At 64.7% G+C, this 115,343-nt stretch carries 85 protein-coding genes and 6 pseudogenes (1 of these 91 cut by a window edge); 57 read left to right on the top strand and 34 right to left on the bottom strand.

Translation table 11 applies throughout. The features are described from left to right. Positions 1-298, bottom strand: partial view of a 3-deoxy-7-phosphoheptulonate synthase gene (locus QM741_RS02690; protein WP_415206202.1) — the 5' portion only. 782 nt of this gene lie to the left of the window's left edge; only the first 298 of its 1,080 coding nucleotides appear in the window; it begins with the start codon at positions 296-298; its stop codon lies beyond the left edge, outside the window. 587 nt (positions 299-885) lie between these two features. Between QM741_RS02690 and QM741_RS02685 the strand changes: the two genes are divergently transcribed. From QM741_RS02685 to tnpA, 3 genes are all read left to right on the top strand, one after another. Beyond that, positions 886-1,914: a secretin and TonB N-terminal domain-containing protein gene (locus QM741_RS02685; protein ID WP_415206201.1), complete on the top strand. Its 1,029-nt coding sequence runs from the start codon at positions 886-888 to the stop codon at positions 1,912-1,914. Continuing rightward, positions 1,890-2,486 (top strand): hypothetical protein, encoded by a 597-nt coding sequence (locus tag QM741_RS02680; RefSeq protein WP_415206200.1) that lies wholly within the window; start codon positions 1,890-1,892, stop codon positions 2,484-2,486. The genes QM741_RS02685 and QM741_RS02680 overlap by 25 nt, the downstream gene beginning before the upstream one ends. Before the next feature lie 67 nt (positions 2,487-2,553). After that, entirely contained in the window at positions 2,554-2,985 is a 432-nt protein-coding gene (gene tnpA / locus QM741_RS02675; RefSeq protein ID WP_415206199.1) for an IS200/IS605 family transposase, read from the top strand. Positions 2,986-3,106: 121 nt separating this feature from the next. Here tnpA and QM741_RS02670 read toward each other — a convergent pair whose 3' ends face one another. Then, on the bottom strand, positions 3,107-4,003 hold the full coding sequence (locus tag QM741_RS02670; RefSeq protein ID WP_415206198.1) for a LysR substrate-binding domain-containing protein: 897 nt from the start codon (positions 4,001-4,003) through the stop codon (positions 3,107-3,109). Positions 4,004-4,112: 109 nt separating this feature from the next. Between QM741_RS02670 and QM741_RS02665 the strand changes: the two genes are divergently transcribed. Genes QM741_RS02665 through QM741_RS02635 form a run of 7 tightly spaced genes read left to right on the top strand, consistent with a single transcriptional unit; the run spans position 4,113 to position 9,756 of the window. Beyond that, positions 4,113-4,811: an extracellular solute-binding protein gene (locus QM741_RS02665; RefSeq protein WP_415206197.1), complete on the top strand. Its 699-nt coding sequence runs from the start codon at positions 4,113-4,115 to the stop codon at positions 4,809-4,811. 19 nt (positions 4,812-4,830) lie between these two features. Continuing rightward, a complete protein-coding gene (locus QM741_RS02660; RefSeq protein ID WP_415206196.1) occupies positions 4,831-5,859 on the top strand; it encodes an amidohydrolase family protein in 1,029 nt (342 codons plus the stop codon). 17 nt (positions 5,860-5,876) lie between these two features. Next, positions 5,877-6,560: a 4-carboxy-4-hydroxy-2-oxoadipate aldolase/oxaloacetate decarboxylase gene (gene ligK / locus QM741_RS02655; protein ID WP_415206195.1), complete on the top strand. Its 684-nt coding sequence runs from the start codon at positions 5,877-5,879 to the stop codon at positions 6,558-6,560. 10 nt (positions 6,561-6,570) lie between these two features. Continuing rightward, the gene (locus QM741_RS02650; RefSeq protein ID WP_415206194.1) at positions 6,571-7,500 is read left to right on the top strand and encodes an amidohydrolase family protein; all 930 of its coding nucleotides are present in this window, start codon (positions 6,571-6,573) and stop codon (positions 7,498-7,500) included. Between the two features lies 1 nt (position 7,501). After that, positions 7,502-7,945, top strand: a complete 444-nt coding sequence (ligA, locus tag QM741_RS02645) for a protocatechuate 4,5-dioxygenase subunit alpha (protein ID WP_415206193.1) — start codon at positions 7,502-7,504, stop codon at positions 7,943-7,945. Between the two features lies 1 nt (position 7,946). Beyond that, positions 7,947-8,801, top strand: a complete 855-nt coding sequence (locus QM741_RS02640; RefSeq protein WP_415206192.1) for a class III extradiol dioxygenase subunit beta — start codon at positions 7,947-7,949, stop codon at positions 8,799-8,801. Position 8,802: 1 nt separating this feature from the next. After that, the gene (locus tag QM741_RS02635) at positions 8,803-9,756 is read left to right on the top strand and encodes a Gfo/Idh/MocA family oxidoreductase (RefSeq protein ID WP_415206191.1); all 954 of its coding nucleotides are present in this window, start codon (positions 8,803-8,805) and stop codon (positions 9,754-9,756) included. 465 nt (positions 9,757-10,221) lie between these two features. Here QM741_RS02635 and eno read toward each other — a convergent pair. From eno to QM741_RS02615, 4 genes and pseudogenes are all read right to left on the bottom strand, one after another. Further along, positions 10,222-11,515: pseudogene (gene eno, locus QM741_RS02630) on the bottom strand (phosphopyruvate hydratase). A 1-nt stretch (position 11,516) separates the two neighbouring features. After that, positions 11,517-12,428 (bottom strand): phosphotransferase family protein, encoded by a 912-nt coding sequence (locus QM741_RS02625; RefSeq protein ID WP_415206190.1) that lies wholly within the window; start codon positions 12,426-12,428, stop codon positions 11,517-11,519. 341 nt (positions 12,429-12,769) lie between these two features. After that, positions 12,770-14,170, bottom strand: coding sequence for a hypothetical protein (locus tag QM741_RS02620; RefSeq protein WP_415206189.1), 1,401 nt, complete (start codon positions 14,168-14,170; stop codon positions 12,770-12,772). 392 nt (positions 14,171-14,562) lie between these two features. Then, positions 14,563-15,615 carry an aldose epimerase family protein gene (locus QM741_RS02615; protein WP_415206188.1) on the bottom strand — a complete coding sequence of 351 codons (1,053 nt, stop codon included), beginning with the start codon at positions 15,613-15,615 and terminating at the stop codon, positions 14,563-14,565. Positions 15,616-15,866: 251 nt separating this feature from the next. Between QM741_RS02615 and QM741_RS02610 the strand changes: the two genes are divergently transcribed. Genes QM741_RS02610 through QM741_RS02600 form a run of 3 tightly spaced genes read left to right on the top strand, consistent with a single transcriptional unit; the run spans position 15,867 to position 18,239 of the window. Then, positions 15,867-16,601, top strand: coding sequence for an SDR family oxidoreductase (locus QM741_RS02610; RefSeq protein ID WP_415206187.1), 735 nt, complete (start codon positions 15,867-15,869; stop codon positions 16,599-16,601). 16 nt (positions 16,602-16,617) lie between these two features. Then, the gene (locus tag QM741_RS02605; RefSeq protein WP_415206186.1) at positions 16,618-17,463 is read left to right on the top strand and encodes a fumarylacetoacetate hydrolase family protein; all 846 of its coding nucleotides are present in this window, start codon (positions 16,618-16,620) and stop codon (positions 17,461-17,463) included. A gap of 8 nt (positions 17,464-17,471) precedes the next feature. Further along, positions 17,472-18,239 carry an SDR family NAD(P)-dependent oxidoreductase gene (locus QM741_RS02600; protein ID WP_415206185.1) on the top strand — a complete coding sequence of 256 codons (768 nt, stop codon included), beginning with the start codon at positions 17,472-17,474 and terminating at the stop codon, positions 18,237-18,239. A 20-nt stretch (positions 18,240-18,259) separates the two neighbouring features. Here QM741_RS02600 and QM741_RS02595 read toward each other — a convergent pair. The 6 genes and pseudogenes from QM741_RS02595 to QM741_RS02570 form a co-directional block, all read right to left on the bottom strand. Then, positions 18,260-19,673 (bottom strand): annotated as a pseudogene (locus tag QM741_RS02595) (sugar porter family MFS transporter). A 37-nt stretch (positions 19,674-19,710) separates the two neighbouring features. Continuing rightward, positions 19,711-21,051: a xylose isomerase gene (xylA, locus tag QM741_RS02590; RefSeq protein WP_415206184.1), complete on the bottom strand. Its 1,341-nt coding sequence runs from the start codon at positions 21,049-21,051 to the stop codon at positions 19,711-19,713. Then, positions 21,048-22,613: a xylulokinase gene (gene xylB, locus QM741_RS02585; RefSeq protein WP_415206183.1), complete on the bottom strand. Its 1,566-nt coding sequence runs from the start codon at positions 22,611-22,613 to the stop codon at positions 21,048-21,050. The genes xylA and xylB overlap by 4 nt, the downstream gene beginning before the upstream one ends. A gap of 371 nt (positions 22,614-22,984) precedes the next feature. Continuing rightward, positions 22,985-23,920 (bottom strand): AraC family transcriptional regulator, encoded by a 936-nt coding sequence (locus QM741_RS02580; RefSeq protein WP_415206182.1) that lies wholly within the window; start codon positions 23,918-23,920, stop codon positions 22,985-22,987. Between the two features lie 152 nt (positions 23,921-24,072). Next, a complete protein-coding gene (locus tag QM741_RS02575; RefSeq protein ID WP_415206181.1) occupies positions 24,073-25,086 on the bottom strand; it encodes a dihydroxy-acid dehydratase in 1,014 nt (337 codons plus the stop codon). A gap of 85 nt (positions 25,087-25,171) precedes the next feature. Continuing rightward, a pseudogene (locus QM741_RS02570) lies at positions 25,172-25,855 on the bottom strand (dihydroxy-acid dehydratase); the annotation flags it as partial. A gap of 314 nt (positions 25,856-26,169) precedes the next feature. Here QM741_RS02570 and QM741_RS02565 point away from each other — a divergent pair. Genes QM741_RS02565 through QM741_RS02540 form a run of 6 tightly spaced genes read left to right on the top strand, consistent with a single transcriptional unit; the run spans position 26,170 to position 34,759 of the window. Beyond that, positions 26,170-28,542, top strand: a complete 2,373-nt coding sequence (locus QM741_RS02565) for a TonB-dependent siderophore receptor (RefSeq protein WP_415206180.1) — start codon at positions 26,170-26,172, stop codon at positions 28,540-28,542. Positions 28,543-28,577: 35 nt separating this feature from the next. Continuing rightward, the gene (locus QM741_RS02560; RefSeq protein ID WP_415206179.1) at positions 28,578-30,167 is read left to right on the top strand and encodes a serine hydrolase domain-containing protein; all 1,590 of its coding nucleotides are present in this window, start codon (positions 28,578-28,580) and stop codon (positions 30,165-30,167) included. A gap of 2 nt (positions 30,168-30,169) precedes the next feature. Further along, positions 30,170-31,975, top strand: a complete 1,806-nt coding sequence (locus QM741_RS02555) for a GMC family oxidoreductase (protein WP_415206178.1) — start codon at positions 30,170-30,172, stop codon at positions 31,973-31,975. Beyond that, positions 31,975-32,595, top strand: a complete 621-nt coding sequence (locus tag QM741_RS02550) for a gluconate 2-dehydrogenase subunit 3 family protein (RefSeq protein WP_415206177.1) — start codon at positions 31,975-31,977, stop codon at positions 32,593-32,595. The genes QM741_RS02555 and QM741_RS02550 overlap by 1 nt, the downstream gene beginning before the upstream one ends. Further along, positions 32,592-33,584, top strand: a complete 993-nt coding sequence (locus QM741_RS02545) for a sugar phosphate isomerase/epimerase family protein (protein WP_415206176.1) — start codon at positions 32,592-32,594, stop codon at positions 33,582-33,584. The genes QM741_RS02550 and QM741_RS02545 overlap by 4 nt, the downstream gene beginning before the upstream one ends. Next, the gene (locus QM741_RS02540; protein WP_415209066.1) at positions 33,584-34,759 is read left to right on the top strand and encodes a lipase family protein; all 1,176 of its coding nucleotides are present in this window, start codon (positions 33,584-33,586) and stop codon (positions 34,757-34,759) included. The genes QM741_RS02545 and QM741_RS02540 overlap by 1 nt, the downstream gene beginning before the upstream one ends. Before the next feature lie 22 nt (positions 34,760-34,781). On the opposite strand, the gene QM741_RS02535 is transcribed toward QM741_RS02540, so the two are convergent. Continuing rightward, on the bottom strand, positions 34,782-35,048 hold the full coding sequence (locus QM741_RS02535; protein ID WP_415206175.1) for a hypothetical protein: 267 nt from the start codon (positions 35,046-35,048) through the stop codon (positions 34,782-34,784). Positions 35,049-35,057: 9 nt separating this feature from the next. Here QM741_RS02535 and QM741_RS02530 point away from each other — a divergent pair, with 9 nt between their 5' ends. The 13 genes from QM741_RS02530 to QM741_RS02470 all read left to right on the top strand — a co-directional run bounded on the left by QM741_RS02530 (position 35,058) and on the right by QM741_RS02470 (position 50,232). Then, the gene (locus QM741_RS02530) at positions 35,058-35,615 is read left to right on the top strand and encodes a DUF1080 domain-containing protein (RefSeq protein ID WP_415206174.1); all 558 of its coding nucleotides are present in this window, start codon (positions 35,058-35,060) and stop codon (positions 35,613-35,615) included. Between the two features lie 132 nt (positions 35,616-35,747). Further along, complete coding sequence (locus tag QM741_RS02525) at positions 35,748-36,902, top strand: Gfo/Idh/MocA family protein (RefSeq protein ID WP_415206173.1); 1,155 nt, start codon at positions 35,748-35,750, stop codon at positions 36,900-36,902. Positions 36,903-36,912: 10 nt separating this feature from the next. Then, positions 36,913-37,968 (top strand): sugar phosphate isomerase/epimerase family protein, encoded by a 1,056-nt coding sequence (locus QM741_RS02520; RefSeq protein ID WP_415206172.1) that lies wholly within the window; start codon positions 36,913-36,915, stop codon positions 37,966-37,968. 61 nt (positions 37,969-38,029) lie between these two features. Continuing rightward, positions 38,030-39,676, top strand: coding sequence for a 3-(methylthio)propionyl-CoA ligase (locus tag QM741_RS02515; protein WP_415206171.1), 1,647 nt, complete (start codon positions 38,030-38,032; stop codon positions 39,674-39,676). 359 nt (positions 39,677-40,035) lie between these two features. After that, on the top strand, positions 40,036-41,064 hold the full coding sequence (locus tag QM741_RS02510; protein ID WP_415206170.1) for a hypothetical protein: 1,029 nt from the start codon (positions 40,036-40,038) through the stop codon (positions 41,062-41,064). A gap of 36 nt (positions 41,065-41,100) precedes the next feature. Then, positions 41,101-42,363: a Rieske 2Fe-2S domain-containing protein gene (locus QM741_RS02505; RefSeq protein WP_415206169.1), complete on the top strand. Its 1,263-nt coding sequence runs from the start codon at positions 41,101-41,103 to the stop codon at positions 42,361-42,363. 41 nt (positions 42,364-42,404) lie between these two features. Next, complete coding sequence (locus QM741_RS02500) at positions 42,405-43,424, top strand: amidohydrolase family protein (RefSeq protein WP_415206168.1); 1,020 nt, start codon at positions 42,405-42,407, stop codon at positions 43,422-43,424. Positions 43,425-43,456: 32 nt separating this feature from the next. Continuing rightward, entirely contained in the window at positions 43,457-44,416 is a 960-nt protein-coding gene (locus tag QM741_RS02495) for a PDR/VanB family oxidoreductase (RefSeq protein ID WP_415206167.1), read from the top strand. Between the two features lie 179 nt (positions 44,417-44,595). Further along, a complete protein-coding gene (locus tag QM741_RS02490) occupies positions 44,596-46,047 on the top strand; it encodes an aldehyde dehydrogenase family protein (protein ID WP_415206166.1) in 1,452 nt (483 codons plus the stop codon). Further along, complete coding sequence (locus QM741_RS02485) at positions 46,044-46,820, top strand: HD domain-containing protein (protein WP_415206165.1); 777 nt, start codon at positions 46,044-46,046, stop codon at positions 46,818-46,820. Before QM741_RS02490 ends, QM741_RS02485 begins: the two co-directional genes overlap by 4 nt. Before the next feature lie 765 nt (positions 46,821-47,585). Further along, entirely contained in the window at positions 47,586-49,205 is a 1,620-nt protein-coding gene (locus tag QM741_RS02480; RefSeq protein ID WP_415206164.1) for a flavin monoamine oxidase family protein, read from the top strand. After that, entirely contained in the window at positions 49,198-49,632 is a 435-nt protein-coding gene (locus QM741_RS02475) for a c-type cytochrome (RefSeq protein ID WP_415206163.1), read from the top strand. The genes QM741_RS02480 and QM741_RS02475 overlap by 8 nt, the downstream gene beginning before the upstream one ends. A gap of 93 nt (positions 49,633-49,725) precedes the next feature. After that, positions 49,726-50,232, top strand: coding sequence for a RidA family protein (locus QM741_RS02470; RefSeq protein WP_415206162.1), 507 nt, complete (start codon positions 49,726-49,728; stop codon positions 50,230-50,232). A gap of 475 nt (positions 50,233-50,707) precedes the next feature. Here QM741_RS02470 and QM741_RS02465 read toward each other — a convergent pair whose 3' ends face one another. Further along, positions 50,708-50,944, bottom strand: a complete 237-nt coding sequence (locus QM741_RS02465) for a hypothetical protein (protein ID WP_415206161.1) — start codon at positions 50,942-50,944, stop codon at positions 50,708-50,710. Here QM741_RS02465 and QM741_RS02460 point away from each other — a divergent pair. Beyond that, a pseudogene (locus tag QM741_RS02460) lies at positions 50,828-51,118 on the top strand (RNA polymerase sigma factor); the annotation flags it as partial. The gene QM741_RS02465 and the pseudogene QM741_RS02460 sit on opposite strands and share 117 nt — an antisense overlap. Positions 51,119-51,200: 82 nt before the next feature. On the opposite strand, the pseudogene QM741_RS02455 reads toward QM741_RS02460, so the two are convergent. Continuing rightward, positions 51,201-51,839, bottom strand: a pseudogene (locus QM741_RS02455) (M1 family aminopeptidase); the annotation flags it as partial. Between the two features lie 49 nt (positions 51,840-51,888). Here QM741_RS02455 and QM741_RS02450 point away from each other — a divergent pair. Together QM741_RS02450 and QM741_RS02445 are read left to right on the top strand one after the other, a co-directional pair. Next, positions 51,889-52,176, top strand: coding sequence for a type II toxin-antitoxin system mRNA interferase toxin, RelE/StbE family (locus tag QM741_RS02450; protein ID WP_415206160.1), 288 nt, complete (start codon positions 51,889-51,891; stop codon positions 52,174-52,176). Then, positions 52,173-52,427: a helix-turn-helix domain-containing protein gene (locus QM741_RS02445; RefSeq protein WP_415206159.1), complete on the top strand. Its 255-nt coding sequence runs from the start codon at positions 52,173-52,175 to the stop codon at positions 52,425-52,427. Before QM741_RS02450 ends, QM741_RS02445 begins: the two co-directional genes overlap by 4 nt. A gap of 22 nt (positions 52,428-52,449) precedes the next feature. On the opposite strand, the gene QM741_RS02440 is transcribed toward QM741_RS02445, so the two are convergent. From QM741_RS02440 to QM741_RS02430, 3 genes are all read right to left on the bottom strand, one after another. Next, positions 52,450-53,352 (bottom strand): nucleotidyl transferase AbiEii/AbiGii toxin family protein, encoded by a 903-nt coding sequence (locus tag QM741_RS02440; protein WP_415206158.1) that lies wholly within the window; start codon positions 53,350-53,352, stop codon positions 52,450-52,452. A 4-nt stretch (positions 53,353-53,356) separates the two neighbouring features. Next, positions 53,357-53,914 carry a type IV toxin-antitoxin system AbiEi family antitoxin domain-containing protein gene (locus QM741_RS02435; RefSeq protein WP_415209065.1) on the bottom strand — a complete coding sequence of 186 codons (558 nt, stop codon included), beginning with the start codon at positions 53,912-53,914 and terminating at the stop codon, positions 53,357-53,359. A 510-nt stretch (positions 53,915-54,424) separates the two neighbouring features. Next, positions 54,425-55,711: a Rieske 2Fe-2S domain-containing protein gene (locus tag QM741_RS02430; protein ID WP_415206157.1), complete on the bottom strand. Its 1,287-nt coding sequence runs from the start codon at positions 55,709-55,711 to the stop codon at positions 54,425-54,427. 233 nt (positions 55,712-55,944) lie between these two features. Between QM741_RS02430 and QM741_RS02425 the strand changes: the two genes are divergently transcribed. Continuing rightward, positions 55,945-57,144: a CobW family GTP-binding protein gene (locus QM741_RS02425; protein WP_415206156.1), complete on the top strand. Its 1,200-nt coding sequence runs from the start codon at positions 55,945-55,947 to the stop codon at positions 57,142-57,144. Positions 57,145-57,183: 39 nt separating this feature from the next. Continuing rightward, on the top strand, positions 57,184-57,972 hold the full coding sequence (locus QM741_RS02420; protein ID WP_415206155.1) for a FadR/GntR family transcriptional regulator: 789 nt from the start codon (positions 57,184-57,186) through the stop codon (positions 57,970-57,972). 34 nt (positions 57,973-58,006) lie between these two features. On the opposite strand, the gene QM741_RS02415 is transcribed toward QM741_RS02420, so the two are convergent. The 4 genes from QM741_RS02415 to QM741_RS02400 are packed head-to-tail and all read right to left on the bottom strand — an operon-like array spanning position 58,007 to position 61,166. Next, positions 58,007-58,684, bottom strand: a complete 678-nt coding sequence (locus tag QM741_RS02415; protein ID WP_415206154.1) for a 4-carboxy-4-hydroxy-2-oxoadipate aldolase/oxaloacetate decarboxylase — start codon at positions 58,682-58,684, stop codon at positions 58,007-58,009. Positions 58,685-58,698: 14 nt separating this feature from the next. Beyond that, on the bottom strand, positions 58,699-59,364 hold the full coding sequence (locus QM741_RS02410) for an RraA family protein (RefSeq protein ID WP_415206153.1): 666 nt from the start codon (positions 59,362-59,364) through the stop codon (positions 58,699-58,701). A gap of 60 nt (positions 59,365-59,424) precedes the next feature. Continuing rightward, positions 59,425-60,117: an RraA family protein gene (locus QM741_RS02405; RefSeq protein ID WP_415206152.1), complete on the bottom strand. Its 693-nt coding sequence runs from the start codon at positions 60,115-60,117 to the stop codon at positions 59,425-59,427. A gap of 20 nt (positions 60,118-60,137) precedes the next feature. Next, complete coding sequence (locus QM741_RS02400; RefSeq protein ID WP_415206151.1) at positions 60,138-61,166, bottom strand: hypothetical protein; 1,029 nt, start codon at positions 61,164-61,166, stop codon at positions 60,138-60,140. A 275-nt stretch (positions 61,167-61,441) separates the two neighbouring features. On the opposite strand from QM741_RS02400, the gene QM741_RS02395 reads away from it, so the two are divergent. The 17 genes and pseudogenes from QM741_RS02395 to QM741_RS02315 all read left to right on the top strand — a co-directional run bounded on the left by QM741_RS02395 (position 61,442) and on the right by QM741_RS02315 (position 83,548). After that, entirely contained in the window at positions 61,442-62,812 is a 1,371-nt protein-coding gene (locus QM741_RS02395) for an MFS transporter (protein ID WP_415206150.1), read from the top strand. 81 nt (positions 62,813-62,893) lie between these two features. After that, positions 62,894-65,343, top strand: a pseudogene (locus tag QM741_RS02390) (TonB-dependent receptor plug domain-containing protein). 55 nt (positions 65,344-65,398) lie between these two features. Then, a complete protein-coding gene (locus QM741_RS02385) occupies positions 65,399-66,913 on the top strand; it encodes an amidohydrolase family protein (protein ID WP_415206149.1) in 1,515 nt (504 codons plus the stop codon). Positions 66,914-67,093: 180 nt separating this feature from the next. Continuing rightward, complete coding sequence (locus QM741_RS02380; RefSeq protein WP_415206148.1) at positions 67,094-69,550, top strand: TonB-dependent receptor plug domain-containing protein; 2,457 nt, start codon at positions 67,094-67,096, stop codon at positions 69,548-69,550. Positions 69,551-69,593: 43 nt separating this feature from the next. Next, complete coding sequence (locus QM741_RS02375; protein WP_415206147.1) at positions 69,594-70,922, top strand: amidohydrolase; 1,329 nt, start codon at positions 69,594-69,596, stop codon at positions 70,920-70,922. A gap of 37 nt (positions 70,923-70,959) precedes the next feature. Beyond that, positions 70,960-71,961, top strand: coding sequence for a bile acid:sodium symporter family protein (locus tag QM741_RS02370; RefSeq protein ID WP_415206146.1), 1,002 nt, complete (start codon positions 70,960-70,962; stop codon positions 71,959-71,961). Further along, a complete protein-coding gene (gtdA, locus tag QM741_RS02365) occupies positions 71,958-73,019 on the top strand; it encodes a gentisate 1,2-dioxygenase (RefSeq protein WP_415206145.1) in 1,062 nt (353 codons plus the stop codon). The genes QM741_RS02370 and gtdA overlap by 4 nt, the downstream gene beginning before the upstream one ends. Positions 73,020-73,088: 69 nt before the next feature. Further along, positions 73,089-73,787, top strand: coding sequence for a fumarylacetoacetate hydrolase family protein (locus QM741_RS02360; RefSeq protein ID WP_415206144.1), 699 nt, complete (start codon positions 73,089-73,091; stop codon positions 73,785-73,787). 14 nt (positions 73,788-73,801) lie between these two features. Continuing rightward, entirely contained in the window at positions 73,802-74,446 is a 645-nt protein-coding gene (gene maiA / locus QM741_RS02355; protein WP_415206143.1) for a maleylacetoacetate isomerase, read from the top strand. Between the two features lie 34 nt (positions 74,447-74,480). Continuing rightward, positions 74,481-75,722, top strand: a complete 1,242-nt coding sequence (locus QM741_RS02350) for a flavin-dependent oxidoreductase (RefSeq protein WP_415206142.1) — start codon at positions 74,481-74,483, stop codon at positions 75,720-75,722. 122 nt (positions 75,723-75,844) lie between these two features. Further along, a complete protein-coding gene (locus QM741_RS02345; RefSeq protein WP_415206141.1) occupies positions 75,845-76,099 on the top strand; it encodes an AbrB/MazE/SpoVT family DNA-binding domain-containing protein in 255 nt (84 codons plus the stop codon). Further along, entirely contained in the window at positions 76,096-76,491 is a 396-nt protein-coding gene (locus QM741_RS02340) for a type II toxin-antitoxin system VapC family toxin (RefSeq protein ID WP_415206140.1), read from the top strand. Before QM741_RS02345 ends, QM741_RS02340 begins: the two co-directional genes overlap by 4 nt. Before the next feature lie 88 nt (positions 76,492-76,579). Continuing rightward, positions 76,580-78,373: a DUF885 domain-containing protein gene (locus QM741_RS02335; protein ID WP_415206139.1), complete on the top strand. Its 1,794-nt coding sequence runs from the start codon at positions 76,580-76,582 to the stop codon at positions 78,371-78,373. 172 nt (positions 78,374-78,545) lie between these two features. Further along, a complete protein-coding gene (locus tag QM741_RS02330; RefSeq protein WP_415206138.1) occupies positions 78,546-79,820 on the top strand; it encodes an efflux RND transporter periplasmic adaptor subunit in 1,275 nt (424 codons plus the stop codon). Between the two features lie 164 nt (positions 79,821-79,984). After that, positions 79,985-80,704: an ABC transporter ATP-binding protein gene (locus tag QM741_RS02325; protein ID WP_415206137.1), complete on the top strand. Its 720-nt coding sequence runs from the start codon at positions 79,985-79,987 to the stop codon at positions 80,702-80,704. A gap of 160 nt (positions 80,705-80,864) precedes the next feature. After that, on the top strand, positions 80,865-82,175 hold the full coding sequence (locus QM741_RS02320; RefSeq protein WP_415206136.1) for an ABC transporter permease: 1,311 nt from the start codon (positions 80,865-80,867) through the stop codon (positions 82,173-82,175). A 158-nt stretch (positions 82,176-82,333) separates the two neighbouring features. Then, on the top strand, positions 82,334-83,548 hold the full coding sequence (locus tag QM741_RS02315; RefSeq protein WP_415206135.1) for an ABC transporter permease: 1,215 nt from the start codon (positions 82,334-82,336) through the stop codon (positions 83,546-83,548). 74 nt (positions 83,549-83,622) lie between these two features. On the opposite strand, the gene QM741_RS02310 is transcribed toward QM741_RS02315, so the two are convergent. Next, positions 83,623-85,179 (bottom strand): serine hydrolase domain-containing protein, encoded by a 1,557-nt coding sequence (locus QM741_RS02310; protein WP_415206134.1) that lies wholly within the window; start codon positions 85,177-85,179, stop codon positions 83,623-83,625. Between the two features lie 311 nt (positions 85,180-85,490). On the opposite strand from QM741_RS02310, the gene QM741_RS02305 reads away from it, so the two are divergent. Genes QM741_RS02305 through QM741_RS02295 form a run of 3 tightly spaced genes read left to right on the top strand, consistent with a single transcriptional unit; the run spans position 85,491 to position 89,811 of the window. Continuing rightward, entirely contained in the window at positions 85,491-87,299 is a 1,809-nt protein-coding gene (locus QM741_RS02305) for an amidohydrolase (RefSeq protein WP_415206133.1), read from the top strand. Further along, on the top strand, positions 87,223-88,587 hold the full coding sequence (locus QM741_RS02300; RefSeq protein ID WP_415206132.1) for a D-amino acid dehydrogenase: 1,365 nt from the start codon (positions 87,223-87,225) through the stop codon (positions 88,585-88,587). Before QM741_RS02305 ends, QM741_RS02300 begins: the two co-directional genes overlap by 77 nt. Before the next feature lie 3 nt (positions 88,588-88,590). Further along, positions 88,591-89,811, top strand: coding sequence for a serine hydrolase domain-containing protein (locus QM741_RS02295; protein ID WP_415206131.1), 1,221 nt, complete (start codon positions 88,591-88,593; stop codon positions 89,809-89,811). 26 nt (positions 89,812-89,837) lie between these two features. Here the strand turns inward: QM741_RS02295 and QM741_RS02290 are convergent, their stop codons facing one another. The 11 genes from QM741_RS02290 to QM741_RS02240 all read right to left on the bottom strand — a co-directional run bounded on the left by QM741_RS02290 (position 89,838) and on the right by QM741_RS02240 (position 114,663). Beyond that, the gene (locus QM741_RS02290; protein WP_415206130.1) at positions 89,838-90,701 is read right to left on the bottom strand and encodes a D-amino acid aminotransferase; all 864 of its coding nucleotides are present in this window, start codon (positions 90,699-90,701) and stop codon (positions 89,838-89,840) included. Positions 90,702-90,746: 45 nt separating this feature from the next. Beyond that, positions 90,747-92,363: a sulfotransferase gene (locus QM741_RS02285; RefSeq protein WP_415206129.1), complete on the bottom strand. Its 1,617-nt coding sequence runs from the start codon at positions 92,361-92,363 to the stop codon at positions 90,747-90,749. A 133-nt stretch (positions 92,364-92,496) separates the two neighbouring features. Then, entirely contained in the window at positions 92,497-95,628 is a 3,132-nt protein-coding gene (locus QM741_RS02280) for a TonB-dependent receptor (RefSeq protein ID WP_415206128.1), read from the bottom strand. Positions 95,629-95,881: 253 nt separating this feature from the next. Continuing rightward, positions 95,882-98,617 carry an exo-beta-N-acetylmuramidase NamZ domain-containing protein gene (locus tag QM741_RS02275; protein WP_415206127.1) on the bottom strand — a complete coding sequence of 912 codons (2,736 nt, stop codon included), beginning with the start codon at positions 98,615-98,617 and terminating at the stop codon, positions 95,882-95,884. Positions 98,618-98,631: 14 nt separating this feature from the next. Continuing rightward, positions 98,632-101,154 carry a family 20 glycosylhydrolase gene (locus QM741_RS02270; RefSeq protein ID WP_415206126.1) on the bottom strand — a complete coding sequence of 841 codons (2,523 nt, stop codon included), beginning with the start codon at positions 101,152-101,154 and terminating at the stop codon, positions 98,632-98,634. A 1-nt stretch (position 101,155) separates the two neighbouring features. Beyond that, complete coding sequence (locus QM741_RS02265) at positions 101,156-103,249, bottom strand: hypothetical protein (RefSeq protein ID WP_415206125.1); 2,094 nt, start codon at positions 103,247-103,249, stop codon at positions 101,156-101,158. A gap of 333 nt (positions 103,250-103,582) precedes the next feature. Then, on the bottom strand, positions 103,583-106,573 hold the full coding sequence (locus QM741_RS02260) for a TonB-dependent receptor plug domain-containing protein (protein ID WP_415206124.1): 2,991 nt from the start codon (positions 106,571-106,573) through the stop codon (positions 103,583-103,585). A gap of 304 nt (positions 106,574-106,877) precedes the next feature. Beyond that, positions 106,878-107,714 (bottom strand): diaminopimelate epimerase, encoded by an 837-nt coding sequence (gene dapF, locus QM741_RS02255; RefSeq protein ID WP_415206123.1) that lies wholly within the window; start codon positions 107,712-107,714, stop codon positions 106,878-106,880. A gap of 3 nt (positions 107,715-107,717) precedes the next feature. Continuing rightward, positions 107,718-109,130 carry an N-acyl-D-amino-acid deacylase family protein gene (locus QM741_RS02250; RefSeq protein ID WP_415206122.1) on the bottom strand — a complete coding sequence of 471 codons (1,413 nt, stop codon included), beginning with the start codon at positions 109,128-109,130 and terminating at the stop codon, positions 107,718-107,720. A gap of 373 nt (positions 109,131-109,503) precedes the next feature. Further along, positions 109,504-111,357 carry a sulfotransferase gene (locus QM741_RS02245; RefSeq protein ID WP_415206121.1) on the bottom strand — a complete coding sequence of 618 codons (1,854 nt, stop codon included), beginning with the start codon at positions 111,355-111,357 and terminating at the stop codon, positions 109,504-109,506. 105 nt (positions 111,358-111,462) lie between these two features. Further along, positions 111,463-114,663, bottom strand: a complete 3,201-nt coding sequence (locus QM741_RS02240; RefSeq protein ID WP_415206120.1) for a TonB-dependent receptor domain-containing protein — start codon at positions 114,661-114,663, stop codon at positions 111,463-111,465. Positions 114,664-115,343 lie beyond the last annotated feature (680 nt).

The following is a 115,343-nucleotide window of genomic DNA, read 5'->3' as shown; positions in this document are numbered from 1 at the left end:
GCGGTTTCTCGAAATACACGCGCATGATGACTTCGAGTTCGCCAGCATGGCGCTTGCGCTCTGCGACCAGGCGCCGCGCGTAGTCCATCGCCGCTTTCGTGTCGTGGATCGAACACGGCCCGACGACGACGACGAGGCGGTCGTCCTTGCCTTCGAGGATGGCGTTCACGGCGGCGCGCGATTGCGCCACGGTGTCTTCGGCGCGCTCGTCGAGCGGGAATTCGGCGATCACCTGCGCGGGAGTGGAAAGCTCGCGCAGTTCGGCAATGCGCAGGTCGTCGGTATGGTGCGTGGTCATGGCTGGGTTTCCTGGGAAGGTCATCGGGCTTGGTTTTTTGGCCTTCCGGTGGCGATAAACAAAAAAACCGCCGGAAGGCCGGCGGTTTTCGAGGGTGTTCTGTTTGCGAAATCTTCAGATCGATCGCGCCCCTTCCTCCGCCAGCGGCTTGGGAATGCCGTAGTACCAAAAATAAAAGCTGCGGCGCGGAGAGGTCATGGGTATACAAATATCACATCGATCGGTATGCGACAAGCGATATGCGGGAAACGTCCTTCGTCCGGCCCTTTCCCGGCGCAAACGGTATGGCCCGCGAGGTCATCGCATGGACGGTTTTTTTGCTCGTCATTCCCGCGGCTCTCAACAGCCGTAGGGCTGGTCAAGCGGGAATCCAGCCTTTGCTCTTTCTCTGAAGATCGAAAGCCAGCTCAATAGCGGCTGCTTAGGTTCCTCGCGCAGCTTCCCCGTGGGCTGAGGAAGCAACAGCTCCCGCTTTGCCCGTCGTTCCGATCGAGACAGCATGGTGGAAATGCGATCCGTCGTGCGTCTAGTCCCCGTCACATCCGAGCAGCCATCCGGCAACGCAGACTTTTGGGGAAACGAGAGCCATGAGCATTTTGTCGAGCAGAAGCGTATGGAGAGGCAGCGCCGCCGTCGCGCTGTCGTTGATGTCAGCGTGGGCGTGGGGACAGCAGAAAACCTTCGACATTCCGGCCGAGGACGCGGTGAAGGCCATTCCGGAGTTCGGCCGTCAAGCCGGCATCCAGATCATCGCGCCGGCCAGTCAATTGCAGAACGTGCGCACTCCGGCGGTGAAGGGGAATCTCGAACTGCACGAGGCGTTGAAAGCCCTGCTGCAAGGCACCGGCCTGGAGATCGCCGACGACGACGGCAGGATGATCACGCTGCGCAAGGGTGCGGAGAAACATCCGGCACCTGCGTCGAAACCGGCGCAACGCGCCAAGCAAGAAAAAACCACGGCGAAGAACGAGGAAGAAACGCCTCAGGAACTTGAGCGGGTACAAGTGACCGCAACGACCGGCACGCACATCATCGGAGCACCGCCCGCCTCGCCAGTCATCGCCATCACTCAGGAGCAGGCGATCGAGGCCGGTCAAACCAATCTCGGCGAAGTGATCCGCAGCATTCCGCAGAACTTTACGGGTGGTCAAAATCCGGGAGATTTCGGCGGAGGAAGTCAAGCCAACAGCAACATCAATGGCGGCTCGGCGCTCAATCTGCGCGGCCTGGGTCCGGATGCGACCCTGACCCTGCTCAACGGCCACCGCCTCTCGTATGGCGGATATTCTCAAGCCGTCGATATCTCGCAGATTCCGCTGGCGCGCTCGATCGCATCGAGATCGTCGCCGACGGCGCATCGGCGATTTACGGCACGGATGCGGTTGGCGGCGTGGCCAACGTCATTCTCAAGCCCGACTACGAGGGACTCTCGACCACGGCGCGGCTCGGGAAAGCCACGGACGGAGGAGATTATCAGCAGCAGTACGGCATCGTCGGCGGCACGACCTGGTCGAGCGGCGGCTTTATCGCGACGTTCGACTCCGAGAACGACACCAATATCAAGAAACAACAGCGCGACTATACGGATTACTTGCCCGTTCCCTATACCCTTCTAGGGACCAACAAAGTCCAAGCGGGACTCTTTAGCGCCCATCAGGATCTGGGCTCTTTGGTGACCTTCAAAATCGACACTTTATATAATCATCGAGAGAATAATGAAGCTAATGCTGAAACATCTACTATTTTCTTGAGGGTATTGAGAAGCACAACGAATTATACTATCTCACCCGTTCTGACTTTTCATCTTCCTGAATCCTGGACAGTTTCGATCAATGGCCTCTATGGAGACGAAAAAGACTATTTGAATCAACCAATTTACTCTGGGGGTTCGCTAGCGTCGAGGAGTGACAATTGCTATTGCGATAAGGTCAAATCTTGGGAAATAAATTCTGAAGGAGCGTTGCTTTCATTGCCGGGGGGTGATGTCCGTACAGCCTTATGGGTAGGCTATCGTAAGAATAGCTTCGATGAGCATTCTCTGATTACCACATCTCGATCTCTCTATCAGGAACACAGTTATTACGGCTTTGCCGAGATTTACCTTCCTCTGGCGTCACCGGAGTCAAATATTCCACTAAACAACTATAGGAGTTCCCCCGGCTTTGCCGGGGTGGCAGTAACAGTTTGACATTTACGGGAGTCCATCGGAAACACTCCGAGCGTGAGCCGCCAAGCACACGAAACGGAGAGTCCCGATGGACGGGTATGAGAGTTTGAGCCACACAAAATGGGAGTGCAAATACCACGTGGTATTCATCCCGAAGTGTCGAAGAAAGAGTTTGTGCGCGGAGCTACGCAAGCATCTTGGAGAGGTGTTCCGGCAGTTGGCGAGGCAAAGAGAGAGCCGGATAGAAGAAGGCCATCTGATGTCGGATCACGTCCACATGCTTTTGGCGATACCGCCGAAGTACGCGGTGTCGGAAGTGGTGGGATACATCAAGGGCAAGAGCGCGATTCATCTGGCGCGTACGTACGCAGAGCGGAAGCGGAATTTTCAGGGCCAGCACTTTTGGGCGAGAGGGTATTTCGTTTCGACGGTAGGTCGGGATGAAACGCAGATACGAGCCTACATTCAAAATCAGGAGCACGAGGACAAGCGCATGGATCGGTTGAATCTGTGGCGCTGAGTTGGCACCGACAGGTGCCAAAGAACGCGGGGCCGCGTTAGCGTCCCCGCACAAGCCGCTTTGAGCGGCTCACATCAATAAAGCCCCCGGCTTTGCCGGGGGATACTTACTCCGGCTTCCGTCAGCGCGGGATTTTCGCGACCGTTGCGCGGATGAGTTCGATCGTCCTGCGCTGGGTCAGGGTCTGCGTGCGGCGCGCGGAAGTGGCGAGAAAGGTCTTGTTGCGCAGCGCGGGCGCGACGATGCGCTGCATGCGCAGACGTCCGCGTTGCGCCGGAGCGGACAGCGCGTGGCGCGGCAGCACCGCGGCACCGGCACCTTCGGCAACGAGGTCGAGGATCGTGGCAACACCTTCGACTTCCAGGGCGATTCGCGGCCGCAGTCCGAGCTGCGCCAATTCGCTTTCGAGCAGCACACGCATCGTGTTGGGGCGATTCGGAATCACCAGCGGTATCGCCGCGATCTGCTTGAGACGTATCGTCTGCACTGCCGCGCCGTTGCGGTCGTCCTTGGTGATCAGGAACAGTTCTTCCTCGCGCAGCAGATCGGTTTCCAGATCCGGCGCGGTGGCGACGTTGTAGAGCAGGGCGATGTCGAGGCGCCCCAGGCGCAGCCACTCCTGCAGGGACATGGACAGTCCCTCGCTGAGCGAGATTTCCGCTTCCGGCATCTGCTTGCGGATCGCGCGCGTCAGCGGCACCGCGATGACTTTCGCCAGCGTCGGCGGCAGGCCGATCGCGACGCGGCCCGACGGCGTGCCGCGGATGCGGCCGAGATCCTCGCGCGCGCGTTCGACCTGATGCAGGATGCCGCGGCTGTGTTCGAGTAGCAGCTTGCCGGCTTCGGTGGGCGTCGCGCCGCGGCCATTGCGCGCGAGCAGGCTGTGCCCGAGTTCGACTTCGAGCATGCGGATCTGCCGGCTCAACGCCGGCTGCGCGATGCCGAGCTCGCGAGCGGCGCGCGTGAAGCCGCCCGCTTCGGCGACGCGCACGAAATAGCCGAGCTGTTTCAGGTCCATCGCGGATGTCGAAAATGGAATGGATGGCATCCTACCATGCCGATTCGGCATATCAGATATCGCGTTCTCCCGGCTGTGTGTGCTGCGCCATCCGCGCGAAAATTCCGCCATGACACGTGCCCCATCCCCTCTGGCCGGCATTTCGTCGATGGCGATGCGCCAGGTGCTGGCCGAACTTGCCGCACGCTGCGAACGCGAGACGGGCATCCGCGTCGCGATCGAATCGGTCGGCGGCGTCGTCGCGGCGAAGCGCATCGCGGCGGGCGAATATTTCGATATTGTGTGGCTCGCTTCAGATGTGATCGACAAACTCGCCGCGGGTGGCCGCGTCGTTGCGGGCAGCTGCGTCGATCTGATGCGCTCCGATATCTGGGTGGCCGTGCGCGCGGGCGCGCTGCGCCCGGACGTCGCCAGCGAAGAAGCCGTGCGCGATGCCGTGCGCGAAGCAAAGACGCTGGGCTATTCGACCGGGCCGAGCGGCGTGTATCTCGCCGAGTTGTTCGAGCGTTGGGGTATCGCGGACGAGATTGCGCCCCGTATCGTGCAGGCGCTGCCGGGCGTGCCGGTCGGCGCGTTGATCGCGCGCGGTGAAATCGCGCTCGGTTTCCAGCAGCGCAGCGAGATCGTCGGCCTCGACGGCGTCGATGCGATCGGGCCGTTACCTGCGGCAATTCAGAAGACCACGGTGTTTTCCGGCGCCGTCTGCGCGGCAAGCATGCACGTCGAAAATGCGCGTGCGCTGCTCACTTTCATGGCTTCCGCGGAAAACCACGAAGTCATGCGCCGCCACGGCATGGAACCCGCCTGATCTTTATCACGACACGACCATGATCATCGACATCCACGGACACTACACGACCGCGCCGAAGGCGCTCGAGACCTGGCGCAACCGCCAGATCGCGGGCCTGAAAGATCCCTCGCAGGCGCCGAAGGTCGCCGAACTCGTCATCGGCGACGACGAACTGCGTGAGTCGATCGAGGTCAACCAGTTGCAGAAGATGCGCGAGCGCGGCTCGGATCTGACGATCTTCTCGCCGCGCGCGAGCTTCATGGCGCACCACATCGGCGACATCCGGACGAGTTCGACCTGGGCGGCGATCTGCAACGAACTGTGCTATCGCGTCAGCCGGCTGTTTCCCGACAACTTCGTCCCGGCCGCGATGCTGCCGCAGTCGCCCGGCGTCGATCCGAAAACCTGCATTGCGGAACTCGACAAGTGCGTGCGCGAGTACGGCAACGTCGCGATCAATCTCAATCCCGATCCGTCGGGCGGGCACTGGACCTCGCCGCCACTGTCCGACAGGCACTGGTACCCGATCTACGAGAAGATGATCGAGTACGACATCCCGGCGATGATCCACGTCAGCACGAGCTGCAATGCCTGCTTCCATACCACCGGCGCGCACTATCTCAACGCCGACACGACGGCGTTCATGCAGTGCCTGACGTCCGATCTGTTCAAGGATTTTCCGACGCTGAAGTTCGTGATCCCGCACGGCGGCGGCGCGGTGCCGTACCACTGGGGCCGCTTCCGCGGGCTGGCGCAGGAACTGAAGAAACCGTTGCTGGACGAACACCTGCTCAACAACATCTTTTTCGATACCTGTGTCTACCACCAGCCCGGCATCGACCTGCTGACGCGCGTGATTCCGGCAGCCAACATTCTGTTCGCTAGCGAGATGATCGGCGCGGTGCGCGGCATCGATCCGGAGACGGGACATTATTACGACGACACCAAGCACTACGTCGAGGCGACGCCGAATCTCGACGCGGCGCAACGCGAAAAGATATACGCGGGCAATGCGCGGCGCGTGTATCCGCGCCTCGACGCGGCGTTGAAAGCGCGCGGCCGCTGAAGCAGGAGAAGAAGCCCATGTACGAACTCGGCGTGGTTTACCGCAACATCGAACGCACCGATCGCGACGTCGCCGACGCACTGGCCGCGTTCGGTTCGGCCACCGTGCACGAAGCCATGGGCCGGGTCGGTTTTCTCAAGCCGTACATGCGGCCGATCTATGCCGGCGCGCAGATGTCCGGCACGGCGCTCACCGTGCTGCTGCACCCGGGCGACAACTGGATGATGCATGTCGTCGCCGAACAGATACGGCCCGGCGATGTGGTCGTCGCGGCGGTCAGCGCCGAGTGTAGGGACGGCTACTTCGGCGACCTGCTCGCCACGAGTTTCCAGGCGCGCGGCGCGCGCGCGTTGGTGATCGATGCCGGCGTGCGCGACGTGAAGACGCTGACCGAGATGCGGTTCCCTGTATGGAGCCGCGCGATCAGCGGCAAGGGCACGATCAAGGCCACGCTTGGTTCGGTCAACATCCCGGTGGTCTGCGCCGGCATGTGGGTGACGCCGGGCGACGTGATCGTCGCCGACGACGACGGCGTGGTCTGCGTGCCGCGCGCGAAGGCGGCGGCGGCGCTGGAGGCGGCACGCAAGCGCGAGGCCAACGAAGGCGAGAAGCGCGCGAAACTCGCTTCGGGCGTGCTCGGCCTCGACATGTACAAGATGCGCGAGCCGCTCGCCGCCGCGGGCCTCAAATACGTGGATTGAAGGAATCGGAATGGACAGACCCACGACCGGCGGATTCACCAAGACGCCGGGCTGGCTCGACTGGTACGACGGTCCGTCGAAGCCCGAATTGAAACTGCCGCCGGGCGCGGTGGACGCGCATTGCCATGTGTTCGGTCCCGGCACCGAGTTTCCGTATGCGCCCGAGCGCAAGTACACGCCGTGCGATGCGTCGAAGGAGCAACTGTTCGCGCTGCGCGACTATCTCGGCTTCGCGCGTAACGTCATCGTGCAGGCGACCTGTCATGGCGCCGACAATCGCGCGCTGGTCGATGCCTTGCGCGCGAGCAACGGCCGCGCGCGGGGCGTCGCGACGGTGCGCGCCGAGGTCAGCGATGCGCTGTTGCAGGAACTGCACGAGGCCGGCGTGCACGGCGTGCGCTTCAACTTCGTCAAGCGCCTCGTCGACTTCACGCCGAAGGTCGAATTGCTCGAAATCGCCGCGCGCATCGCCGAGCTCGGCTGGCATGTCGTCGTCTACTTCGAGGCGGCCGATCTTCCCGAGCTGTGGGATTTCTTCAGCGCGCTGCCGACGCCCGTCGTGGTCGATCACATGGGCCGGCCGGACGTGTCCATGCCCATCGACGGGCCCGAGTTCAAGCTGTTCGTGAAGTACATGCACGAGCATCCGCAGGTCTGGTCCAAGGTGAGCTGTCCCGAGCGGTTGTCGCATTCGGGACCGCCGGCGCTGTACGGCGAACGCCGGCCTTACGCCGACGTCGTGCCGTTCGCGCGGCGCCTCGTCGAGATGTTTCCCGACCGTGTGCTCTGGGGCACCGACTGGCCGCATCCGAACCTCAAGGGGCACATGCCCGACGACGGCCTGCTCGTCGACTACATCGCGCAAATCGCGCCGACGCAGGAACTGCGCCGCAAACTGCTCGTCGACAATCCGATGCGCTTGTATTGGCCGGAGGAATGACGTGCCGCTAGACAAACCTTATCTCGACATTCCCGGCACGACGATCTTCGACGCGGAGCAATCGCACAAGGGCTACTGGCTCAACCAGTTCTGCGTGTCGCTGATGAAGGCCGACAACCGCGCGCGCTTCAAGGCCGGCGAGCGCGCCTATCTCGACGAGTGGCCGATGAGCGAGGAGCAGAAACAGGCCGTGCTCGCGCGCGACCTCAACCGCTGCATCGCGCTCGGCGGCAACATCTACTTCCTCGCGCGCATCGGTGCGACCGACGGCAAGACGTTCCAACAGATGGCCGGCAGCATGACCGGCATGAGCGAGGAGGAGTACCGCGCGATGATGCTGGCCGGCGGCCGTTCGGTCGAGGGCAACCGGCGTCTCGGCGAAGGCGGCGATGCGCAGCCGCAGAATCAACCGCAAGGCCGTGCCGGCCGCGACAAGGACACCTGACATGGCATCGATCAGCGCCAGCGTCTACACCTCGCACGTGCCCGCGATCGGCGTGGCGATGGATCTCGGCAAGACCGCGGAGCCGTACTGGCAGCCGCTGTTCGCGGGCTACGAATACTCGAAGCAATGGCTGCGCGACAACGAGCCCGACGTGGTCTTTCTCGTCTACAACGATCACGCAACCGCGTTCAGCCTTGATCTGATTCCGACCTTCGCGATCGGTTGCGCGGAAAAATATCTTGTCGCCGACGAAGGCTGGGGACCGCGCCCGGTGCCCGACGTGGTCGGTCATCCCGAACTTGCCTCGCACATTGCGCAAAGCGTGATCCAGGACGATTTCGACCTGACCATCGTCAACAACATGCCGGTCGACCACGGCCTGACCGTGCCGCTGTCGCTGATGTGCGGGCAGCCGCAGGTCTGGCCGTGCCCGGTGATTCCGTTCGCGGTCAATGTGGTGCAGTACCCCGCGCCATCGGGCCGGCGCTGCTTTGAATTGGGCAAGGCGATCTGCCGCGCGGTCGAAAAGTTCGACGAACCGCTGCGCGTGCAGATCTGGGGCACCGGCGGCATGAGCCACCAATTGCAGGGCGCGCGCGCGGGCCTGATCAACCGCGAGTGGGACAACCGCTTCATCGATCGGCTGATCGCCGAACCCGCGGAGCTCGCGCGCCTGCCGCACATCGACTACGTGCGCGAGGCCGGCAGCGAGGGCATCGAACTCGTGATGTGGCTGATAGCGCGCGGCGCGATGGCCGACGTCGCCGGCGGCGCGGCGCCGAAGGTCGCGCATCGTTTCTACCACGTGCCCGCGTCGAACACGGCCGTGGGTCATCTGATATTGGAGAATTCCTGACATGAGCAAGTCCATCAAGGTTGCGCTGGCCGGTGCCGGCGCCTTCGGCATCAAGCATCTCGATGCAATTGCGAACATCGACGGCGTCGAAGTCGTCTCGCTGGTCGGCCGCGAGCGCGGGAAGACCGAGGCCATTGCGCAAAAGTATAAAATTCCCCACGTCGCCACCGATCTCGCCGAGTCCCTGGCCAAGCCCGAGATCGATGCGGTGATCCTGTGCACGCCGACGCAGATGCATGCGGCGCAGGGCATCGCCTGCCTCAAGGCCGGCAAGCATGTGCAGATCGAGATTCCGCTGGCCGACAGCCTCGCCGATGCCGAGGCCGTGGTCGTATTGCAGAAGCAGACCGGCAAGGTAGCGATGTGCGGCCACACGCGGCGTTTCAATCCGAGCCACCAGTACATCCACAAGAAGATCGCCGCCGGCGACTTCGCGCTGCAGCAGATGGACGTGCAGACCTATTTTTTCCGCCGCACCAATATGAACGCGCTCGGCCAGCCGCGCAGTTGGACCGACCATTTGCTCTGGCACCATGCCGCACATACCGTCGACCTGTTCGCTTACCAGAGCGGCGGCGAGATCGTTGCGGCGAATGCGCTGCAAGGGCCGATCCACCCGACGCTCGGCATCGCGATGGACATGTCGATTCAGCTCAAGAGCAGCACGGGCGCGATCTGTACGCTGAGCCTCTCATTCAACAACGACGGCCCGCTAGGCACGTTCTTCCGCTACATCGGCGACACCGGCACCTACATCGCGCGTTACGACGACCTCGTCGACGGCAAGGAAGAAAAAATCGACGTCAGCCACGTCGACGTGTCGCTGAACGGCATCGAATTGCAAGACCGCGAATTCTTCGCCGCGATCCGCGAAGGCCGCGAGCCCAACGCGAGCGTGGCGCAGGTGCTGCCGTGCTATCGCGTGCTCGACCGGCTTGAAAAGCAGCTGCGCTGAATGCCGCCCCGTCAATCGTTCGTCCCCAGCAGCAAATCGCGCCGGTACGCTTTGCGCTTTCGGCTGCCTGGACCGCACCGCCTGCGTGAACCTCGTGAGCTCACTGCCGTGCGCCGCTTAGTTTGGGCATAGTGGCCAAACCATGCTTGCCTGATGCGGCCAAACTGTGTTTTCACTCATAGACACGATCCGTGACTCGGTGAATCGACTCTTGTGCATGGAGAACCTCCTGCGGGGCCTCCTGTAGATACTCTTCTTCTAAACGACGACTTTTAATGGGAAGGCTACGCACCAAGGATGGGTTTGGCGCGTGCCGCTTGCGCAACAAACCATTTCAAATTTGTCGAAAAGGGCAAGAAACCATTTCAGGTTCTGCATCCCGTCGTTTCGCCCCTTGGAAAATATCAAGTCAATCCGCCCGTTGGCGGAATTGAACTTATTAAGTTGAATCTGACAATTCGATCGTTATGGATTCTTCTCGAATGTCCGCTTTTGCAATCCGCCGCAGCCGAACGGCAGCGATTCGTCTTCGCCGATGCGGAGGAGTTGGTTGTACTTGCTCATCCGTTCCGACGTCCTCACCGAGCCGATCTTGATTTGCCCGGCGGCGGTGCCGACGGCGAGATCGGCGATGAACGGGTCTTCCGTTTCGCCGGATCGGGCCGAGACGATCGTCGCGAATCCTCCGCGCCGCGCTTCCGCGATGGCTTCGAGCGTTCCGGACAAGGTGCCGTTCTGGTTGGGTTTGATCAGCACCGCGTTGGCCGCGCGCGATGCGGGAAACGTTCGTCGCGAACAGATCGTCTCCCAAGATTTGTATGCCTGGGGTGGAGAAGGTCAACTTCGCCCAGTTGTCCCAGTCGTCCTGGTGCAGCGCATCCTCGATCGAGACAATGGGATACCGCCGCAGCCATTCCGACACGGCGGAAATCATCTCCTCGCTCGACAAGCAGCGTCCTTCGTTGCGCAACTCGTATCGTCCGGACGAGTGGAGTTCGCTGGCGGCGACGTCGAGCGCGATCGCGATCTCGGCTCCCGGCTCGAAGCCGGCGGTATGGATCGCCGCCAGTAGGAGATCCAGCGCTTCGGCAGCGCTTCGGCAGCCGGGGCTGAGCCCGCCTTCGTCGGCGAGGAACGTCGGCAGGCCACGTTCGGTCAGGACGCGGTCAGCGGCCTGCCTGATCCGGAGCGCCATCTGCATGGCGTCGGCGAAATTTTCCGCGCCGACCGGAATGACGAGGAAATCCTGCAGGTCCATGCTCCGCGCGGCATGCGCCCCGCCGCTCAGGATGTTGACCATCGGCAGCGGCAGCGAGGGATGGGCGTTTCCCGCGAGCGAGGCGATGTAGCGATGCAAGGGCATGGCTTGAGCCGCGGCGGCCGCGCGGCAGATTGCCAGCGAGGTGGGCAGCACGGCATTGGCGCCGAGGCGGTCGAAATGTTCCGTGCCGTCGAGTTCGCGCAGGAAAGCGTCGATCGATGCCTGTTCCAGCGCATTCCTGCCGATCACGCTGCGCGCAATTTCGCCGTTCACATGAGCGATGGCTTTGCGCACGCCGCGGCCGGCGTGGAGCGCGGGATCGCCATCGCGCAATTCGTGCGCCTCGTGGCTTCCGGTCGATGCGCCCGATGGTGCCGCTGCGCGTCCGCTTGCGCCGCTGCACAACGCGACTTCGACTTCGACGGTCGGCCGGCCGCGCGAATCGAACACGCAACGGCCGTGCAGCGAGGCGATCGTGGTATCGGTGGAATGGTTCATTTCAAATCTTGTCTGCAATGTCCGGGCCGAATTCGGCGAATGCCGCCGGGCGCAGAATCAGTTCGGTGGCGAATCGCTTGACCTCGTCCGCATCGAGGTCGCCGAGATAATCGACCGGCGAGTCGCCTTCGAGGCGCGCGAGCACGAGGCAGCCCAACTGGCGGACGAAGCGTCGATCGAGGACAGGGAGTCCGTGACGGCGATATCCCTCGAGAAAAGCGAGGATGCAGGAAAGGAGCGGCGGCACGGATGCCGCGCGGCGAAACATTTTCAGCAGCAGGTGGGCGAGGCAGAACGCGACGTCGAAACGCGCATCGCCCCAATGCGCGACTTCGCAATCGAGGATCACGACGTCGCTGCCGTCGACGAGCAGATTTTTCGGGCTGTAGTCGCCGTGAACCAGCGCGTTCCGGGTCGAGCAAAGACTTTGGACGATCTCGGCGATGCTCGCTGCGAGCGCGGGATTGCGCTGCGCAATCCGCTCGAAAAAAGGCCGCACACGCAGTTCGACGAACGGTGCGGTATTCGCGAACCGCGCCGCGATGCCCGGATCACGGGATGAACGGGCATGCAATTGGCCCAGCAAACGCCCGGCCCCCGCTGCGCTGGCGATGTCGACATGGCCGCGAAGCAATTGCCGCTTCCAGTTGCGGAAACGCGGTTCGATCAGTTCCATCGCGAATCGATGGGTCGTCTCATCGACCCATAACACTTTCGGCGCATGCGTCTGACCGAGGAGTGCGGCTATCGCGCGCAGTCCGGCCACCTCGACCGACGAGCGTGTCGGATCGCAGAACCATTCCGCCTCCACTCGCAATTTCGCGCGCGCGCGCTTGACGACATAGTCGCCGTGCGCCGTCTGCACGACCCGTATATCGCTCGAAATTCCGCCGTCGAGTGCGATCTGTCGCACCGAGTTCTCATCGTGTTCGTCCGGGTCCTGCGGCCCGGACGAACTTGAATGAAGTGAGGGATGCTCGGGCATGCTGTCTTGGCGGGTTCACGAGCTTTCGTTTTTGTCCGGCGCCGCTCATGGCTCCGTCGGCGTTGCGCGCCGAGGAGCCATGAAAACGAAGACAGGCATCACTGGTTGGCTTGGTAGAAGCCTCGCGTGGGAGCCGCCGTCGCCGACACGGGATTGCCGAAGTAATCCAAGCCGCCGTTGTTCGAGATGACGGCGCCGCTGCCGATCGCGGGCGAACCCGGGCCTACCTGGTATCCCGATACCGACCCGGGGCCGGTCGGCGCTGTCGCCTAGGCGGCCACGAACAGCGGATCCGAGGTGATCTTGTAGGCATCGGCGGGCTCGCTGGCCGGATGGTTGCCGAAGAAAAGATTGTGGTCGAGCGTCGTGCCGGATCCGGTGGGAACCTGGTAGGCGCCGGAGCCGAAGTTGGCGATGATGTTGTTCTGGAAACTCAACGGATTGTATGAATTGGTGGCATAGCCGTTCGTGCAGTTCCATTGTTCGCAGTTCATCAGGTTCGCTGACATCCCGGCGGCCATGTAGACCGTGTTGTTGTAGATCGCGGTATGCGGGATCACGCCGTCGGCGAAGGTGAACACGCCGGTCAGGTTGCCCCAACTGTCGTTGACGCTGAGGTTGTAGCGCACCGTGGCATTGATGCCCGTGCCGAGGCCGCCCTCCATCACCAGAAATCCGCCCTGGTTGTCGTGGCTGTAGTTGTACTGCAGGGTCACGTATTGCGCGCACAGGTCGATGTCGTAACCCTCGCCGTCGACTCCTTGCGAAGTAAGCACGCCGTACACTTCGTTGTATTCGACGAGCACGTTGTACACGCGGGCAGGCCAGAGTCCTACCGCCGACGGCTCCGTCGAACCCACTACAGTCACCGATCCCGCATTGCCGACGATGTTGTGATCCATGATCGAGTTCTTGGCACCGACCATGACGATGCCGTCGCTGTCGACGTTGTACACCTGATTGCCGTGTATCGTGACATTGTTGCTGAGCGCACTCGGGTCGAGGGAAAGGTAGAAGCCTGTCGAAGCATCCCAGAACGTGATGCCCGTACGGCCGACATGTTCGACGAGGTTGTTCGCAATGACGACGTCCGCGTAGCTGTCCGTGCCGTGCCAGAGCGGGCTGTGCGGGTCCGCCGCAACGACGATGCCACCGTTGATTTGGGGATTTATGTCGCTGCATGCGAAGCAGCCGTTCACGTCATGCACGTAGTTGTTCTGGATGGTAATGCCGCGGTAGGTCTGCCCGCCGCCGTTCAATGGGGAATCATTGTCCACGTAGATGCCGAACCGGCTCAGCCCCTGAGCCGCAAGACTGCCGACGTTGTTGACCCCGGAGTCGTTGACCACCTCGAGTCCCTGGATGGTCCAGTACTGCTGGTTGTACAGATACACCGCGCCGCCGCTGGCCAGCGAGCCTCCGTCGATGATCGGCATCGCGCCGCCGCCATAACTCGAGATGACGATCGGCGATCCGGCCGCGCCGGATCCCTTCGGATGAAGCTGCCCCGACCAGCGTTGATCGGTATGGAACAGGATCTGGTTACCGGCGACGAACGTCGTCGCATCCACTTTGGCCAGCGTCTGCCACGCCGTCGTCGGGCTTGTGCCGGCGGCGCCGTCGGACCCGCCTACCGAATCGACGTAATAGGTGGCTGCATCGGCCGTCATGGCCCAACAGCTTGCGACGAGGGCCAGTGCCGGCAAACCCACTTGCGAGCGATTTCCGGAAATGAAATTCGTACCGAACATATTTCCTCCTCTCTGTAGTTGGTCTTGATCAGGCGTCGAGCGTCATGAGCTGGTTTTTTGCAAGCGGCTTTTTGTGCCGGATCTTCCGCTCACTCCCCTATACGCGGGCTTGCGCATAGTGGTGATCGATGACATTGCGGGCCAAGCTTGTATTGGCCGAGTGGGAGTACATTCTTTTCGATGGCGCGATGCGCCTTCGGAATCGGATCAAACACGCATCGGAAATCGGTCAACTGCGTGCAAGCGGGACGTGCTTTGCGATCGAAACTTCGCGACGGACAAGCGAAACACGAAACGCGTGATCGACGGCGTCAACGCATCGATCCTGCAATGCGATCCGTTCGACAGAACTCGTAGCGTGTCTCGTACCGATAGATTTCCCCGGCGCGCAACGTGATGTCCGGAAAGCGCGGCTCGTTGATCGCATTCGGAAACGCATGCGGTTCGAGGCAGAATCCGCTTCTTGCGCGGAACGCCGTCGGCGAAGTCTTGTCGAGATGGTTTCCCGAGTAGAACTGCAGGCCCGCCTGGTTCGTGCCGATGCGCAGGCCGAGCGAGGATCGCGGGCTGTAGACTTCCGCTGCGAGGGCCGCGTTGCCGTCGAGCACGTAGTAATGATCGTATCCGTCCGTCAGCCGCAGTTGCGCATGGCCGTCGTAGCGCGCCGCGCCGATCGCGCGCGGCATGCGGAAGTCGAACGGCGTTTCCGCCACGGCCATTCTTTCGCCGGTCGGCAGCCGCGTCGGCCCGAGCGGCAGGATGTTCGATGCATCGATGCGCAGAACATGGTCGTCGATCGCGGCCGTCGAATCGCCATCGAGGTTGAAGTAGGGATGCAGCGTCAGGTTCAGCGGCGTATCGGCATCGCCGTGTGCTTGCATGACGACGCGGAGAGTGAGGGCGTCGGTCAGCGAAAATTCGGCATCGATGGTCAGGTCGCCCGGATAGCCGTCCTCGTCGGCCGGCGAGCGATGGCGCAGGCAAACTCTCGGGACATCGCCGTCGTCGATGCCGACGATGCGCCATAGCGAGTGGCTGAATCCGGTCTTGCCGCCGTGCAGATGATTCGACCCTTCGTTGCGGCTGAGATGCAGCTGCGCATGGGCGTCGGCCGCCGTCCTTCCTGCACAGCGGCCGATCGTCGCGCCGAGATAGGCGTTTCCGTTTTCGTATTCGGCCAGCGTCCGGTACGCAAGGACCGTGTTGATCGATTGCCCGTTCGCAGCCGGGACGTTGATCGCACGAATCGTCGCTCCGTACTCGAGCACCTCGACCGAGAAACCGCTGTGCGCGTCGGACAACAGGACGCTGTCCACGTTGCGGCCGTCTTTCAGCCGGCCGAACGATCTTCGCGTGATCGGCATCCCCCAACTCCTCGTCTTCGAACGATTTTCGCAAAAAAAGAGGCTTCGAGGCCCGAATCGACGGCAATCCGCCCCGTTGTTTCCAAGAGGAACTTAAGGATCGGCGCAAAACCATGCCACGCGATATTTGTCCGGCCGGCGATTTTGGTTTGGCCCGGGCCAAGTCAAACGGATACCGCAGGCGCATCAAACGAGTGCTGTCGGGCCGGGCGGGCCCTTCCTAACATCGCTTGCGGAATTTGGAGAGGGACATGACGGGCGGATTGTCGGGAAAAACATGCCTGGTGACCGGTGCCGGGCAGGGCATCGGCCGCGCCATCGTCGACCGCTTCTGCGCCGAAGGCGCGAGCGTGATCGCGAGCGACATCAGCGAGGAGCATTTCGGCGATTTCCCGTGCGAAGCGGTCGCGGTGAAACTCGACGCGACCGACGCGAAGGCGGTGGTCGCAGTCGTGGCGCGGCATCCGCGCATCGACGTGCTCGTCAACTGCGCAGGGTACGTGGCGGTCGGCGACATCTTGGAGTGCGACGAGGCGGATTTCGCGCGCAGCCTGCGCATCAACGTCGAGTCGGTCTACATCATGGCCAGGGCCGTTCTGCCGGGCATGCGCGCGAGGCGCAGCGGCTCGATCGTCAACATCGCCTCGGTGGTGTCGACGACGGCGGCGGCGCGCCGGCGCTTCGTCTACGCGGCGACGAAAGGCGCGGTCATCGCGATGACGCGCTCGATCGCGCTCGACTTCATCGGCGACGGCGTGCGCTGCAATTCGATCAGTCCCGGTACGATCGACACGCCTTCGCTCGGCGGGCGCATCGCCGCGGCGGCCGATCCGGCGCAGATGCGCGTCGACATGATCGCGCGCCAGCCGATGGGAAGGTTGGGCAGGGCGGAGGAAGTCGCCGCCGTGGCCGCGCTGCTTGCGTCCGACGAGAGCGCATTCATGACCGGGTCGGATATCGTGATCGACGGCGGCTTCGCGCTCTGAGGAGAAGGAGACAACGATGAGGTTGATGCGATACGGGTCGAGCGGCCGCGAGCGGCCGGCCCTCGCCGATGCGGACGGAAACGTGCACGACGTTTCCGCGATCGTGCCGGATTTCGCCGCCGCCGGTCTCGCCGCGTCGATCGCCGCGTTGCGCGGGGTCTCGCCCGAGTCGCTGCCGCGCGTCGCCGACGGCGTGCGCATCGGGCCGCCGCTGAGCGGCATCGGCAAGATCGTATGCGTTGGACTGAATTACGTCGACCACGCGCGCGAGACCGGACAGGCGCCGCCGCGCGAGCCGATACTTTTCCTCAAGGCCACCTCGGCCATCGTCGGGCCGAACGACGACATCGTGCTGCCGCCGGATGCGCAGAAAGGCGACTGGGAGGTCGAGCTCGGCGTGGTGATCGGCAAAGAGGCGCGCTACGTTCCGCTCGACCGCGCGTTGGAGCACGTCGCCGGCTACTGCATCGTCAACGACGTCTCCGAGCGCAGCTATCAGATCGAGCGCGGCGGCCAATGGGACAAGGGCAAGGGCTGCGACACGTTCTGCCCGATCGGGCCGTTCCTGGCGACGGCCGACGAGGTGGCCGATTTCCGCGCCTTGCATCTGCAGTGCCGGGTCAACGGCCGCACCGTCCAGTCCGGCAATACGCGCGACATGATCTTCGATGTGCCGTTTCTCGTACATTACGTCAGCCAGTTCATGAGCCTGCAGCCGGGCGACGTGATCAGCACCGGCACGCCGCACGGCGTGGGCATGGCGATGAAGCCGCCGCAGTGGCTGCGCGAAGGCGACGTGGTCGAACTGGCGATCGACGGACTGGGCGCGCAGCGTCAGTGCGTCAAACGTTACCGGCTTTGAGGCTGCGGATGAATTCGGACACTCGCTGGGCAGTCGTCACCGGAGGCACCTCGGGCATCGGCCGCGAGATCGCGTTGGCGTTGGCCCGCGACGGGTGGGATGTCGCCGCCACCTGGCTGCACGACGACGGTTCGCCGGCGCGGGTCGCCGGGGAAATCGAGGCGATTGGGCGGCGCGCCTATCTCGCCGCCTGCGATGCCGGCATCGCCGAGCAAGTCGAAATCTTCTTCGACGCCGCGCAGCGATGCTTCGGCGGCGCGCCGCGCCTGCTCGTGAACAACGCGGCCGTACAGACCTGGAGTCCGCTGCTGCAGCTCGGCGAAGCGGATTGGGATCGCGTCCTGCGCACCAACCTGAAGGGCTGCTTCCTCAACACGCAGAAGGCGGCGCGCATGATGATCGCCGCGGGCCGTGGTGGCTGCATCGTCAACATCGGCTCGGGCTGCAACAAGATCCCGTTCCCGAATCTCGTCGATTACTCCGCGTCGAAGGCCGGCATCGACCAGTTCACGCGCAGCGCGGCGATGGAACTCGGGCCTCACGGGATCACGGTGAACTGCGTGGCGCCGGGCGCCATCGGAATCGAGCGCACGCGCCGCGAATCGCCCGACTACGACAGCACCTGGTCGCGCATCACGCCGCTGCGCCGCGTCGGCGCGCCGGCCGACGTCGCCAATGCCGTGCTGTTCCTGTGCAGCGAGGGGGCGAGCTTCATCACCGGGCAGACGCTCGGCGTCGACGGAGGCCTGTTCACGCAGCCGAATTGGCCCTACTGAAGAGACCGGTCGGCGCCGCGCTAGCCTTCCATCTGCTCGAGTTCCTTGCCGTGCGTTTCATGCACGCAGCGCACGACGAAATACACCGAGATCGCCGCCGCGATCGCGTAAAGGCTGTAGGCGCCGGCGAGGCCGATGCCCGCGAGCAGCATCGGGAACGTCACCGTGATGAGGAAATTGGCGCTCCATTGCGCGGCACCCGCGACCGCGAGGCCCGAGCCGCGGATTCTGGTTCGGGAACATCTCGCCGAGCATCACCCACATCACCGGTCCCCAGGACAGGTTGAAGAAGATCACATAGACGTTCGCCGCAACGAGCGCGAGCAGGCTCAGCGCGGGCAAAAGCACGAGCTTGCCGTTCGCGTCGAGCGCAGCGTTCGCAAACGCGATCGCCACGAGCGCGAGCGAAACCGTCATGCCGAGCGAACCGATCCAGAGCAGCGGCTTGCGCCCGATGCGATCGATCAGCAGCATCGTGACGAGACACGCGCCGATGCTCGCCGCGCCCGAAATCACGTTGATGAGCAGCGCGTCGTTTTCGTTGAATCCGACCGCCTGCCACAGCACCGCGCCGTAGTAGAACACGACGTTGATGCCGACGAGCTGCTGGAACGTCGCGAGCCCGATGCCAACCCAGACGATGGACCGCACGCGCCCGGTCTGCGCGTTGACGAGATCCGACAGTCGCGGTCGATGGTCGTGCGACAGCGACGCTTCGATCTCGGCGATTTTCGCGCGCGCCTCAAGGGTGCCATAGAGCTTCGTCAGCACGGCCGTCGCCCGGTCCGCGCTGCCTTTCGCAACGAGATAGCGCGGGCTCTCGGGAATCGGCAGCAGCAGGAGAAGAAAGGCGAGCGAGGGGAACGTCTGCATCCAGAACATCCAGCGCCATGCCTCCTTGCCCAACCAGAGCGCTCCGGTCGATGCCCCCGCGGCCTTCGCGAGCAGGTAGTTGCTCAGGAACGCGCAGAACAGGCCGCCGATGATCGCGATCTGCTGCACCGTCGCCAGCCGGCCGCGATAGCGCGCCGGCGCCACCTCGGCGATGTACGCGGGCGACATCACGCTCGCCGCCCCCACCGCGAACCCGCCGAGTACGCGCGCGGCGACGAAGAACGCCGACGTCGTCGCCGCGCCCGCGCCGAGCGCCGAGAGCAGGAACAGCGTCGCCGCGATGATCAGCAGCGTGCGCCGGCCCCAGCGGTCGGCCAGGCGGCCCGCGAAAAACGCGCCGAGCGCGCAGCCGAGCAGCATCGAAGCGACCTCGAAGCCGATGCCCGCTGAGGTCGAATGAAAGGTCTGGCGCAGACCGTCGACGGTGCCGTTGATGACGCCGCTGTCGAAGCCGAACAGGAACCCGCCTATCGTCGCGACGCAACTGATGAGGACGATGAAGCGCATGTTTTCTGCGCCATCGGCTGCGGTATCGTCCATCGCAATGCTGTTCATGCTCGTGTTTCCCAGTCCGGTTCTAACGCATCAAATATTGGTTCAAAAGGTTTTCGTAACGCTCCTGCCTGCCGCTGCGTCGGGCGGGTTCGCCGGCGGCCAGGGCCAGCGCGTGCAGATCGGCCAGGCTCAGGCGTCCTCGCTCGAAATCGCGCCCCGCGCCGGCGTCGAAACTCGCGTAGCGTTCGCTGCGCCAGGTCTCCAGCGGCGATTTTGCCAGCAATGCGTGCGCGACTTCGAGGCCGCGTGCGAATGCGTCCATGCCGCCGATGTGGGCGAGGAACAGATCCTCCGCATCGGTGGATTCGCGCCGCACCTTCGCGTCGAAATTGAGGCCTCCCGGTGCAAGGCCGCCCTGGCGCAATACGACCAGCATTGCGCCGACCGTGTCGTACAGATCCGTCGGGAACTGGTCGGTGTCCCAGCCGTTCTGCGCATTGCCCCGGTTTGCATCGATGCTGCCGAGCAGGCCATGGTCCGAGGCGACCTGCAGATCGTGATCGAACGTATGGCCCGACAGTGTCGCATGGTTCGCCTCGATGTTGAGCTTGAAATCCTTCTCGAGACCATGGCGGAAGAGAAAGCCCGCGACGGTCGCCGCGTCGAAGTCGTACTGGTGCTTCATCGGTTCCATCGGCTTGGGTTCGATCAGGAAATTGCCCTTGAAGCCGGCGCTGCGGCCGTAATCGCGCGCCAGCGCGAGGAAGCGCGCGAAATGTTCGAGTTCGCGCTTCATGTCCGTGTTGAGCAGCGAGGCATAGCCTTCGCGGCCGCCCCAGAACACGTAGTTCTCGCCGCCGAGCTCGACCGTGGCGTCGATCGCGTTCCTGACCTGCACGGCCGCGCGCGCGACCACGGCGAAGTCGGGATTGGTCGCCGCGCCGTTCATGTAGCGCGGATGACTGAACAGGTTGGCCGTACCCCAGAGCAGCTTCATGCCGGTGGCCTTCTGCCGCTCCTTGGCGAGCCCGACCATGTGCTTCAGGTTTTTCTCGTAAGTCGCGACGTCGTCGGCATCGGGCGCGAGGTCGATGTCGTGAAAGCAGTAGTAAGGTACGCCGAGCTTGGTGAAGAACTCGAACGCCGCGTCGAGCTTGGACTCCGCGCGCGCAAGCGCATGCTCTCCAACCGTGTCCCAGGGATAGTTGCGCGTGCCTGGCCCGAACGGATCGTGGCCGGCGTTCACGAAGCTGTGCCAGTAGCACACCGCGAAGCGCAGATGCTCGGCCATCGTCTTGTCGCCGACTTTGCGATCGGCATGGTAGTGCTTGAACGCCAGCGGATTGTCGGAGCCGACGCCCTCGAACGGAATACGGTCGATGCCGGGGAAGAATTCGCGCGCGCCTTTGAATGGAGTGCTCATGGTCGGGAACGTTGTTGTCGATCGCAAGAGAAGTTGTGGGATTGCGGACGACCACGGGCATGACCCGCGGCATCGCGGCTTGCGTAGAAATCCTGCGCCGCCTCGAGATGGCGCATGAATTTCCGGTACGGCGCGGCATAGGCGGCGCAATCGACCGGCTGCGCGGACAACGCCGGATCGCAGCGCACATGCCTTCGCGCGATCTCGGCGATGCCGATCGCGTCGCCGCCGGCGCGCGCATGCGCCCAAGCTGCCTGCAGCGCGGCGCCCAAGGCGGCACTCTCGGTCTGCTGCGGAATCGCCACTGGCAACGCGAAGACATCGGCGACGAGCTGCCGCCAGGCCGCGCTGCGGCTGCCGCCGCCGGTAAGACGAATTTCTGTGAAATCCATGCCCGCGCGCTCGAGCGCATCGAAACCGTTGCGCAACGCGTAGGTCGCTCCTTCCATCGCCGCGCGATAGAGGTTGGCCCGCGCGAAGTTGTGGAAGTCCATGCCGTGCAGCGACGCGCGTGCGCTCGGCAGGTTCGGCGTGCGTTCCCCGTTGAAGAACGGCAGCATGACGACACCGCCCGCGCCGGGCTGCGTCTGCGCCATCAACGCCTCGCCCTCGCGTGCGGCAAAACCGAACGCGCGTGCGACGCCGTCGGTCGCGCCCGCGCAGTTCATCGTGCAGATCAGCGGAAGCCAGGCGCCGGTCGATGAACAGAACGCGGCCCAGCCCGCGGCGTCGTCGACCACTGCACGATCCGCATGGCCGAACAGCGTGCCTGAGGTGCCGAGGCTCAGCGTGAGCATGCCGGACTCGACGTTGCCCGTGCCGATGGCGCTCATCATGTTGTCGCCGCCGCCGGCGCTCACGATCGCCCCGGGCGGCAGTCCCAGTTCCGCGGCCGTCGCCGGCGAAATCGGGAAGCTTGCGTCCGCCGCGACGAGCGGCGGCAGCAGTCCGGAAAGATCGCGCTCGCCGTCGGTCGCGGCGAGCATCGCGGACGACCAGCGGCGATGGCGCACGTCGAACCAGCCCGTGCCCGAGGCGTCGCCGCATTCCATCCAGCGCTCGCCCGTGAGCCAGAAATTCACGTAGTCGTGCGGCAACAGGATGGCGGCCATGCGCTCATAGGCCTCCGGCCGATGCTTGCGCGTCCAGGGCAACTTCGATGCGGTGTAACCCACGAGCACCGGATTGCCCGCCGCGCGGACGCACTCGTGCGGACCGCCCGCCGCGGCCATGACGGCGTCGCATTCGGCTTGCGTGCTCGTGTCGCACCAGAGCTTGACGGTCGCGAGCACGCGACCCGCTGCGTCCACCGGAACGAAACCGTGCTGCTGTCCCGATACGCCGATCGCAACGACGCGCGAGCGCTGCTCGGCATCGAGTTTCGCGAAGCAGGCGCGGATCGCGTCCAGCCACCACTGCGCATGCTGCTCGCGCGTGCCGTCGTCCCGCGCAATCAGGTCGAGCGCCTGGCTATGCGTCGCGACGACGTTGCCCGCCGCAAAGTCGTAGGCGACAAGTTTCACGCTTTGCGTGCCGACATCAAGTCCAACAACCAGGCTCATGCACACATCTCTGTGGATACCTTCCGTGCGACGGACGCTCAGGGGCGATCGCCGCCATGCGCAGGCGAAGCCATGCCGGCGGATGGCGCGTCTCGTCGCTCCGTTGCTTGCGCGATCGATGGTAAATCCCGGTTTGCCTCGCGCCACGCATTCCTTGGCCGCGCATGCGTACGCGTTTAATACGAGGCCATGCCGGTGAACGCGGCATCGAAAAACAATCGGCGGGGCCGGACGTCCGCGGCCATGCTCGCCGCGCCGATCAGGCGCACGGCGGCGGGAGGTGACACTGAACCGGCGAAGGAATCCTGTTGCGGTTCCTGGGCGGCGTCTTGGCGGCAGCGCCGTTCAATTTGTGCCAAGCGTGCGGAAGATCACGCCGGCTCGATGATCCGGCGCATCGCGATGTTCTCGGTCGAGAACCGATTGGCCACGCTCTGCATGCGAGCGTGGCGGTCCCGGTACTGGCTCGGATTCATGCCCTTGAGGGCGAGGAACTGGCGGTTGAAGTTCGCGATGTTGTTGTAGCCGCAGTTCATCGCGATGTTGGTGATGCACTCGTTGCCTTCGGTCATCGCGCGACACACTTCGTTGATGCGCAGGATGTTGACGAAGCCGACGAAGGTCTGGCCCGTGGCGCGGCGGAAGAACCGGCTGAACGCCGGCGGCGTCAGGCCGACGAGGCGGGCGACGTCGGACTGGTTGATCTCGCTGCCGAGGTTCTGGCGCACGTAGCGATGGATCAGTTCGATGCGGTGCCGGTTCAGTTCGGTGACGTCGTTCGTGATGTGATAGTCGACGCTGGCGAGATAGCGCAGATCGTTTTCCGATTCGGCGAGCACGCGCAGGATGTCGAGCAGTTCGAGCAGCCGGGCGATACCCTTTTTTTCGAACAGCGTGCGCATCTGCGCCTGCACGCGCTCGGCCGTTTCGCCTTCGATGTGCAGTCCGCACTTGGAAGCGCGGAACAGGCGTTTGATCGGCTCGAATTCGGGCAGGTCGAGAAAACCGTGGCCGAACATCTCGGGCCGGAACTGCACGACGGCCGCCTCGGGCAACTCCTCGCCGGCTTCGGGTTCGTCGTGCCAGCAGTGCGGCATGTTCGGGCCGATCAGGACGAGATCGCCGGCGTGGTAGGGCTCGATGTTGTCGCCGACGAAACGCGTGCCGTGGCTGCGCACGATCCAGATCAGTTCGAATTCCGGATGGTAGTGCCAGGTATGGTCCTCGGCGAAGCTCGGACACGTGAACCACAGGCAGCGGAAAGAACTCGCCGCGTCCGCCTGTACCGTTTCGAATCTCGGTTCCATTGTTGCCCTCCCGATTTCGGCAGCTCGCTGAAGTCAGTCGGCTGTCCGTGTTGTGAAATCACTATGCGTTATGCGTTTTCAAAAAAGCAAGTGCGGATCGTCGCGTGCGTTCGCGCTGCGGACTTCGCGACTTCCGGCACGCCGCGCAGCCATCAGTGCGAATTCCGCGGCGTGCCGAAGCGCTCGACGATGCGCGTGTAGTCGCCGCGCGTATGCAGCACGGCGCCTTCGTCGAGAGCGGAGACGCGCTCGCGATAGATTTCCTGCCACGGCGTCTGGTCGACGAGCTTCGGCGGCGGGAGCGCGGCGCGCCGCCGTTCCAGCTCGGCATCGTCGACGAGCGCGTTCACCGTGCCGCGACGCAAGTCGATTTCGATCACATCGCCGTTGCGCAGCAGGGCGAGGCCGCCGCCGGCCGCCGCTTCGGGCGAGACGTGCAGGATCGACGGGCTCGCCGAGGTGCCGCTCTGGCGCCCGTCGCCCATGCACGGCAGCACGGCGATGCCTTTGCGGATCAGCTCGCGCGGCGGCGCCATGTTGACGACTTCGGCCGAGCCGGGATACGCGAGCGGGCCGCAGTTGCGCATGACGAGGAGGCACGACTCGTCGATCGCGAGCGCGGGATCGTCGATGCGCGCGTCGTAGTCCTCGGGCCCCTCGAAGACGACGGCGCGGACGCGGAACACGTCCGGCCTGGCGGGATCGGAGAGGTACTGCGCGCGAAACGCCTCGCCGATCACCGAGGTCTTGATCAACGCCGAGCGGAACAGGTTGCCGGCGAGCACCTGGAATCCCGCGCGCTCGCGCAGCGGCGCACGCAGCGGTCGGATGACGTCCTCGTTCGTGCTTCTGGACTCTCGATATTCCTCGTCGATGCTGCGCCCGCAGACCGAGCGCGCTTCGCCGTCGGCGAGGCCGCCGCGCAGCAGTTCGCCGAGCACCGCGGGCACGCCGCCGGCACGGTGGAAATCCTCGCCGAGGAATTCGCCGGCCGGCTGGCAATTGACCAGCAACGGAATGTCGAATCCGTGCTCCTGCCAGTCGCCGAGCGACAGCTCGATGCCGGCGCATTGCGCGATCGCCTGCAGATGGATCGGCGCGTTGGTCGAGCCGCCGATCGCGGAGCAGACTTTGATCGCATTGAGGAACGCGGCACGCGAGAGCACGCGCGACGGACGCAGAATCTTCGCGCACCATGCCGACGATGCGCAGGCCGGTGCGGTAGGCGATCTGCGCGCGCTCGCGGTACGCGGCCGGAATCGCCGCGCAACCCGGCAGCGACATGCCGAGCGCCTCGGCGAGACAATTCATCGTCAACGCGGTGCCCATCGTGTTGCAGTGGCCGATGCTCGGCGCCGACGAAGCCACTTCGGCCATGAACTGCTCGAAATCGATTTCGCCGGTGCTCAGGCGATCGCGCGCTTCCCAGACGATCGTGCCCGAGCCCATGCGCCGCTCGCCCTGCCAGCCGTTGAGCATCGGTCCGCCGCTCAGCACGATCGCCGGCAGGTCGAGCATCGCGACCGCCATCAGTTGCGCCGGAGTCGTCTTGTCGCAGCCGGTGGTGAGGACGACGCCGTCGAGCGGATAGCCCTGCAGGATCTCGGTCAACGCCAGCGTGCACAGGTTGCGGTCGAGCGCGGCGGTCGGCCTGCGGCCCGTCTCCTGGATCGGATGGACGGGAAATTCGAGCGCGATGCCGCCGGCCGCGCGGATGCCGTCGCGCACGCGCGCGGCGAGCTGCAGGTGATGGCGGTTGCACGGCGCCAGATCGCTACCCGATTGCGCGATGCCGATGATCGGACGGCCGGACTGGAGTTCTTCGCGCGTCAGCCCGTAGTTCAGATAGCGCTCGATGTACAAAGCCGTGTCGACGGGATGGGCCGCATCGCCGAACCAGTCGGCGCTGCGCAGCGTTTTCGTCTTCTTGCTCATCGCGTCGGCTTGGTTTGCTCGAACGTCCATCCTCGCGCCGCGGCCGATCGCGCAACCACGCATGATTTGCCCTGGCGGCAATACAAATCTCGCCAGGGCGCGTTGCTGCGTCGCCGCAACGTTCCGCGGCCCGTCCGCCGACATCGGCCTGGGCGATTAAGTCTGTATCCGAAGCCGGCAAATTAACGCGTAGACACTTTTCGTTTGCGCATGCCCTAATTGCCGCCGCCTCGCACCGAAGGCGGCCGGCCTCGAACGTTGTCGTCAACGCCGATGGTGCCGGGAAACCTAAAAGAAATAGAGAGGGGATGATGATGCGGAACACACGTCCGATTACGTTTTCGAAGCTTCCGGCGGCGATCCGCGGCGGCTTGCTGGCGATGCTGGTCCTGTCCGCGAACGCCTTGGCGGCGACGGGCGATCCGGTCGATGCGGACGCGCAGGCCACCCCGCCGGCGGCGGACGCCCAACCCGGCGACAAGACGGAGAAGTCCGAAGAGAATAACAAACCCTCGCTGATGGGCACGGTCCAGGTGATCGGCTACCGCACCAGCGCGGCGACGAGCGCGACCGGCGTGGTGACCGAAATCATCAACACGCCGATCTCGATTTCCGCGCTCAATTCGCAGTTTCTCGAAGACACCGCTTCCTCGCAGCTCATGCAGGCGATCGGCGCGCTCACCGGCGTGACCGGGCAGAACAACAGCGGCGAGGTCGGCACGAATTTCGGCGTGCGCGGATACGCGGTGACGCCGCAGATCGACGGCTTCGATACTCTTTCGACGGCATCGGGACTCGGCTCGAGCGCCGGCGTCGATCGCATCGAGGTGCTCAAGGGCCCATCGGCCGTGTTCAACGGCAACGTGCCGCCGGGCGGCTCGATCAACATCATCTACAAGAAGCCTTCGTTCACGCCGCAGACCTATTTCCAGGGCGAGTACGGTAGCTGGGCCTATCGCAGCGGCGAATTCTTTTCGACCGGGCCGGTGGGCGACCAGTTCGCCTACCTCGTCGATGTCTACGCGAAGAACGCCCGGGGCTGGGTCGACTGGACCGGCCAGAACGAACGCACCTACATCCTCGGCCTTACCTGGCGGCCGATCGCCGACCTGAGCATCAACTTCAACTACCGCAACATCAAGGACAAGGACCAGTTGTCGACGCTGCCGGTGAGCCATCAGGGCTTCATCGGCTCGGGCGCGCCGCAGGACACCTATCTCGACGACTGGGTCGCGCGGAACTACGGCGCCAACGAACCGCCGCAGACGATCACGGCCGAGCAGTATCTCCCGCGCGGCGCGCGCTACAACGTGCTCGGGCCGCAGAACAGCAACACCGAGCTGTCTCGCTTCTGGAGCACGGAGATCAACTACACGATCAATGATCATGTCCAGATCCGCGACAGCTTCGGCCACGTCGATTTCAAATGGGCCGTGCTTGCGCTGTTGCAGAGCGGCGCCAAGGTGCTCGGTCCCGACGGCAACGTCAGCACCTACGGCCTCGTTTCCGGTTTCCTCGATGCCAACGAGGGCGGCTCCGGCTGGGAGAACAAGCTCGAAGCCGCATTCACGTTCGATACCGGTCCGATCAGCCATTCGCTGTTGCTCGGTTATCAGGCGTCCTATTCGAAACTGGACTATTTCCGGGCATGGGTGGATCCGCTGGCACCGGTGAATGCCGCCGGGCAGCCGTGGAATTTCTTCCGCGACGGGCCGTTGATGTTGCAGGACGAGGCGAATGCCTGGCGCGCGATTTTCCCGATACCGAATCTCATCAACACGAGCGACACCGGTCATGCGAATACGCACGCCTACTACGCGGCCGAACAGATGTCGATGTTCGAAGACCGCCTGCATGTGCTGCTCGGATTGCGCCATACCAGGACCGCGGGCGAAGTCGTCCAGGGCGTGGAGTCGCCGTCGAGCGAGACGACGCCGCAGATCGGCATTCTCGGCAAGCCGTTCGGGCCGGATTCGTTCTTTGCCGATACCGCGTTCTTCGCCAACTATTCGAAATCGTTCACGCCGTCGGGGATCATCGAGCCGGGTACCAACGAACTGGTTCCGCCGCAGAAAGGCACCGGCAAGGAGTTCGGCGTGAAGACAGCCTGGCTCAACGGCGCGGTGACCAGCACGTTTTCCGTCTTCCGCGACGACCTCAGCAATATCGCCACGCCGGACTATTCGCACATGGGCGAGAACGGCGGCTTGGTCGAGTACAACCTCGGCGGCGTTGGCCGCGCGCAGGGTTTCGAGGGTGAGGTCACTTGGCTGCCGAGCGAGAATTGGCAGTTGTCGGCGAACTTCACCGACCTGGCCGTGGCCAAGTATCTGGCCTATCCGGGCGTGCCGCAGCAGACCGGCTTGCGTTTCCCCTCGGCGCCGCGTCAAGCCGCCAACCTCACGGCCAAATACATGTTCAAGCAAGGCCCGCTGCAGGGCCTCAGTCTCGGCGGCTGGCTGCACGCGCAGACCTCCACGCGCGGCGTGCTCGCGGCGGACTGGCATTACGACGTGCACATCCCCGGCCTCGCCCAGGTGTCGGCGTTCGCCGGCTATGAATGGAACCATCTGAATTTCCTCTTCAACATCGACAACCTCACCGACCGCCGTGGCTACGTGATGAACAACGCGTTCCAGCCGCAGTCTCCGCGTGCGTACTTCTTGACGGTGAAATACAAGCTGTGAGACGGTCGAGGCATGTCGAGCGGATTGAGCGAACGGTGAACGAAAAGCGTCGGTTGTTCCTGCGGCAAATCGGATGGACCGCGTTCGTCGCAGGATGCGGCGATGCGCTTCCCGGCCTCGCCTTCGCCGCGGACGGGGCCGAGCCCGAAGCGCTCGGCGTTTCTTGCGCCGCGGTGAGCGCGTTCATCGACGCCGCCGCGGCCGGTTCGTTCGAGCTGCACGGCCTCGTCGTCGCGCGTGGCGGCAAGCCGGCGGTGCGCGCCTGGTGGGCGCCGTACCGCGCGCAGGCGCCGCACAGCCTGTACTCGCTGAGCAAGAGTTTCACCTCGACCGCGGTCGGCTTCGCCGTCGCTTCGGGCAAGTTGAAACTGTCGGACAAGGTCGTCGACTTTTTCCCCGCGCAGAAGCCGGCGCAGATCAGCGAAAACCTCGCCGCGCTGCGCGTCGAACATCTGCTGACGATGTCGGTCGGGCAGGCGAACGATGCGACGCCCGCCGTCACGCACGAGCAGGATTGGGTCAAGGCTTTCCTCGCGCTGCCGATCCAGTTTCCTCCCGGCAGCGTTTTTCTCTACAACAGCGCGGCGACGTACATGCTGTCGGCGATCGTGCAGAAGGTGACCGGCGAGCGCGTCGTCGACTATCTGCGGCCGCGCCTGTTCGATCCGCTCGGACTGCCGCCGATGCGTTGGTCGGAGTGTCCGCGCGGCATCAACACGGGCGGTTGGGGACTCGGCGCCACCACCGACACGCTCTCGAAATTCGGCCAGTTCTATTTGCAGGAAGGCCGGTGGAACGGCAAGCAGTTGCTGCCGCGCGAATGGATCGAGCAAGCGACGAGTTTCAAGATCCAGCAGCCGCCCGGACCGGGCCAGGATCTCGCCCAGCTCAAAAAGGACAGCGACTGGCACCAGGGCTACGCCTACCAGTTCTGGCGCTGCCGCCACGACGCGTTCCGCGGCGACGGCGCGTTCGGCCAGTTCTGCATCGTCATCCCGCAGCTCGATGCGGTCGTCGCAATCACGAGCCGCACGCTCGACATGCAGGGTTTGCTCAATCTCGTCTGGGAACATCTGCTGCCAGGTCTGCACCCAGCCGCGTTGCCCGCCGATCGCGCGGCATTCGAGCGCCTGCGCGCGCAACTCGCCGGACTTGCGCTGAAACTCCCCGAAGGCTCGGCCGCTTCGCCGCAGGCGGTCGCGCATCGCGAGTTCGCGGTCGAATCGAACGCGCTCGGCATCCGTCGCCTCACGCTCGCGTTCGACAAGGACGCTTGCCGCCTCGGCTTCGAGATCGACGGCAAAACCCACGCCATCGCCTGCGGCATCGGCCGCTGGCGCGACGGCGAGACCGAGCTGCCCGGCACGCCGCCCGAATGGACCGAACTGGTCGGCAGCTACGCGAATCCGAAATATCCCGCGAAGATCGCCGCGGCCGGCGCGTGGAAGGATGCGGATACGTTCCGGATGCGCTGGCGCTACTACGAAACGCCGCACTTCGACGACGTGACGCTGCATTTCGCCGGCGACACCGTCGAAGTGCATTTCCTCAACAGCTTGACGCAGATGGCCGCCGCCGCGCATGCGGAAACGCGGCGGGTTTTGAAAGGCAAGGCGGAGTCCTGACGATGCCGTTCGTGACTGCGGAAGCCGCGGTGCGCGGCGAATACGACGCCATCGTCGTCGGTTCCGGCGCGGGCGGCGGCCAGACCGCCTACACGCTGACGATGAACGGCGCGCGCGTGCTCATGCTCGAAGCCGGGCGCCGCTACGATCCGGAGCGCGAGACCGCGATGTTCCAGACGCCCGAGATGGCGCCGCTGCGCGCCACCGCCACGCCGGAAAAGCCGTTCGGCTTCTACGATGCGACGGTCGACGGCGGCTGGCAGGTGCCGGGCGAGCCGTACACGCAGGCTAGCGAGGAAAAATCGCAGCGCTTCGAGTGGTGGCGCGCGCGCATGCTCGGCGGACGCACGAATCACTGGGGCCGCATCGCGCTGCGCAACGGCCACTACGATTTCAAGCCGTACTCGCGCGACGGCCTCGGCTTCGACTGGCCGATCTCCTACAAGGACATGGCGCCGTACTACGACAAGGTCGAGATGCTCATCGGCGTCTACGGTTCCAACGAGGGACTCGAGAACACGCCGGACTCGCCCGCGGGCTGCCTGCTGCCGCCGCCGAAACCGCTGGTGAGCGACCTGCTCGTGCAAAAGCACGGCAAGAAGCTCGGGCTGCCGGTGATTCCGGGCCATCGCGCGGTGCTCACCCAGGCGCTGGACTGGCAGAACTCGCCGGCCAAGCTGCATCCGGGCAACGCCGCGGCGCAGGAGATCATCGCGCGCGACATGCGCCGGCGTTCGCCGTGCTTCTTCGCGACGCCGTGCGGGCAGGGCTGCTCGATCCGCGCGAACTACCAGTCGACCACGGTGCATCTGCCGCCGGCGCTGGAAACCGGCAAGCTCGACATTCTGTGCGATGCGATGGTGGCGGAAGTCCTGCTTGCGAAGGACGGCCGCGCCTCGGGCGTGCGTTTCGTCGACAAGCGCACGGGCAAGTCGCGCGAGGCGCGCGCGCGCGTCGTCGTGCTCGCGGCGAGCGCGTGCGAGACGGCGCGCATCCTGCTCAACTCGAAGTCGGCGCGGTTTCCGCAGGGCCTGGCGAATTCGAGCGGCAAGGTCGGCAAGTACATCATGGACACGGTCGGCAGCGATCTCGAAGGCCAGGTCCCGCTGCTCGAAAGCCTGCCGCCGCACAACGAAGACGGCGTCTCCGGCCTGCATCTCTACGTACCGTGGTGGGGTTATCGCGCGCAGAAGGCCGGCAAGCTCGACTTCCCGCGCGGCTACCACATCGAGTTCGGCGGCGGCCGCCGGATGCCGGACTTCGGCACGGCGGGCGGACTCGAATGGCTGACCGGCGGCAGCTACGGCGCGAAGTTCAAGCAGGACGCGCGCCGCTACTACGGCTCGTTCGTCGGTTTCTCCGGCCGCGGCGAGATGATTCCGAACGATGAGTCGTATTGCGAGATCGATCCGCAGGTGAAGGACCGCTGGGGCATTCCCGTGCTGCGCTTTCATTGGCAATGGTCCGAACACGAAATCAGGCAGGCGCGGCACATGCAGAAGACGTTCGCCGAGCTGATCGAGGCGATGGGCGGGCGCGTGAGAGGCAAGGCACGGCTCGACGGCGACGGCGCGATCCATGCGGGCGGCAACATCATCCACGAACTCGGCGGCGCGCTGATGGGCGCCGATCCGCAGCGTTCGGTGGTCGACCAGTGGTGCCAGGCCTGGGACGTGAAGAACCTGTTCCTCGCCGACGGCTCGGTATTTCCCTCGAACGCGGACAAGAATCCGACCTTGACCATCATGGCGAACGCCTGGCGCGTGGCCGACCGGATTCTAGCCCGCATGCAGCGCAAGGAGCTGTGATGGATCGTCGAACCTCATTGAAATGGGTGCTCACCGCGGCGGCGACCTTGCCGCTCGGCCGCTTCGCGCCGCTTGCCGGGGCGAAGGACGCGAGCGAAGCGAAGCCCTACGGCTTCGACCCGAACTTGATCGAAATCCATCATCCGGGCGAGCTGTGGCCGCTCACGCTGACGCCGGAGCAGCGCAAGAGCGCGACGGTGCTGTGCGACACGATCATCCCGGCCGACGATTCCTCGCCGAGCGCGTCGGCCGTCGGCGTCGTCGATTTCATCGACGAATGGGTCAGCGCGCCTTACGAGCATCAGCGCGCCGATCGCAAGATCGTGCTCGACGGCCTCGCCTGGATCGATGCCGAAGCCCACCGCCGATTCGCGAAGCCGCTGGCTGCGCTCGGCGAGGATCAACGCCACAGGATCTGCGACGACATCTGCTACGCGCCCACGGCGAAGGCGGAGTACGCCGACGCGGCGAAATTCTTCGCCCGCTTCCGCGATCTCGTCGCCGGCGGTTTCTACACGACGCCGCAGGGCCGCAAGGATTTGCAGTACGTGGGCAACGTGCCGTTGAAACAGTTCGACGGTCCGCCGCCGGAAGTGCTCAAGAAAGTGGGGCTCGCATGAACGAACGATTTCGCTCGTCCCGTCGGCGCTGGCTGTCGACGATGGCCGGCGCGGCGGCCGCAATGACGATCGCGGCGGCGCGACCCGGCGCGGCAAATGGCGCGCCGGCCAAGCGTTCGCCGCTGAAATGGGTGCCCGGATTGCAGTTGTATACCTTGGGACTCAAGGGCGGCGACGACCTCGGCGCCGTCTTCAAGGCGCTCGCGGCGATCGGCTATCGCGAAGTCGAGTTTCCCGGCAACTACGGCAAGCCCGCGGCCGAGCTGCGCAAGCTGCTTGATGCGGCCGGGCTCGCGGCTCCAGCCGTGCACATCGCGCCGCGCGCGACCGGCGGCATGTGGAATTTCGACGACTTGCCGAGATTCGCCGAGGATCTCAAGACGCTCGGCGCGAAATACGCAGTCGTGCCGATTCCGTACCTGCCCGACCGCATCTACGACGTGCTGCAGCGTCCGCCGGCCGGTTTCAACGAGGAGGCTGCTTCGAAATTGTTCGCGACGCTCCAGACCGACGACTGGAAACGCACTGCGGATTTCCTCAACGAAAAAGGTGCGGCGCTCGGCAGGCTCGGCATGCGCCTGGCCTATCACAACCACGGCATGGACTTTGCGCCGCTGCCCGGCGGCACGGACGGCTACCGCATCCTCGTCGAGCGCACCGATCCTGCGCTGCTCGATTTCGAACTCGACGTCGGCTGGGCCGTTTCGGCGAAGCAGGACGTAAGCGCTTTGTTCAAGCTGCTCGGCGGTCGGCTGAAGCTTCTTCATCTGAAAGACGTGCAGCGCCCCGGCAAGGGCGTGCACGACTTGGCATCCTGCGACATCGGCACCGGCATCGTGAAATGGAACGAGTTGGTCGAGTTGATGCGCCACAGCCGTATCGAGCACGCTTTCGTCGAGCAGGAAACGCCGTTTCCGACCACGCCGAGGGACGCGGTGAAAAACGACTATCGCTTCCTCACTCACCTGTTCGCCGGAGAAGAATCGTGATGCGTTCCATTTTGACGGCGATGTGCACGCTCACCGTCGCCCTGCTCGCCGGCTGCGGTTCGCACACCGAACCGGCATCCTCGGCAACCGCGCAAACCGCGGCTCCCGCGCCTGCCGCCGACGTGCCGGGCGCCGTCGTCGAAGTGAAGCCGTATGCCGACATCGATCCGTCGATCCGCGATCTCGGCGCCGAGGCGCTGCGCGTGCGCTACCGCTCCACGTCCAGCGACGGCCAGCACACCGTCGTCACCGGCGCCTTGTTCATCCCGGCCGGCACCCCGCCGCCGGGCGGCTGGCCCGTGCTTTCGCATGCGCACGGCACCACCGGGTGGACCAACGATTGCGGCCCGTCGGGTTCGCCGAACCTGTACGGCATGGTGGTGATGGTGGGCGGCTATCTGAAAGCCGGCTACGCCGTCGCGTTCACCGACTATCAGGGTCTCGGCGGCGGTGGCAAGCATGTCTATCTCGACAACAAGACCGAGGGTTACAACGTCATCGACGCAGTGCGTGCGCTGCGTAACGCGAAACCCGGCGCGGTCTCCGATCGGTGGGTCGCCGTCGGCGGCTCGCAGGGCGGCGGCGCATCGTGGTCGGCGGCGGAACAGGCGCCGGTGTACGCGCCCGAGCTGCGCCTTCTCGGCGCGGTCAACATCGTGCCTGCGGCGAACGTCTCCGGTTATGCGCAGATGGCGGAAGACGAGGCGATGACGCCGGAGCAGAGCGCCGCCTATGTGGCGGTGCTGATCACGCAGGCATGGGTGCATCCGGACTTCGACGTCGAGCAGTACCGCCGGGGCTCGGTGAAAACGAATTGGGACGTACTCGGCAGCTGCAAGGATCCCGCCGGGCGCACCGCCGCCGTGCTGCAGTTGAAGCCGGACGAGCTGAAGCCGGCGACGCACGAGGCGATGCTGAAGCTGCAGGCCAACCTGCAGGCCCTGGCCGTGCCGCAGCGCAAGACCGACGTGCCGATGCTCGTGATCTACGCCGGCCAGGACGAATACATCGATCCGGCCTCGACGAAACAGGCGATCGAGGACGCCTGCAAGCTCGGCACGAAGATCGACGTCGATTTCCAGGCGGACAAGAGCCACGGCACGGTGGATGCGTCGCACGTGCTCGACTGGCTGCGCGATCGGCTGGAAGAAAAGCCGCTGCCGAAATCGTGCTGATCCGCGGCCTGGTCGCAAACGTTCAACGAGAAAGATCGATGAGCCCGAGAACACGCATTGCGCGAATCGCCGTCGTCGGCACGCTGCTGGTCGCCGTGGCGGCCGTCCGCGCCGGGGAAGAGAATCCTCCGACCGGCTTCACCGACACGCCGCGGTTGCCGAACAGCCGATGGCGGGTGCACGACGACGATCGTCCGCGTCCACGTGTCGTCGCGCCGGGCACGTTCGGCAGCAACGAGCATCCGGGTAAGCCGCCGTCCGACGCGACGATCCTGTTCGACGGCAGCAATCTCGACGCATGGCAATCCGACAAGGGCGGACCGGCCGGTGGAAGGTCGAGAACGGCTACATGGAAGTGGTCGGCGGCAGCGGCGACATCGCCACCAAACAGAAATTCGGCGACTATCAGTTGCACGTCGAGTTCGCCGAACCGTCGCCGCCGACCGGCAAGAGCCAGGAACGCGGCAACAGCGGCGTGTTCCTCGCCGGGTTGTACGAAGTGCAGGTGCTCGACAGCTACGACAACTATACCTACGCCGACGGCGAGGCCTCGGCGATCTACGGGCAATCGCCACCGCTGGTGAACGCGTCGCGACCGCCCGGCGAATGGCAGAGCTACGACATCGTCTTTGAAAGCCCGCGCTTCGCCGACGGCAAGGTGACTTCGCCCGGCTACGTCACCGTCTTCCACAACGGCGTCGTCACGCAGAACCACACGGTGCTGCTCGGGCCGTCCGTGCACCACGCGTTGCCGGTATGGAAGCCGCACGACCCGCGGATGCCGCTGAAGTTGCAGGACCATCACATGCCGGTGCGGTTCCGCAACATCTGGATCCGTCCGCTAGCGGACCAGTGACGGGCATGGCGTTGCGAGCGATGATCTCGTGCGTGCTGCCTCTCGCGCTTGCGTGCGCGGGCATGTACCTTCCTTGTCTGCGACTGCGGATGTCGCCGGCGGTTACCGACACCCATTGATCTCGAGGCAACGATGGCGCGAAAACTCCACATGGGTTTGATCGGCGGCGGTCCGGGTTCCTTCATCGGACGCATCCACCGCATCGCTGCGGAACTCGACGGCGAGGCGCAACTCGTCTGCGGCGCGTTCTCGAGTTCGCCCGAGCGTTCGCGCGAGGCCGGCGAAACGTATCATTTGCCGCCCTCGCGCGTGTACGCGAGCTACGCGCAGATGATCGAGGCCGAGAAAGCGCTTCCGGCTGGCGAGCGCATGGATTTCGCCGCGATCGTCACGCCGAACCACGTGCATTTCGATCCGGCGCGGCGTTGTCTCGAAAACGGTTTCCACGTCGTCGTCGACAAGCCGATGTGCTTCTCGCTGGTCGAAGCGAAGGAGCTGAAAGAGATCGTCGCGCGCACGCGGCGCCTGCTCGCCGTCACCTACACCTACAGCGGCTATCCGATGGTCAAACAGGCGCGCGCGCTCGTCGCCTCCGGGCGGCTCGGCGCGATCCGCAAGATCTACGTCGAATATCCGCAGGGCTGGCTGGCCACCGACATCGAGCAGAGCGGCCAGAAACAGGCGAGCTGGCGCACCGACCCGGCGCGCTCGGGCGCCGGCGGCGCGATCGGCGACATCGGCACGCATGCGGCGCAACTCGCCGAGTACGTGAGCGGGCTGCGCATCGTCGAGGTCGATGCGACGCTGCAGAGCGTCGTGCCCGGTCGCCGCCTCGACGACGACGCCGCGATGCTTTTGCGTTTCGGCGGCGGCGCGAGCGGCGTGCTGTTCGCGACCCAGGTCGCCACGGGCGAGGAGAACAATATCCGCATCCGCGTCTACGGCGAGAAGGGCGGCCTCGAGTGGCAGCAGGCCGATGCGAATTCGCTGGTCCTGCGCCTGCCCGATGCGCCGGTGCAGGTGCTGCGCACGGGTAGCGGCTATCTCGATCCGCTCGCCGCCGCCGGCGCGCGCACGCCGCCGGGCCATCCCGAGGGTTATCTCGAAGCGTTCGCGAACCTCTACGCCGCGTTCTGCAAGGCGGTGCGCGACTACGAACGCGATCCCGGCATCGACGTGCGCGACTACGATTTCCCGAACGTCGACGACGGCCTGCACGGCATGGCCTTCGTCGACACCGTCGTCCGTTCCGCCCGCTCCGACCAGAAGTGGACTCGTTTTTTATGAAGACGATCTCATGAAGACAATCAAAGGCCCCGCCATCTTCCTGGCCCAGTTCATGGGCGACAAGCCGCCGTTCGACACGCTCGCAAGCATCTGCCAGTGGATGGCGTCGATCGGCTACCTCGGCGTGCAGATCCCGACTTGGGATGCGCGCTGCATCGACCTGAAGCGCGCGGCCGAGAGCAAGGCGTATTGCGACGAGATCAAGGGCGTCGTCGAGTCCTGCGGCTTGAAGATCACCGAGCTGTCGACCCATCTGCAGGGGCAACTCGTCGCGGTGCATCCGGCCTACGACGCGCAGTTCGACGTCTTCGCGCCCGAGGCGGTGCGCGGCGATCCGCGCAAGCGCGCCGAGTGGTCGGTCGACCAGCTTCGCCTCGCCGCGCGCGCGAGCGCAAACCTGGGCCTGACCGCGCACGCCACGTTTTCCGGCGCGCTGCTCTGGCAGACGTTCTATCCGTGGCCGCAGCGTCCTCCCGGACTCGTCGAGGAAGGCTTTGCGGAACTCGCCCGGCGCTGGACGCCGATCCTCGACGCGTTCGACGAAGCCGGCGTCGACGTCTGCTACGAAATCCATCCCGGCGAGGACCTGCACGACGGCGTGACGTTCGAGCGTTTCCTCGAAGCGACCGGAAAGCACCGCCGCTGCAACATGCTCTACGACCCGAGCCATTTCGTCCTGCAGCAGCTCGACTACCTGCGCTACATCGACCACTACCACGAGTTCATCCGCATCTTCCATGTGAAGGACGCGGAGTTCCGATCGTCCGGGAAGTCGGGCGTCTACGGCGGTTACCAGGACTGGATCGATCGGCCCGGACGCTTCCGCTCGCTCGGCGACGGCCAGATCGACTTCAAGGCGATCTTCTCGAAATTCGCCCAGTACGACTATCCTGGCTGGGCGGTGGTAGAGTGGGAATGCGCGCTCAAGCATCCCGAGGACGGCGCGAGGGAAGGCGCGGCGTTCGTGCGCGATCACATCATCCGCGTCACCGGGCATGCCTTCGACGATTTCGCGGGGGCGGCCGTCGATTGCGATTTCAACCGCAAGGTGCTCGGCCTGGCGTGATGGGCAATGGGGTCGTTTCCATGGACATGCTTGTCCCGAATCCGGCGGAGGGCTGTAGACCATGCTCGGCATGATGATGAATTCGCCGCTGCTCGTTTCGTCGATCCTGCGCCACGCGGCGGCCTACCATGGCGAGACGCAGATCGTTTCGCGCAGCGTCGAAGGTCAGATCCACCGCTACGCTTATGCGGATCTGGGCCGGCGCAGCCAGAAACTGGCGAATGCCTTGCGCAGGCTCGGCCTGCAATTCGGCGACCGCGTCGGCACGTTGGCATGGAACGGCTATCGCCATCTCGAGCTTTATTACGGCGTGTCGGGATCCGGCCTGGTCTGCCACACGATCAATCCGCGCCTGTTCCGCGAGCAGATCGGCTACATCGTCGAGCACGCGGGCGACAGCGTGATTTTTGCCGATCCCGGTTTCCTGCCGATTCTCGAAGCGCTGGCCGACCGCCTCGCCGGCATGAAGACGATCGTCGTCATGACCGACGCCGCGCACATGCCCGCATCGGAGAAGCTGCCGAACCTTCTTTGCTACGAAACGTTGATCGCGCAGGAAGCGGACGATTTCGAGTGGCCGGTCTTCGACGAGAACACGGCCTGCGGGCTCTGCTATACGTCGGGTACGACCGGCGCTCCGAAAGGCGTGCTCTACAGCCACCGCTCCACCGTCCTGCATGCAATGGCGATCGCAATGCCCGACGTGCTCGGCCTGTCCGCATCGGATACCGTCTTGCCCGTCGTGCCGATGTTCCACGTCAACGCCTGGGGACTGCCTTTCGCCGCACCGATGGTCGGGGCGAAGTTGGTCATGCCGGGACCGAACCTCGACGGCGCGAGCCTGCATGCGCTGTTCGAAGACGAAGGCGTGACTTTCACCGCCGGCGTGCCGACGGTCTGGCTCGGCTTGCTCGACTGGATGAATTCGCAGCACAAACGCTTCTCGACGCTGAAGCGCGTGGCGATCGGCGGTTCCGCCGTGCCGCCCGTCATGATCCGGCGCTTTCAGGAGCTGGGCGTCACCGTCCGCCACGCCTGGGGCATGACCGAGACGAGCCCGGTCGGATTGGTCGCGACACTGCTGCCCAAACACCAATCGCTTCCGGCCGAACAAAAGCTGGCGCTGGAGTCGAAGCAGGGGCGGCCGATTTTCGGCGTGGAGCTGCGCATCGACGATGCCGAAGGCAAGCCGGTCGCGCGCGACGGAGAAGCGTTCGGCGCGCTGCTCGTCCGCGGTCCCTGGATCGCGGACGGCTACTACAACGCGCCGGAAAGTCCGGCCCACGCCGGCGGCTGGTTCGAAACCGGCGACGTCGTGACGATGGACGAGGACGGCTTCGTGCGCATCGTGGACCGTACCAAGGACGTGGTGAAGTCCGGCGGCGAGTGGATCAGTTCGATCGAGCTGGAAAACATCGCGCAGGCGCATCCGGCCATCCGCGAGGCGGCGGTCGTCGCGGTTGCGGATGCGCGCTGGGGAGAACGGCCCGTGCTCGTCGCGGTGCTGAAACCGGGCCAAGCGTTCGGCCGCCAAGACATGCTCGACCTCTACGCCGGGAAGGTTTCCAAGTGGAGCATTCCCGACGACGTCATCGTCGTCGACGAACTGCCGCATACCGCGACCGGCAAGCTGCTGAAAACCGAGATCCGCCGAATCGTGCTCGACGAGTACGCGCGGCGCTCGGGCGACAAGGCAGACGCAGGCTAACAAGCCAAGATCGCAGTGCGCGGCCCAGCCTTGAATGGGCCTGGGCGCGCTGCGCTTCTTCCGGATAGTTGTTACTCGACGGCTCGCCGCCGTACCTGCAGGGCCTACCGCGGATGGCGTCGTGGTCGTGCCGAACGGAACCGCCATGCCCGTCTTTCGGACCGGCCGCAATCCCGGGCGCCGGTCTCCCGCCATGCGTCCGCGCGGAATCGTATTGACTTGGATCAATAACACGCATACAGTATGATGAAATACGACATGCGTCGGCGAAGCCGGCGCGACGGGAGGCCACGCAATGCAGATCGCTGCATCGAAGCGGAACGTAAGATCGCGGAGCGCGCGCGCCGGAGTGGCCGCGCGTGGCTGAGATCGTACTCGCGATCGGCACCTCGCACGGGCCGATGCTGTCGACGCCGCCCGACAAATGGGACCTGCGCGTGCGCGCCGACCGCGCCGACCCGGCGCATCCGTTTCGCGGACGCACCTATTCCTTCGACGAACTCGTCGCGCTGCGCGCGACGGAAAATCTCGCCGAGCAGAACACGCTGGCCGAACGCACCGCGCGATCCGCGCGCTGCGCGCTCGCGTTGAACGAACTGGCGCGTTGTTTCCACGAAGCGAAGCCGGATGTCGTCGTCATCGTCGGCAACGACCAGCGCGAAGTGTTCGGCCCCGCGATCACGCCGGCGCTGTGGGTGTTCGGCGGCGAGGCGGTGTTCGACGAGCCGGTCAGTCCCGAGCGGCTGGCGAAGATGCCGCCGGGCATTTCGATTTCCTCGGTCGCGATTAAGCCTGCGGAACGCGCCACCTATCCGGTGCATGCGCCGCTCGCGCGCCATCTGATCGAGGCGTTCGTCGGCAAGGGCCACGACGTCACCGTGTCGACCGAGGTGCCGCAGCGCGGCAGCGACGGCCCGACCGGCATGCCGCACGCGTTCGGCTTCGTCTACCAGCGCCTGATGGCGGGCCAAGTGCCGCCGCACGTGCCGATCATGCTCAACACGTTCTATCCGCCGAACCAGCCGCGCGCGACGCGCTGCGTCGATCTCGGCCTCGCCCTGCGCGAAGCGGTCGCAGCGTGGCCCGAGGATCTGCGCGTCGTGCTGATCGCCTCGGGCGGCCTGAGCCATTTCGTCATCGACGAGGCGTTCGACGAGGCGCTGCTCGACGCGGCGCGCAACGGCGACCTCGCCTGGCTGCGCGCGATCGACGAAGCGCAGCTCCAGTCCGGCACCTCGGAAGTGAAGAACTGGCTGCCGGTGATGGCTGCGGCGAGCGCCGAGGGCATGGCGATGCGCGTCGTCGACTACGTGCCGTGCTACCGCTCCGAAGCGGGCACCGGCAACGCGATGGGCTTCGTCGTCTGGCAGCCGCGGCGCGCGCACTGATATCGAATACGGGAATCCGAGAGGAAACGAGAGAGCATGCTGTCCAAGGCCGACAACGAGAAACTGACCCGCGTGGGCCCCGGCACGCCGATGGGCGAGCTGTTCCGCCGCTTCTGGATGCCGGCGCTGTTGTCGGAAGAGATCGCCGAGCGCGACGGCGCGCCCGTGCGCCTGCGCCTGCTCGGCGAGGACCTCGTCGCGTTCCGCGACACGCAGGGCCGCGTCGGCATCGTCGACGCCTACTGCGCGCATCGCCGCGCCGGCCTGTTCTTCGGCCGCAACGAGGACTGCGGCCTGCGCTGCGTCTACCACGGCTGGAAGTTCGACGTCGACGGCGTCTGCGTCGACATGCCGGCCGAGCCGCAGGGCATGACGGCCAACACCAAGGTGCGCATCAAGGCGTACAAGACCGCCGAGCGCAACGGCGTGATCTGGGTCTACATGGGCGCGCCCGAGCACGAGCCCGCGCTGCCCGATTTCGAATGGTCGCGCCTGCCCGAGCGCCAGCACACGGCGACCAAGCGCCTGCAGCAGTGCAACTGGGCGCAGGCGGTCGAGGGCGGCATCGATTCGAGCCACATCTCGTTCCTGCACAGCCGCACGGAAAAATCCGGCGGCCCGAGCAACAAGTACCATTCTTCCGACAAGCATCCGGTGTTCGAGGTGCAGGAAACCGATTACGGCCTGCTCATCGCCGCGCGCCGCAACGCCGAGCCCGGCACGTACTACTGGCGCGTCACCCAGTTCCTGCTGCCGTTCTATTCGATGATCCCGCCGGTCGGCGATTTCCCCGAATCGAGCAAGGAGCCGTACGACGGCCACGCCTGGGTGCCGATCGACGACGAGACCACCTGGACCTGGTCGTTCAGCGCCAGCCCCGCGCGCGCCTACGACGACAAGGAGATCGCGTTCCGCGGCGGCCGCGAAGGCTTCTGGGGCCCGGTCGACGAACAGTACCGTCCGCTCTACAACCGCGACAACGACTACAAGATCGACCGCGTGCGCCAGCGCTCGGCGAACTTCACCGGCATCGAGGGCATTCCGAACCAGGACGCCGCGGTGCAGGAGAGCATGGGGCCGATCGTCGACCGCAGCAAGGAGCGCCTCGGCGCGTCCGACCGCGGCGTCGTCCAGTTCCGCCGCCTGATGCTGCGCCTCGCGCGCGAGCTCGAAGAGGGCAAGGCGCCCGCCGCCGCGGCGGACGGCAGCCTCTACAACGTGCGCTCGGCCTCGCTGCTGCTGCCGGCCGACGTGCCCGTCGCCTCGGGCGCGGCGCCGCTGCTCGCCGGCGCGGCCTGACCCATTCGTCCATTCCATTCCGAACATTTCTGGAGTCTTGCATGATCATCGATTGCCACGCCCACGTCAGCGCGCCGACCGAACTGTGGGCCTACAAGGCCTCCCTGATCGCGAGCCGCGGCTCGCACGGGCGCGGCGGCGTCAAGGTCAGCGACGACGAGATCCGCGCCGCGGCCAACAAGGCCGAGACCTGGCCGAAGGGACATCTCGACTACATCCGCGACCACGGCACCGACATGCAGCTCGTCTCGCCGCGGCCGTTCCAATTGATGCAGTCGGAGAAGCCGGCGAAGATCGTTCACTGGTTCACCGAAGAGTGCAACAACATCATCTACCGGCAGACGCAGTTGTTCCCCGACACGTTCGCCGGCATCGCCGGGCTGCCGCAGACCGCGGGCGATCCGATCGAGAAGGCGCTGCCCGAACTCGAGCGCTGCATCAAGCAACTCGGCTTCGCCGGCTGCCTGCTCAATCCCGATCCGTTCGAGAACAGCGGCGCCGAAGCGCCGCCGCTCGGCGACCGCTACTGGTATCCGCTCTACGAGAAGCTGTGCGAACTCGACGTGCCCGCGCACATCCACGGCACCGGCTCGCGCTCCGAGCGCGTGCCGTACTCGCTGCACTTCATCAACGAGGAAACCGTCGCCGTCTACGGCCTCGTCAACTCCGAAGTGTTCAAGGACTTCCCGAATCTCAAGATCGTCGTCAGCCACGGCGGCGGCGCGGTGCCGTACCAGCTCGGCCGCTTCGAGGCGCCGTCGTTGCGCCGTCCGGCCGGGCAGCGCTTCTCCGAGCGCATGGCCAAGCTTTACTTCGACACCGTGCTCTACACCGAGGAAGCGGTGCGCCTGCTGATCAAGACCGTCGGCGTCGACCGCTGCCTGTTCGGCACCGAATGCCCCGGCGTCGGCTCCGCAGTCGATCCGAAGAGCGGCCGTTCGATGGATGACGTCAAGACGCTGATCGACAAGCTCGATTTCCTCACCGCCGCGGACAAGCAGAAGATCTACGAGGACAACGCGCGCAAGGTCTTCCGTCTGCCGGCCAAGAAGGCCGCCTGACTTTTCCGGAAAAAGCCCGCGGGTACGCCGCCATGACCCAGACCCTGCAAGCGATCGTCAGCTCCCGCCGCAACGAGACGGACGCGATCGCCGTGTTCGAGCTGCGCGCGCGCGACGGCGGCCAGTTGCCGCCGTTCACCGCGGGCGCGCACATCGATCTCTACTTGCCGAACGGCCTGGTGCGCAGCTACTCGCTGACCAACGACCAGAACGAGCGCGACCGCTACGTCATCGGCGTCGCGCGCGACGCGGCCAGCCGCGGCGGTTCGCAGTACGTGCACGAGCACCTGCAGGCCGGCACCGAACTGACGATCGACCATCCGCGCAACAATTTCGCGCTCGACGAGAACGCGCCGCGCTCGATCTTCGTCGCCGGCGGCATCGGCATCACGCCGATCCTGTCGATGGTGCGCCGTCTCGACCAGCTCGGCCGCCCGTGGACCCTGCACTACTGCACGCGCACGCGCGCCCACGCCGCCTTTCTCGACGAACTCGGCGCATCGGGCGCATTCCGGCACGGCGAAGTGATCCTGCGCTTCGATCAGGAACCCGGCGCGACGATGCTCGATCTCGATGCGCTCGCCGCGTCCGCCGAGCCGGGAACGCACCTCTACTGCTGCGGGCCGACGCCGATGCTCGCCGCGTTCGAAAGCGCGGTGGCCGAGCGCCCGGACTGCGTCGGCCACGTCGAATACTTCGCCAACACGCAGGAGGCGGCGACCGGCGGCGGCTACGACGTCGTGCTGGCGAAGTCGCAGAAAACGGTCGCGGTGCCCGAGGGCAAGTCGATCCTCGACGCGCTGCTCGAAGCCGGCATCGACGCGCCGTACTCGTGCCACGAAGGCGTCTGCGGCACGTGCGAGACGCGCGTACTTGAAGGCGTGCCCGACCATCGCGATCTCGTACTGAGCAAGTCCGAGCACGAGTCGGGCAAGGTCATCATGATCTGCGTGTCGGGATGCAAAGGTAAACGGCTGGTGCTCGACATGTAGTTCCGGCGCCGGCGCGAGATTCCGCCGTTCCCGCGGAAGCGGGGCGGCGGGAAGAACGGTTTCAGGTACAGAGCGGCGCGGAAGGCCGCTCGGGCACACGGAAGTGCCATTTTTTCGGACGCGACGGCGTCCGGTGCAGAAATATCCGCGGCGAGGCCGCGACGGGTTCGGAGAAAAGCATGCGGCAAGGTTTCACCCATACGATAGCCGGCAAGGGCGAGGGCAGCGCGGCCTCGTTCGAAGTGATCAATCCGGCCACGGGCGAGGCGTTCGCGCTGTGCCCCGACGCGACGCGCGAACAGCTCGACCGCGCCGTCGCCGCGGCGCGGCAAGCGTTTCCCGCGTGGCGCAGGACGACGCAGGAACAGCGCCGCGAAATGCTGCGCGCGTTCGGCGAGGCGGTGCGCGCGCGCACCGACGAAATCGCCGAGCTGCTCACGCGCGAGCAGGGCAAGCCGCTGCAGCGCGCGAAGGAGGAAATCCAACGCTCGCTCGTCAATCTCGCCGGCATACTTGCCACGAAGCTGGAAAATGAAGTGCTACGCGACGACGCGCGAGGCCGCGTCGAGCTGCAGCACCATCCGCTCGGCGTGATCGGCGCGATCACGCCGTGGAACGTGCCGATCCTGCTGGCGATGCCGAAGATCGCGCAGGCGCTCTACACCGGCAATACGATCGTGCTCAAGCCCTCGCCGTACACCCCGCTGACGACGCTGCTGCTCGGCGAGATCGCGCGCGAACATTTCCCGCCCGGCGTGGTCAACATCCTCGCCGGCGGCAACGACTTCGGCCGCTGGATGACCGAGCACCTGGGCATCGACAAGATTTCGTTCACCGGCTCGGTCGCCACGGGCAAGCGCGTGATGGCGAGCGCCGCCGGCACGCTCAAGCGCGTCACGCTCGAACTCGGCGGCAACGACGCCGCGATCGTGCTCGACGACGTCGACGTGAAAGCCGTCGCGCCGAAACTGTTCTGGGCGAGCTTCGGCAACAGCGGCCAGATTTGCCAGGCGATCAAGCGCCTCTACGTGCACGAGAAGATCTACGACGAACTCTGCGCCGCGCTCGTCGCGATCGCGGGCACGGTCAAGGTCGGCGAAGGCTTCGAGGAAGGCGTGCTGATCGGCCCGGTGCAGAACAAGATGCAATACGACCGCGTGCTCGAACTGCTCGCCGACACCAAGCGGCAGCCGGGCGTGCGCATCCTCTGCGGCGGCGACGCGCTGCCGCGGCCGGGCTATTTCATCGCGCCGACGATCGTCGCCGACATCCGGGAGGGCACGCGCCTCGTCGACGAAGAACCGTTCGGCCCGGTGCTGCCGGTGATCCGTTTCAGCGATGCGGACGACGCGATCCGCCGCGCCAACGACACGCGCTTCGGCCTTGCGGGTTCGGTGTGGAGCAGCGACGAGGCGCGCGCGAAGACGCTGGCCGAGCAGCTCGAAGTCGGCACGGCGTGGATCAACCACCACCTCGGCGTCGAACCCGACGTGCCGTTCGGCGGCTTCAAGGAGTCGGGCATCGGCCGCGAGTACGGCGCCGACGGCCTCAAGCACTACAGCGAGATCCGCGCGGTCAGCCGGCCGATCATTCCGCCGCGTCCCGCCGCGGCACCGGGAGCCAAGCCATGAGCACAGCCAATCCGCAACCGATCAAGAGCCTTTCCGAGCGCGCCGACGAACTCGAGCAGCGCATGACCGACGAACTCAACGAGCGCGTCGTGCGCTCGGTGCTGTTCCAGCTCGGCGACAAGGATCCGAAAACGCTCAACGTACCGCCGCCGCCGGGCAGCAAGCCCGATCCGCGCAAGTTCCTCATGGGCGACGACCCGCGCCTGCCGAAGATGCCCGAGGCGCCGACGCTGCTCGACTTCTTCCGCTACCGCTTCGCGCCGCCGACGCACCTGCTGCAGAGCGCGACGCACGCGCTCAAGGCCGGCCACGACGAGAAGACCGTGCTCGCCTGCCTGCTGCACGACATCGCCGTCTCGGGCTTCATCCGCGCCGACCACGGCTACTGGGGTTCGCAGCTCATCGCGCCGTACGTGGACGAAGAAGTCAGCTGGGCGATCCGCTACCATCAGGCCCTGCGTTTCTTCCCCGACGAATCGGTCGGCTACAAATATCCCGACGCCTACATCCGCTACTTCGGCCCGGACTATCAGGTCGACGACTACGTCAAGGCCGACTACGAGTACGCGCGCAACCACAAGTGGTACATTACCAGCCGCACCATCACGATCAACGACATCTACTCGTTCGACCCGAACGCGACGGTGAGCTGGGACCCGTTCGTCGACATCATCGGCCGCCACTTCAAGCAACCGAAGGAAGGCCTCGGCTTCGACGGCTCGCCGGTCGCGCACATGTGGCGCACGATCATCTGGCCGACGAAGTTTTTGTGATAAGCGTTCGGCGATCCGTTGTTTCCGCTCTTGCCTTGGCTCTCGGCCTTCGGGCCCCGTTTGCCGCGGCGAGGTCATGACGGAAACGTCCGCAGGATCGCGCGCACGATGCGCGCGAGTTCGTTGTACGGACAGGGACGTGCGTTCAACGAACCCCGGCATGACCTCGCGAACCGCCGCGTAGCGGCGGCGCGGCATCCGGGGTGTGTTTCTTTGGCTACTTTCTTTGCACAAGCAAAGAAAGTAGCCCGCTCGCGGGATGCGAGCGGAAAAGCGAAGGGATGCGGTTACAAGGACAGAAGGCGCAGCGCACATGGCATCCGTGCAGTCTGGATTCCGGCAATCCATGCCGGAATGACGAGCCGAGGAGAGCAAGAGCTGGATTCCAGCTTCCGCTGGAATGACGAGCTGAGAAGAGAGCAAGAGCCGGATTCCCGCCTGCGCGGGAATGACGGGAAGAGAAGCCGGGCGCGAGCGTATTGATGCTTCCGCGCGAGGCGCGCGAAAGGCGCGCCCCTGCGATTCCCGCCTACGCGGACTGCGAAGGCAGGATGCGAAGCGAACATTCGCATAGCGAATGGCCCGAACGGCGAGCTGCGGATGCAGCGAGTCGATGACGAGCCAGAGCAAAGACACTGGATTCCGGCTTTCGCCGACTGCGAAGGCAGGATGCCGAAGCGAACATTCGCGTAGCGAATGGCCCAAAGGGCGAGCTGCGGATGCAGCGAGTCAATGACGAGCAAAAGCGAAAAGCGAGAAGAAGGAATGTCAAACAATCCAACGTCATCTATCACCCGCCGAGCGTTCCTTGGCCGCATCGGCACCGTCTCCGGCGCCGCCGTGATGTACCAGGCCATGAGCGCGCTCGGCTTCGCCGCCGAGTCGAGCTACAGCGGCCCGATCGAACTCAAGGGCGCGCCGCGCGACACCTCGGTTCTCATCCTCGGCGCGGGCTGGGCCGGCCTCGTCGCCGCCTACGAACTGAGCCGCGCCGGCTACAAGGTCAAGGTGCTCGAATACAACCATCACGCCGGCGGCCGCGCGATGACGCTGCGCGGCGGCGACGAGTACACCGAGCTCGGCGGCTTCAAGCAGAAGTGCCAATTCGACCAGGGCCTGCACTTCAACCCCGGCGCGTGGCGCATTCCCTACCATCACCATGGCATCCTCGACTACGCGCGCCGTCTCAAGGTGCCGCTGCAGTCGTTCAACCAGGTCAACGAGAACGCCTACCTGCATTCGTCGAAGGCGTTCGGCGGCAAGCCGCAGCGCTTCCGCTACGTGCGCAGCGACTTCAAGGGCCACGTCGCCGAACTGCTCGCCAAGTCGCTCAACCAGGGCGGCCTCGACGCGGCATTGACCGCCGAGGACCGGGAGAAGCTGCTCGCGGCGATGCGCAGCTGGGGCATTCTCGACAAGGACTACCGCTACGTCGCCTCGCACGCGGTCGACAGCAGCCGCGGCTACAAGGTCGATCCGGGCGGCGGCCTGATGGCGAAGCCCGAATCCTCGACGCCGGTCGATTCGAAGACGCTGCTCGATTCGGGCCTGTGGAAATATCTCGCCACCGACCACGACTACGAGATGGGCCAGGCGATGTTCGAGCCGGTCGGCGGCATGGACCGCATTCCGCAAGCGCTCTACAACGAGATCAAGCCGCTCGTGCAGTTCGGCGCCAAGGTGGTCAACATCGACCAGGACGCCCACGGCGTGGCCGTGTCCTATGTCGACGCGGTCAAGGGCGGCGCCCCGACCGTGGCCAAGGCGGACTGGTGCCTGTGCACGATTCCGCTGTCGATCCTCTCGCAGATTCCGCTGCAGGCCGGCGAGCCGATGAAGACGGCGATCAGCGCCGCGGCGGCCTACGTCGCCTCGACCAAGGTCGGCCTGCAGTTCAAACGCCGCTTCTGGGAAGAGGACGAGCGCATCTACGGCGGCGTCACCTACACCGACCTGCCGATCACGATGATCAGCTATCCGATGGAAGGGCAGAACCTGCCCGGCAAGGGCGTCCTGCTCGGCGCCTATGCGTTCGGCCCGAATTCCTACACGTTCGCCTCGCTCGATCCGGCGCAACGCGTGCGCGAGGCCGTGCGCCTCGGCGCACAGATCCATCCGCAGTACGCAAAGGAATTCGACAATGGCGTCTCGGTCGCCTGGCATCGCTCGCCGACCACGCTCGGCTGCTTCGCGCCGTGGCGCGGCGACACGCGCGACAGGCATTACGACAACCTCTGCCAGATCGACGGCCGCATCGCGCTCGCCGGCGAACATGCTTCGCGCCTGCCGGCCTGGCAGGAAGGTGCGATTCTGTCTTCGCTGGACGCGATCTCGCGCCTGCATGCGCGCATCGTTTCGAACGCCTCGGGGAAGAAGAATGGCTAAGCGAATCCCGTTTCGCATTGCGCGGCCGCTGGCCGCCGTCGCCGCCGTGTTCGCGCTGTGTGCGGGCGCAGCCGCGTCCGCCGCCGAGGCGGACAAGGTTCCGCCGCTGGAGAACCTCGTCAGCAACAATAAGTTCGTCGGCGAAGACGGCGCCGTGCTCTACCACGCCGTCTGCCAGGGCTGCCACATGCCCGACGCGAAAGGCGCCGAAGGCGCCGGACACTATCCCGCGCTCGCCGCCAACCCGAAGCTGGCGAGCGCGCTGTATCCCGCGATCACCATCCTCAAGGGCCGCAACGCGATGCCCGAGTTCGCGCCGGTCCTGTCCGACGCGCAGGTCGCCGCGATCGTCAACTACGTGCGCACGCATTTCGGCAACCAGTACAGCGACAAGCTCACCGCGGCCGACATTGCGAAGTTCCGCTGAGGGCAACGCTCGCCGAGCCGGCATTCCCGCGCAAGCGGGGATGACGGCAAAAAGATTCACACAGATCGCTCCAATCACGAAGGAGAAAACACGATGAAGAAGATCCACGAAAAAATCGCAGTGCCCGTTCTCGCCGCCGCCGCCGCGCTCGGCGCATCCGCGGCGACCGCGAAGGACGCGATCCGCTACAACGGCCCCGCCGGCTTTCCGATCGCGCAGGCTGTCGAAGTGCCGGCCGGCCAGGCCATCGTCTTCCTCAGCGGTTCGGTGCCCGACGTCGCCGACAAGGCCGCGCCGAAGGATAGCATCCAGTCGTACGGCGACACGAAGACGCAGACGGTCAGCATCCTCAAGAAGATCGAAGCCACGCTGAAGTCGATGAACCTCGGCATGAGCGACGTCGTGAAGATGCAGATCTTCCTCGCCGGCGATCCCGCGCACGACGGCAAGATGGACTTCGGCGGCATGATGGAAGGCTACCGCCAGTTCTTCGGCACCAAGGAACAGCCCAACCTGCCGGCACGCTCGGTCGTCAAGGTCGCCGGCCTCGCCAATCCGGGCTGGCTCGTCGAAATCGAAGTGACCGCGATGCGCAAATAGCGGCGCCGGCTCCGTCTGGACCCTCTCTCCGATTCGATCGAGGAGTTTCAACTGGAGCGGTAGTTTTTCTCCCCCGATTCCACCGAGCGGGAGAGCAGCAGTAACCCTCTCCCCCGATTCGATCGAGCGGGAGAGCAGCAGTAACCCTTTCCCCCGAGTCGACCGAGTGGGAGAGCAGCAATAGCCCTCTCCCCCGATCTGATCGGGGGAGAGGGTTGGGTGAGGGGGCAAGCGCCCCACGGCCAGCGCGGCGTCACGTCAGTACACGCCGCCTTCCCCCTCTCCCCAACCCCTCCCCCGCAACGGAGGAGGGGCCAAACCAGCAAGCCGCGCTGCGCATGCCGATCGCTGCGCCCGCCCGCCGGCCGTTGCAGGCAGAATACCCACGGGCAGAGTGCCCACCGTCCGAAAAATATTTCCGCGCGGACGGTAACCGATTGCGCCGAAAACGCTCTTCTACTCTTAGGCGCCAATTTCAATCGGGAGTGCGGTGTTGCGGGCCGAGGATCCTCAATCGCTGGTGGCGGACCTCCTCGTCTCGCACGGAGACCAGCTCCGGCGGTTTCTCGTCGCCCGCGTGCGCAACGCGGGCGACCTGCCCGACCTCGTCCAGGAAGTCTACTTGCGCATGCTCCGCGTCCCGAACATCGAGTCCATCCGTTCGCCCGAGGCGTATCTTTTCACCGTGGCAAAACACGTCGTCCAGCAGCACGTCCTGCGCCAGACCGCGGCGCCGCCGTCGGTCGAGCTGACCCAGATGCTCGACCTGCCGCCGGCCCCGCCCGACGTCGATCCCGTCCTCGCCACCGACGCCGCGCAGTGCGTCGAGCATCTGCAGAGCGCCCTGGAGGAACTCCCGCCCAAGCTTCGCGCCACCTTCCTGCTCCACCGCCGCGACGGCCTTTCGATCGACGACATCGGCCTGCGGCTGCTTGGCCATCGCCGGTTTGGCCAACGCCGCCGAGCCGCCACGTTTCGACGGGGATGCGGATTTCCTGCGTGCCGCCGCCGGCGAACTCGACGCGCAGCGTGGCCGGCATCACGAGCTTGCGTTTGCTCGTCAGCGTCACGTTCACGCCCTTGGCCGGGTTCTTGTCCACGTACTCGGCGGCGGCGATGCCCATGTCGAGCTGCCAGTTGTTGAGGTACCAGCCGCGCCACCACCACGACAGGTCTTCGCCGGCCTCGCCGCTCATCAGGCGGAAGAAGTCCGACGGCGAGGGATGGCGGTAGGCCCAGGTGGCGATGTATTTGCGGAACGCGGGATCGAAGCGCTCGGGGCCGAGGATCTGCTCGCGCAGCAGGATCAGGCCGAGCGCGGCCTTGAAGTAGAGCACGGCGTGGCGGTACTTCTCGGAAACGGAATCGGCCGGCGCCATCAGCGTGGGCGCCTGCGGGTCGGCGAGCACGGGCAGGATCTCGTCGACCGGGTTGCCGCCCTTGGGCGCGTATTCGGAATCGCGCTTGGGCGCGTACTCGCCGTGGTTGAACGCGTCGGAGGCGTAGACGTCGATGAAGGTGTTGAAGCCTTCGTCCATGAACGCGAAGCGGCGCTCGTTGCTGCCGACGATCATCGGGAACCAGGTGTGGCCGATCTCGTGCGCGCTTCTTCTCCCAGAGCTTGACAGTACATGTTTATACTGGGCACAATATGGCATGTGGCGCATCGAAGAACACCGCACTGTCGACAAAGAACTTTCGTCTGGCCGTGTTCCCGTGGAAATCCTGAAGCGCTACGAGAAATGGAAGGACATCGCCATGCTTTCCGGCCCGGTCGGCCTGCGCGCCATCAAAGGCTTTCACGATGAGGCGCTATCGGGTGATTGGAAAGGCTTTCGCTCCTCGCGGCTCAATCAGCAATGGCGAGTCATTTACGGCATCGTCGCGGACGCTTTCCTCGTCCGCGTTGTGCGCGTAACACCTCACGACTATCGAAAGCCATGACTATGCGCAATTTCATCCCTGCAAAAAAACGTGTCGACGTGTCGCCCGGCGAATCCGTGCGCATCATCCGCGAGCTTCAGGGTCTCAGTCAAAGCCAACTCGCTGGGATCTGCGGTATTCCTCAAACCACCATCTCCGGCATCGAAACGGGCCGCATCAATCTTGGCGTCGAACGTGCCAAGACGCTGGCCGGTGCGTTGCGCTGCCATCCTGCCGTGCTGGTGTTCCCCGGCTGGCAAATTGCTGCCTGACTACTCTGAGCCTTAAGGTCAGCTACATCTCCGTTGCTTCGCGAATCCATCCCAAGCCTGGCTTCCAGCGCCAGTCATCTTCCGTTCCATCAATCAGAGGTAGCAGAAATCGCTCCAAGTCCGCGACCACTGTCGCCAGTTGCTCGGGCGCTGCCGCCATCCGCTCGCGGGTGAGGAAGGTACGCCATTGGCCGCTCCACGTTTCGACATACGCTTCGCTGAGTCCGGTCGGCTTTTCCTGCGGCAGCGCGGTCTCGCGCCGCGCGAAGGTCCGGCGGACGGCCGCGCTCAGCGATGCCCTCTCCAGTTCGAACGTCTCGGCGATCCACCACAGGTCGTAGTAGTCCTTCAGCCGGCTGTTGGTGATGCCGCGGATCGCAAGCGCATGGAACTTTTCGGCAACTACCGTCTCGACCGGATAGGCGCGCAAGTGCGGTGCCGGCGCATCGAGCAGCACGGGATAGTCGATTTCGATGGGGCCGGGAGTGATGGCGTCGCCAAAGCCGACATCGACCTGGATCGGGATGCGGGCACCGGCGATCGCGGCCTGCATGCGTATCCGCACGCCGCCGTACTCGAACTCCTCGCGGATCGGTTCGGCTTCGAGTCCGCCGACATCGAAGATCACGCCGTCGTCGTCGACGGGCTGAGTGCAGATCGCGTGGAAGGTATCGCGGATAGCCGCGGGATGGTTCTCGCCGTAGCCGAGCAAGTCGAGGTCTCGCGTTGGCCGAAACGGCGCTTCGACCCAGGTCGCGAACAGCATTGCACCTTTGAGGACGAAGCGGTTGCGGTGTTCCGATCGGCTGAGTCGATACAGCAGCCTTTCGAGTGCATAGCGCATCAGCAGCACTTGATAGTCGGTGCGCTCGGCGCGCGATCGCTGCAGCAGTCGGGCACGCACCGAGGCGCCGACGTTCTTCAAGGGCTCACGTGTCATTGGCCACCGCTTCGACGTACGGTTTCATGGTTGGCCAGATACGCGCCTTCGTGGCGTAGCGCCACAGTTGGTCGCTCGTCGCCTTGCGCCGGCGCAGACTCTCGCGCAGCCCTTCCATCGCCACGTCGATGCCGACTTTGGCGCGATACCGGAAGCAATCGACGACGGTCCGCGCCGGGTCGGTGATCGCCACCGCCACGCCCTCGATGCGGTGGCGTTCGATGCCTTCGGTCAGCGCCGATCCGGTGAAGCGCACGAAGCGGATCGGCGGATAGTCGATCCGCGGGCGCCAGGCGGTGCGCTCGATCGCCATCCAGACGCTCGACGGCATTTGCAGGGTCAGCCCGTGAAACTGCAGCGCGGACACCAGGCAGACGACGCCCTTGGGTACGAGCACCGCCGCTTCGGCCAGCGTGCGGCGGGCATCGGCCGATTGATCGGCAAGCCGATAGAGCCCCCGGGCGGGACGCACGACGATCCCTTCCCGCACCAGGCGCGCGAGCGTTTCGGGGCCGATGTTGCGGGCGGCGAAGTCCTTCAGCCGCATCACGGAGCGGGCACCCAGGAGTTTGAGTGCCTGAGTGCGTTGGGTGCCTGTTGTCGTCAATGTGAGATTTCCTCTGCTATGAAGACAATATAGCAGAGGTTTCATCACATGCGGACAGCCCCCGAACCGCCGCGCTCTTTTTCAGCAAACTTCAGAGTCGGCGTGTTTTATCAATCAGAGTGCGGCCGATGAGCAGACGATCCCTTACGGCGTTGGGCAAGTGCGGCGATCATGGCCCGTGCTCAAAGATGAACTCCACACGAGATTGGGGAGAGGACAGCTTCTGCATGGCTCAGTGCATGGCATAGCTGTTGTTGTTGCGATCCGAATCGGGTAGCTTGTGGCCTTCGGCAAGGCGCACAGGGCGTTGGGCAACTCGTCTTCGATCTCCCGAAGACGAGAGGGGCCAAAGCGTTTCGCTCTTGCGTCGACGATTGAGCGAGCAATGCTCCAAGCCGCGCCGCGAAGCGGCGGCACGGATGATTTGCGGGCGGTGCCCAGAGGCGGGCTTCAGAGGTCGACCAGGTTGCCGTTGCTGTCGACGCCGACGCCCATCGCCGCGCGGTAGGCCTGCTTGACCTCCTCCGGCTGGCCGTACTGGAACGCGTAGTCCTTGAGATGGCGCGCGAAGATCGGGTGCGCCTTGAGCTGCTCGCGCGTGAGTCCGTCGGTGAACAGGTGGCGGTTGGCGACCGGCAGCGGCACGCAGACGTTCTTCTCCGGATCGCGCACGAGGCCCTTTGGGTCCTTGCCCTGGGCGACGGCGTCGATGTCGTCGAAGAACTGGCGGCGCATCATCGCGATGCCGCGGTCGCTGCCGCCGAGGTTTTCCTGGGTGCGGTCGGCGATGCGGCCCTGGCCGACCCAGGCGACGAAGTCCTGGTTCATGACGTGGCTGGTGATCCAGCGGCCAGTCGCTTCGTCCTTGACCGGGGCGCGCCAGGTCGGCACGCGCTCCTGCACGAACGGCTCGCGCTCGCGCGGCACGCGGGTGAACGCCCAGGTGATGCTGAGCGTGTTCTCCTCGTCGATCGGCACGCGCCACTCGAAATGGTCGCCGAGGCAGAACACGTTGGGCCACAGCGCGAGGCGTCCCGTCGTCCACAGCGGATGGGTCTCGTCGGTGTCCTTGCGGATGCGCTTGTAGATCAGGCCGTACTCGAATTCCTCGAAGTTCAGGCGCGTGTGCGTGGGCGCGTAGGGCCCGGTCTTGCCGCGCAGGCGCATGCTCCAGTTCGAGTGCATCCATTCGAAGTGCACCGGGTCGATCGAGTTTTCCTGGCACTGGAACCAGTTGCACGGCACTTCGGAGATGACGACCTGGCAGAACCCGTTCTTCCAGGTGAACGGCTCCCAGTTCGGCACGAGCGGCGCCGGCTGCGGGCCGAGGTAGGCCCACACCATGCCGGCGTGCACCTGCACCGGGTACGACTTGATCTTGATGCGGTCCTTGAGCTTGGCCTGCGGGTTGGCGATGTCCTCGTAGGGCTGTTCGAGGCACTTGCCGTCCTTGTCGTAGAGCCAGCCGTGGTAGTTGCAGCGCAGGCCGCATTCCTCGACGAAGCCGTAGGAGAGGTCGGCGCGGCGGTGCGGGCATTGGCGGTCGACGAGACCGAAATTGCCCGACAGGTCCTTGTACAGCACCAGGTCCTCGCCGAGCAGGCGCAGCGCGCGCACCGGCATCTTGTCGAACTCGGATTCGCCCGCGACGGGATGCCAGTAGCGGCGCAGCAGGTCGCCCATCGGCGTTCCCGGCGATACCTGGGTCAACAGGGTGTTCTTTGCCTCGGCGAGCATGGGCCCCCACTCCTTAGTCGAGTTTGTTCGATTTTAATCGGATTTATATCACGCATACTGTATGTGATATTGACGATTGTCAAGATGGCCGCAGGTTTACGCGCGCATTGCGGGGGCGGGGCGCCGCGGCCGGTTGACGTTTTCCGATGTCGGACATACTGTATGCGTATTATACGGGCATGCGGCCCGTTGCGCCGCCCGCCTTTCCCCGCATGGAATTTCCCGATCCGAGCATGTCTTCCGCCGTGAATCCCGCCGGCTGCGACGCCCGCGCCGACGCCGCGCCGAGGCTGCCGGTGATCCTGCTGAGCGGCTTTCTCGGCAGCGGCAAGACCACGCTGCTGTCGCGCCTGCTGCGCCACGAGCGCCTGCGCGACACCGCGGTCGTCATCAACGAGTTCGGCGAGATCGCGCTCGACCATCTGCTCGTCGCGGCGGTCGATGCGCAGACCGTGCTGCTCGACGGCGGCTGCGTCTGCTGCGCGGTGCGCGACGATCTCGCCGAGACGCTGCACGCGCTGCACGCGCGCCGCGCGGAAGGCGGCGTGCCCGCGTTCGGCCGCGTCGTGATCGAGACGAGCGGGCTGGCCGACCCGACCGCGATCGCCGCGCTGCTGCTGCGCGACGCGGCGCTGGCCAGGCGCTTCGCGCTCGACGCGGTGATCGTCACCGTCGACGCCGTGCACGCGCAGGGCCAGCTCGACACGCAGCCCGAGGCGGTGCGCCAGGTCCTGCTCGCCGACCGCCTGCTGCTGACCAAGACCGACCTCGTCGGCGAGGACGACTACTGGAAGCTCGTCGCGCGCCTGCACGCGCTCAATCCCGCGGCCGCGCGGCTCAATTGCGTGCGCGGCGAGATCGATCCGGACGAACTGATCGGCGCGGGCGCTCGCGCGTCCGCCGAAACGCCGGCGCAAGTGGCGAGATGGCATGCGCCGTCCGCCGCCGCGCACGCGGCGTGCGGGCACGATCATGCCCATGGCGGCGCGGCGGATTGCGCGCCCGCGCCGCACGAGGCCGGCGCCGATGCCGCGCACGGCCGCGGCGTCCGCGCGCACTGCCTGCGCATCGACGAGCCGTTCGACTGGGACGTGCTGAGCAGTTGGCTCGGCAGCGTCGCCTTCCATCACGGCGACCGGCTGCTGCGGCTCAAGGCGATCGTGAACGTGCGCGGCGAGGACGCGCCCGTGGTCATGCACGGCGTGCAGCGCTGGCTGCACGAGGCCGAATCGCTGCCGGCATGGCCCGACGCGGAGCGCAGCTCGCGCTTCGTCTTCATCGTGCGCGATCTGCCGCGCGCGGCGCTGACCGACGCGCTAGCCGCGGCGCGGCGCGATGGGCGAAATGACGCGGGTGCCGCGATGTGCATTGCCGATCCGGGCGATTTGGCTAAAAATGGACGCATCGCGATTGCCGGCTCCGCCCCTGCCTAGGGGGCGGCGGCGTGCCAACCGCACTTGTCAGGAGACGATATGCAGCGCAAGAAAAGCGAAACGCCGGTGTGGAAGCTGGGCCGTTCCGAATCGACCGCGATCCGCGTCGAACGGCAGATCAAGGAAGCGCTGCTCGACGGGCATTTCGTCGCCGGCGACTTTCTCGGTTCGGAAAACGACCTGACCGCGCAGTTCGGCGTCAGCCGCCTGCCGATCCGCGAGGCGCTCGGGCGCCTGGAGGCGCTCGGCGTCGTCGACATCCGCACCGGCGCGGGCGGCGGCGCGCGCATCGCCCAGGGCAATCCGGAACGCTTCTCCGAAGCGCTCGCGATCCAGCTCAAGCTGATCGGCGTGCGCGAGGAGGAGATCTTCGACGCGCTGCTCACGGTCGAGACGGCGGTCGCCGCGTTCGCCGCGCAGGCGGCGACGGAGACCGATCTCGCCGCGCTGGAAGCGGCGCTGGAGAAGGCCGAGGCGCTCGTCGACACGCAGGACGAGTTCACCCAGGCGTCGATGCAGTTCCGCAACGCGGTCGCGCATGCCGCGCACAATCACTTCCTCGAAGCGATGATGCAGGCGGTCGTGCACGTGCTCTACCGTTCGCTGTCGCCGTACACGACGAGCGCGGTGGCGAAAAGCGTGATCGGCCGCCATCGCGCGCTGTTCGACGCGATCCGCGACCACGACGCCGACGCGGCGCGCGACATCGTCGCCCAGAACACGCAGCTGCTGCGCAGGAAATACCTCGCCGCGCGCGACGCGGCGGCCAAGGCGGCGGCGAAGCCGGCCAAGGCCGCGAAGCGCGCGGTGGCTGCGCGCAATCGCTGACGTTTTGCAGGGGCGCGATGAATCGCGCCCGGCCTTATCGGTTCCAGCCGTAGATGTCGAGCGAGGCCTCGCCCGCTTCGAGGCGGCGGATAATGTCCTGTTCCTTGGCTTCGCGCTCGTGCGCTGCGGCGACGATCTCGCCGATGCGCGCGCGCGGCAGTGCGACGACGCCGTCGGTGTCGCCGACGATCAGGTCGCCCGGCTGCACGATCACGTCGTCGAGCATCAGCGGGTAATTGATCCAGCCGCGCGCGGCGAAGTCCTTGCCGGTGCCGCGGATGCACAGGCCGCGCGCGAACACCGGGAAGCCGAACTGCTCGAGGATCGCGCCGTCGCGCACGCAGCCGTCGATGACGAGGCCGCCGAGCTTGCGCACGCGGCCCATCGTCGACATGACCTCGCCCCAGTAGCCGGCGTCGTAGTGGCCGTTGACGCCGACCACGAGCACGTCGCCGGGTTGCGCGACGACGAGCGCGCGGTGCAGCCAGAGATTGTCCGCGGGCGGCGACTGCACGGTCAGCGCCGGTCCGCAGATCTTGAACGACGGCGCGACCGGCTTGATCGCCGCGGGCAGCGCGCCGATCTTGCCGGCGGCTTCGTGCAGCGTGGCGACGGGGATGTCGGCGGCCGCGGCGACGAGATCGGCGGACGGGCGTTCGATGTCGGCGCGCACGGTCGGCAGGTCGAGGAACGGATAGCGGTTGGCGGTCATCGTCTCGGCTCCGTTCAGCGGCGGCGCGTCTGCAATTGGTGGTAGCCGAGTTCGCGCCGCGCCTCGTCGAGGCGCTTGCCGTCGCGCACGGCGTCGCGGATGTGCATCTCGGCCGCATGGATTTCTTCGGCGGCGTTGAGCACGGCTTCTTCGTGCGCCGCCGGAATCACGATGACGCCGTCGGTGTCGCCGCGCAGGATGTCGCCGGGCTGCACGCGCGCCCGGCCGATGTTGACCGTGACCTGCACCGCTTCGACCTGCACGCGGTCCTTGCCGGTGCGCATCCAGTGGTCGCGGCTGAACAGCGGGTATTTCAACTGCAGCGCGAGGGCGACGTCGCGGCAGATGCCGTCGATCACGGTGCCGCCGATCTTCCGCCGGTGCGCGATCTCGGTGAGGATGTCGCCCCATACCGTGCAGTCCTCGCGGCCGTCGTTGTCGAGCACGAGGATCGTGCCGGGCGCGATGTCGTCGATGTAGTCGCCGACCGTGCCGGGCGGCGTCGAGGCCGGGCCGTACTTGATCGTGTAGGCGCGGCCGGCGAGGTGCATAGCCGGATCGCGGCCCTTGATGCGGTGGCACTGCCCGAGGACGCCGAGGCGGTCGAGCGCATCGCTCAAGGTGGCGGTGTCGAGCGCGGCGGCGCGTGCGACGTTCTTGTCGGTGCTGGTTTCAGTCATGAGGGTCTCCGAAGAAAAGTGCGCGCCGCCGGAGGAGGGGAGTGGGGCGCGCGAAACGGGTCAATGCGCGCCTTGTGCGGCGGGGTCGCGCAGCATGTTTTCGTAGTTCGCGCCCATCACTTCGGTGACGGGCTTGCCGGCCTGCAGGGCCTTGGCCATCGCTGCTTCGCGTGCGGCGATCTGCTCGGCGGCGGCGAGCACGCGCTCGATGTCGGCGGCGGCGGCGAAGACGACGGCGCTGTTGTCGGCGATCACGTAGTCGCCCGGCGCCACGGCCTGCTCGCGGATCGTGACCGGCACGTTGGTGCCGGCTTCGGCGACGCGGCCGCGCGCGGTGCGCGCGGTCAGCGCCGCGCAGAACACCGGCAGGTCGTACTGGCGCGCTTCGTCGATGTCGCGCACCGGGCCGTCGGCGATCACGCCAGCGATGCCGCGCAGCTTCGCCGCGAGCGAGAGGATGCCGCCCCAGCTGCCGGCCTCGATGCCGGTGCGCTGCTCGACGACGATCACGTCGTCCGGCCCCGCGGCTTCGACCGCGGTCGTGCCGAGATGGCGCGGCGGGCCGGCGACGGCGGGCGCTTCGCCGGCCTTCACCAGCTTCACCGTGACGACGCGGCCGGCGATGCGGCGCGCCGAGGAACGCTGCGGCAGGCCGCTCACGGCGCCGGCGAGGCCGAGCTTGTCGAGCGCGTCGGAGACGGCGCAGGCGTCGAGCTTGCGCAGGCGTTCGACCAAATCGTGTGTCGTGCTCATGGATGGGTCTCTGGTAAAATTCAGGAGCGGGCCGGCGACCACGAAGCGAACGCCATCGCGTTGCCGGTGCCCGCTTCGGTGCGGTAGCACGGCACGTAGTCGATCAGCTCCATCTTCCAGCCGAGATCGCGCATCAGCGCGGCGAGCGGATACCAGCTCTTGATCTCGGCGGTGTTGCCGTTGAAATAGCTCTCGGGCTCCGCGGCCAGCGCGGCTTCGTCGTGCGCGGCCATCGCGTCGAGCATGCGCTTGTCGAGCGCTTCGTCGATGACGAAATGGGTCATGCCGCCCGAGGCGAGCACGCCGACGCGCAGGTCGCCCGGCAGTTTGTCGATCGCGTGGCGCAGCGCGTGGCCGAAGGCGAGGCTGCGCGCCGCACGGATGCGGTTCGGCGCGACGCCGACGTTGAGGAAGACCGGCACGCTCGGCGGCGGCGCGTCGCGCATGATGCGGCGGTAGAGGAAGCCGAACGCGTGCGGGATGCCGTGCTGGCGGTCCGCGCCGCCGGGCAGGCGCGCGGAGCGCGCGACGTCGAAGTTCGCGTCGGCGAGCGCGTTGACGAGCGCGTCGGCGATTGCGGGCGCGCCCGGATAGACGGCGCCGTCGGGCGGGCAGTGGCCTTCCTCGGCGATCGCGACGCCGGGCGGCAGGCGCGCGACCTGCGCCTCGTTGAGCGGAATGTTCTCGATGCGCTCGCCGGCGTAGATCGTCAGCATCGGCGTGAGGTCGTCCTGGAACACCTCGCGCTGGTCGTTGCCGAGCAGGATGACGAGATCGGGCTTGGCCTGCGCGAAGCGTTCGGCGAGTTCGTCGAGCGCGCGCTGGCAGGCGGCGTGGCGCGCCGCCTTTTCCGCGTCGGCGATCGCCGCGGTGAACACGGCGACGTCTTCGCCGCGCTTGGCGAGCAGCGCGTCGTAGGCCAGCGCTTCGCCGCGGAACCAGTGCTGCGGGTTCTTGCGGTCCGCGCCGGCGCGCAGATGCCACATGTCGGGCGGCGTCGCCAGCATCGGGCCGTGCGAGCAGGCCAGGGCGCATACGAGTTTTGCCATCGTTCCCTCCACTCGCAGCACGCGGGCTGCGCGATTGCGCCGCATCGCGCGGTCGGCGCGTGCGGATCGACAAACAGAATAACAGTATGCGTGTTATATGTCGCGGGTTTTTTCATGTCAACAACGACAAGTATTGACAAATCGCATATTGTATGCGCGTTATATGCGCTATCGGCCCGCAGCCTGCCCGCGTGAAATCGACGGGCGGGCGCCGGCCGGTTCGCGGCCCAAAAAAACACTGCGCGCCCTTGCGGGGGCGCGCGCGGGAGGACAATTTGAACCAGCCAAACAACGCCACGCTGTCGCAGATCCACGTTGCGCCGGCGCACGCCGAAGACTCGAAGGTCGCGCGCAGCGAGGTTCCGGCCGGCGCCTGGTTCATGCTCGTGGTGCTCACCGCGATCTTCGTGTTGTCCTTCATCGACCGCTCGTCGCTTTCGCTCGTGGTGAAGCCGATCAAGCAGCAGTTCGGCGTCAGCGATTTCCAGATGAGCCTGCTGCTCGGCGCGTCGTTCGTGCTGTTCTACAGCACGGTCAGCATCCCGGCGGGCTATCTCGTCGACCGGCTCAGCCGGCGCGGCGTCATCGGCTGGGCGGTGTTCGCCTGGTCGGCGATGACGGTGCTCTGCGGGCTGGCTAAGAACTACGCGCAGCTCTTCGTCTGCCGCGCCGGCATCGGCATCGGCGAGGCGGCGCTGCAGCCGGCCGCGTATTCGATGATCCGCGATGCGTTCCCGCCCGACCGGCGCGGCCGCGCGTTCGGCATCTACCAGATGGGGCCGATGGTCGGCGTCGGCTTTTCGCTGTTCGTCGGCGGCTGGCTGCTCAAGCTTTCCGAGGGCGGCGCGATTTCGGGCGTGCCCTGGCTCGGATCGTTGCAGCCGTGGCAATTCGTCGTCGTCGTTCCGGGGCTGGTCGGCCTGCCGCTCGCGGCCCTGATGCTCGCGCTGCGCGAGCCCGCGCGCGTGAGCGCGAAACAGGGCGCGGCCGGCGGCTGGGCCGCGTATCGCGAGGCGCTTCGCTACGTCGGCCGCGAGTGGCGCCTGTACGCGCCGCTGTGGGCCGCCGCGACGCTGTACGCGATGGCCATTTCCGGATTCAACGCCTGGGCGCCGACCGTCGTCGCGCAGACCTGGCAGGTGCCGCTGTCGAACGTCGGCCGCACGCTCGGGCCGTTGATGATGGTGGCGGTGCCGCTGGGCCTGTTCATTTTCGGCCTCGTCATGGATCGCCTCTCGAAGAAGGGCCGCCGCGCCGCGCCACTCGAAGTCGCGATGAAGGCGGTCGTCGTGGCGTGCATCGCGACGATCGGGATGGGCTTCGTCGGCACTCCGTTCGCCGCCGCGGTGCTGTACCTCTTCCACGCCTTTTTCGCCAGCCCGGTGCCTTCGTCGGCCGGCGCGACGATGGCGCAGATCACGCCCGGCCGCCTGATGGGCCGCCTCACCTCGGTGTTCTTCCTCGTGCAGAACCTGCTCGGCCTCGCGCTCGGGCCGACGATGGCGACGCTGCTCGCGCGCCTCTATGGCGACGATCCGCAAGCGCTGCGCTACGGCATCGTCACCTTGTATTGCCTGTGCACCGGCATCGCCGCGTTCATGTACGCGATCACGGCGCGCCGCGTGCGCAATCGGAGTTTTGAGTAGCCGGCGACGGGAGCGTCGCGACCTTTTCCTTCACCCATTTCCATCCGTCAGCACTGCCCAGCTATTTGGAGATCAGAAAACATGTCGAGCCGTTTGCGTTGTGCCCCGAATCTGTTGGCCGCATTCATCGCCGTCTGCATTCCGCTCATGGCGGTTGCGGACGAACCCCAGGCAGGCACGGACGCCCCTGCGAATTCCAAGTCGGAGCAGCAGACTCTCAACGCCGTGATCGTGACCGGCACGCGCTCCACGAACCGCACCGAGACCGAGTCGCTGTCGCCGATCGACGTGCTCAGCCCGAAAGACCTGTCCTCCACAGGCTACAGCGACCTGGGCACCGCGCTGAACTCGCTGCTGCCGTCGCTCGATTTCCCGCGCCCGGCGATCAACGACGGCAACGATGCCGTGCGCCCGGCGATCCTGCGCGGCCTGTCGCCGGATCAGGTGCTCGTGCTCGTCGACGGCAAGCGCTACCACGTCACCCCGCTGATCAACTACAACGCGGGCCCGGGCTACGGCTCGTCACCCGTGGATTCTGAATTCGATTCCGCTCTCGGCGATCGACCACATCGAAGTGCTGCGCGATGGCGCCTCGGCGCAGTACGGCTCCGATGCGATCGCCGGCGTGATCAACGTCGTGCTCAAGCACGGCGCGCGCGAAGGCAGCAACGACGTCACGATCAACGGCGGCAAGACCAGCAAGGGCGACGGCGCACAGAACGGCATCGCCGGTTCCTACGGCATGGCCTTCGGCGGCAAGGACGCCGACGGCAATGCGCCGGGCTGGGTGCGCCTGTCGCTCAACTACCAGAACGCGATGAGCACGAACCGCGCCGACAACCGCGACCGCTCGACGACCGTGCCGGGCGCGTTGCCGGACGGCGAATTCGGTTACCAGCGCTACGGCGATCCGGCGGTGAGGACCTACCAGGGCCTGATCAATTTCGGCTTCAAATTCTCGCCCGAGGTGGAGGCGTACGGCTATCTCACGATGAGCCGCCGCGACGTGACCTCGAACGGCATCTACCGCGCCCACGACTGGGGCTCCAACGTGCCCGCGCTGTACCCCAACGGCTACCTGCCGCAGATGTACACGCATCCTAACGACCTCAACGGCGTGGTCGGACTGCGCGGCACGACCGACGGCGGCTGGCACTGGGATGCGTCGTTCGACTACGGCAAGAGCCATCTCGTGTTCGACATGAATTCGCTCAACGTCAACATGTACTACTCGCTCGGCTATTCGCCGACGTACTTCTACGCGGGCACCTACGGCTATACCCAGCAGGTCGCCAACTTCGACATGTCGAAGGATTTCAACGTCGGCTTCCTGCCGAACGCAGTGACGTTCGCCTGGGGCGCGGAATTCCGCCGCGAGAGCTACACGATCGATGCCGGCGAGCCGGCCTCGTACTACTACGATCCGAACGCGCAGGGCGCCGGCGGCACGCAGGCGTGGCCGGGCATCCAGCCGGCTTCCGCGGGCGATTGGAGCCGCCACAGCGGCGCGCTCTACGCCGACTTCGAAACCGACGTGAGCGATCGTCTGTCCGCCGGCTTCGCCGCGCGCTACGAGGACTACAACGACGCGGGCTCGGCGATCGCCGGCAAGCTGTCCGCACGCTTCAAGCTGACCGACACGCTCGCGCTGCGCGGCACGATCTCGAACGGCTTCCGCGCGCCGTCGCTGCCGCAGGAGTTCTACACTTCGGTCACTTCGATCGTGCAGAACCACGCGCTCGCCTACGTCGGAACGTTCCCGGCGACCAGCGCCGTTGCCCGGTCGCTCGGCGCGAGCCCGCTCGAGCCCGAGAAATCGACCAACTTCGGCATCGGCCTGACCTGGAATCCGTCAGAGAATTTCACCTCGACGCTGGACGCCTACCAGATACGCATCGGCAACCGCATCCTGTACTCGGACAGCATTCCGGTCGAAGACGAGAGTCGCGGCATCAGCGGCGCGCAATACTTCTTCAACGGCGCCACCACGCGCACGCGCGGCGTGGATTGGACCAGCGCCTACAACATGGACCTCGGCGACGCCGGCGAGCTGAAGCTCACGCTCAGCGCGAACTGGAATTCGACCAAGTTCCTCTCGCTGACGCCACCGACCTACGTCTCCGACGGCGTGCTCGTCTCGACCTACGGCCGCAACGATCAGGGCAATCTCACCGATGCCACGCCGCGCACGAAATACATCCTCGGCGGCGACTGGCTGATCCGCGGCTTCGACTTCCACGCCAACCTGACGCGCTACGGTTCGGTGGCGGATTCTGATCAACGCCGGCGAGGACGGCGCCGACCAGACGTTCGCAGCGCGTTGGCTGCTCAACGTCTCGGCGAGCTATAAGTGGAACGACGCATGGACGTTCACGCTCGGCGCGGACAACCTGACCAACGTCTATCCGCAACGCGCCGCCGACTCGAACCCGCACGAACTGGGCCCGATCTTCGGCATGCCGTACTCGCCGATCTCGCCGTTCGGTTTCAACGGCCGCTACATGTACGCCAAGGTGGATTTCCGTTTCTGATCCGAGGCGGCGAACTGCCCTCTTCGATCGCAAGGGCTGGAAAAATGGAGGTCGGATGATTCGCGAAAAATATCGGCGGTGTTCGCCGCCGCTGGGCGTGCGCCGCCTCGAGAAAGCGGTACTTGGTCTGACGACCTTCGTTTCGCTGCTTGCGCTTGGCTGCCCTGTGCGCGCGGCGGGGCCGGAGGCAGCGGACATTCTCGTCACCGGCGGCACGGTCATCACCATGGATGCGGGTCGCCGCGTGATCGACGATGGGGCGGTGGCGATCGTCAAGGACCGGATTGTCGCCGTCGGAACGAGCGCCGAGTTGAAGACGCGCTTCCGCCCGTGCGAGGTGATCGACGCGCATCGCAAGATCGTGATGCCCGGGCTGATCGACGGGCATGGGCACGCCGGTCACGAGATGATCAAGACGCTCGGCGCCGACACCGGCAAATGGGGCGGGATCGCCGAACGCGTATACGCGCATGCTTCGACCCCCGATTTCTGGAAAGCCGATGCGCAGCTCGCCGGCCTCGAGCGCCTGAAGTTCGGCGTCACCACGTCGGTGAATTTCTTCGGCGGCGGCGACGACGTCTATCGCGTGGATGATCCGAAATATGGCGACGCTTACCTAGACGCGATTAAGGACATCGGCGTGCGCTGGTATCTCGGCGTCGGGCCGCGCCGCGGCCCGTATCCCAGTTCGTTTACCGAATGGAACGGCGAGACGTCCAAAGACGCCCAAGTGTCGTTCGATCGGCAAATCGAGGTTTCCGGGGCGCTCATCCGCAAATGGAATGGCGCGGCGGACGACCGCGTGAAGATGGCGGCGGTGTTTCCGACGATCCGCCCGAAAGAGAATCTCGCTGGGGCCGCACTCGAGGAAGTGAAGCGCGAGGCCAAGACGGCGTGCGACTTGTCGAAGCGTGAACACGTGCTTTTTCTTCAGGACGGGCTTACGCGCGGCACCGTCCAGTACGCGAACGACGTGCTCGGTCTGCTAGGTCCGGACGTCGTCCTATCGCACGCGACCAACCTGACCGACGAGGAAATCAAGCTGGTCGCGTCGACCGGAACGCGCATCTCGCACAATCCCAGCGTGATCTTCTCGATGTACGGACGTTGCCCGGCGACCGAGCTGATCGACGCGGGAGCGATCATCATGCTCGGCTTTGACGGCGCTGGTCCCGACCGCAGCTTCGACATGTTCCGCCACATGTTCCAGGCCACGCGCTACCACCGCTTCTATTCCCACGACGCCAATGAGCTGCCCGCCGGCAAGGTGCTGGAAATGGCCACGATCGATGTGGCGCGCGCGCTGGGCATGGAGAGGGAGATCGGCTCGCTCGAGGCGGGCAAGAAGGCGGACGCCATCCTGGTGGACTGGTTCAAGCCGCATCTCATGCCGATGAACATGCCGGTGCATCGCCTCGTCTACTACGCCAACGGCGAGAACGTTTCGACGGTCCTCGTCGACGGGCGCGTGCTGATGCGCGACCGCCGCGTCCTGACGGTAAATGAGGAAAAGGTCCTCGACGCCGCGCAGCGCGAATCGGATCTCGCGGTGCGCCGCGCGGGAATATAGGACGCAACAGCGTTGCCCGACGGCTTCTGGGGAGCAACGCGGCTGCGCGGCGCGAAATCGAAATGATCGTTCTTGTTTAGGGCGCGGTTGCTGAGGGCAGTTCGCTCGGGAGGGGCGAGCGTGTACGGATTCAACCGCGGTTTTTCAATCATGACATTGAAGAAAAAAAGGGTTTCTCGTATGGTCTGTAACAACAAGCATTGGAGTCTCAACCTGTTCGCCGCCGCGATCGCCGCCGGTGTTTCCACGCTGGCCGCGGCGCAGGACGCGGCGAACAGCACGCCGTCGCCGTCGAGCCTCGGCACCGTGATCGTTACGGGCACGCGCGCTTCGAACCGCACCGAGGCGGAATCGCTGTCGCCGATCGACGTGCTGACGCCCAGGGACCTCGCCTCGACCGGCAGCACCGATCTCGGCACGGCGTTGAGCGCGCTATTGCCTTCGCTCGATTTTCCGCTGACGCCGATCGGCGGCAGCGCGGCCACGATACGCCCCCTAGTTCTGCGAGGCTTGTCTCCCGACCAGGTCATGATCCTGGTCGACGGCAAGCGCTATCACACTTCTTCGTACATCCAGCTCAACGGCGGTCCGACCTACGGATCCGCGCCCGTGGACATCAACTCGATCCCGATGTCGGCGATCGACCACATCGAAGTGCTGCGCGACGGCGCTTCGGCGCAGTACGGCTCCGACGCGATCGCCGGAGTGGTCAACATCGTCCTCAAGCACGGCGCGCGCGAGAGCAGCAACAACGTCACCGTCAATGCCGGCCAGCGGAGCAAGGGCGACGGCGCGCAGAACGGCGTCGGCGGTTCCTACGGGTTCGCGTTCGGCCACAAGGACGAAGACGGAAAGGCGCCGGGCTGGGTGCGGTTGTCGGTCGACTATCAGAACGAGATGAAGACCAACCGCGCCTACAACACCGATCGCGCGACCACCGCGCCCGGCGCGTTGCCCGCGGGACAGTACCAGTATCAGCGCTACGGCCTGCCCGCCATCGTCAGCTACCAGGGCCTGGTCAGTTTCGGCTACGCCTTCTCGCCCGCAGTCGAGGCTTACGGCTATCTCACCGCGAGCCATCGCAAAGGCATCACCAGCTCGCTCTATCGTTCGTACAACGATGCCAGAAACATCAAGGCGATGTATCCGGACGGATTCCTGCCGGACAACGTGTCCCATCCGAACGACCTCAACGGCGTGCTCGGTCTGCGCGGCACTACCGAGAGCGGTTGGCACTGGGACGCGTCCGTAGACTACGGAAGAAGCCATCTCGGCTACGATTCCGTCAACACGCTCAACACCAACATGTACTACTCGCTCGGCTATTCGCCGACGAACTTTTTCGCCGGCGCCTACGAATACACGCAACTGGTCGCCAATCTCGACATGTCGAAGGACTTCCAGTTCGCCTTCCTGCCGAATGTAGCGACGGTCTCCTGGGGCTACGAGTTCCGCCGCGAGACGTACGGGATTTCGGCCGGCGATCCGGCGTCGTACTACTACGATCCGAACGCCAGGACGCCGAGCGGCTCGATTCCGGCCGGTTCGTCGCAAGGAACCACGGGCATCCAGCCCGCCTCTGCAGGCGATTGGGACCGCCACGACAACGCCGTCTACGCGGGTATCGAAACCAACCTGTCCGATCGGCTCTCCACAGGGTTCTCGGCGCGCTACGAGAACTACAATGACGCCGGTTCGGCGCTCGCCGGAAAATTCTCCGTGCGCTACCAGTTGACAAACGCGCTGGCCTTGCGCGGCACGATCTCCAACGGCTTCCGCGCTCCGGCTCTGGCGCAGGAGTACTTCACTTCGGTCGGCTCGATCGTCAGTAGCGGGCAGGTCCTGTACAGTGGCACCTTTCCGCCAACGAGCGATGTGGCGCAGTCGCTGGGTGCCAAAGCGCTGAAGCCGGAGAAGTCGACGAACTTCGGCGCGGGCTTGGTCTGGAATCCCACCGAGAATTTCACCTCGACCCTCGACGCCTACCAGATCCGCATCGGCGATCGGATTCTTTATTCCAGCCCGCTGCCGCTGACCGACCTCAGCAGGGGCATCACTTCGGTGCAATACTTCTTCAACGGGGCGACGTCGCGCACGCGCGGCGCGGACTGGGTCAACAGCCTCAGTTTCAATCTCGACGACTACGGCGACTTGAAGCTCGGCCTGAGCGCCAATTGGAACTCAACGGTGTTTCTGTCGTTGAATCCTCCAACCTACGTCTCCAACGGCGTCGTCACGACGACGTTCGGCCGCAATACGCAGGGCAATTTCACCGTCTCGACGCCGCACCAGAAATACATACTCGGCGGCGACTGGCAGCTCCGCAACGGACTGGGCCTGCATGCCAACCTGACGCGCTACGGTTCGGTCACCAACCAGATGAATCCGAATGAACTCGTTGCCGGCAAGGCGGACCAGGTGTACCCGGCGCGCTGGCTGCTCGACGTCTCGGCCAATTACACCTGGAATGCCTGGACCTTCACCGTCGGCTCGGACAACCTGACCAATGTGTATCCACAGAAGAACGCCGTCACCAACGCGCACGAGTTGGGGTCTTTCGGCGTTCCCTACTCGGCGCTTTCGCCGTTCGGGTCCAACGGCCGCTATGTCTACGGCAAGATCAACTATCGCTTCTGACCGGCCGCGAACGCCCTGAACATCATTTGGAGATACAGGCAGCATGATCCGCAAAAAGCCTCTCGTACTGTGCCTCGCCACGCTCGCCGTCGGGCTGTCGCCATGTCTCGGCTTCGGATTCGACGTCGCCGCGACGAAGGCCGCGGCCGAAACCGAAGCGGACAAGGACGCGCCGCAGTTGTTCGCCTTGTACAAGGATATCCACCAGCATCCCGAACTCGGCTATCAGGAGAAGCGCACCGCGGCGCTGCTGGCGAAGGAAATGCGCGCGCTCGGCTTCGCCGTGACCGAGGGCGTGGGCAAGACCGGCATCGTGGCGATCTACAAGAACGGCGCCGGCCCGACCGTCATGGTGCGCACCGACATCGACGCGCTGCCGATCGAGGAAGAAACCGGTTTGCCGTATGCCAGCCGCGTCAGGCAAATCGCGCGCAGCGGCCGGGAGTCGTTCGTTTCCCACGCCTGCGGTCACGATACGCACATGGCCACCTGGGTCGGCACGGCGAAGGCGCTGCTCGCCATGAAGGATCGCTGGCACGGCACTTTGATGTTCATCGGCCAGCCGGCGGAGGAAGGCGGCAACGGCGCCAAGGCGATGATCGACGACGGCCTGTTCGTGCGCTTCCCGAGGCCGGACTACGCCTTCGGCCTGCACAATGCGCCCGATGCGTTCGGCATCTACTATCGTCCCGGCATCGCGAGTTCGAGCGTGGACGATTTCCAGATCGTCTTCCACGGCCGCAGCAGCCACGGTTCGCGTCCCAACATGGGCATCGATCCCGTGCTGATGGCCGCGCGCTTCGCCGTCGACGTGCAGGCCGTGATCAGCCGCGAGAAGGATCCGGCGGCGTTCGGCGTGATTGCGGTCGGCTCGATCGACAGCGGCCCGCTCGGCAACGGCACGCCCGACAAGGCCACCGTGCGCGGCGCGACGCGCGCGCAGGACGCGGAGGTGCGCGAGAAGCTGCTCGCCGGCATCCTGCGCACGGCCAAGGCCGAAGCCGACATGGCCGGCGCGCCGGCGCCGCCCGACGTCGATGTGCGCCGCGGCTATTCGATGATCGTCAACGACGCGGCGCTCACCGAGAAAACGGCGGCGGTGTTCCGCACCGCGTTCGGCGCCGACGTGCACGAACGGCCGCAGCCGATGACCGGCAGCGAGGATTTTTCCGAATACGGCATGGCCGGCGTGCCGTCGTTCTATTTCGAAATCGGCGCGTACGATCCGCAGCGCCTGGCCGAGGCGAAGCAGAAGGGCGAAGTATTGCCCGTGCTGCATTCGCCGAAATACGTGCCGGCGGCGCAGGCCGTGATTCGCACCGGCACGCAGGCGATGACGCTCGCGGTGGTGAACGCGATGCAGGCAAAATGAGGCAAGCCATGCGCTGTTTCCGGACGCCCGACACGATATGAAAAGCACGCTCGCCCTGATTTTCGACCGTTACACGCTCGCGCTGATCTCGACGGTGCTCCTCGCCAGCCTGCTGCCGTGCCGCGGGCAGGCGGCCGAGGTGCTCGGCGTCGTCACCAATGGCGCGATCGCGCTGCTGTTCTTCCTGCACGGCGCCAAGCTGTCGCGCGAGGCGGTGATCGCCGGCCTGACCAACTGGCGCCTGCACCTGCTCGTGCTCGCCTGCACCTTCGTGCTGTTTCCGCTGCTCGGGTTCCTGACCCAGTCGCTGGCGACGAAGATCGTCGGCGCCCAGCTCGCGCTCGGCATTCTTTTCCTGTGCACGCTGCCGTCGACGGTGCAGTCGTCGATCGCCTTCACCTCGATCGCGCACGGGAACGTGCCCGCGGCCGTGTGCGCGGCCTCGGCGTCGAGCCTGCTCGGCATCTTCGTCACGCCGCTGCTCGTCGGCCTGCTGATGCACACGGGCGCGGCCGCGGGCGGCGCTTCCTCGCTCGGCGCGATCAAGGGCATCGTCCTGCAGTTGTTCGTGCCGTTCGTCCTCGGCCAGATGCTGCGGCCGTGGATCGGCAAGTTCATCGACCGCCACAAGAAGGTGATCGGCCTCGTCGATCGCGGCTCGATCCTGCTCGTCGTCTACACCGCCTTCAGCGAAGCCGTCGTCGCCGGCCTCTGGCAGCAGGTGTCGCTGCAGACCCTACTGCTGTTGCTGCTGCTGTGCTGCGTGCTGCTCGCGATCGCGCTGCTGGTCACCTCCCAGCTCGGCAAGGTGTTCGGGTTTCCGCTCGAAGACCGCATCACGATCCTGTTCTGCGGCTCGAAGAAGAGCCTCGCCAGCGGCATTCCGATGGCCAACGTCCTGTTCGCGGGCAGCGCGGTCGGCGCGATCGTGCTGCCGCTGATGCTGTTCCACCAGGTGCAATTGATGGTCTGCGCGGTGCTCGCGCAGCGCTATGCGCGGCAGGCCGCCGCGGCCGTTCCCGCGGGGGAATACACATGACTACGACGAATGCCGGCGCCGCGGCGGAACGCAGCGCGTTCTACCGGGAACTGAAACAGCTGCACATGTCGCCGCTGTGGGAATCGCTCAGCGTGCTCGTGCCGCATACGCCGAACGGGCCGTGCGTGCCGGCGCTGTGGAAGTGGGACGACGTGTTCCCGTTCATCGGACGCGCGGGCGCGCTGATCACCGCGGAAGAGGCGGTGCGGCGCGTGCTGATCCTCGAAAATCCGGCACTGCCGGGGCAGGCCAGCGTCACCCAGTCGCTGTACGCGGGCCTGCAATTGATCCTGCCGGGCGAAGTCGCGCCGGCGCACCGCCACGTGCAGTCGGCGCTGCGCTTCATCGTCCACGGCAAGGGCGCGTATACCGCGGTCGACGGCGAGCGCACGACGATGTATCCGGGCGACTTCATCATCACGCCGAGCTGGACCTGGCACGACCACGGCAACGACGGTCTCGAAGGCGAAGCGGCCGAGCCCGTGGTCTGGCTCGACGGCCTCGATATTCCGATCGTGCGCTTCTTCGACGCGGGCTTCGAGGAAAAAAGCACGGACAAGTCGCAGCGGGTCAGCCGCCCCGAAGGCAATGCGCTCACGCGCTACGGCAACAACCTGCTGCCGGTCGATTACGAGCCCTCGTCGCCGACCTCGCCGATCTTCAGCTATCCGTATGCGCGCTCGCGCGAAGTGCTCGACCGGCTCTATCGCGACGGCGAGGTCGACGCCTGGCACGGCGTCAAGCTGCGCTACGTCAACCCGGCGACCGGCGGTTGGCCGATGCCGACGCTCGCGACCTTCATCCAGTATCTGCCGCGCGGCTTTTCGGGCAAGCCTTTCCGCAGCACCGACGGCGCGGTCTATTCGGTGGTCGAGGGCCGCGGCCGCGTCGTCGTCGACGGCACGTCGTTCGCGTTCGGGCCGAAGGATCATTTCGTCGTGCCGTCGTGGAAGACGCATGCGCTGCATGCCGACGAGGATGCGGTGCTGTTCAGCTTCTCCGACCGCCCCGTGCAGACGGCGCTCAACATCCTGCGCGAAGAGAAGTTGGCCGCCTAGCGCCGCGCGACGACAATGCGCGTGCGCGACCTCACGAATTTTTGCCATTGAACCTATCGGAGTCCCCGAATGAAACTCGCCGTCGAATCCGCTCCCGCCGTCACCGTTCCGGTCGCCGGCACCGACCTGGCCTTCCCGGTGCGCCGCATCTACTGCGTCGGCCGCAACTACGCCGCGCATGCGCGCGAAATGGGTTTCGACCCGGACCGCGAGCCGCCGTTCTTCTTCTGCAAGCCGGCCGACGCGATCGTCTACGTCGCGCCGGGCACGACCGGTGCGTTTCCGTATCCGAGCGAGACGAAGAACTGCCACTACGAAATGGAACTCGTCGCCGCGATCGGCAAGGGCGGCCGCGACATCCCGGTCGAGCGCGCGCTCGACCACGTCTACGGCTACGCGCTCGGCCTCGACATGACGCGTCGCGACCTGCAGATGAAGATGCGCGAGATGGGCCGGCCGTGGGACATCGGCAAAGGGTTCGACCATTCCGCGCCGATCGGGCCGATCCATCGCGCGAGCGAGGTCGGTCATCTGACGAAGGGCGCGATCTGGCTCGACGTCAACGGCGCGTCGAAGCAGAAGGCCGATCTGTCGCAGCTGATCTGGTCGGTGGCCGAGACGGTCGCCTACCTGTCGAAGTTCTTCGAACTCGTGCCGGGCGACATCATCTACACCGGCACGCCCGAGGGCGTCGGCGCCGTGGTCAAGGGCGACAAGATGCGCGGTGGCATCGACGGGCTCGGCGAGTTCGCCGTCGACGTCGTCTGACCGCGGAGCGCGCCGTGAAACTCTACAACTATTTCCGCAGCTCGGCTTCGTACCGTGTGCGCATCGCGCTGAACCTCAAGGGCCTGCCCTACGAGTACCTGTCGGTGCATCTCACGCGCGACGGCGGCCAGCAGTTCGCGCCGGAATACCGCGGCATCGCGCCCGAGGCGCTGGTGCCGGTGCTCGTCGATGGCGAGGCGACGCTGCACCAGTCGCTCGCGATCATCGAGTACCTCGACGAAACCCGTCCGCATCCGCCGCTGCTGCCCGCCGACGCGGCCGGCCGCGCGGCCGTGCGCGCGCTCGCGTTCGACATCGCCTGCGACATCGCCCCGCTCGGCAACCTGCGCGTGCTCAAGTATCTCGGCGCGAACTTCGGCTTGCAGAAGGAGGGTACCGACGCCTGGGTCAGGCACTGGATCGGCACCGGCTTCGACGCGCTCGAGACGCGGCTCGCGCAAAGCCCGGCGCGCGGCAAGTTCTGCTACGGCGACGCGCCGACGATGGCCGACACGGCTCTCGTGCCGCAGGTGTTCAACGCACGCCGCTTCGGCGTCGACATGAGCCGCTATCCGGCGATCGCGGAGATCGATGCGCGCTGCAACGCGCTCGCCGCCTTCGCCGACGCGGCGCCGGCCAAACAGCCCGACGCGGAATAGTCCGCACGCATCGCCTCCAGCCGCGAGTATTTCCATGAGCAAAGAATGTGACGTTTTGATCGTAGGCGCCGGCATCGCCGGTCTGACCCTCGCGCTCGAGCTGCACGATGCGGGCATTGCCTGCCGCGTCTACGAAGCCGCGCCCGAACTGAAGCCGCTCGGCGTCGGCATCAACCTGCTGCCGCACTCGGTGCGCGTGCTCGGCCGCCTCGGTCTCGTCGATGCGCTCGCCAAGGTCGCGGTGACGACGAAAGAGTCGGCGTACTTCAACCACCACGGCCAGCTCATCTATCGCGAGCCGGCGGGTCTCGCGGCGGGCTATCCATGGCCGCAGTTCTCGATCCATCGCGGCGACCTGCATTCGGTGCTGCTCGATGCGGTGCGCGAGCGCCTCGGCGCCGACGCGCTCGTCACCGACCGCCGCTGCACGGGCGCGACCAACGAGGGCGATCACGCCAAGGCGAACTTCGTCGGCGGCGGCGGCGCGCCGTACAGCGTCGCGGCCTCGGTCGTGGTCTCCTGCGACGGCATCCACTCGGCGCTGCGCAAACAGTTCTATCCCGATGAGGGCGCGCCGCGCTATTCGGGCAACAACATGTGGCGCGGCGCGGTGAAGTGGAAGCCGTTCCTGACCGGCGCGTCGATGGTGCGCGCGGGCTGGTTCACGGTCGGCAAGATGGTGATCTATCCGATCCGCGACGCGATCGACGCCGACGGCAACCAGCTCGTCAACTGGGTTGCCGAGATCGCCGCGCCGCAGCCGGCGCGGCGCGACTGGAACGGCCGCGGCCGCCTCGAAGACGTGCTGCCGACGTTCGCCGACTGGCACTTCGACTGGCTCGACGTCGCCGGCCTGATCGAGTCGACGGGCGAGATCCTCGAATACCCGATGGTCGACCAGGACCCGCTGCCGCGCTGGACCTTCGACCGCCTTACGCTGATGGGCGACGCCGCGCACCCGATGGTGCCGCGCGGATCGAACGGCGCGGGCCAGGCGATTCTCGATGCGCGCTATCTCGCCGAGAAGTTCAAGGAACTCGGCGTCGGCCCCGAGGCGCTGGCCGCCTACGACAAGGTGCGCGTGAAGGAAACCGGCGATGTCGTGCTGATGAACCGCAAAGCGCCGCCCGACAAGATCCTCCAGGTCGTGCACGAGCGCACCAACGGCGCGCGCTTCGACAGGATCGACGACGTGGTCGGCAAGGAGGAACTCGCCGACATCGTCAACCAGTACAAGGCCGTCGCCGGCTACTCGCTAGACCAGCTCGCCAAGTAACGCCGGCTTTTCCCGCGCGCGGCGTTGCGTTGGGCGCGGGGGTGGCTTTCAGCATTGCTCATGGCAGGTAATGCAGTTTTGCATTACAATGCGGGCATTGAGGCCGCCATGAGGGCAATCGCATGACCATCCTGACCGTTACCGGGCGCGGGCAAGTCACGTTCCGCAAGGAAGTGCTGCAACATCTCGGCATCCAGCCGGGGCAGAAAATCGAACTCGATCTTCTGCCGGGCGGCAAGGCTGCGCTGAAGGCCGTACGGCATACGGGCGGCTTTCGCGAACTGGCCGGCTGTCTGAAAGGCAAGACCAACGGCAAACGTTTGAGCATCGCGCAGATCAACGACGCCATCGCCGCGGCAGGGGCGGAAGCGAAGTGAAGATCGTCGCCGATACCAACGTATTGTTGCGCGTCGTCACGGGCGATGACCCCGCCCAGGCGCGCGTTGCGACGCGCGCGCTGGAACGCGCCGAACTCGTCGCCGTCAGCCTGCATGCGTTGTGCGAACTGGCCTGGGTGTTGCAACGCAGTTACGGCGTGTCGCGTGCGGATACCGCTGCCGCCATTCGCCAACTTGCCGAAACGCGCAATGTCGCGGTCGATCGGCCTGCCGTGGAAGCGGGGCTGGCCATGCTCGAGGCGGGCGGCGATTTTGCCGACGGCATCATCGCTTTCGAGGGCCGCTGGCTCGGCGGCGAGACCTTCGTCTCGTTCGACAAGCAGGCGGTCAGGCTGCTCAAGGCGCAGGGCCTGCCGGTGCATTCGCTGTAAGGGCCGCAAGCCGCGGCCACGACTTCCAGCACTGGACGGTACGGCGCGGTGCGCGCAGAGTGTGCGCTCCATTTTCGCAGGAGCCGTCATGCCGCGCATCGCCTTCAAACCCCTGTTTCTCGCCGTTGCCGTCGCCTGTGGCGCGTCTTCGGCCGCGCACGCCGCGGACGACGTCGCCGCGCGCGTGAAGGCGCTCAACGCGCTGCTCGCCGAACAGTGGGAATACACGCTCAAGCACCAGCCCGAGTTCGCGACGATGCTCGGCGACTACCGCTACAACGACCAGTGGAGCGATGCGTCGCCGGCCGCCGCGCAGCAACAGAAAAAGGACAACGAGGCTTTCCTCGCGCGTTTCAAGGCGATCGATACGAGCGGTTTCGGCGAGCAGGACAAGCTCAACCAGCAATTGATGGTGCGCCAGCTCGGCGACAACATCCGCGCGACCGATCTCAAGCTCAACGAAATGCCGCTCGACCAATTCAACGGCGTGCATCTGATACTGCCGCAACTCGTGTCGATGGCGCCGTTCGACACGACGAAGCAATACGAAGACTATCTCGCGCGCCTGGACAAGCTGCCGGCACTGTTCGATCAGCTCACCGAGACGCTCAGGCAGGGCGAGCGCGACAAGCTGATGCCGCCGCGCTACCTGCTCGAAAAGGAAGTCGTCGCGCAGATTCGCTCGATCGCCGCACCCGCCGGCGCGGCAAACGTGTTCGCGCGGCCGGTCGCGAAGTTCCCGGACGCCGTGCCCGAAGCCGAGCGCAAGCGCCTGCACGACGCGATCGTCAAAGCGGTCGATACCAAAGTACGCCCGGCCTACGAGAAGCTCGCCGCATTCGTCGAGAAGGACTACGCGCCGAAAGGCCGCACCGAGCCCGGCATATGGGCGCTGCCGAACGGCGACGCGCTGTACAAGTTCGATATCGAGCAGCAGACGACGACGGACAAGTCGCCGCAGGAAATCCACGACCTGGGCCTCGCCGAAGTCAAGCGCATCGAGGGCGAGCAGCTCAAGATCGCGCAGAAGATGGGCTACCGGGATTTGCCGGGCTTCCGCGCCGCGCTTGCCAAGGATCCCAAGACCCATGCCACGTCGCGCGAACAGATGCTCGATCTGTACCGCAAGTACATTGCCGGCATGCAGCCCAAGCTGCCGCAGTCGTTCGGCCTGCTGCCGAAAACGCGGCTCGAGGTGGAGGCGGTGCCCGAATACGCCGAGAAGGATGCCTCCACGCAGTACCTGCAGGGCACGCCGGACGGCAAGCGGCCCGGCCGCGTCCAGGTCAACACCTACGATTTCGCCAACCAGAGCCTGCTCGATATCGAAACCACGGCCTACCACGAAGGCGTGCCGGGTCATCACATGCAGATCTCGATCGCGCAGACCTTGCCGGGCCTGCCGCCGTTCCGCCAACAGGCCGGCTACACGGCGTACATCGAAGGCTGGGCCTTGTACGCCGAGCGCCTCGGCGAGGAGCTCGGCTTCTACCAGGATCCGCTGAGCTATTACGGCCATCTCGACGACGAGCTTTTGCGCGCCAACCGCCTCGTGCTCGACACCGGCGTGCACTACAAGCACTGGACGCGCCAGCAGATGGTCGACTGGTTCCATGCGCATTCGGCGCAGGCGGAACCGATGGTGCAGTCCGAAACCGACCGCTACATCGTCATGCCGGGCCAGGCGCTCGCCTACAAGATCGGCCAGCTCAAGATCCTCGAGCTGCGCGCGAAGGCGAAGAAGGAGCTCGGCGACAAGTTCGACATCCGCGCATTCCACGACGAGATCCTCGACGGCGGCGCGTTGCCGCTCGATGTGCTCGAGACGCGCGTGGACGGCTGGATCGCGCGCACCAAGGCGCAGGCGCCTAAGGCATCCTGAGTGGACAAACCGGTTGTCCGCGCCGCGTCCGCTCGACTCGACGGACAACGGACGGACAGCCGGGATTGGCAAGAAATCCATTGAAAGCAATGGATTGAAGCGGCAGTCGGTCTTGGCATGCGACTTGCTCTGATGGAGTCGAACCGACTTTCATCGAAGCACGACCGCAGCAATGATCCGCGACACTTCAGGCCAGGACCGCCGCATCGAAATCGCGCAGCCGCGCATCAACAAACGCTGGATCGTCATCGGCGGCGTCGCTGCCGCGGTGCTCGTCGCGCTGGTCTGGCTCGTGCCCTCGGTGGCGCGGCTCATGTCCGCGGGCTCGTCGGCCTCGGCCGCATCGCTGCGCATCGCCACGGTCAAGCGCGGCACGCTGGTGCGCGATGTCTCCGCGCAGGGCAAGGTCGTCGCCGCGCAGGCGCCGACCTTGTACGCGACCGCCGCCGGCACCGTCACCCTGCTCACGCATGCGGGCGACAAGGTCGAGAAGGACCAGGTCCTCGCCGAAGTCGACAGCCCCGACCTGACCAACAAGCTGCAACAGGAGCAGGCGACGCTGGCGAGCCTCGAAGTCGACGTCGGCCGCGCCGGCATCGACGCGCGGCAGAAGGAGTTGCTCGCGAAGAAGACCGTCGATTCGGCGCTGATCGATCGCCAGACCGCGGCGCGCGAAGTCGAGCGCAAGTCGCAGGTGTTCGAGAAGGGCGCGATGCCCGAGATCGAGGTGCTGCGCGCGAAGGACGCGCTGGCCAAGGCCGATCTCGACGTGACTCACGCGCAGGCCGATGCGCGCCTGCAGAACGAGACGGCGGCGTTCGACGTCAAGACCAAACACCTCGCGTTCGAGCGGCAGAAGCTGCTCGTCGCCGACCTCACGCGCCAGGTCGACCAGCTCACGGTGCGCTCGCCGGTGGCCGGCCAGGTCGGCCAGCTGCTCGTGCAGCAGAAGGCCAACGTGCCGATCAATACCGGCCTCGTCACCGTGATCGACCTGACCTCGCTCGAAGTCGAGCTGCAGGTGCCGGAAGTGTTCGCGCACGATCTGTCGATCGGCATGCCCGCGGAAATCGCCGACGGCGCGACGAAATACAAGGGCGAACTTTCCGCCGTGTCGCCCGAGGTGGTCAACGGCCAGGTCGTCGCGCGCGTGCGCTTCGCCGGCGACAAGCCGGCCGGCCTGCGCCAGAGCCAGCAGCTGACCACGCGCATCCTGATCGACGAGCGCCCGAACGTGCTGATGGTCGAGCGCGGTTCGTTCGTCGACTCGGGCGCCGGCCGCGTCGCCTATCTCGTCCACGACGGCATCGCCGAGCGCCGGCCGATCCAGGTCGGCGCGACCAGCCTCAACGCGGTCGAGATTCTTTCCGGCGTGAAAGAGGGCGACCGCATCGTGATTTCCGGCACCGATGCGTTCAACGGCGCGGAGAAGGTGGTGCTGAATTGATTGTCTTTCCTTCTCCCGGCGGGAGAAGGTGGCGCGGCAGCGGCGGATGAGGGAGGAGCGTTGCCGATTTCGGTCTCGTCGCGGTTTGCGAGGCATTTCCCTCATCCGCCCTTCGGGCACCTTCTCCCGGCGGGAGAAGGGAAGACAAAGAGCTGGAGCTTGCAATGCTGAAAATGCAACATTTGTCAAAAGTATACCTGACCCACATGGTCGAGACGCACGCCCTGCGCGACTTCTCCATCCACGTGCGCGACGGCGAGTTCGTCGCGGTGACCGGGCCGTCGGGTTCGGGCAAGACCACCTTCCTCAATATCGCCGGCCTGCTCGAGGAATTCACCAGCGGCGAGTTCTGGCTCGACGGCGTCGATGTGCGCGGCCTCGACGACAACGCGCGCTCGAAGCTGCGCAACGAGAAGATCGGCTTCATCTTCCAGGGCTTCAACCTGATTCCCGACCTCAATCTGTTCGACAACGTCGACGTACCGCTGCGCTATCGCGGCTTCAACGCGGCCGAACGCAAGCATCGCATCGAGGAATCGCTGACGCGCGTCGGCCTGTCCTCGCGCATGAAGCACTATCCGTCCGAACTGTCGGGCGGCCAGCAGCAGCGCGTCGCGATCGCGCGCGCGCTGGCCGGCTCGCCGCGCCTGCTGATGGCCGACGAGCCGACCGGCAACCTCGACTCGCTGATGGCGCGCGGGGTGATGGAACTGCTCGAGGAGATCAACCGGACGGGCACGACGATCGTCATGGTCACGCACGATCCCGAGCTCGCTGCGCGCGCGCAGCGCAACGTGCATGTGATGGACGGGCAGGTCACCGATTTCGACGAGGAGCCGAGATTCGGGATCCGGGATTCGGGAGTCGAAGCCGCTATGGCGTAGCTTTGACCTCCCTTCTCCCACCGGGAGAAGGTGCCCGAAGGGCGGATGAGGGAAAAGCCTTCGAGCACGGATTGAAGTCTTGATGAGTCGAGACGCTCTTCCCTCATCCGGCGCTGCCGCGCCACCTTCTCCCGGTGGGAGAAGGGAAGCAGGAGTCACTATGTTTTCGTACTACTTGCAACTCGGCCTGCGCAGCCTCAGGCGCAATCCGATCCTCACCGCGCTGATGGTGTTCGGCATCGCGCTCGGCATCGCCGCGAGCATGACCACGCTGACCGTGATGCACCTGATGGGCAGCGATCCGATTCCGTGGAAGAGCGCGAAGCTGCAACTGGTGGAGATGGACAGCTGGAGCGCGGACACTCCGTACAACGACGACGGGCGTCCGCCGGAGCAAGTCACCTATCGCGATGCGGTGGCGCTGATGGCGGCGGGCAAGGCCGACAAACAGGCGGCGATGTTCAACCTGGCCCTGCCGATCCAGCCCGAGAATCCCGAGGTCAAACCGTTCCTGTCGCTCGTGCGCACGACGTATTCGGATTTCTTCGGCATGTTCGAGCCGCCGTTCAAGTACGGCCGGCCGTGGTCGAAGGCCGAGGACGATGCGCATGCGCGCGTCGTCGTGCTGTCGAAGGCCGGCAACGAGAAGCTGTTCGGCGGCGCCGACTCGACCGGCAAGACCGTGCGCATGGACGGCAAGGATTACACGGTCGTCGGCGTGCTCGACGACTGGCCGCTGCGCGTCCTCTACTACGATCTCACAGGGCGCGGCTCCTTCGACAGTCCCGAAGACTATTTCATGCCGTTCACGACCGGCATCGACCTGAAGCAGCGGGCGAGCGGCAACAACAGTTGCTGGAAGGAATCCGGCGACGGCTGGGAGGCCTATATTGATTCCGAATGCGTCTGGATCAAGTTCTGGGTGCAGCTCGATACGCCGGCGCGCGCGGCCGAGTACAAGGCGTTCCTCGACGCCTACGTCAACGAACAGAAGAAGTCGGGCCGTTTCCCGCGCCCGCTCAACAACCGCCTGCTCGACGTCAACGCCTGGATGGCCGACCAGAAAGTCGTGTCGAGCGACGTGAAGGTGCAGGCGGGCCTGGGCTTCGCCTTCCTCGCGGTGTGCCTGGTCAACACGATCGGCCTGTTGCTTGCCAAGTTCACGCGCAAGGCCGGCGAAGTCGGCCTGCGCCGCGCGCTCGGTGCGAGCCAGCGGCAGATCTTCGCCCAATTCCTGACCGAATCGGGCGTGATCGGCCTGGCCGGCGGCTTTCTGGGTTTGCTGTTGACCGGCCTTGGCCTGATCGTCGTGCGCGTGCTGTACGCGGATTTCAAGAACGTGGCGCAGCTCGATTGGCAGATGATCGCGATGACGGTCGCGCTCGCCATTCTCAGCGCGGTCGTCGCGGGATTCTATCCGACCTGGCGCGCGTGCAGGGTCGCGCCGGCGGCGCAGTTGAAGACGCAATAGCTTTTCCCTTCTCCCATCGGAAGAAGGTGCCCGAAGGGCGGATGAGGGAAAGACCTTCGCGCACCGATCAAGTCTTGATGGATTGAGACGCTCTTCCCTCATCCGGCGCTGCCGCGCCACCTTCTCCCGCTGGGAGAAGGACAGCAAAGGTACCTCACATGGAAATCCGCCCCATCCTTTCCGCGCTGATGCGCAGCAAAGTCGCGATGATCCTGATCGGCCTGCAGGTTGCGCTGACGTTGGCGATCCTGTGCAACGCGCTGTTCATCATCCGCCAGCGCGTGGAGAAAATGCAGCGGCCGACCGGCATGAACGAGACCGACACCTTCCTGGTCAACAGCACCGGTTTCGGCGAAGGCTTTAACGTGCAGACGACGGCCGACGCGGACCTTGCGGTGTTGCGCAGCCTGCCCGGCGTCGTCGACGCGACGATGACCAACAGCATGGTGCCGCTCGGCGGCAGCGGCTGGTCCAGCGGCGTCAATCTGCAGCCGGAGCAGAAGACGAGTACCGCACAGGCCGCGTACTACATGCTCGACGATCACGCGATCGATGCCTACGGCATGAAGCTCGTCAGCGGGCGCAATTTCAAGCCCGAGGAGGTCGCGTTCATGACGTTGAACGACCGCAAGACCTCGCCGGTGCTGATCGTCACGCATGCGCTGGCGGAAAAACTCTTTCCGGGCGGCGATGCGCTCGGCAAGACGATCTACGACCAGGATACGCCGTCGACGATCGTCGGTATCGTCGATAGGCTGCAGGTGCCGTGGCTGAGCCGCGGCGACGAGGAGATCGAATATTCCGCGATCTGGCCGACGCACCTGGCCTACGGCAACGGCGCGACCTATCTGATCCGCGCCGAGCCGGGCCGCCGCGACGAGTTGATGAAAACCGTCGAAGCGAAGCTCGGCGAGAACAAGAGCCGCATCGTGCGCAGCCTGCGCAGCGAGGAGAAGGTTCGCGCGGACGCCTACGCGGACGACCGCGCAATGTCGCTGATCCTCGGTGGCGTCATCGTCGCGCTGCTCACGATCACTGCGCTCGGCATCGTCGGCATGGCGAGCTTTTGGGTCGCGCAGCGTACCAAGCAAATCGGCACGCGCCGTGCGCTCGGCGCGACCAAGTTCGACATCCTGCGTTATTTCCTGACCGAGAATTTCGTCATCACCACGCTCGGCTTGCTCGTCGGCGGCGTGCTCACGTATGCGTTGAGCCTATGGCTGCTCACGCATACCGACGGTGCGAAGCTGTTGCCGTGGTACTACGTGCCGGTCGGCTTCGCCTGCCTGTGGCTGCTCGGCCAGGTCGCCGTGCTGGGACCGGCGACGCGCGCGTCGCGCGTGCCGCCGGCGGTGGCGACGCGCAGCGTCTGACCGCCTCGTGCGCGTGCGCGCGAAGACGATGCGCGTCTATCGAGAATGCGCACGCGGGGAAGAATGCCGTCCCTTCATTCGCAGGCCCGCTCGCGCGTGAAAGCGAGGTCTTCGTAGTCGGAGCTGAAGTCGGCTTCGTGGTCGACCTTGGCCATGCGCAGCGTGCCGTCGGGCTGTTCGGGGAAGCGCAGCCATGCTTCGACGTCGCCGTGATCCCAGTGCACCAGGTAGCGGTCGCCGATGCGCATGACCTGTCCGGTCAGCCGCGGCGACTTCAGCGAGGCGAAACGCACCGTGTCGCCGCGCGCGCACAGGCGCGCCTCGCCGAACCAGGGGTCGCGCCAGACGCCGAGGCGATTCTTCAGGTCGGCCGGTGCCGCCGGCGTGCGCGAGGACGTGTCGGGAACGCCCGTGCGGCGATGCTGCTCGTTCTCGTGCGCCAGTTCGTCGGCGTAGCTGGCCACGCTGCGCGCCTTGGCCGGCGCGGTGAAGTGCTTGTCCAGCACTTCGATGAGCACGCTGCGCGCATCCTCGGCCTCGGCGTTGATCAGGAAAACGAAGCCGCTCTTGCGGAACGGCAGCAGGGTCATCGCCGAGTACATGCCCGAGAGCGTGCCGGTGTGCGACACGGTCATTTCTCCGTCGACGTCGGCGATGCGCCAGCCGTAGCCGTAGCCGAAGAAGAGCGTTCCGTCCCAGGCGCGGCGGCGCGCGGAGATCGGCATCGGCGTGTAGGGGGTCCATTCGGCGTGGCGCTGTTTCGGCGCCAGCCAGTCGAGTTGCTGCGGCGTCGGCGCAAGCCAGTTCATCGCCCACGTCAGCATGTCGTTGAGGCTGCAACGTACGCCACCCGCGGAGTCCATCGTGGCGGGATGCACGATGGCGCCTTCGGCGTGCACGGCGACGAAGCGGCCGTCGTCGTCCGTGACGTGCGGGCTCGCCACGTTGCCCACCTCGTCGCGGTTCCAGGTGCCGATCTGGCAGCGTTTCATGCCGAGCGGCTCGAACACTTCGCGACGCAGCAGCGCGGGATACGGCGTGCCGCCGGCCGCGGCCGCGAGCTGGCCGGCCACGATATAAAGCGTGTTGTCGTAGGCGTAACCCGCGCGAAAACCGTAGGCCGGTTTGAGATACTGCATGGCCGCGACGACGTCGTCGGGCGTGAACTCGTTGGGCGTCGGCCACAGCATCAGATCGCCGGCACCTTCGGGCAGGCCGCTGCGATGCACGAGCAGATCGCCGACCTGCATGTTCGCCGTGACCCACGCATCGTGCATGCGGAACGACGGCAGGTATTTCGTCACCGGGTCGTCCCAGCGCAACTTGCCCTGCTGCACCAGCCGCGCGAGCAGGCTCGCGGTCATGGCCTTGGTGTTGGAGGCGATCTCGAACAGCGTGTCGGCGTCCATCGGCTTGCCGGAGTCGAGATTGCCCAGCGCGCGCGCGTAGACCACCTTGCCGTCGTCGATGACGCCGACGGCGATGCCGGGCAGGTGATAGCGCGCCACCACGGCATCGACGAGAGAATCGTAGTCGGAGCGCTTGCCGGTCTGCGCGGCGGAAGCCGGTAGCGCGGCGGTGCAGACGACCAACGCCCATGTCGCCAGCGTGGATATCGCGAAGTGGCTCATGCTGTTTTCCCCATGGCGCCGGGTGGCGATCGCGATGCCGGTGAGCCCTCATCGCCGATCATCGAAGGAGCATAACCGGCGCCCGGCGCCGGCCACCAATGAAAAGACCCGCACGCAGCATAACCCGGGGTTGGATGGGGTACGATCCGGGCCGGCAGGATACTAGGGTGCCGCGTGCCTCGCGACGGCGAGTGTCCACAACATGAGGTTATGCGGAGTATCGGCCTTTTCATTGGTGGCCCGCCGTTGCCGCGGCGTACGCTTTGCCGCGAAAGTCGCGGCAGAAGCTCATGCGACGAGGGGAGAATTCGATGAGATCGTTCGCCATGTCGCTGCCGGGCATCGTCCTTGCCATCGCCGCGAATGCCTCCACCACCGGCGCATCCGTTACGGGTTTCCCTCCGACGTTGCCGCCGGCCGATCTGGTTCTGCGCGACGCCACCGTCGCCACGCTCGACCCGCTGCAGCCCGAAGTGCAGGCCGTCGCGATCCGTGCCGGGAAAATCGAAGCCGTCGGCAGCGACGAGGCGATCGCCCGTTACATCGGCAAGCAGACGAAGGTGCTGGACCTGCACGGCGCATTCGTGACGCCGGGTTTCATCGAGGATCACGGCCACCTGATGGACACCGGCGAGTCGCTGATGCAGGTCGACGTGGGCCAGCCGGCGAACTGGGACGAGGTCGTCGCGGTCGTCAAGGCCGCGGTCGCCAAGGCCAAGCCCGGCGAGTGGATCGTCGGCCAGGGCTGGCAGCAGGCGAAGTGGAGCAAGGTGCCGCAGCCGAACGTGGACGGCCTGCCGCTGCCGACCGCGCTCGACGCGGTTTCGCCGAACAATCCGGTCCTGCTCAACCACGCCAGCGGGCACGGCATCATCGCCAACGCGCAGGCGCTCAAGCTCGCCGGCATCGGCGACAAGACGCCCGACCCTCCCGGCGGCGCCATCGTGCGCGATGCGCAGGGACACGCGACCGGCATGCTGCGCGACAACGCGGCCGATCCGGTGTTCGCCGCTTACAACAGTTATCTGAAAACCCTGCCTGCCAGCGAACAGGAAGCGCGCCGCGAGCGCGCGCTGCAACTAGCCGTGCAGAACGAGATCGGCAAGGGCATCACCACCTTCGTCGACCAGGGCGAGAGTTTCAAGACGGTAACCTGGCTCAAGCAGCAGGTCGGGAAGGGTTTGCCGCTGCGCCTGTACGTGTACATCGACGAGAAATCGCCGGCCGAACTCGACAAGCATCTCGCCGAATACCGCACCATCGGCTACGCCGACAACCGTTTCACCGTGCGCGGCATCGGCGAAGACGTTTCCGACGGCGCGCTCGGCACGCACAGCGCGTGGTTCCTCGAACCGTACAGCGACGCGCCGACGCTCACCGGCCTCAACGTCAACAAGATGAGCGATCTGCGGAAGATGGCGCAGATCGCCGCGCGCGACGGTTTCCAGGTGGCGATCCATGCGATCGGCGACCGCGCCAACCGCGAATTGCTCGACATGTATCAGGACATTTTCACGCAATATCCCGAAGCGCGGAATCTGCGCTGGCGCATCGAACACGCGCAGCATCTCGCGCTGTCGGACATTCCGCGCTTTGCGCAGCTCGGCGTGATCGCGTCTATGCAATCCATCCATGCCTGCTCGGATGCGCCGATGGTGGTGTCGCGCATCGGCGAGAAGCGCGCCGAGGAAGGCGCCTACGTCTGGAAGAAACTCATCGACAGCGGCGCGATCGTGCTCGACGGCACCGACACGCCGGTCGAGGACACCAACCCGATCGCGAACTTCTACTGCGGCGTCACCCGCGCCTACGCGCACGGCGCGAAGAAACTTTTCCCCGCACAGGCCAAGACGCGGCTGCAGGAATTGCAGTCGTACACCTGGAACAACGCCTACGCGATCTTGGCGGAAAACGAGTTGGGCTCGCTTTCGCCCGGCAAGTTCGCCGATCTCGACGTGTTCTCGGGCGATCTTCTGACCGCACCGGCCGACGACATCCTGCGCACGCGCGTGCTGTATACGATCGTCGGCGGCAAGGTCGTCTATGCCCGCCCCGATGCCGACAAGTGGCACAAAGGCCAGCGGTTCGAGCCGATGCCGGAATTCGACCACGCAGAATGAACTGCGGCGGCGGCGCGCAAGAAAGGAATCGATAGTGCACATACTCGTTCTCGGCAGCGGCGTCGTCGGCGTGAGCACCGCCTGGTATCTGGCGCGCGCCGGTTTCGAGGTGACCGTGGTGGATCGCCGGGCCGCGCCCGCGCAGGAAACCAGTTTCGCCAACGCCGGCCAGATCTCGCCCGGCTACGCCTCGCCGTGGGCTGCGCCCGGCGTGCCGCTGAAAGCGTTGAAATGGCTGTTCTCCCGGGACGCGCCGCTGGTGATCCAGCCGGGCCTCGATCCGAATCAATACCTGTGGCTGCTGCAGATGCTGCGCAATTGCACGGCGCGGCGTTACGCGGTCAACAAGGCGCGCATGGTGCGCCTGTCCGAATACAGCCGCGACTGCCTCGACGAACTGCGCGCGGAAACCGGCATCGACTACGAAGGCCGCCAACTCGGCACCGTGCAGTTGTTCCGCACACAGTCGCAGCTCGACGATGCGGGCAAGGACATCGCGGTGCTCGAACAATACGGCGTGCCGTACGAAGTGCTCCATCGCGCCGGCATCGTGAGAGTCGAACCGGCGCTGGCGCGCGTGGTCGACCGGCTGGCCGGCGCGCTGCGTCTGCCGCGCGACCAGACCGGCGATTGCGCTCTGTTCACGCAGCGGCTGGCCGAGCGTGCGAAAGCGGCCGGCGTGGAATTCCGCTACGACGCCACGGTGGAATCGCTCGAGGCTTCCGGCAAGCGGATCGCCGGCATACGCATCGACGGCAGGATCGAAAAGGCCGACCGTTACGTGCTCGCGCTCGGCAGCTACACGCCGCAATTGCTCGCGCCGCTGGGCATCCGCCTGCCGGTGCATCCGCTCAAAGGCTATTCGCTGACGTTGCCGATCACCGATCCGGCGATGGCGCCGATGTCCACCGTGCTCGACGAAAACTACAAAGTCGCGGTGACCCGGTTCGAGCAGCGCATCCGCGTCGGCGGCATTGCCGAAGTGTGCGGCTATAACCTCTCGCTGCCGCCGAAGCGTCGCAGGACGCTGGAAAGAGTCGTCGCCGAGTTGTATCCGCAGGGAGGCGATCCGGCCCGGGCGCAATTCTGGACGGGCCTGCGCCCGGCAACGCCGGACGGCACGCCGGTGGTCGGCGCCACCGGCTTCGACAACCTGTATCTCAACACCGGCCACGGCACGCTCGGCTGGACGATGGCGTGCGGATCGGGACGCTATCTCGCCGACCTGATCGCCGGCGCGACGCCGCGGATCAGTACGGAAGGCCTGGATATCTCCCGCTATGGCTGAGTCGTGAAAACCGGACGAGCCCTGTCGGTCTACAGTCTGTTCGGCTTGCTTTTGGTCGCCGATGCGGCCCGTGCGGACGATCCCGTTGCCACGGTGCGCGTCGCCTTCGATCGCAACGGCATCACCTCCGTGCAGACCGACGGTTTTGCCGACAAGGCCGCCGCGCGCAAGGTCACCGCCGACGATCCGGTGCGCGTCGCCTCGATTTCCAAACTGGTCACCGCGGTCGGCGTGATGCGTCTGGTCGAAGCCGGCAAGCTCGACCTCGATGCGGACGTTTCCAAGTATCTCGGATGGAGCCTGCGCAATCCCGCCTTCCCGAACGTGCCGATCACCTTGCGCCTGTTGACCTCGCACCGCGCCAGCCTGACCGACGAAGCCGGCTACTGGCAGACCCCGCTGGACGGCCGCCTGCGCGACATTTTCGCCAAGCCGCACGCCTGGGATGCCGAACACGCACCGGGAACCTATTTCCGCTACGCCAATCTCGATTATCCGGTCGTTGCGCAGGTGATGGAGCGCGTCACCGGCGAGCGTTTCGACCGACTCATGCAACGCCTCGTGCTCAAGCCGCTCGGCACCGGCGCCTGCTTCGGCTGGGCCGCCTGCAGCGAAGCGACCGCCGCGCGCGCCGTGGTGCTCTACGACACCGCCGGCAAACCGCTGGCGGACGACAATCACGGCCGCATGCCGGATTGCACCGTGCGGCCCGCGCACAATGGCAACTGCGACTTGTCGCGCTATCGTCCGGGCGAGAACGGCGCGCTGTTCGGCCCGCAGGGCGGCCTGCGCATCTCGGGCATCGGCCTCGCGCGCATCGGCATGATGCTGCTCGGCGACGGCGCACTCGCGCTCGACGGCGTGCGCCTGCTGACGCCCGCCTCCGTGCAGGCGATGGCGACGCCGCGCTGGCAATACGACGGCCACAATGGCCTCACCTACGAGTGGGACAGCGAGGATCACCAGCCGGGCTTCTACTGCCACTGGGGCATGGAAATGCAGATCCTCGCCACGCATGCCGACGGCTGCCGCGACGACCCGTTCGGCGACGGCGTGGCCCGCGTCGGCCACTCCGGCACCGCTTACGGCGTGCAGGCGGGCCTATGGCTCGACCGCGAACACGGCACCGGCGTGGCGTGGTTCGCCACCGGCATGCCCGAAGAACGCACGGGCGGACGCTCGGCGTTCAGCGCCCTCGAAGAAAAGTTCGCCGGCGGGAAGTGACGGATGCCGTCGACCGCGGTTTCGGATCAACCCGCTTCGCGTTGCTTGAGCGCCTGGAACTCGTCGAACGCGCGACGCCATACCGGCCCGGGCTTGCCCTCCCCGACCGCGTTGCCGTCGAGCCGCGTGACCGGCAACGCCTCGCGCGTCGAACTGGCGATCCAGATTTCGTCGGCCGCGAGCAGTTCGTCGCAGTGGACTTCGCGCACGTCTAGCGGCAGCTTCAGCGCATCGAGCACGTCGCCGACGACCAGGCGGGTGATGCTCGGCAGGCGCTCGTGACTGGCGGGCGGTGTGGCGACGCGCCCGCCCTTGACGACGAACACGGCGCTCGAACTGCCTTCGGCGAGGCGCTCGCCGCGCACGAGGATCGCCTCGTCGGCGCCGCGCCGTTTCGCTTCGATCTTCAGCATCACCGGACCGACCAGGGCGACGGACTTGATGTCGCAACGCTGCCAGCGGATATCTTCGAGCGTGGCCGCGGCGATGCCCTGTTGAAGCGCCTCGGGTTTCGGCGCCGCGAGCCGAAAGCAGAAACCGAATACCGTCGGCCGCATCTCCGGCTCGGGCAGGAAATCGCGTCCCTTGCCGGTACCGCGCGAAACTTCGAGATAGACGCCCATGTCGCCGCCGTCGTTGGCTGCGATCAGTTCATGCACGAGTTCGGTCCAACGCGCACGTAGATACGGATTGGCGATTTCGAGTGCGACCAAGCCGTCCTGCAAACGATCGAAGTGCGCATCGAGGCGAAGCGGCTTGCCACCGTAAACCGGCACGACCTCGTAGATGCCGTCGCCGAACAGAAAGCCGCGGTCGAACGGCGAGATGCGCACCTCGTCCGTAGGAACGATGATGCCGTTGAATAAAGAATGTGGAAGTGCGTCGGCCATGTCAGCAATGCGGTAGACGGTAGTCGGTAAGGTCGGAATTCGCGTTCATTCCACCGCGATCCCGGCGGCCCGCAGGCGTTGGCGCAGCGGGTCGAGCTTGTCGCCGTAACGCGCGCTGCGTGCGGTGTCGCGACGTATGGGCTCGCGCACCTGCGCGGCGCTCGGGGCGCTGAGCACGGCGCGCTCGGTCTTGTGGAATTCGAGGCAGGCGGGATCGAACGGCAGCCCGCAGAAATCGAGCAGGCGGCGGATCTCGGCCTCCGGTTCGGCCTGCAGGTTTTCGTACTGGAGATCGAGCACGCGATCGGGATATTGTTCGCGCCAGAAGCGCGTGAGGCGCAGGAAGTCGATGCAGTAGTCGGCCAGTTCGTCGAGATCGCAGGCGAACGCGCTGCGTTCGCTGAAAAGCTGGCGGAAGCACGCCAGGCAGGTCTCCACCGGATCGCGCCGGATGATAACCGCGCGCGCCGCCGGCAGCATCGCCAATGCCGCGCCGACGAGATACCAGCTCACCAGGCTCTTGTCGGTGAAGCGCGGCTTCGTTCTGCGCCAGCGTTCGGTGCGCGCGAGGTATTCGCGGCCGAGGCGTTGCCAGTCCTGTGCCGTGGCGTCGGGCACCCAGAGCGGGTACGCCGATTGGCGGCGCCCGGTTTCCGCGTCGATGATCTCGGACAAATCCTTGATCTCGTTCGCACCCTCGACCTGCGGATGCGAAGCGAGAATCTGTTCGACCAGGGTCGAGCCGGAACGGGGGATGCTGACGATAAAGATGACTTCGCCACCGAGCCGCTCGTCGAGCGGAGGCGGCGCCCCATCGGCGAACACGCGCTCGATCTCGTCCACGCGCTTGCGTTCCCCCGCTGCGTCCCACTTCACGCGGCGGCGGCGCGACGCGTTGGCGGTGCGGAACGTCTCGAACGCCTGTGCATAATCGCCTTGGTTCTCCAGCGCCTTCGCGTAGCTGAAGCCGAGCAGCTCGCGATGACGCGGCGACAGGTTCGGGCGCGCCAAGGCGCTCTGCAGGGATGCGGCATCGGCGGCGCCGAAACGCACCGTGTTGAGATTCGACAGCCCGAACCACGCTTCGGCATTGCCGGGCTCGCGCCGCAGCACGTCGCGGAAGCCCGCGATCGCGGCATCGATCTCGCCGAGGCTCGCCTGCGCCTTGGCCAGCGACAGCCGCGCGGAAAAGTGCGCGGGGTCGAGTTCGAGCGCGCGGCGCAGCGCGGCGACGGCATCGAGGGTATGCACTTGCTGCACGAGCGCCTCGCCGAGATTGAACCATGCTGGCGCGGAGCCGGGTTCCAGTTCGCAGGCGTGGCGCAGGTGTTTCACGGCGTCCTCGGTCTCGCCGCGCTCGTGCAGCGCGATGCCGAGGCAGACGTGGATGTCGGAGTCGTCGGGATGCATCGCCAGCACGCGCCGGAAGCAGTCGATGGCGCGGGCATTGTCGCCGAGGCGCTGGACTGCCATGCCGAGCATGCGGATCGCGCTCAAATCGTGGGGCGCCAGCGCCAGCACGCTGGACAACGAGTGTTCCGCGGCGGCGAAATCGCGGCGCTCCCATTCCTCGCGCGCGCGCGCGAGCATGCGCGCGGCCGTGCGCGAAAGCGCTGGCTGCGGCGCGTCCGGCGCAACTCTTGGGGTCGATGGGAGCGTCATGTCGTCACCAGCTGCGATCGGGCGCCCGTCCTGCCATCGGCGCGTGCCTGATGCAGGTTACACAAGAGCCCCGGAGTCAGCAAAAAAAAGCCGGGCAATTTCTGCCCGGCGAGGAAACACACCATGAAGAACTTCAGAAGTCGTAGGCTGCAGAAAGCCGGATCGAGCGCGGCGCCTGCGAGTCGTAGATCATTCCGTAGGTGGCGTTCGGGTTGGTAGTCGACCGGAAGCTGTCGCCGTAGTACAGCGGCGTCTGCTTGTTGAGCACGTTGAAGATGGCCAGATTGAAATCCAGCTTGTGGTCGGCCCAGTCCGGCTTGTAGTCGACGTTGAGACCGAGCAGATGGTTCCACGGCAGGCGGCCGAGCGAGCCCGGCGGCACCGGCACGCCGCCGCACCAGTAGTACGTGTTGGAACCGTGCAGGGCAACCTGATCCGTGCCGTAGCGGCCGCGACACATGCGTGGCGTGCCGGAGGCGATGTACAGGTTGCCGCCGAGCGTCCATTCCGGAGTGAGCGCATAAGCGCCGTAGATTTTGAGTTGATGCTTGCGGTCGTTCGGCAGCACGCCGCTGGAGTACTCCATTCTTTCCGGGAAGTCCCAGGCGGTGGTGAGCGATTCGTAGGAACCGCCCTGCGCGGAATAGGTGCTGACCGGTCCTTCCGTATTGCCCCAGGTGCGCGAGAACACGTAGTCGATCTTGGCGAACCACTTGCTGTCCCAGGCATGTTCCAGCGACAGGTCGATCGAGTAGTAGCGGCGCTTCGGGCCCTCGGTGAAGCCCTGGTCGGCCTTGGTGAACTTCACAGGCACGAGACTGCCGTCCGGCGCCTTCATCAGCAGGTTGTTGGTCTCGCCCGGATTGATCAGGACCAAGCTCTGCGCCCATTGATCGCAGGTGTCCGCCGTCATCCAGTCGTAGCCTTGCGCGCGCCCCGCGGCGCACTCGTTCTGGATCGCGTCGTAGTCGTCGATGATGCGGTTCATGCGCTGGTAGGTGCCGGTTGCGCCGAACGTCCAGCTCGTTCCGCGAAAGTCGAATTGCTGCTGCATGCCGAAGACGAAGTTGTCGGAGAACTCGGCCTTGATGTTCTGCGCGGCGGAGATGCGCGGGTCCTTGGCCTGGCCGTATTCGCTGTCGATCGACACGCCGGTCGTCGGATTCTGCGGCAGCGGGGTGAAGCCGATCGGCTCGCCGGTGGTCGGATTGACGCCGGTGTAGGTACCGTACACGCCCGCGTTCGTCACCGGCGCGGCGATCGACAGCGCCACCTGCTCCGGCAGCGCGAGGTAGTAGCGACCGGCATTGCCGAACACCTTGAGGCTGGAGTCGCCGTGCACGTCCCAACTGAAGCCCAGGCGCGGTGCCCATTGCGGTTTGGTCTCGCGGATGTAAGGCGTGCCAGAGCCATCGTAGTTGACGAACGAGTCGTCGCGCAGACCAAGGTTCAGCAACAGGTTCGGCGTGACCTGCCAGTTGTCCATGATGTACGCGGCGCGCTGCGCGACACGCACGGAGGCGGCCGAGAGATCCACGTGCTTTTGCACGTAGTAGCAATTCACCTTGCCGGTGGAATCGGAGTGGCACTGAGTCGACGGCGCGACATAGGGCGGCACGCTGGAATCGACGCCGAACACCGGTTGACCGGGGGTGCTTACGCCGTAGATCCATTCATAACCGGGTCCCGGATTCAAGGAGCCGTCGTTCAAATCCCAGGAGTTGATGTTGTCGATGCCGAACTGGAAGGTATGGTCGCCGCGTTTCCACTCCAGGCTCAAGCGGTAGTTCGCGACCGTTTCACGATGATTGGGGTCGGCGATCGACGAATTGGTCTGCGAATTCCTGATGCCGCCGGGTGGAACGAAGGCCGGGTCCTGATTGGATGCGCTTGAAATGTGCGGCAACGACGGATCGAAGCCGGCGTAGCCGGGCTGTTCCGTGTAGTACTCGCCGTGCATCTTGCCGAACATCGCGTTCAGGGTCAGGTTGTCGGTGAGATAGGAGGTGTAATTTGCCACCCACATGCGGAACGCGGTCTTGCCGGTCTGGTCAAGACCCGCGAAATCGCCACGCTGCAAGGTGCTGTAATCGAAGTCGTAGATTGTTCCCCAGGTCTTGTGCTCGTTCTGCAAGCCTGTGAGACTGAAGACGTTGGCATCGTTGATGTTCCAGTTGATCTTGGCGTAGACCTTCGGGTCGTGCTGGGTCACGTTTTCGGTAGTGGCGCCACTGCTGGCGAACGATGAAGTCGTCCGGTAATGGGTATTGTCCTGCTCGACGCCGAGGAAGAAGAACAGCTTGTCCTCGATGATCGGGCCGCTGACATAGGCGTCGTAAATGGTTTCGTCGTGGCCGTTGGCCTTGCGGTAATAGGCCAGATTGCCGTCCTTGTTGGCACCCGTCGTCACCAGCGGATTGGCGTAGTAGTAATTGATCGGGTCGCCGCGCAGGCTGGCCGGTTGCCACAACGCGCGCGCACCGAAATGCCACTCGTTCGAGCCGCTCTTGCCGATCTGGTTGATCACGCCGCCGATCGAACGGCCGTAGCGCGCGTCGTAGCCGCTGATGAAGGTCTGTTCCTGTTCGATGGCGCCGTATGGCAGGGCGACGCCGCCCATGTTGTTGAGCAGTTCCGTGGTATTCATGCCGTCCACGTAATAGGCGTTTTCGGCCGCGGAGGCACCGCCGAACACCAGGGTCCCCGTACCCAGCGGGCCGGTGCCCAGTTCGGCCGACGCCATGTTGACGCCCGGCGCGAGCATGGCGATGTCCTCGGCGGTGCGCGCAATCGGCAACTGCTGCAACTGCTTCGCCGTGATCGTCGTCACCTGGTTGGTGGTGGACACGTCGATGGCGGCGGCCTGGCCGGTGACCTGGATCGTGTTGAGCGTCTCGGATGCGGCAGTCGCTGCATTCGCCGCGAAGTCCACCGCAATCGCGCCGGCTGCGACCGGGCTCACTCCGCTGCGCGAATCCACGACCTTGCCGTTCTGGATCAGCGAAACGGTGTAGGTGCCGACCGGCAGCGTCACCGAATACTTGCCGTTGGCATCCACATCGACGCTGCGATTGAAACCCGCACCGCCGGTGATCCGGATGGTTTCGCCGGCGGCGGCGGGAACGCTGCCGTAGATGGTGCCGCTGGTCGCCTGCGCCCACACCGAGTTGGCGAGACTGAAAGTGGCCGTTCCGATGGCGAGTGCCAGCGCCTTGCGCCGGAAGAGGTTTTTGCGATGCGGCGAATGCCGGGACGAGCCCTTCATGATGCGTATTCCCCAATCGTTGAATTTCACAAGCAGAGTCGGCCTGAACGGCCATTGTCTGTTGCCTTGCCGCGTCGGTATTGCCCCCGCGACCCCACGGCCAAGGCCGCCGTGGATCGACCACGTTGCGGCATGTGGTCGAGAATACTCAGCGCGCGACGCAAACCACCAATGAAAAGACCTGCACCGGGCATAGCTGTGGGTTATGGGTTCGGCGGATTGCCGGGTGCAACAGGCGCGACCGTCAGCGCCGTCAATACAACAGCGCCTTTGCGCGCTCGGCCTCGAAGGCATCGAGTCTTGACTGCCAACTCTGCGCGATGGCGCGCGGATCGTCGCCACGTTCGATGGCGTCGAGGGTGGCCTTGTCGCCAAGCAGGTCGAGGGTGCGCGACAGGGTGAACTGCTTGGGGTAAAGCCGGTGCAGGACGCTCAGGATTTCGACTCCCATCGCGGGTGAATCGAGCGCTGCGCGGTCGGTGACGATGAGGCGCACGGCCTCGATGGTCTGGCCATGGTAGGGATAACGGTTCGCGTCCTCGGCGATTTGCGTGGTGGTCGCGGCGAAGCTCACACCCGGAATCCGGCGCGCGTTGAGCGCGGCAGCGACGTCGCTGGCATGGAACCACGCGCTGGTCACGCCGGGGGACGAATCCGCGCCCAGGCCGCCGGTGGCCGTCCGGTTGCCCGACTCCTTCGCAGGCGCGCCGGCACCGAACAGTTCGAAGGGCATCGGGCTGCCGCGGCCAACGGAGATATTGGTGGCGTCGAACAGGCCGAGCCCGGGATAGACCGTGGCAGCCGTGATGTTGCGCAGGTTCGGGCTCGGGTCGATCCACGCAAGCCCGGTCTGGTCGAAGTACAAGCTGCGCGACCAATTCTGCATGGGCACGACGGCAAGAGCGACATCGAGCTTTCCGTGCGCGTTCATGTAGCGCGCAAGCTCCCCCAAGGTCATGCCGTGCCGGATCGGCAGCGCGATCGAATCGATATAGCTGGGCTTGACGGGACCGCCGGGCTGCAAGTCCGAGACTGGCCCGCCGATGCCGACGCCGCCGATGAGATTGGGCCGGTCGAGCACGACGATGGCGAGCGAATGATGGAACTCGTCGCGTTCCTTCGCCGCCGCCTGCAGGAAATAGTGCATCGCCGATTCGTACGTCCAGAAGCGCACGCCGGCGTCTTGCAGATCGATGACGACCGCGTCGAGGTCTTTGAGCTGCTCGTGCTGCGGTCGTCGCTCGGCATCGCTCGCGCCGTACAGCGAGACGACGGGGATGCCGGTGGCATCGTCTTTCTCGGCGACCATCTCGGTGGTGTCCTGCTTCCCGGCCAGCCCATGCTCGGGAGTGAAGATCGTGACGAGCGGCTGGTGGGCCTGGAGAAGCCGGTCGATGGTGCGCTTGCCCTGCGCGTCGATGCCGGTGTGATTGGTGAGCAGGGCGATGCGGCGGAATCCGGCGAGAGCGGAGAAATTCTCCGCCGCGAGCACGTCGATGCCGGTGCGTACCTTGCCGGCGGCGACAACCGATGGCGACAGACCCAGGGCTTCCGCCGCGGCGGTTGCCACCTCGCCACGCAGCGTCGTAATCGGCGGCGCGCCGCGCGGATGGACGGAACTGGCGAGCAGGACGACATAGCTGTCGGAGCCGGGATCGATCCACAACGAGGTGCCGGTGAACCCGGAGTGGCCGAAACTTGCCGGCACGGCCGACGGCATGGCGGGCGCTCGGGTCGCAAAAATGGCTCCGCGCGGGCGCGAGAAGGCGGTATTGATGTCCCAGCCGAAACCTCGCACCGGCGTGCCCTGCATGGTGCGCAGTGCGGGTTTGGCGGAATCGGGGTCCCGCGTGAGGATGGTGTCGTCCTGCACGCTGGCGGGCTGCTCGGGCGCGATCATCGACTTGAGCGCGGCTTGCGAGACCGGGAACTTGCCGGTGCCGTGGCGCAGCTTGTCGAGCAGCGCTTGCGCGTACGACGCGACATCGGTGGCGGTTGCGAAGACACCGGCATGGCCGGCGACGCCGCCCATGCGGCGCGCGGAGGGATCGTGCACGGTGCCGCGCGTCAGCAGGTCGAAGTGCGGGTTGGTCGAGGCGTTGCCTTCGTCGTCGTGCGTGGTCGGCGCGATGCGCGCGAGCAGGCTCGCATTCCATTCGTCGCCGCGACACGCCACCGGCGCGCGGCCGGGCTGCGCGGGCGCCGACATCACCGCCGCGCCGACGAGTTTGTACGTCCCACAGACCTTGTCCTGCGGCAGGTAGCGCGTCTGCGTCATTCCCAGCGGCAGGAAGATGTGTTCGCGCGCGTAACTTGCCAGCGTCTGGCCGCTCAGGCGCTCGACGACTTCGCCGAGCAGGATGTAGTTGATGTCCGAGTACTCGAAGTGCAGGCCCGGCGCGGCCGCGAGCGGAGCCGTGTGCGCGCGGCGGAAGCCTTCCTGCTTGTCGGGTGCGGCAAGGCCCCACGGATCGGTCATGCCGACATCGGGCGGCTCGCCGGAGATATGGGTGAGCAGCATGCGCAAGCTGACCTTGGCGCGCGTGGCGTCGTGCGCCGGGTTGTACTGCGGCAGGTACTTCTCGACCGGGTCGTCGAAACTGGCGATCTTGTGCGCATCGTAGAGCTGCATGATCGCGGTTGCCGTGGCGAGGCACTTGGTCAGCGAGGCCATATCGAAGATCGTGTCCGTGGTCATCGGCTCGCGCGCCGACGGAACGCCGTCGAGGCCGGGCTCGCCGGCGAGCTTGCGGTCGCCGTATGCCTGCTCGTAGGCAATCCGTCCGTCGTGGCCGACGACGACGACCGCGCCGGGCAGGCGGCGTGCGGCGATGGCCTCGCGGATCAGCGTGTCGACTCGGGTGAAGTCGTGCGGCGAAGGCGTGCGAGCCTGCATTGCGTGGAGATCCGTCGCCGTGCACAGGGTGACGGCGATGAGCAGGCCGACGACGACGTCCAGGCGGAAAATCCAACGGATGAGTGGGCGCACGGTGAACTCCACGGTTACGGATTTTCGATCTGCACCGAGCGGCCTCTTCTGCCCTCGGCGTTGAAGGCCGCCACGCGCAAAGACCCTTTTTCCACAAGCGCCCCCTCCACCACGGGGCTCGACGCATCGGGCTCGCCACCGTCGCTGCGATAGCGCAGCGTGAATCCCGGAATCTGCATGTTGACCTGCACGGCGTTGCCCACGCGCTTGGCACCTGGTGTCGGTATGCGATACGCGATGCCGGCATGCTCGGCATCCAGGCGCGGCAGCACGCGCTTGCCGATCTGGTTGACGAAGATCGACCACGCCGCCTGATGCGCACTGGCCACGCGCGTCGCATCCGCGATCTGCGCCCATTCGGGATCGCGCGCCCAGCCCATTTCCGCCACGGCAAGCAGGCGCGGCATCAAGAGGTAATCGATGCGCGCCGGATCGCGCAGGTTTTCGCCGAAAAGCGTCATCTCGATGCCGCGTAGATGCTGCGCTCCGTAATCGGTGAGTCCGTTCAAGGCAGGATCCGGCGTGGGATCGAGGACGTTTTTGCGCGTGGCGTCCAGCGGGATGAAATCGAAGATGTCGTCGAGATCGATATATGCGGCCCAATTCATGCCCGGCTCGTCGGGATCGGCGCTGTACGCCATGTCCGCATACAGGCGCGTGCCCGAGGAAAGCACCACGTCGTAACCCGCGTTCGCAAGACGATACGCGAGGTCTTCATTGCCCCGGATGTTGTTCCAGACCTGCAGCGTGAAGCCGCGCTGGACGAAGGCGGGATTGGGAATCAAGACGCTCTTGTCGCGCAACTTCGTGCGCAGCGCGCCGAGTTCTTCCCATCCGGCGGCGATGACGCCGTGCGCACGCAGGATGCGGTCGACGCGGTCGTAGAAGACATCCCATACTTTCGCGGTCGAATCCAGATGTCGCTCCTGCATCAAGGCCTGCACCGCCGGCGAATGATCCCATGAGCCTTCGGGCACTTCATCGCCGCCGACGTGCAGCGCGGTCAGCGCGACGCCCGCCTCCTTGTGCATGGCGACGATGTCGGCAACGACGCGATCGATGAAGGCGTAGGTGGATTCCATCGCGGGATTCATCACGTTGCGCCGATAGGACTGCGGCGGCAGGGCGTCCGGCGGGGTATCCGGATCGGTGAGCACGAAAGCACCGGCATCCGCACCGCCATGACGGGCGCGGTAATCCATCGCCTTGATCGCGGCGCGCGCGTGACCGGGCATTTCGATTTCCGGAATCACCTCGATGTGGCGCGCTGCGGCGTAACGCAGAATCTCGATGTAGTCGGCGCGGGAGTAATAACCGCTGCCACGCGCATCGTTCACGTCGGGGCCGGAACCGTACGCGGGATACAGATACTCGGCTTCGTTCGACGAATGCCCGCGTCGCGCCCCGTAGGCGGTCAACTCGGGCAGGCCGGCGATCTCGAGGCGCCAGCCTTCGTCGTCGGTCAAATGAAAATGCAGCGTGTTGAGTTTGTAGCGCGCCATCAGGTCCAGCAGTTTGAATACGGTGTGCTTGTCGTGAAAGTTGCGCACCGCGTCGAACATGAAACCGCGATAGGGGAAGCGCGGCGCATCCACCAGCGAGATTGCGGCCAGCTTCACCCCCTCGCCCGTCTTGCGCGACAACGGCAACAAGTCGCGCAGAGATTGCAGGCCGCGCGCCATGCCCGCCGCCGTGTTGCCCGTGATGCGCACGCCCTTGCGGGCATCGACCGTCAGTTCGTAGGCTTCCGCGGAAGTCTCGCCATCCACCTTGCCCAGACGCAACGCCAGCGGCATGCCGTTCGCATGACGACGCGTGTGCGGATCGAAATACGGCGCGAGCAGCTCGCGCGCCTGTTCTGCTTCGTTCGCGAGATCGGCATCCGCTTCGATGCGCGGCGGCGCGGGCCAGCGCAAGCTTCCCTTGCCTCGCGTGAAACGGCGCGGCGTGGGGAACGCCGGCGGCAAGTCGGCAACGGGCACGTCGGCGATGGTGCTGTTGCGCTCGAAAATTTCCTGCGCGTCCGGGGGCCTGTCGGCTTGCTCGGCGGGCGTGGGCAGCACGATGCGATAGTCCGCGATCGCATGGCCCGTTTCGGGGTCGGCATCGCTGACGAAATACGGCCCCTTCGGCGCCTTGTCGATATTGAACATGCTCACGGGGTGCTGCAACGGCAGGCGCACGCTCTCTCCCGGCGCGATCGGCTGGAAGCCGGCGCTCGGGACCAGGCGATAGAAGCCGTGATTGACGCGTTCGATGCGTGTATGCGCCAGCGATTCGGCTTCCACCGCACCGGCAAGGCAGTTGAAATAAATCGCCCAACCGCTGGCTGGCAAAGGCCGGGTATCGGAATTGGTCAGCACGAAAACGGCATCGCTCGGCGACTCCTTCGTACCGATCTTCGTCGTCTGCCAGAGCAATTGGAGAGGCGCCGCGGCCAATGCCGTCATCGCTTGCAGCATCGCGAGCACGACGAACGCGAATGCACAACGGCGTTGCGCGCGCCGCGAGCTGAAAGTTCGAGCCGTTATTGTCACCTCACCTCCGGTCGTAGTCGCCGAGATAGTCGTCCAGCCTCCTTGCGTGCAGCAGTGCGGCGGCATCGCTCCATGAAACCGGGCTTTGCCGTGCCAGGCTTTCGAGAACGCGCACGATCGCCATCTCCACTTCGGGATTTTCCGCGAGCGCGGCGTTCTTGCCGCGCTGGTCGATGATGTCGAACAGCACCGCATTGGCCTGCGCGTAGGTGATCGCCGGAGTATCGCCGTGCAGGCGTTTCCACCGGTCGCTGGCCAGCACGGCGTTGACGTGCGACTGGATGAGAAACGTCGCACGGCCGAACAGTTTGAGGTTGCTCGGCTGCACCGCGGTCATGGTGTTGCCGACCACGCGCCCGAGTTTGGCCATGATCGCGGTGGAATGGGTGTTGAGCAGCATCTTCATGGCGATGATGCCGTCCAGTTCCAGCGGATCATGGGACACAGGGAGCGGCACATCGATCAAGGTGGAATTCGGGGCGTCCCGATGCAACGCATCGGTCGTGCCTTTCGCCAACGGCGCAATGCCGACATGCAGGATATCCGTGGAAACGCCCTGCGCCGAGAACGTCCGCAGCCACTGCCGATTCGTCGGCGTGAGAACATCCTCCATACCCAGCAGGATCATCGCGCCATGATCGCCGGCGACCGGGCCGAACGCTTGCAGGTTGCGCGGCGAGGACGACAGGTCGTAGAGCGTTTGTTGTTCCGCACCGGCATTGGCCATGCTGCGCGCGGCCGCGGATTGCAGCCATGGATCGTCGATTTGCGATTGGAATGGTTTGGCGTAGAGCGCAGGGTCCAGTCCGTGGAAGGGTCGATGCAGCAGCAATTGCCACGCAGAGGCGGCATCTGCGACGGGCGCCCACACCTGAATCCACGAGCGTCGTTCTTGCGCGTCGATGCGATCCAGCGGCGCAAGACGGAAGGTCGGCGCACGTTCGGTCACGTCCACGAAAACCGGCATCAGGGCGCGTCCGGCCAAATACGTCGTGCGGCGGCCGTTGGCATAGATCGAGGATTCGCGATCGGTCCATCCGGCCAGCACGGGTGCGGTCTGCGCCACCGTGTCCTGCAACGTCTTGAATTCGCGCAGACGCGTGGCGATCGTGGCGCGATCGTCGAATCCGAGCGCCCGCAATTCCGTTGTCGACACGATAGTCGCGAGCAGATGATGGATCGCGTCTTCCATCACCACGCCGAGGAGATACAGGCTGGAAGTGGTCGCCTGCATGCGCGTCGAGCCGGTGATCGACTGCGGGCCGGTGGTGACGTTGATCTTGACGATGTGCGGGTCCTCGATCACCTCGCGACTGCGGGTGAACGGCAGCAGGACCTGGTCGGGATTGTTGTAGACGAACCAGGTTTTGCCGACACGTCCGTCGTTGAGCTCCGCGCCGTACTTGGCAGCGCCGATCACGGCCGACGTTTCGCCGCCCTCGGTGACCGCAAAAACCACGTCTTCCTTGTGGATGCCGTCGTCCTGCAGTTGCAGACGGCCTATCAGTTGCAGATCCTCGAAGCCTTCGAGCGAGGCGATCAGCGCGCGATCGCCGCCGGTGATCTCGCCGCGTACGCGCTCGCCGATCCCGGGAAGCCCGCGTTCGATCTTCGGCCACGCCGGAGTTTTCGCCGCGCGTTCCCAAAACGGTCGCCACAGAGCGCTTTCCAGCGTTACCGCCAGTCGTCCGGTCGAACCGGTCCCGTAGAAAAACACGCGATGACCGCCGCGGATCGCGTCCTGCATCGCCTTCGAAGCATCCGCGAGTTTGCGCAAACGGGCAGGAACGGACGCGATGGCATCCATCGTCTTCACCACGTCGCGATCGACCGCGAACAGTTCGCGCAGTCCGGCTGGGGTATCGTGGGCGATGCGCCGGCTGAGATCCATTGTCTCCGGGTGGCGCTGCTCGGTCAGCAATGTGTACAGTTGGAACTGCCGCTTGTTCTGCACGTAGTCCAGCGATTGCTGCGAAGGTGCGATCTCAAGCAGACGCAGCAGGTCGCCGTCGTAGGCGGTTCTAGCGTGGGCAAGGCCGACGATGCCGCCGATCAGCACGCCGGCCATGCAGGTGATAGCGCGCAATCTGGACATGGCGGGCTCCGGGACGGTGATGCATGGGTCCGTGCGGAAGAGGCGGCTCCCGCTCACGGCATGCTGTGACTCGATGGAATCAGGAATCCATCCGTACCATGCGGGCTTGTGCAGCGAGGTTTTCTGCCTCTGCCTCATGCCGCACTCCGTTTCGTGGATGCCCTGCGCTGGCAGTTTCGCATTACCGCGGAGTCGATTGCGGGAATCGGCCGGCGTCGGCAGATGCGCCGGCGGGCGCAATCGCAGTGCTTGCCGCCGCAGTCATCGATTCCCGCGGCAAGCCGTCGCGCGACTTCTGCGCTGGTCGCATATCTGCATCGCCCTTCGCCGACGTCATAGATCGACGTCGAGGTTGGCGTAGATCGAGCGGCCCATCATGCCGTAGATGGCGTTGTAGTACGGAGGTGAAGTGTAGGTAGGATCTTTCGGCCCGAAATTGTTGAACACGTTGACGACGTCGAGACCCAGCCTCCAGCCCGGCGCGAGCTCTTTCGATACCGAAGCGTTCCACTGCACGAACGGTCGCAAGGGGTAAATCGTGCCGGTATCCGCCGGAACGCGGGTCGCGTAGAAGTTGGGCCGTGAACTGTCGCGGAACCCGTACAGATAGACGTTCCAGCCGTCCTTGTTCCAGCCCAGGGTCCAATTGGTGCGCATGCGAAATGCCACATCCGACGTCCAGTGCATCGCGTCCTGCCAGACATCCCCGGCGGCGACCTGCACCTGATACCCCATGACGCGGGTAAAGCCGATGTTGGCCGTGAAGTCGCCGAGTCGGCCCCAACTCCAGGCATAGCGCAGGCTGGCGTCGAAACCGTGGGTTTTCACGCCGGATTGATTGATCGCCTGGACATTGATGCCCGTGATGTGACCCGCCGCATCGCGCGTCACGAAGCTTTCGTACAGCTTGCACTCGGCCGAGTTGGGGTCGATCGTCATGCCGTTGTCGTAGGACCCCATGAGACAGGCCGTGTCGACGTTCAATATGTCGCCGGTATCGAGGTAGACGCTTTTGTTCTTCAGCTCGATGTCCCAGTAGTCGAGGCTGAGCGAGAGTTTCTCCACCACGTCCCAGACGAAGCCGATACCGTTGGATGTTGCGGTCTCCGCTTTCAGATGCGTGTTTTCACCGCCGGACGTGTACCACAAACCATCATCGTACGTGCCCGCGTAGCACTGTTGGTTGTCATTGTCGTTGGTCAGATTCAGACCAGCCTTGCGGCACAGGTATTCGTTGGTGAACGTGCCGTAGGACGATACGGGCCCGCCGTAGATCCACATCAGGTTGGGCGCTAGGAAACTCGTCTGGCGATTGGCGCGGAGCAGCAGGCTTTCAATCGGCCGCCATTCGAGTCCGGCCGCCCAGGTGGTGTCGCCGCCGATCTCCGAAATGTCGTCGTACTTGTCGTAGCGCGTGGCAAGGCTCGCGGTCAGGCTCGACACGATGGGGATGCGGAACTCCATGCCCGCGGCATAGCGATTGCGCGAGCCGCCGCCCCACGTGGCGTTGTAGTTGAAGGTATGGTCCGCTCCTTCGTAGTAGTTGCGCGAGCGAACGTCCGGACCCAGAAAGTACTTGGAATGCTCGGCTTCCAGCACGGCGGACATTTCCACATCGCCGGCCGGCAGCGTGAACAACGGACCTCCGACCACGAACTGCCCCGAAGCGGCCTGCGAGGTATTGTGGTTGTTGATGATATCGGTCATCTGCGCATAGTCCGCCGGCGACATCGAGCCGAACATGTGCTGGAATTGCAAAGGTCCAAGGTCATAGATCGGCGAGTTGCCGTCGTCCGCGACGTAACCGACCGCCGGGCCGAAGAAATAGTCGTTCACCTTGTTCACGAGGGGCCCGCGCCACCAGCTGTGCATCTTGTCCTGGGAGAAGGTGAGACTGGCGTCCCAGTCGAAGCGATCGAACAGCCTGCCTTTCACGCCGACGTTGGCGTTGATGGCGGTATCCTCGTAGGTTCGCGGCGACAAGCCGCCAATCTGCGTGGCATCCAGAACGCGCTGATACTCGAACTGCCCCAGCGTCTGGTCGTAGGCGTCACCCTCGTTGAACATGTACAGATTGGAGCGCTGGGTCATCACGTCGCGCGCGCGGGTGACCAGCAACTGGCCATAGGCATCCACCGTGTCGGTGATGTGGTACTTGCCCGACACGAAGGCGGAAGTCTTGTTGTAGGTGTTGGACAGCGTGACCGAGTCGTAATAGTTCAACGCGCCGCAGCTCGAAGGCGTATTGCCATCGGCCGCGTACGGGTAGTACGGTGTATGGCCGGCCTGAGCGCAGTCGTATTCCAATGCGCCGCCGGCGTCCGGCGAGGCGGCAGACGCCAGAACCAGGTTGCCGGCCTTATCCAGCCAATAGTTGTAGTGCATGTAGCCGCCCGAGGTGGAGTACGTCCACAGTGCCAGGCCTCGGGTGGGCGTATAGGTCGGGTGACTGGGGTCCGGGTTTTGCTGCGGGGCCGTTCTCGGGTCGTAAAAGCCCTGATCACTGCGCTGCCAGGCGTAAACGGGGTTGCGGTTCAACTGCTCGAACCCGTAGGTGATGCTGCCGCGATCCCAAACCTTGCCGCCGCTGAACTGAAAATCGAAGGTGCCACCTCCCCCCAAGGTGGCGCCGCCTTCACGCAGGCGCACGTGATTGCCTTCCCAGTTTTCCTTGGTGATGACGTTGACCACACCGGCCACGGCGTCGGAGCCGTAGACGGCCGATGCACTGCTGCTGAGCACTTCGATGCGATCGACGGCTGCCGCCGGAATGTTGCCGACGCTGATTCCCATGTCTCCCGCCGTGGATGCCGCGGGGTAGTCCGCCATGCGTTTGCCGTTGAGCAGAATCAACTGATAGCCAACGCCAAGGCCGCGCAGGTTGAGGTACTGGGCATCCGGCTGCTGATTGCCGAAATTCCACTCGCCGCCAACGACGTTGCCGGTGTATTGAGTGAGGGTACCCAAGGCTTCGGCTACGGTCGTGAAGCCTTCCTTCTTGATATCTTCGGCGGTGATGATCACCACTGGCGACGGGCCTTCGATCTCCGCACGCTTGATGCGCGAACCGGTTACGGTGACCTTCTCGAGCGTCTGCGAGTGGGACGAGTCGGTAGTGGCTTTCGCCGTGGTTTTCGTCGTGTCTTGCGTAGTGGTCTGTGGGGTAGTCTGCGGCGCGTCCTGGGCGGTGGCGGAACTGGTGCCGCTGGTTGCCTGCGTCCAGCCCGTATTCGCCAGACTGAAAGCGGCCACGCCGATGGCGAGGGCCAGCGCCTTGCGCCGGAAGAAGTTTCTGCGATGCAACGAACCCGACTTGCCCTTCATGATTTGCACTCCCAAATCGTAGGATTCGAGCGATGTAGTTTCGACGCAGCGATCGGTCGCTGCCGCATCTTGTTGTCGGCATTCCGCACGGCCCCACGGTCAAGATTCGCATTGACCCACCGTATTGCGCGGTACGCGATCGAGCATACTTATCCCGACGTGGCAACCACCAATGAAAAGACCTGCATAGGGCATAGCTGTGGGTTATGGTTTTTGTGCACCGCTTCCGTGCCGCATACCTTGGAACCGTTGTCCGATGCGTAACCGGGCACGCCTGAAAGAGAGCGAGTGGATACGGCCCGTCTCAGATGCCCAGCCATTCTCCCTCGAACGAGAATGCCGTCGGACCGGTCATCGAGAGGACGTGTCCCGGTCCTTTCCACGAGATCGCAAGCGCGCCTCCGGGCATTTCCACGCGGACATCGTCGCCGACGCGCCCGCGGCGATGCAGGGCGGCAACCGTCGCGCACGCGCCGCTGCCGCAGGCCAGCGTCCAGCCGGCTCCGCGTTCGTGCACGCGAAGATTCACGGAACGCTCGTCGACGACATGCACGAAGCAGGCGTTCGCGCCTTGCGGGAAGCGCGGATGGATCGTGATGCGCGGGCCAAGGCGTTCGACGCGGGCCGAAGCGGTGTCGTCGACTTCGATGACCGCATGGCGGCTGCCCATCGAAACCGCCGAGATCTCGACGCGCTCCCCGTCGACGTCAAGCAAATACGTGTCAGCGGCCGCCGGCGCGTCGAACGGAATGTTCGCGGGCTCGAATTCCGGTTCGCCCATTTCGACCGCGACGGTCGTGGCATCGACGAGACGTATCTTCACGATGCCGACCGGGCTCGCAAGCCGCGCTTCGACGCCGGTCGCGAGCGCACCGGCGCGATGCAGCCATGCACCAAGGCAGCGCAGCCCGTTTCCGCATTGCGGCGCGACGGTGCCGTCCGCGTTGCGGATCGTGTACGCCGCGACGCAGGAAGCGTCGCGCGCCGGTTCGAGGATCATCATCTGGTCGAAGCCGACGCCGGTATGGCGGTCCGCCATCGCGCGGATTCGCGCGACGTCGAGTTGCGGCGCAGACTCGCACGCATCGAGCACGACGAAGTCGTTGCCGAGACCGTGCATCTTCGTGAAACGCAGGCCCATTCCTCACTCCTGATGATTGGCGGACGCGTATCCGGGACCACGCAGCACCTTCCCCGGAAGCGTGTGCGTCATCTTGCCGTCCGCGATCACCGGCACGCCGTTCACGATGACGTAGTCCATGCCTTCGGCGAGCTGGTTGGGCCGCTCGAAAGTCGCGGTATCGCGCACCTTGGCGGGATCGAACACGACCACGTCCGCGTACATCCCCACCTTGATCACGCCGCGCTCGGTCAGCCCCATGCGCTGCGCGGCGAGCGAGGTGAACTTGCGGATCGCTTCGGGCAGGGTCAGCACGTGCTGCTGCTCGACGTACTTGTGGATGATCTGCGGGAACGTGCCGTAGGCGCGCGGATGAGGATGCGCCTGGCCGAGTATTCCCGAAGGCTCGGTGCCTTCGGAATCGTTGCATACCGAAACCCACGGCTGCTTGAGCACCGTGATCACGTCCGCCTGATCCATGCCGAATACGGCGACGCTGGTGGCCGCATCGTCCTTGAGCAGAATGTCGAGAGCCGCGTCGAGCGGATCTTCATGCCACTCCCTGCCGATGTCGGAGATACGCCTGCCCTGCAACGGGCGCAATGCGGGATTGCCGACCGAAGTGACCAGGATTCCATCGGGGCCAGGCGCCTCTTTCCACTCGTTGTTCCACTGGTTGTCCTTGCTCGGGTCCAGAATGTATTGCTTGATCTGTTCGCGCGTCTTCGCATCCTTCAGACGCGCGATCAACTTGTCGTCGCCGCCCGCGTGCGCCCACGGCGGCACGATCGACGCCAGCGAATTGCCCCAGGCGGTGTAAGCGTAGGTGTCGGCCGAAACGTCCACGCCGTCGGTGCGCGCGCGTTCGATGGCGTCGATGATCTTCGGCATCGTGCCCCAGTTGGCCTTGCCGGCAGCCTTGAGATGGAAGATTTCGACCGGAATGCGCGCTTCGCGGCCGATCCGGAATGCTTCCTCGAGCGCGTTGAATTCGTCGTTGCCTTCGTCGCGCATGTGGGTCGCATAGATCCCGCCGTATCGGGATGCCGTCTGGGCGAGTGCGATCAATTCGTTCGTCGTAGCGTAGGGCGCGGGCGCGTATTGCAGCGCCGTCGACAAACCCATGGCACCGTCGCGCATCGCGCGCGCAACCAGTTCCTGCATCTGTTTCAGTTGCGCCGGGGTTGGTTGCACATCGTCGTCGCCGAGCACCATGCGGCGCACCGAGGCCGCGCCGACATACGTGCCGAGGTTGATGCCGATGCCCTGCTTCTCGAGTCGGGCGAAGTATTCATTCAACGTGCGCCATGTCGGCGTGATGCCGAGATGGTCATAACCCGCCTGGTTGTTTTTCACGATGCGGTCGTCGAGCGGCGCGACCGAGTCGCCTTCGCCCGTGATCTCGGTCGTGATGCCCTGGTAGATTTTCGAGGGCAAGCCCGGGGCAACGAGAATCGTAAGATCAGATTGACCTAACATGTCGATAAACCCTGGGGCCACGATTTGGCCATGGGCATCGATGGTGTGCTGCGCCGTTGCGTGCATCAGCCGATCAATTGCGACGATGCGTCCATCGCGAACCGCAACATCGCCGCGATACCATGGAGACCCAGTGCCATCGACAATACGGCCATTGCGAATGATGAGATCGTATTTTTCCTGCGCAGACGCACCAGCGACAGCCGAAGAACTGGCGATACAAGAAAAAACGACGGCGATAAGGTATCTATAACACATTGCGATCTCCTGTATATGGAGTCTTGGCGACGAAAATTAAGGTCCTGCACAAGCTGCAATTTGGTATTGCAAGTTAGCTGTGGTAGCCAAAATACTTCAGGGCCGGCTCGAGTATTGGCAATATCTTTTCGAAAGAATTACGATAGTTCTTCCAGCGCTCTATTGAATCTCCGTACAATGGTTTCACGACCTGTGAATAACTCGGAGTTGAAATGTAACCCTTTTCAGTCGCATGCCTGTTGAAATGCCGCAATGGCTCGGAGTCCTCCAAGTTCAAGAATTTTGCCAGTCTCACCACATTGGCATCGAAGTTCCGGACCACATCTTCGTAGCGCCATTCCAAAAGATTCTTGCCAAGCAAATTCGTATGGTGAATCCAGAAATTCATCGCGGCCGCATAACCCAAGGATAATGATTCCAGGGTCGAACATACTCCGGAAAAACCGGGGGATCGGAATTGCTGCATATAGCAACTTAGAATGACATCGCATGGATGGCGTAGCACGAAAATAATCGGCGCGTGTGGAAACAGACGAACGATCATCGGCAGTCGCAACATATTGAGAGGATTTTTGTCGACGAGCCGCTGCCCTTCTCGCAGGTCAATCACTTCTGCAATGCTGCGCCAATATGCGTTACGCAAATCCACAATCTGATCGGGTGTCAACGCATCTAGATCGCCGGGATACGATAGTCCGAAGTCAGCCATCTTCTCGATGGCTTGGTGTAGGAAACTGCGCTCATCCATCGACCGCAGATCGGGATGGGCATCCAGCATCTGCTCAAGCATGGTGGTGCCGGATTTGGGGAATCCGACAACGAAGACTGGAGATTCCGACGAACTTGGTTTCGCGACCGACGTCCACCGGTCGGATGGCTGATAAGTAAGGTATGTATCGCAGATACGCAGCGGATTCACGCCGGCCGTCAACAGTTCGGGGACGAGTCGACGTAGAATCTTGACCTGACTGAAATGAGCGAGATTCAAGTAATTTATGCTCGTGACATAGTCGCGTTGCTCATCGCAGATTTTTGCCAGCAAGAACAGTGCAGAGGTGCGCCAACGCTCGATAGGCACTTTGCTGAGCCGGCCTTCAAGCAGTTTGCGTGCAAGCGACAGTTCGCCATTCCGCACCGCGAGAGCCACATGCGCATCGACAATCTCGCCGCAGATTTCCTCGTCCGACACCATTTCGGGTCGAGGTAATTTCCATAGAATCTCTCTTGCTTCCTTTACCTTGTTGATGCGCTCCAGCACAACGATGAGGCGCGCGCGCGCTAATGTTCCGCATGTGGGACTATTTGCATAACGGCGAAGCAACAGTTCGCCGTCCTTGCTATTGCCCATTCGAATCAGTTGGGAGCCGAGCTCAACCGCAAGCCTTGCATTCAACCGACCCGACCAGTCGCGCCAGTCGTCGAGCATCGCGTGGGCACGTGCGTCATCGCCGCAATCCATGCACACCCCCGCACCATAGATCCGTGCGTCAATATTGGTGGGATCGCTCTCGAACGCGCGCCAGAACAACTGCTCGGCCTCGACGATGTCGTCCATCTGCATGCACAAGAAAGCCATGTTCACGAGATAACCGGCGTTCACGGGCTCGATTCTAAGCGCCTCGGCATATGCCGCAACGGCATCTGTCAATCTGCCTTCCTGACGCAAGGCCGTGCCGAGGTTGCTCCAGTGCAGAGCCATATGCGGAAAGCGTTGAACAGCATCTTGGTACACGAGCGCCGCATCCATCGGACGTTTTAGCTCCATGAGGGCCGCGCCCAGGAGACTCAGAATCGGCTCGTCCTGCGAAGAACCGTCAAGCAATGCGCGCGCGGAAGACACGACCTCCTCAAAACAACCGCGTTCGAACGCAGCAATCAGGCCGGGAATCTGCGAGCTTCTTCTGCTTGCCACTAACTCAATTGCCATTGGATTTATATTCGCGACGTTATGGGCTGCGGTGCTATCGTCGTACGCCAACAATCTCTGAGGTATGTATCGAGGCTCAAGGCCGGCTTGTTGCATGCTGCGATGTCAAAATCTGATGGTGGCCCTCGCCCAGTATGCCCGCCCGATCATGTCGTACGTACTGACGTCCGTATTTGCATCTCCAACGTCCTTCTGGGTTATGAAGGGTGGCTGCCTGTTGAACAAATTGTTTATGCCGACGTCGACGGAAGTATTGATCGGGCGAATGTCGCAACCGATGTGCACGTCGTTATAGAGGACCGCCGGAATCTTCAAAACTACATTCGGCAAGTTCATGTCCGCGGTCCTGTCTTGAGAGGGGTCCGCACTTCCGTCCTGACTTTTTCCAACGTAACGCGTACGCCAGGAGGCATGCCACATTCCCCAGCTCCAGTTGAGATTGGCTAATGCACGAAACCGCGGGAAGCTGCCGTACGGCTGGACATATTTACCTGCCATGTGCGTCGTGGCGATGATACCCGGAACAGCATCACTGTCCGCACGGGAAATGTACGTAGCATCAAACTTCGCGGACCAGTGTCCGGGCAACCAATCGGTCTCCGGAATTTTGTACTGGATCCCGAAGTCGACACCACTGACGTAAAGGTCACCCAGATTGACGACTGGCAAACGCATAAATGCCGAATGATCGAAGTCCCTTCGCGTGATCAGATTGCACAGCGCATTACCGTCGTCCTTGAAGCATACATCCATGATCGACTGCGCCACGGATAGGGTTAGCGTGTCGTGCAAGGATACGCGCCAGAAGTCAACGTCTAACGATATGCCTTGGATATAGTGTGGTTCGTACACCAGGCCAAAATCGAAGCTCTTGCCAAATTCCGGCTTCAGATCGATACCAGCTGCAACAGCGCCCTCGCGCACGACATCAACGTTGATTACCTCTGTGCCGGCCCAGTTCGCAGGCACGCCTGCGCAAGCGCGCGAGTGTGCGGCGAGTGCGCTTGCAGACAGCCCTACGCATGGATCGACCAATGCGGGGGAGCCACCCACCGGTCCGGCAAACAAATCGTCGATCGTTGGCGCGCGGAACACCTGTGTCACCGTGCCGCGCAGCAGCAGGTCCTCGGTCGGGCGTTCCTCCACGGCGACTTTGAAGTTGTTCGAACTACCGGCCAGCGAGTTCTTTGTGTACCGGCCACCCAATGTCACATTTAATGAACCGACGACCGGCGCGTCTTTGAGCACGGGAAGAAACAGCTCGGCGTATGCCTCCTGTACGTTGAATTCTCCCTGCAAATCCGTGCCGCAAAGCTCGTGCGATGCGTTGCAAGTACCTGTTTGAACATCCGTAATCAGCCGGCGAGCATCAACGGTGTTGTGTGCGTATTCCTTCTGATAATCAACACCAACAGCCGCTTGCACCGCACCGCCAGACAATTCGAACAAAGGTCCATCGGCATTCGCGTAATACGCGCTTCGAGTATTCAGGTCATTTCCTGACAACGTCGCAAAAAACGGGCTCAATAAAGCGCTGACACTTGCACTCTTTTGATCGAAGATATTAATTGGCGTGCAATTGGAAATGGCTGTGGTCGCATCTCCAGGCACGGAGACGCATGTTGGCGTGCCGTCGACAAGCATGGAAGGACCCAACGCCGAACGAAGCGAATCGCTGAAAAAAGGATAGCCATGGAAATATTGCCGTTGTTGAATACGCCCATAGTTGTAATACGCATTCCATTCCCACTCCCCAATTGCCCCTTTGACCCCGAAAGTAGCTTGACTAGTCGTGGTGTCATAGTCTGTGAGGCGCTGGCCAATTCCGGTAAAACGAGTAAGAAATTCATACCCCGCTTCACCACCGAGGTCGACCCCAAATGGATTGTACATACTGTACTTGGAAATTTCCAAGTCGCTGGCATTGGCATCTAGATACGCCGGTGGATCTCCTTCTTGTGAGCGGGTCTTATTATATAAGACTTCGGCGAAAGCCTGTGTATTGCCGCTCAGGTCGTAATTCGCGAGAAAATATGCATTCGCGCGCTCCTGAGGAATCAAAATCCAGGTGTTCTGCTGGAAGTTGTAAGCGTCAGTCCGTATGTTGAAACACTTGTAGTCATTCAGCGATGTCCCATTTCCAGAGGCAAGGGTGACCGAATTGCAGCCAAACTGCGAAGCAAGATTGCTCGGAAGGAATATGCGACCATTCGGATTCCTGGAAGAGCCGGTTGGAACGATCGTTCCGGAAGACAGGTACAACGCCTGGTTAGAATAACTGCGGTTCGCCGATGAGATCCCGTCTTGCTTGTTGTAACTGATGTCCGCGACGATGTTTCCCTTGTCGCCTTTACGGCCGAACAAGATGTTGGCGCCTCTGGAATTTCCATCATCGTAATCGGTAATACCGTAATTGACAGAAATCTCGTTGCCTTCGTAGTTCTGTTTGAGGATGATATTCACGACACCGCCGACGGCATCCGACCCATATGCCGTTGATCCGCCATCCTTCAGCACTTCAATCCGCTCTATGAGCCGTACCGGAATGGCATTCAGGTCATTGTTTTCATAGCGATGGCCATCGATGAGCACCAATGTGCGAGAGGAGCCAAGACCGCGTAACGACACTGAACCGTAACCACTACCTCCGCCGCTGCTGTTGACCTGCGGGCCAATGGGAGCACCAGCATTTGCCGGTAATGTTTGCAGCAAATCACTCAGAGTCTCTTTGCCGCTATCTTGGATTTGCTGACTGGTTACAACATCGACAGGGTTTGAGGTGACAACGTCTACACGGCGTACATTCGAACCCGTGACGACGATGGCTTGCATGGCCGGCATTTCCTCCTGTGACGTCGATCCGACCCGAGGATTCCGACCCGTTTCGCTCGTCGGCGCTGCCGGAGTGCTGGCCACAGGTGCCCGGCGCAGCGCGAATGTCGTAGCGCTTAGCGCATCGAAGGTAATTCCAGAACCAATGAGTAGTTTGCGAAGCGCTTCGGCCGGCGCATACGTACCGGAGAGGCCGCGTGTCGTCTTGCCTTTCACCAAATCCGGCGAATACGAAATTGTCAATTTGCTTTGGGCCGCAAGTTGGTTGAGAGCCTGATCCAGCGGGCCGGCTGGGAGATTCCAGCTTGACGCCTGCTCAGTAACCTGCGCCATCGCGGCAATCGGCTGAGTCAGTACGAATAGACCGCTCAATATGGCGGTCGCAAGGAGTGTCCTCGGCAGCGCTCGCGTTCCGGCGACGATGTCGCGATTGAGATTCTGACAGACATTGTGTGTGGTTTCGGCGGCGTACATAGGGCTCTCCTCGAGTGGCATGTACCCCGCGGCATGACTCTTCGGTCAAGGTGTTCACGAGGCGTCACCTCACTACAACGTGATCGAGGGATGCAACCCGAACCTCCTGTTTGAAAATTTCATGTATTTCTGAGGGGAGTAAACCGCAAGTTCAACTCCGAAGTGCAACCGGACTAAGTATACAAAACAGCATTCCATCGGTCATGCTACTTTGGCCCGAAGCTCCTTGTTCTTGCGATCCTTCTCTCGCGTGGCAGCGAGAAATTCTTCGAAGAACTCCGCTGCGTGCAGAAGCTCAGCGCCTTGCGTGGCTGGCCGTTGAGCTTGTCGACAATCCGGTGCATCTCTTCAGCACTCAGTCTACCCAAGTCCGTCCGCTTCGACGCGTACTGCCGGATCAAGGCGGTCGCGTGAAGTAGCTCGTGCAGCCCAATGCGAGGTCGATCAGCCCGTGTTCGGCAATTTCGAACCGTTATCGAAGGCGATGCTCACCATGCGACCCGGCATAACTTCCTGCCACGGATACCAACCACGCCGCGTCGCCGCCAATGCCGTCCTAGTGGAGCTATCCGCTGTAGGTTCGATCATCGTATAGCGTGAACGCTGCTCCGCCATAGTCGATAACCCACCCAACCTTCTTCTGCCGCTGGGGGTTGCACTTCAAACTTGAATCCGCGGTT

The organism is Rudaea sp., assembly GCF_047601565.1.
In the GTDB taxonomy this organism is placed as follows: domain Bacteria; phylum Pseudomonadota; class Gammaproteobacteria; order Xanthomonadales; family Rhodanobacteraceae; genus Rudaea.
The sequence above is the reverse complement of the archived record's forward strand: the minus strand, read 5'-3'. Positions and strand labels throughout refer to the sequence as shown.

What these genes read in the sequence shown, in the direction of transcription:
- QM741_RS02685 (WP_415206201.1), top strand. Translation starts at nt 886, where the DNA reads ATGAGCATTTTGTCGAGCAGAAGCGTATGGAGAGGCAGCGCCGCCGTC.
- tnpA (WP_415206199.1), top strand. Translation starts at nt 2,554, where the DNA reads ATGGACGGGTATGAGAGTTTGAGCCACACAAAATGGGAGTGCAAATAC.
- QM741_RS02670 (WP_415206198.1), bottom strand. Translation starts at nt 4,003, where the DNA reads ATGGACCTGAAACAGCTCGGCTATTTCGTGCGCGTCGCCGAAGCGGGC.
- QM741_RS02665 (WP_415206197.1), top strand. Translation starts at nt 4,113, where the DNA reads ATGACACGTGCCCCATCCCCTCTGGCCGGCATTTCGTCGATGGCGATG.
- QM741_RS02660 (WP_415206196.1), top strand. Translation starts at nt 4,831, where the DNA reads ATGATCATCGACATCCACGGACACTACACGACCGCGCCGAAGGCGCTC.
- ligK (WP_415206195.1), top strand. Translation starts at nt 5,877, where the DNA reads ATGTACGAACTCGGCGTGGTTTACCGCAACATCGAACGCACCGATCGC.
- QM741_RS02650 (WP_415206194.1), top strand. Translation starts at nt 6,571, where the DNA reads ATGGACAGACCCACGACCGGCGGATTCACCAAGACGCCGGGCTGGCTC.
- QM741_RS02640 (WP_415206192.1), top strand. Translation starts at nt 7,947, where the DNA reads ATGGCATCGATCAGCGCCAGCGTCTACACCTCGCACGTGCCCGCGATC.
- QM741_RS02635 (WP_415206191.1), top strand. Translation starts at nt 8,803, where the DNA reads ATGAGCAAGTCCATCAAGGTTGCGCTGGCCGGTGCCGGCGCCTTCGGC.
- QM741_RS02620 (WP_415206189.1), bottom strand. Translation starts at nt 14,170, where the DNA reads ATGACGGCCGATGCAGCCACCTATTACGTCGATTCGGTAGGCGGGTCC.
- QM741_RS02615 (WP_415206188.1), bottom strand. Translation starts at nt 15,615, where the DNA reads ATGCCGATCACGCGAAGATCGTTCGGCCGGCTGAAAGACGGCCGCAAC.
- QM741_RS02610 (WP_415206187.1), top strand. Translation starts at nt 15,867, where the DNA reads ATGACGGGCGGATTGTCGGGAAAAACATGCCTGGTGACCGGTGCCGGG.
- QM741_RS02605 (WP_415206186.1), top strand. Translation starts at nt 16,618, where the DNA reads ATGAGGTTGATGCGATACGGGTCGAGCGGCCGCGAGCGGCCGGCCCTC.
- QM741_RS02600 (WP_415206185.1), top strand. Translation starts at nt 17,472, where the DNA reads ATGAATTCGGACACTCGCTGGGCAGTCGTCACCGGAGGCACCTCGGGC.
- xylA (WP_415206184.1), bottom strand. Translation starts at nt 21,051, where the DNA reads ATGAGCACTCCATTCAAAGGCGCGCGCGAATTCTTCCCCGGCATCGAC.
- xylB (WP_415206183.1), bottom strand. Translation starts at nt 22,613, where the DNA reads ATGAGCCTGGTTGTTGGACTTGATGTCGGCACGCAAAGCGTGAAACTT.
- QM741_RS02580 (WP_415206182.1), bottom strand. Translation starts at nt 23,920, where the DNA reads ATGGAACCGAGATTCGAAACGGTACAGGCGGACGCGGCGAGTTCTTTC.
- QM741_RS02565 (WP_415206180.1), top strand. Translation starts at nt 26,170, where the DNA reads ATGCGGAACACACGTCCGATTACGTTTTCGAAGCTTCCGGCGGCGATC.
- QM741_RS02555 (WP_415206178.1), top strand. Translation starts at nt 30,170, where the DNA reads ATGCCGTTCGTGACTGCGGAAGCCGCGGTGCGCGGCGAATACGACGCC.
- QM741_RS02550 (WP_415206177.1), top strand. Translation starts at nt 31,975, where the DNA reads ATGGATCGTCGAACCTCATTGAAATGGGTGCTCACCGCGGCGGCGACC.
- QM741_RS02545 (WP_415206176.1), top strand. Translation starts at nt 32,592, where the DNA reads ATGAACGAACGATTTCGCTCGTCCCGTCGGCGCTGGCTGTCGACGATG.
- QM741_RS02540 (WP_415209066.1), top strand. Translation starts at nt 33,584, where the DNA reads ATGCGTTCCATTTTGACGGCGATGTGCACGCTCACCGTCGCCCTGCTC.
- QM741_RS02530 (WP_415206174.1), top strand. Translation starts at nt 35,058, where the DNA reads ATGGCAATCCGACAAGGGCGGACCGGCCGGTGGAAGGTCGAGAACGGC.
- QM741_RS02525 (WP_415206173.1), top strand. Translation starts at nt 35,748, where the DNA reads ATGGCGCGAAAACTCCACATGGGTTTGATCGGCGGCGGTCCGGGTTCC.
- QM741_RS02520 (WP_415206172.1), top strand. Translation starts at nt 36,913, where the DNA reads ATGAAGACAATCAAAGGCCCCGCCATCTTCCTGGCCCAGTTCATGGGC.
- QM741_RS02515 (WP_415206171.1), top strand. Translation starts at nt 38,030, where the DNA reads ATGCTCGGCATGATGATGAATTCGCCGCTGCTCGTTTCGTCGATCCTG.
- QM741_RS02505 (WP_415206169.1), top strand. Translation starts at nt 41,101, where the DNA reads ATGCTGTCCAAGGCCGACAACGAGAAACTGACCCGCGTGGGCCCCGGC.
- QM741_RS02500 (WP_415206168.1), top strand. Translation starts at nt 42,405, where the DNA reads ATGATCATCGATTGCCACGCCCACGTCAGCGCGCCGACCGAACTGTGG.
- QM741_RS02495 (WP_415206167.1), top strand. Translation starts at nt 43,457, where the DNA reads ATGACCCAGACCCTGCAAGCGATCGTCAGCTCCCGCCGCAACGAGACG.
- QM741_RS02490 (WP_415206166.1), top strand. Translation starts at nt 44,596, where the DNA reads ATGCGGCAAGGTTTCACCCATACGATAGCCGGCAAGGGCGAGGGCAGC.
- QM741_RS02485 (WP_415206165.1), top strand. Translation starts at nt 46,044, where the DNA reads ATGAGCACAGCCAATCCGCAACCGATCAAGAGCCTTTCCGAGCGCGCC.
- QM741_RS02480 (WP_415206164.1), top strand. Translation starts at nt 47,586, where the DNA reads ATGTCAAACAATCCAACGTCATCTATCACCCGCCGAGCGTTCCTTGGC.
- QM741_RS02475 (WP_415206163.1), top strand. Translation starts at nt 49,198, where the DNA reads ATGGCTAAGCGAATCCCGTTTCGCATTGCGCGGCCGCTGGCCGCCGTC.
- QM741_RS02470 (WP_415206162.1), top strand. Translation starts at nt 49,726, where the DNA reads ATGAAGAAGATCCACGAAAAAATCGCAGTGCCCGTTCTCGCCGCCGCC.
- QM741_RS02450 (WP_415206160.1), top strand. Translation starts at nt 51,889, where the DNA reads ATGTGGCGCATCGAAGAACACCGCACTGTCGACAAAGAACTTTCGTCT.
- QM741_RS02445 (WP_415206159.1), top strand. Translation starts at nt 52,173, where the DNA reads ATGACTATGCGCAATTTCATCCCTGCAAAAAAACGTGTCGACGTGTCG.
- QM741_RS02435 (WP_415209065.1), bottom strand. Translation starts at nt 53,914, where the DNA reads ATGCGGCTGAAGGACTTCGCCGCCCGCAACATCGGCCCCGAAACGCTC.
- QM741_RS02430 (WP_415206157.1), bottom strand. Translation starts at nt 55,711, where the DNA reads ATGCTCGCCGAGGCAAAGAACACCCTGTTGACCCAGGTATCGCCGGGA.
- QM741_RS02425 (WP_415206156.1), top strand. Translation starts at nt 55,945, where the DNA reads ATGTCTTCCGCCGTGAATCCCGCCGGCTGCGACGCCCGCGCCGACGCC.
- QM741_RS02420 (WP_415206155.1), top strand. Translation starts at nt 57,184, where the DNA reads ATGCAGCGCAAGAAAAGCGAAACGCCGGTGTGGAAGCTGGGCCGTTCC.
- QM741_RS02415 (WP_415206154.1), bottom strand. Translation starts at nt 58,684, where the DNA reads ATGACCGCCAACCGCTATCCGTTCCTCGACCTGCCGACCGTGCGCGCC.
- QM741_RS02410 (WP_415206153.1), bottom strand. Translation starts at nt 59,364, where the DNA reads ATGACTGAAACCAGCACCGACAAGAACGTCGCACGCGCCGCCGCGCTC.
- QM741_RS02405 (WP_415206152.1), bottom strand. Translation starts at nt 60,117, where the DNA reads ATGAGCACGACACACGATTTGGTCGAACGCCTGCGCAAGCTCGACGCC.
- QM741_RS02400 (WP_415206151.1), bottom strand. Translation starts at nt 61,166, where the DNA reads ATGGCAAAACTCGTATGCGCCCTGGCCTGCTCGCACGGCCCGATGCTG.
- QM741_RS02385 (WP_415206149.1), top strand. Translation starts at nt 65,399, where the DNA reads ATGATTCGCGAAAAATATCGGCGGTGTTCGCCGCCGCTGGGCGTGCGC.
- QM741_RS02380 (WP_415206148.1), top strand. Translation starts at nt 67,094, where the DNA reads ATGGTCTGTAACAACAAGCATTGGAGTCTCAACCTGTTCGCCGCCGCG.
- QM741_RS02375 (WP_415206147.1), top strand. Translation starts at nt 69,594, where the DNA reads ATGATCCGCAAAAAGCCTCTCGTACTGTGCCTCGCCACGCTCGCCGTC.
- QM741_RS02370 (WP_415206146.1), top strand. Translation starts at nt 70,960, where the DNA reads ATGAAAAGCACGCTCGCCCTGATTTTCGACCGTTACACGCTCGCGCTG.
- gtdA (WP_415206145.1), top strand. Translation starts at nt 71,958, where the DNA reads ATGACTACGACGAATGCCGGCGCCGCGGCGGAACGCAGCGCGTTCTAC.
- QM741_RS02360 (WP_415206144.1), top strand. Translation starts at nt 73,089, where the DNA reads ATGAAACTCGCCGTCGAATCCGCTCCCGCCGTCACCGTTCCGGTCGCC.
- QM741_RS02350 (WP_415206142.1), top strand. Translation starts at nt 74,481, where the DNA reads ATGAGCAAAGAATGTGACGTTTTGATCGTAGGCGCCGGCATCGCCGGT.
- QM741_RS02345 (WP_415206141.1), top strand. Translation starts at nt 75,845, where the DNA reads ATGACCATCCTGACCGTTACCGGGCGCGGGCAAGTCACGTTCCGCAAG.
- QM741_RS02335 (WP_415206139.1), top strand. Translation starts at nt 76,580, where the DNA reads ATGCCGCGCATCGCCTTCAAACCCCTGTTTCTCGCCGTTGCCGTCGCC.
- QM741_RS02330 (WP_415206138.1), top strand. Translation starts at nt 78,546, where the DNA reads ATGATCCGCGACACTTCAGGCCAGGACCGCCGCATCGAAATCGCGCAG.
- QM741_RS02325 (WP_415206137.1), top strand. Translation starts at nt 79,985, where the DNA reads ATGCTGAAAATGCAACATTTGTCAAAAGTATACCTGACCCACATGGTC.
- QM741_RS02320 (WP_415206136.1), top strand. Translation starts at nt 80,865, where the DNA reads ATGTTTTCGTACTACTTGCAACTCGGCCTGCGCAGCCTCAGGCGCAAT.
- QM741_RS02315 (WP_415206135.1), top strand. Translation starts at nt 82,334, where the DNA reads ATGGAAATCCGCCCCATCCTTTCCGCGCTGATGCGCAGCAAAGTCGCG.
- QM741_RS02310 (WP_415206134.1), bottom strand. Translation starts at nt 85,179, where the DNA reads ATGAGCCACTTCGCGATATCCACGCTGGCGACATGGGCGTTGGTCGTC.
- QM741_RS02305 (WP_415206133.1), top strand. Translation starts at nt 85,491, where the DNA reads ATGAGATCGTTCGCCATGTCGCTGCCGGGCATCGTCCTTGCCATCGCC.
- QM741_RS02300 (WP_415206132.1), top strand. Translation starts at nt 87,223, where the DNA reads ATGCCCGCCCCGATGCCGACAAGTGGCACAAAGGCCAGCGGTTCGAGC.
- QM741_RS02290 (WP_415206130.1), bottom strand. Translation starts at nt 90,701, where the DNA reads ATGGCCGACGCACTTCCACATTCTTTATTCAACGGCATCATCGTTCCT.
- QM741_RS02285 (WP_415206129.1), bottom strand. Translation starts at nt 92,363, where the DNA reads ATGACGCTCCCATCGACCCCAAGAGTTGCGCCGGACGCGCCGCAGCCA.
- QM741_RS02280 (WP_415206128.1), bottom strand. Translation starts at nt 95,628, where the DNA reads ATGAAGGGCTCGTCCCGGCATTCGCCGCATCGCAAAAACCTCTTCCGG.
- QM741_RS02265 (WP_415206125.1), bottom strand. Translation starts at nt 103,249, where the DNA reads ATGTCCAGATTGCGCGCTATCACCTGCATGGCCGGCGTGCTGATCGGC.
- QM741_RS02260 (WP_415206124.1), bottom strand. Translation starts at nt 106,573, where the DNA reads ATGAAGGGCAAGTCGGGTTCGTTGCATCGCAGAAACTTCTTCCGGCGC.
- dapF (WP_415206123.1), bottom strand. Translation starts at nt 107,714, where the DNA reads ATGGGCCTGCGTTTCACGAAGATGCACGGTCTCGGCAACGACTTCGTC.
- QM741_RS02245 (WP_415206121.1), bottom strand. Translation starts at nt 111,357, where the DNA reads ATGGCAATTGAGTTAGTGGCAAGCAGAAGAAGCTCGCAGATTCCCGGC.
- QM741_RS02240 (WP_415206120.1), bottom strand. Translation starts at nt 114,663, where the DNA reads ATGTACGCCGCCGAAACCACACACAATGTCTGTCAGAATCTCAATCGC.